Annotated in this window: 103 protein-coding genes, 1 tRNA gene, 1 rRNA gene and 1 riboswitch; of the genes, 45 read left to right on the forward strand and 60 right to left on the reverse strand. The window is 45.1% G+C overall.

Annotated elements, in window-relative coordinates; all coding sequences use genetic code 11:
• From L1D22_RS17275 to L1D22_RS17290, 4 genes are all read right to left on the reverse strand, one after another.
• A 16S ribosomal RNA gene (locus L1D22_RS17275) occupies positions 1–738 on the reverse strand; the annotation flags it as partial.
• A 1,480-nt stretch (positions 739–2,218) separates the two neighbouring features.
• A complete protein-coding gene (locus L1D22_RS17280) occupies positions 2,219–3,472 on the reverse strand; it encodes an HD-GYP domain-containing protein (RefSeq protein ID WP_239830677.1) in 1,254 nt (417 codons plus the stop codon).
• An 83-nt stretch (positions 3,473–3,555) separates the two neighbouring features.
• Positions 3,556–3,963 (reverse strand): VOC family protein, encoded by a 408-nt coding sequence (locus tag L1D22_RS17285; RefSeq protein WP_239830678.1) that lies wholly within the window; start codon positions 3,961–3,963, stop codon positions 3,556–3,558.
• Between the two features lie 476 nt (positions 3,964–4,439).
• Positions 4,440–4,524: transfer RNA gene (locus L1D22_RS17290), tRNA-Leu, on the reverse strand.
• A gap of 196 nt (positions 4,525–4,720) precedes the next feature.
• Between L1D22_RS17290 and L1D22_RS17295 the strand changes: the two genes are divergently transcribed.
• Positions 4,721–5,197: an RDD family protein gene (locus tag L1D22_RS17295; RefSeq protein WP_176680475.1), complete on the forward strand. Its 477-nt coding sequence runs from the start codon at positions 4,721–4,723 to the stop codon at positions 5,195–5,197.
• Between the two features lie 63 nt (positions 5,198–5,260).
• Here L1D22_RS17295 and lptG read toward each other — a convergent pair whose 3' ends face one another.
• Together lptG and lptF are read right to left on the reverse strand one after the other, a co-directional pair.
• A complete protein-coding gene (lptG, locus tag L1D22_RS17300) occupies positions 5,261–6,331 on the reverse strand; it encodes an LPS export ABC transporter permease LptG (protein ID WP_239830679.1) in 1,071 nt (356 codons plus the stop codon).
• A gap of 3 nt (positions 6,332–6,334) precedes the next feature.
• Positions 6,335–7,435 carry an LPS export ABC transporter permease LptF gene (gene lptF, locus L1D22_RS17305; protein ID WP_032498526.1) on the reverse strand — a complete coding sequence of 367 codons (1,101 nt, stop codon included), beginning with the start codon at positions 7,433–7,435 and terminating at the stop codon, positions 6,335–6,337.
• A 192-nt stretch (positions 7,436–7,627) separates the two neighbouring features.
• On the opposite strand from lptF, the gene pepA reads away from it, so the two are divergent.
• The 5 genes from pepA (at position 7,628) to L1D22_RS17330 (ending at position 13,853) form a co-directional block, all read left to right on the forward strand.
• Positions 7,628–9,148 carry a leucyl aminopeptidase gene (gene pepA / locus L1D22_RS17310; protein WP_017633033.1) on the forward strand — a complete coding sequence of 507 codons (1,521 nt, stop codon included), beginning with the start codon at positions 7,628–7,630 and terminating at the stop codon, positions 9,146–9,148.
• 99 nt (positions 9,149–9,247) lie between these two features.
• Positions 9,248–9,697 carry a DNA polymerase III subunit chi gene (locus L1D22_RS17315; RefSeq protein WP_239830680.1) on the forward strand — a complete coding sequence of 150 codons (450 nt, stop codon included), beginning with the start codon at positions 9,248–9,250 and terminating at the stop codon, positions 9,695–9,697.
• 102 nt (positions 9,698–9,799) lie between these two features.
• Entirely contained in the window at positions 9,800–12,688 is a 2,889-nt protein-coding gene (locus L1D22_RS17320) for a valine--tRNA ligase (RefSeq protein ID WP_239830681.1), read from the forward strand.
• 218 nt (positions 12,689–12,906) lie between these two features.
• A complete protein-coding gene (locus L1D22_RS17325; protein ID WP_239830682.1) occupies positions 12,907–13,311 on the forward strand; it encodes a DUF2061 domain-containing protein in 405 nt (134 codons plus the stop codon).
• Positions 13,312–13,358: 47 nt separating this feature from the next.
• Entirely contained in the window at positions 13,359–13,853 is a 495-nt protein-coding gene (locus L1D22_RS17330) for a GNAT family N-acetyltransferase (RefSeq protein ID WP_239830683.1), read from the forward strand.
• 24 nt (positions 13,854–13,877) lie between these two features.
• Here the strand turns inward: L1D22_RS17330 and L1D22_RS17335 are convergent, their stop codons facing one another.
• The gene (locus L1D22_RS17335) at positions 13,878–14,672 is read right to left on the reverse strand and encodes a hypothetical protein (protein ID WP_239830684.1); all 795 of its coding nucleotides are present in this window, start codon (positions 14,670–14,672) and stop codon (positions 13,878–13,880) included.
• A 125-nt stretch (positions 14,673–14,797) separates the two neighbouring features.
• Positions 14,798–15,214, reverse strand: a complete 417-nt coding sequence (rraB, locus tag L1D22_RS17340; protein ID WP_017633027.1) for a ribonuclease E inhibitor RraB — start codon at positions 15,212–15,214, stop codon at positions 14,798–14,800.
• Positions 15,215–15,790: 576 nt separating this feature from the next.
• On the opposite strand from rraB, the gene arcA reads away from it, so the two are divergent.
• From arcA to L1D22_RS17365, 5 genes are all read left to right on the forward strand, one after another.
• Positions 15,791–17,011: an arginine deiminase gene (gene arcA / locus L1D22_RS17345; protein ID WP_017632293.1), complete on the forward strand. Its 1,221-nt coding sequence runs from the start codon at positions 15,791–15,793 to the stop codon at positions 17,009–17,011.
• Positions 17,012–17,166: 155 nt separating this feature from the next.
• Positions 17,167–18,171: an ornithine carbamoyltransferase gene (locus L1D22_RS17350; protein WP_239830685.1), complete on the forward strand. Its 1,005-nt coding sequence runs from the start codon at positions 17,167–17,169 to the stop codon at positions 18,169–18,171.
• A gap of 287 nt (positions 18,172–18,458) precedes the next feature.
• A complete protein-coding gene (gene pyrB / locus L1D22_RS17355; protein WP_132764310.1) occupies positions 18,459–19,388 on the forward strand; it encodes an aspartate carbamoyltransferase in 930 nt (309 codons plus the stop codon).
• Between the two features lie 12 nt (positions 19,389–19,400).
• Positions 19,401–19,862, forward strand: a complete 462-nt coding sequence (gene pyrI, locus L1D22_RS17360) for an aspartate carbamoyltransferase regulatory subunit (protein ID WP_017632290.1) — start codon at positions 19,401–19,403, stop codon at positions 19,860–19,862.
• 135 nt (positions 19,863–19,997) lie between these two features.
• The gene (locus tag L1D22_RS17365; RefSeq protein WP_009847729.1) at positions 19,998–20,387 is read left to right on the forward strand and encodes a RidA family protein; all 390 of its coding nucleotides are present in this window, start codon (positions 19,998–20,000) and stop codon (positions 20,385–20,387) included.
• Between the two features lie 107 nt (positions 20,388–20,494).
• Here the strand turns inward: L1D22_RS17365 and L1D22_RS17370 are convergent, their stop codons facing one another.
• The 8 genes from L1D22_RS17370 to mlaF form a co-directional block, all read right to left on the reverse strand.
• Positions 20,495–21,220: a 1-acylglycerol-3-phosphate O-acyltransferase gene (locus L1D22_RS17370; protein ID WP_050652139.1), complete on the reverse strand. Its 726-nt coding sequence runs from the start codon at positions 21,218–21,220 to the stop codon at positions 20,495–20,497.
• Between the two features lie 152 nt (positions 21,221–21,372).
• Positions 21,373–22,638 carry a UDP-N-acetylglucosamine 1-carboxyvinyltransferase gene (gene murA / locus L1D22_RS17375; RefSeq protein ID WP_239830686.1) on the reverse strand — a complete coding sequence of 422 codons (1,266 nt, stop codon included), beginning with the start codon at positions 22,636–22,638 and terminating at the stop codon, positions 21,373–21,375.
• 8 nt (positions 22,639–22,646) lie between these two features.
• A complete protein-coding gene (gene ibaG, locus L1D22_RS17380; RefSeq protein ID WP_004738686.1) occupies positions 22,647–22,901 on the reverse strand; it encodes a BolA family iron metabolism protein IbaG in 255 nt (84 codons plus the stop codon).
• 13 nt (positions 22,902–22,914) lie between these two features.
• Positions 22,915–23,223, reverse strand: coding sequence for a lipid asymmetry maintenance protein MlaB (locus tag L1D22_RS17385; protein ID WP_239830687.1), 309 nt, complete (start codon positions 23,221–23,223; stop codon positions 22,915–22,917).
• Entirely contained in the window at positions 23,223–23,900 is a 678-nt protein-coding gene (locus L1D22_RS17390; protein WP_239830688.1) for a phospholipid-binding protein MlaC, read from the reverse strand. Before L1D22_RS17390 ends, L1D22_RS17385 begins: the two co-directional genes overlap by 1 nt.
• Positions 23,901–23,904: 4 nt before the next feature.
• Positions 23,905–24,396 carry an outer membrane lipid asymmetry maintenance protein MlaD gene (gene mlaD / locus L1D22_RS17395; protein WP_017632287.1) on the reverse strand — a complete coding sequence of 164 codons (492 nt, stop codon included), beginning with the start codon at positions 24,394–24,396 and terminating at the stop codon, positions 23,905–23,907.
• Between the two features lie 2 nt (positions 24,397–24,398).
• Entirely contained in the window at positions 24,399–25,178 is a 780-nt protein-coding gene (mlaE, locus tag L1D22_RS17400) for a lipid asymmetry maintenance ABC transporter permease subunit MlaE (RefSeq protein ID WP_017632286.1), read from the reverse strand.
• A gap of 1 nt (position 25,179) precedes the next feature.
• Entirely contained in the window at positions 25,180–25,974 is a 795-nt protein-coding gene (gene mlaF, locus L1D22_RS17405; protein ID WP_123306381.1) for a phospholipid ABC transporter ATP-binding protein MlaF, read from the reverse strand.
• A gap of 265 nt (positions 25,975–26,239) precedes the next feature.
• On the opposite strand from mlaF, the gene L1D22_RS17410 reads away from it, so the two are divergent.
• The 12 genes from L1D22_RS17410 (at position 26,240) to mgtE (ending at position 35,514) form a co-directional block, all read left to right on the forward strand.
• Complete coding sequence (locus tag L1D22_RS17410) at positions 26,240–27,205, forward strand: calcium/sodium antiporter (protein WP_017063737.1); 966 nt, start codon at positions 26,240–26,242, stop codon at positions 27,203–27,205.
• A gap of 34 nt (positions 27,206–27,239) precedes the next feature.
• Entirely contained in the window at positions 27,240–28,211 is a 972-nt protein-coding gene (gene kdsD / locus L1D22_RS17415) for an arabinose-5-phosphate isomerase KdsD (protein ID WP_239830689.1), read from the forward strand.
• Entirely contained in the window at positions 28,211–28,768 is a 558-nt protein-coding gene (kdsC, locus tag L1D22_RS17420; RefSeq protein WP_048659268.1) for a 3-deoxy-manno-octulosonate-8-phosphatase KdsC, read from the forward strand. Before kdsD ends, kdsC begins: the two co-directional genes overlap by 1 nt.
• Positions 28,765–29,328 (forward strand): LPS export ABC transporter periplasmic protein LptC, encoded by a 564-nt coding sequence (gene lptC, locus L1D22_RS17425; protein WP_239830690.1) that lies wholly within the window; start codon positions 28,765–28,767, stop codon positions 29,326–29,328. Before kdsC ends, lptC begins: the two co-directional genes overlap by 4 nt.
• The gene (gene lptA / locus L1D22_RS17430; protein ID WP_017058914.1) at positions 29,309–29,803 is read left to right on the forward strand and encodes a lipopolysaccharide transport periplasmic protein LptA; all 495 of its coding nucleotides are present in this window, start codon (positions 29,309–29,311) and stop codon (positions 29,801–29,803) included. The genes lptC and lptA overlap by 20 nt, the downstream gene beginning before the upstream one ends.
• A gap of 2 nt (positions 29,804–29,805) precedes the next feature.
• A complete protein-coding gene (lptB, locus tag L1D22_RS17435) occupies positions 29,806–30,531 on the forward strand; it encodes an LPS export ABC transporter ATP-binding protein (RefSeq protein ID WP_004735304.1) in 726 nt (241 codons plus the stop codon).
• A gap of 54 nt (positions 30,532–30,585) precedes the next feature.
• Entirely contained in the window at positions 30,586–32,046 is a 1,461-nt protein-coding gene (locus L1D22_RS17440; RefSeq protein WP_017632280.1) for an RNA polymerase factor sigma-54, read from the forward strand.
• A gap of 64 nt (positions 32,047–32,110) precedes the next feature.
• The gene (gene hpf, locus L1D22_RS17445; RefSeq protein WP_009847742.1) at positions 32,111–32,398 is read left to right on the forward strand and encodes a ribosome hibernation promoting factor; all 288 of its coding nucleotides are present in this window, start codon (positions 32,111–32,113) and stop codon (positions 32,396–32,398) included.
• Between the two features lies 1 nt (position 32,399).
• Positions 32,400–32,861, forward strand: a complete 462-nt coding sequence (ptsN, locus tag L1D22_RS17450; RefSeq protein ID WP_004738707.1) for a PTS IIA-like nitrogen regulatory protein PtsN — start codon at positions 32,400–32,402, stop codon at positions 32,859–32,861.
• 1 nt (position 32,862) lies between these two features.
• Positions 32,863–33,732: an RNase adapter RapZ gene (gene rapZ / locus L1D22_RS17455; protein WP_123311633.1), complete on the forward strand. Its 870-nt coding sequence runs from the start codon at positions 32,863–32,865 to the stop codon at positions 33,730–33,732.
• Positions 33,733–33,734: 2 nt separating this feature from the next.
• On the forward strand, positions 33,735–34,010 hold the full coding sequence (locus L1D22_RS17460; protein ID WP_008220439.1) for an HPr family phosphocarrier protein: 276 nt from the start codon (positions 33,735–33,737) through the stop codon (positions 34,008–34,010).
• 148 nt (positions 34,011–34,158) lie between these two features.
• On the forward strand, positions 34,159–35,514 hold the full coding sequence (gene mgtE / locus L1D22_RS17465) for a magnesium transporter (protein WP_239830691.1): 1,356 nt from the start codon (positions 34,159–34,161) through the stop codon (positions 35,512–35,514).
• 96 nt (positions 35,515–35,610) lie between these two features.
• On the opposite strand, the gene pmbA is transcribed toward mgtE, so the two are convergent.
• Positions 35,611–36,954, reverse strand: a complete 1,344-nt coding sequence (gene pmbA / locus L1D22_RS17470; protein ID WP_105057617.1) for a metalloprotease PmbA — start codon at positions 36,952–36,954, stop codon at positions 35,611–35,613.
• A 118-nt stretch (positions 36,955–37,072) separates the two neighbouring features.
• Between pmbA and yjgA the strand changes: the two genes are divergently transcribed.
• Positions 37,073–37,597 carry a ribosome biogenesis factor YjgA gene (yjgA, locus tag L1D22_RS17475; RefSeq protein ID WP_239830692.1) on the forward strand — a complete coding sequence of 175 codons (525 nt, stop codon included), beginning with the start codon at positions 37,073–37,075 and terminating at the stop codon, positions 37,595–37,597.
• 107 nt (positions 37,598–37,704) lie between these two features.
• Here the strand turns inward: yjgA and thiQ are convergent, their stop codons facing one another.
• From thiQ to mpl, 5 genes are all read right to left on the reverse strand, one after another.
• The gene (thiQ, locus tag L1D22_RS17480) at positions 37,705–38,409 is read right to left on the reverse strand and encodes a thiamine ABC transporter ATP-binding protein (protein ID WP_239830693.1); all 705 of its coding nucleotides are present in this window, start codon (positions 38,407–38,409) and stop codon (positions 37,705–37,707) included.
• 10 nt (positions 38,410–38,419) lie between these two features.
• Positions 38,420–40,015 carry a thiamine/thiamine pyrophosphate ABC transporter permease ThiP gene (gene thiP / locus L1D22_RS17485; protein ID WP_239830694.1) on the reverse strand — a complete coding sequence of 532 codons (1,596 nt, stop codon included), beginning with the start codon at positions 40,013–40,015 and terminating at the stop codon, positions 38,420–38,422.
• A gap of 83 nt (positions 40,016–40,098) precedes the next feature.
• Positions 40,099–41,091, reverse strand: a complete 993-nt coding sequence (gene thiB, locus L1D22_RS17490) for a thiamine ABC transporter substrate binding subunit (protein ID WP_239830695.1) — start codon at positions 41,089–41,091, stop codon at positions 40,099–40,101.
• A gap of 53 nt (positions 41,092–41,144) precedes the next feature.
• Positions 41,145–41,264, reverse strand: a riboswitch (TPP riboswitch).
• A 43-nt stretch (positions 41,265–41,307) separates the two neighbouring features.
• A complete protein-coding gene (locus tag L1D22_RS17495) occupies positions 41,308–41,931 on the reverse strand; it encodes a flavin prenyltransferase UbiX (RefSeq protein ID WP_239830696.1) in 624 nt (207 codons plus the stop codon).
• A 38-nt stretch (positions 41,932–41,969) separates the two neighbouring features.
• Complete coding sequence (mpl, locus tag L1D22_RS17500) at positions 41,970–43,328, reverse strand: UDP-N-acetylmuramate:L-alanyl-gamma-D-glutamyl-meso-diaminopimelate ligase (protein WP_239830697.1); 1,359 nt, start codon at positions 43,326–43,328, stop codon at positions 41,970–41,972.
• Between the two features lie 270 nt (positions 43,329–43,598).
• Between mpl and fbp the strand changes: the two genes are divergently transcribed.
• Positions 43,599–44,609: a class 1 fructose-bisphosphatase gene (fbp, locus tag L1D22_RS17505; protein WP_017633404.1), complete on the forward strand. Its 1,011-nt coding sequence runs from the start codon at positions 43,599–43,601 to the stop codon at positions 44,607–44,609.
• Between the two features lie 88 nt (positions 44,610–44,697).
• Here the strand turns inward: fbp and L1D22_RS17510 are convergent, their stop codons facing one another.
• The 3 genes from L1D22_RS17510 to L1D22_RS17520 all read right to left on the reverse strand — a co-directional run bounded on the left by L1D22_RS17510 (position 44,698) and on the right by L1D22_RS17520 (position 50,586).
• Positions 44,698–45,051: a gamma-glutamylcyclotransferase gene (locus L1D22_RS17510; RefSeq protein WP_239830698.1), complete on the reverse strand. Its 354-nt coding sequence runs from the start codon at positions 45,049–45,051 to the stop codon at positions 44,698–44,700.
• 67 nt (positions 45,052–45,118) lie between these two features.
• The gene (locus L1D22_RS17515; RefSeq protein WP_239830699.1) at positions 45,119–48,877 is read right to left on the reverse strand and encodes a translocation/assembly module TamB domain-containing protein; all 3,759 of its coding nucleotides are present in this window, start codon (positions 48,875–48,877) and stop codon (positions 45,119–45,121) included.
• Positions 48,874–50,586: an autotransporter assembly complex family protein gene (locus L1D22_RS17520; RefSeq protein WP_239830700.1), complete on the reverse strand. Its 1,713-nt coding sequence runs from the start codon at positions 50,584–50,586 to the stop codon at positions 48,874–48,876. The genes L1D22_RS17515 and L1D22_RS17520 overlap by 4 nt, the downstream gene beginning before the upstream one ends.
• 195 nt (positions 50,587–50,781) lie before the next feature.
• Here L1D22_RS17520 and msrA point away from each other — a divergent pair, with 195 nt between their 5' ends.
• Positions 50,782–51,411 (forward strand): peptide-methionine (S)-S-oxide reductase MsrA, encoded by a 630-nt coding sequence (msrA, locus tag L1D22_RS17525; RefSeq protein ID WP_239830701.1) that lies wholly within the window; start codon positions 50,782–50,784, stop codon positions 51,409–51,411.
• Between the two features lie 129 nt (positions 51,412–51,540).
• On the opposite strand, the gene L1D22_RS17530 is transcribed toward msrA, so the two are convergent.
• A complete protein-coding gene (locus L1D22_RS17530; protein ID WP_060468692.1) occupies positions 51,541–51,741 on the reverse strand; it encodes a DUF1107 family protein in 201 nt (66 codons plus the stop codon).
• Between the two features lie 252 nt (positions 51,742–51,993).
• On the opposite strand from L1D22_RS17530, the gene L1D22_RS17535 reads away from it, so the two are divergent.
• From L1D22_RS17535 to L1D22_RS17565, 7 genes are all read left to right on the forward strand, one after another.
• Entirely contained in the window at positions 51,994–52,545 is a 552-nt protein-coding gene (locus L1D22_RS17535; RefSeq protein WP_017632272.1) for a YtfJ family protein, read from the forward strand.
• 90 nt (positions 52,546–52,635) lie between these two features.
• A complete protein-coding gene (locus L1D22_RS17540; protein WP_017632271.1) occupies positions 52,636–52,926 on the forward strand; it encodes a DUF2607 family protein in 291 nt (96 codons plus the stop codon).
• A gap of 42 nt (positions 52,927–52,968) precedes the next feature.
• Positions 52,969–53,652, forward strand: a complete 684-nt coding sequence (locus L1D22_RS17545; protein WP_239830702.1) for a DUF2796 domain-containing protein — start codon at positions 52,969–52,971, stop codon at positions 53,650–53,652.
• A gap of 140 nt (positions 53,653–53,792) precedes the next feature.
• Positions 53,793–54,509 (forward strand): ABC transporter ATP-binding protein, encoded by a 717-nt coding sequence (locus tag L1D22_RS17550; RefSeq protein ID WP_017632268.1) that lies wholly within the window; start codon positions 53,793–53,795, stop codon positions 54,507–54,509.
• Positions 54,506–55,765 (forward strand): ABC transporter permease, encoded by a 1,260-nt coding sequence (locus tag L1D22_RS17555; protein WP_215407305.1) that lies wholly within the window; start codon positions 54,506–54,508, stop codon positions 55,763–55,765. The genes L1D22_RS17550 and L1D22_RS17555 overlap by 4 nt, the downstream gene beginning before the upstream one ends.
• 14 nt (positions 55,766–55,779) lie before the next feature.
• Complete coding sequence (locus L1D22_RS17560; protein ID WP_239830703.1) at positions 55,780–56,295, forward strand: DUF3299 domain-containing protein; 516 nt, start codon at positions 55,780–55,782, stop codon at positions 56,293–56,295.
• A 431-nt stretch (positions 56,296–56,726) separates the two neighbouring features.
• Positions 56,727–57,635, forward strand: a complete 909-nt coding sequence (locus tag L1D22_RS17565; protein WP_239830704.1) for a TIGR03899 family protein — start codon at positions 56,727–56,729, stop codon at positions 57,633–57,635.
• 182 nt (positions 57,636–57,817) lie between these two features.
• Here the strand turns inward: L1D22_RS17565 and cysC are convergent, their stop codons facing one another.
• The 4 genes from cysC to cysD all read right to left on the reverse strand — a co-directional run bounded on the left by cysC (position 57,818) and on the right by cysD (position 62,645).
• On the reverse strand, positions 57,818–58,438 hold the full coding sequence (gene cysC, locus L1D22_RS17570; RefSeq protein WP_017107743.1) for an adenylyl-sulfate kinase: 621 nt from the start codon (positions 58,436–58,438) through the stop codon (positions 57,818–57,820).
• Between the two features lie 24 nt (positions 58,439–58,462).
• Positions 58,463–60,187 (reverse strand): SLC13 family permease, encoded by a 1,725-nt coding sequence (locus tag L1D22_RS17575; RefSeq protein WP_017632263.1) that lies wholly within the window; start codon positions 60,185–60,187, stop codon positions 58,463–58,465.
• Between the two features lie 64 nt (positions 60,188–60,251).
• On the reverse strand, positions 60,252–61,682 hold the full coding sequence (cysN, locus tag L1D22_RS17580) for a sulfate adenylyltransferase subunit CysN (RefSeq protein WP_239830705.1): 1,431 nt from the start codon (positions 61,680–61,682) through the stop codon (positions 60,252–60,254).
• A gap of 18 nt (positions 61,683–61,700) precedes the next feature.
• The gene (gene cysD / locus L1D22_RS17585) at positions 61,701–62,645 is read right to left on the reverse strand and encodes a sulfate adenylyltransferase subunit CysD (protein WP_258166798.1); all 945 of its coding nucleotides are present in this window, start codon (positions 62,643–62,645) and stop codon (positions 61,701–61,703) included.
• 414 nt (positions 62,646–63,059) lie between these two features.
• Here cysD and L1D22_RS17590 point away from each other — a divergent pair, with 414 nt between their 5' ends.
• From L1D22_RS17590 to L1D22_RS17635, 10 genes are all read left to right on the forward strand, one after another.
• On the forward strand, positions 63,060–65,036 hold the full coding sequence (locus L1D22_RS17590; RefSeq protein ID WP_055319928.1) for a bifunctional 2',3'-cyclic-nucleotide 2'-phosphodiesterase/3'-nucleotidase: 1,977 nt from the start codon (positions 63,060–63,062) through the stop codon (positions 65,034–65,036).
• A 285-nt stretch (positions 65,037–65,321) separates the two neighbouring features.
• Positions 65,322–65,909 (forward strand): DedA family protein, encoded by a 588-nt coding sequence (locus L1D22_RS17595; protein ID WP_239830706.1) that lies wholly within the window; start codon positions 65,322–65,324, stop codon positions 65,907–65,909.
• Positions 65,906–67,039 carry an ATP-grasp domain-containing protein gene (locus L1D22_RS17600; protein ID WP_239830707.1) on the forward strand — a complete coding sequence of 378 codons (1,134 nt, stop codon included), beginning with the start codon at positions 65,906–65,908 and terminating at the stop codon, positions 67,037–67,039. Before L1D22_RS17595 ends, L1D22_RS17600 begins: the two co-directional genes overlap by 4 nt.
• Positions 67,040–67,058: 19 nt before the next feature.
• Positions 67,059–67,601 carry a hypothetical protein gene (locus tag L1D22_RS17605; RefSeq protein ID WP_239830708.1) on the forward strand — a complete coding sequence of 181 codons (543 nt, stop codon included), beginning with the start codon at positions 67,059–67,061 and terminating at the stop codon, positions 67,599–67,601.
• A 2-nt stretch (positions 67,602–67,603) separates the two neighbouring features.
• Positions 67,604–68,353: an NRDE family protein gene (locus tag L1D22_RS17610; protein WP_239830709.1), complete on the forward strand. Its 750-nt coding sequence runs from the start codon at positions 67,604–67,606 to the stop codon at positions 68,351–68,353.
• Between the two features lie 12 nt (positions 68,354–68,365).
• Complete coding sequence (locus L1D22_RS17615; protein WP_102433638.1) at positions 68,366–68,803, forward strand: YHS domain-containing (seleno)protein; 438 nt, start codon at positions 68,366–68,368, stop codon at positions 68,801–68,803.
• Positions 68,804–68,815: 12 nt separating this feature from the next.
• Positions 68,816–70,570, forward strand: coding sequence for a lysophospholipid acyltransferase family protein (locus tag L1D22_RS17620; RefSeq protein ID WP_239830710.1), 1,755 nt, complete (start codon positions 68,816–68,818; stop codon positions 70,568–70,570).
• A 71-nt stretch (positions 70,571–70,641) separates the two neighbouring features.
• Complete coding sequence (locus L1D22_RS17625; RefSeq protein WP_239830711.1) at positions 70,642–71,208, forward strand: Crp/Fnr family transcriptional regulator; 567 nt, start codon at positions 70,642–70,644, stop codon at positions 71,206–71,208.
• A 57-nt stretch (positions 71,209–71,265) separates the two neighbouring features.
• Complete coding sequence (locus L1D22_RS17630) at positions 71,266–71,718, forward strand: GNAT family N-acetyltransferase (protein ID WP_239830712.1); 453 nt, start codon at positions 71,266–71,268, stop codon at positions 71,716–71,718.
• On the forward strand, positions 71,718–72,566 hold the full coding sequence (locus tag L1D22_RS17635; protein WP_239830713.1) for a DMT family transporter: 849 nt from the start codon (positions 71,718–71,720) through the stop codon (positions 72,564–72,566). The genes L1D22_RS17630 and L1D22_RS17635 overlap by 1 nt, the downstream gene beginning before the upstream one ends.
• A 59-nt stretch (positions 72,567–72,625) precedes the next feature.
• Here L1D22_RS17635 and L1D22_RS17640 read toward each other — a convergent pair whose 3' ends face one another.
• Entirely contained in the window at positions 72,626–73,210 is a 585-nt protein-coding gene (locus L1D22_RS17640; protein ID WP_239830714.1) for a LysM-like peptidoglycan-binding domain-containing protein, read from the reverse strand.
• Positions 73,211–73,423: 213 nt separating this feature from the next.
• Here L1D22_RS17640 and L1D22_RS17645 point away from each other — a divergent pair, with 213 nt between their 5' ends.
• Together L1D22_RS17645 and L1D22_RS17650 are read left to right on the forward strand one after the other, a co-directional pair.
• Positions 73,424–74,044, forward strand: coding sequence for an FKBP-type peptidyl-prolyl cis-trans isomerase (locus L1D22_RS17645; protein WP_008220519.1), 621 nt, complete (start codon positions 73,424–73,426; stop codon positions 74,042–74,044).
• Between the two features lie 134 nt (positions 74,045–74,178).
• Positions 74,179–74,673: a DUF2780 domain-containing protein gene (locus L1D22_RS17650; protein ID WP_239830715.1), complete on the forward strand. Its 495-nt coding sequence runs from the start codon at positions 74,179–74,181 to the stop codon at positions 74,671–74,673.
• A gap of 257 nt (positions 74,674–74,930) precedes the next feature.
• Here L1D22_RS17650 and rplQ read toward each other — a convergent pair whose 3' ends face one another.
• The 29 genes from rplQ to L1D22_RS17795 all read right to left on the reverse strand — a co-directional run.
• Positions 74,931–75,311 (reverse strand): 50S ribosomal protein L17, encoded by a 381-nt coding sequence (gene rplQ, locus L1D22_RS17655; protein ID WP_004729812.1) that lies wholly within the window; start codon positions 75,309–75,311, stop codon positions 74,931–74,933.
• A gap of 24 nt (positions 75,312–75,335) precedes the next feature.
• Complete coding sequence (rpoA, locus tag L1D22_RS17660; protein WP_004729813.1) at positions 75,336–76,328, reverse strand: DNA-directed RNA polymerase subunit alpha; 993 nt, start codon at positions 76,326–76,328, stop codon at positions 75,336–75,338.
• A gap of 22 nt (positions 76,329–76,350) precedes the next feature.
• Positions 76,351–76,971, reverse strand: coding sequence for a 30S ribosomal protein S4 (rpsD, locus tag L1D22_RS17665; protein ID WP_004738777.1), 621 nt, complete (start codon positions 76,969–76,971; stop codon positions 76,351–76,353).
• 31 nt (positions 76,972–77,002) lie between these two features.
• Positions 77,003–77,392 carry a 30S ribosomal protein S11 gene (rpsK, locus tag L1D22_RS17670; RefSeq protein WP_004738778.1) on the reverse strand — a complete coding sequence of 130 codons (390 nt, stop codon included), beginning with the start codon at positions 77,390–77,392 and terminating at the stop codon, positions 77,003–77,005.
• A 19-nt stretch (positions 77,393–77,411) separates the two neighbouring features.
• A complete protein-coding gene (gene rpsM / locus L1D22_RS17675) occupies positions 77,412–77,768 on the reverse strand; it encodes a 30S ribosomal protein S13 (protein WP_004738779.1) in 357 nt (118 codons plus the stop codon).
• A 148-nt stretch (positions 77,769–77,916) separates the two neighbouring features.
• Positions 77,917–78,030 (reverse strand): 50S ribosomal protein L36, encoded by a 114-nt coding sequence (gene rpmJ, locus L1D22_RS17680; RefSeq protein WP_000868186.1) that lies wholly within the window; start codon positions 78,028–78,030, stop codon positions 77,917–77,919.
• 41 nt (positions 78,031–78,071) lie between these two features.
• Positions 78,072–79,406 (reverse strand): preprotein translocase subunit SecY, encoded by a 1,335-nt coding sequence (secY, locus tag L1D22_RS17685; RefSeq protein ID WP_004738781.1) that lies wholly within the window; start codon positions 79,404–79,406, stop codon positions 78,072–78,074.
• A gap of 20 nt (positions 79,407–79,426) precedes the next feature.
• Positions 79,427–79,861, reverse strand: a complete 435-nt coding sequence (rplO, locus tag L1D22_RS17690) for a 50S ribosomal protein L15 (RefSeq protein WP_004736758.1) — start codon at positions 79,859–79,861, stop codon at positions 79,427–79,429.
• A gap of 5 nt (positions 79,862–79,866) precedes the next feature.
• On the reverse strand, positions 79,867–80,043 hold the full coding sequence (gene rpmD, locus L1D22_RS17695; protein WP_004736756.1) for a 50S ribosomal protein L30: 177 nt from the start codon (positions 80,041–80,043) through the stop codon (positions 79,867–79,869).
• 7 nt (positions 80,044–80,050) lie between these two features.
• Complete coding sequence (gene rpsE, locus L1D22_RS17700) at positions 80,051–80,551, reverse strand: 30S ribosomal protein S5 (protein ID WP_017061307.1); 501 nt, start codon at positions 80,549–80,551, stop codon at positions 80,051–80,053.
• A gap of 14 nt (positions 80,552–80,565) precedes the next feature.
• Positions 80,566–80,919, reverse strand: coding sequence for a 50S ribosomal protein L18 (rplR, locus tag L1D22_RS17705; protein ID WP_004738784.1), 354 nt, complete (start codon positions 80,917–80,919; stop codon positions 80,566–80,568).
• 9 nt (positions 80,920–80,928) lie between these two features.
• Positions 80,929–81,462: a 50S ribosomal protein L6 gene (gene rplF / locus L1D22_RS17710; protein WP_017629801.1), complete on the reverse strand. Its 534-nt coding sequence runs from the start codon at positions 81,460–81,462 to the stop codon at positions 80,929–80,931.
• A gap of 13 nt (positions 81,463–81,475) precedes the next feature.
• Positions 81,476–81,868, reverse strand: a complete 393-nt coding sequence (rpsH, locus tag L1D22_RS17715) for a 30S ribosomal protein S8 (RefSeq protein WP_017061309.1) — start codon at positions 81,866–81,868, stop codon at positions 81,476–81,478.
• Between the two features lie 29 nt (positions 81,869–81,897).
• Positions 81,898–82,203 carry a 30S ribosomal protein S14 gene (gene rpsN, locus L1D22_RS17720; RefSeq protein ID WP_004738789.1) on the reverse strand — a complete coding sequence of 102 codons (306 nt, stop codon included), beginning with the start codon at positions 82,201–82,203 and terminating at the stop codon, positions 81,898–81,900.
• A gap of 16 nt (positions 82,204–82,219) precedes the next feature.
• Complete coding sequence (gene rplE / locus L1D22_RS17725; RefSeq protein ID WP_004738790.1) at positions 82,220–82,759, reverse strand: 50S ribosomal protein L5; 540 nt, start codon at positions 82,757–82,759, stop codon at positions 82,220–82,222.
• Between the two features lie 24 nt (positions 82,760–82,783).
• The gene (gene rplX / locus L1D22_RS17730) at positions 82,784–83,101 is read right to left on the reverse strand and encodes a 50S ribosomal protein L24 (protein WP_004738792.1); all 318 of its coding nucleotides are present in this window, start codon (positions 83,099–83,101) and stop codon (positions 82,784–82,786) included.
• 11 nt (positions 83,102–83,112) lie between these two features.
• Positions 83,113–83,484: a 50S ribosomal protein L14 gene (rplN, locus tag L1D22_RS17735; RefSeq protein ID WP_004736740.1), complete on the reverse strand. Its 372-nt coding sequence runs from the start codon at positions 83,482–83,484 to the stop codon at positions 83,113–83,115.
• Positions 83,485–83,646: 162 nt separating this feature from the next.
• Complete coding sequence (gene rpsQ, locus L1D22_RS17740) at positions 83,647–83,901, reverse strand: 30S ribosomal protein S17 (protein ID WP_004736739.1); 255 nt, start codon at positions 83,899–83,901, stop codon at positions 83,647–83,649.
• Entirely contained in the window at positions 83,901–84,092 is a 192-nt protein-coding gene (rpmC, locus tag L1D22_RS17745) for a 50S ribosomal protein L29 (protein WP_004736737.1), read from the reverse strand. The genes rpsQ and rpmC overlap by 1 nt, the downstream gene beginning before the upstream one ends.
• Positions 84,092–84,502: a 50S ribosomal protein L16 gene (gene rplP, locus L1D22_RS17750; RefSeq protein ID WP_004736736.1), complete on the reverse strand. Its 411-nt coding sequence runs from the start codon at positions 84,500–84,502 to the stop codon at positions 84,092–84,094. The genes rpmC and rplP overlap by 1 nt, the downstream gene beginning before the upstream one ends.
• 11 nt (positions 84,503–84,513) lie before the next feature.
• Positions 84,514–85,212, reverse strand: a complete 699-nt coding sequence (gene rpsC, locus L1D22_RS17755; protein ID WP_004736734.1) for a 30S ribosomal protein S3 — start codon at positions 85,210–85,212, stop codon at positions 84,514–84,516.
• A gap of 18 nt (positions 85,213–85,230) precedes the next feature.
• Complete coding sequence (gene rplV, locus L1D22_RS17760; protein ID WP_004736732.1) at positions 85,231–85,563, reverse strand: 50S ribosomal protein L22; 333 nt, start codon at positions 85,561–85,563, stop codon at positions 85,231–85,233.
• 10 nt (positions 85,564–85,573) lie between these two features.
• On the reverse strand, positions 85,574–85,852 hold the full coding sequence (rpsS, locus tag L1D22_RS17765; protein WP_004736729.1) for a 30S ribosomal protein S19: 279 nt from the start codon (positions 85,850–85,852) through the stop codon (positions 85,574–85,576).
• A 19-nt stretch (positions 85,853–85,871) separates the two neighbouring features.
• Complete coding sequence (gene rplB / locus L1D22_RS17770) at positions 85,872–86,696, reverse strand: 50S ribosomal protein L2 (RefSeq protein ID WP_017629802.1); 825 nt, start codon at positions 86,694–86,696, stop codon at positions 85,872–85,874.
• A gap of 14 nt (positions 86,697–86,710) precedes the next feature.
• Positions 86,711–87,013 (reverse strand): 50S ribosomal protein L23, encoded by a 303-nt coding sequence (gene rplW, locus L1D22_RS17775; RefSeq protein ID WP_004736765.1) that lies wholly within the window; start codon positions 87,011–87,013, stop codon positions 86,711–86,713.
• On the reverse strand, positions 87,010–87,612 hold the full coding sequence (gene rplD / locus L1D22_RS17780) for a 50S ribosomal protein L4 (RefSeq protein ID WP_004738803.1): 603 nt from the start codon (positions 87,610–87,612) through the stop codon (positions 87,010–87,012). The genes rplW and rplD overlap by 4 nt, the downstream gene beginning before the upstream one ends.
• A gap of 16 nt (positions 87,613–87,628) precedes the next feature.
• Entirely contained in the window at positions 87,629–88,258 is a 630-nt protein-coding gene (gene rplC / locus L1D22_RS17785) for a 50S ribosomal protein L3 (protein WP_004736763.1), read from the reverse strand.
• A gap of 14 nt (positions 88,259–88,272) precedes the next feature.
• A complete protein-coding gene (rpsJ, locus tag L1D22_RS17790; protein ID WP_004736761.1) occupies positions 88,273–88,584 on the reverse strand; it encodes a 30S ribosomal protein S10 in 312 nt (103 codons plus the stop codon).
• Positions 88,585–89,030: 446 nt separating this feature from the next.
• On the reverse strand, positions 89,031–89,884 hold an 854-nt coding region (locus L1D22_RS17795; RefSeq protein ID WP_239830716.1), incomplete at its 5' end, for an elongation factor Tu.

An 89,884-nucleotide genomic window follows, 5' to 3' on the forward strand; every position in this document is an offset into this window, starting at 1 on the left:
CCACCACTGGTATTCCTTCAGATCTCTACGCATTTCACCGCTACACCTGAAATTCTACCCCCCTCTACAGTACTCTAGTTCACCAGTTTCAAATGCAGTTCCGAGGTTGAGCCCCGGGCTTTCACATCTGACTTAATGAACCACCTGCATGCGCTTTACGCCCAGTAATTCCGATTAACGCTCGCACCCTCCGTATTACCGCGGCTGCTGGCACGGAGTTAGCCGGTGCTTCTTCTGTTGCTAACGTCAAGAGATGCCGCTATTAACGACACCCCCTTCCTCACAACTGAAAGTACTTTACAACCCGAAGGCCTTCTTCATACACGCGGCATGGCTGCATCAGGCTTTCGCCCATTGTGCAATATTCCCCACTGCTGCCTCCCGTAGGAGTCTGGACCGTGTCTCAGTTCCAGTGTGGCTGATCATCCTCTCAGACCAGCTAGGGATCGTCGCCTTGGTGAGCCATTACCTCACCAACTAGCTAATCCCACCTAGGCAYATCTTGACGCGAGAGGCCCGAAGGTCCCCCTCTTTGGCCCGTAGGCATTATGCGGTATTAGCCATCGTTTCCAATGGTTATCCCCCACATCAAGGCAATTTCCTAGGCATTACTCACCCGTCCGCCGCTCGACGCCCATTAACGCACCCGAAGGATTGTTAGTGTCGTTTCCGCTCGACTTGCATGTGTTAGGCCTGCCGCCAGCGTTCAATCTGAGCCATGATCAAACTCTTCAATTTAAGATTTTGTGACTCAACGAATACTGACTTCAAAACTAATATTCTAAACATGAACATGTAATTCTAAAGCTATTACCATTCTGTTGGAATGGTAATAGCTTTAGAATTACATGTTCATGTTTACATGAATATTAGTTTTGAAGTCAGTATTCGTTGAGTCACACAATCTTAAATTGAAGAGATTGATCATGGCTCAGATTGNCCTCTTCTTTGGCCCGTAGGCATTATGCGGTATTAGCCATCGTTTCCAATGGTTATCCCCCACATCAAGGCAATTTCCTAGGCATTACTCACCCGTCCGCCGCTCGACGCCCATTAACGCACCCGAAGGATTGTTAGTGTCGTTTCCGCTCGACTTGCATGTGTTAGGCCTGCCGCCAGCGTTCAATCTGAGCCATGATCAAACTCTTCAATTTAAGATTTTGTGACTCAACGAATACTGACTTCAAAACTAATATTTACCGCTCTTTCGAAAAAGAACAGAAACATGTAATTCTAAAGCTATTACCCCTCTCTTCTTAAATAAATAGGAACAGAATGGTAATGAATTGACTGTGCCAAATAACCTCTCTCTCTATAAAGAAAGTAGTTATTTGTATTGGTCACTCAGTTCATTGAAATCATTGTGTTACCGAAGTAACTGTCATTACCTAAGTAATAACGTTTTGATATTCATCAACGAGTGCCCACACAGATTGATAGGTTTAAATTGTTAAAGAGCTTTGCTTTCAGTGCCTTAGCACTTAAGCAGGACGCGTATAATACGCTTTCTACTTTGAAAGTCAACATAAAATACTAAGAAAACTTAGAACTCTATGGTGACTCTACTTAGTAGACAAAGTCGAACTTTTTGTCTTCACTTTTAAAAAGTGAAAATAAATTTGTAGCCTGNAAAGAACAGAAACATGTAATTATTCTAAAGCTATTACCCCTCTCTTCTTAAATAAATAGGAACAGAATGGTAATGAATTGACTGTGCCAAATAACCTCTCTCTCTATAAAGAAAGTAGTTATTTGTATTGGTCACTCAGTTCATTGAAATCATTGTGTTACCGAAGTAACTGTCATTACCTAAGTAATAACGTTTTGATATTCATCAACGAGTGCCCACACAGATTGATAGGTTTAAATTGTTAAAGAGCTTCTCTTCGTTGTGACTTACATCACTTCGGAAGAGGCGGCCATTCTAGCGACTTAATCCTCAGTGTCAAACACTTATTTGGAATTAATTTCTACTTTCTAAAAGTAGGAGCGAATAATCACTCAAAGCTAGTTGCCTTCACTAACATTCTGCGCTGAAGCCTTGTGGCGTCTGCCGTGTCAGTGAGGCGGCATTATAGAGATGCCGCTCTTATTGGCAAGCATTAAATGCGTTTTTTATTGAAAAAAGAGGTTAAGCGAAGACATTTCCACCAAGGGCTTATTTATACCATTTTCACCCCAAGTTTCGAACAAATTACCCACAACACCTTGTGGATAACTACTCTCCGTTATCAAAAAAGTAAGATAAACGAGCTCTTGGGTTTAGATACTCTCTCACTTGTTCCGGTAATTTACTTGGATGAACGGCATTGACGATTTTTATCTCTTTAATAAAGAGGTCAATAATCGGGGCTTGGGTTCTTGGCACGCTAGGATCATAGATAAGCACGTTCGGATAAAGCATATGCTTGGCATTAACAGATATCACAATCCCAATCGAATCATTTGAAAGCTGTACTACCGTTCCTGGCGGGTACACTCCCATAAACTTGACCAGTAAACTCAAGTTGTCCTGACTATATAGATGCTTGCAACTCTTATATAAGTGAGACAATGCCAGATACGGGATCATTTGTTGAGATTGTGTTTTGCCATGGCAAAGGTTATCAAATGCATTAGCCACTGCCACTATCTTGGCAAATTCATCTATCTCATCTTCTTTTAAGCCTTCAGGATAACCAGAACCATCATTCATCTCATGATGTTGAGCAATCACCTTTTTGGCCCTTTCAGGAAAGTCATCAATTGTTGAGACAATATCTGCACCATATTTAGTGTGAAGCTTTAAGTAATTCTCTTCTGGTACCGTAAGGGCACTCTGTTTTCTTAATATAGCGACTGGTATTTTGATTTTGCCTACATCGTGGAACAATGCTGCGAAGGAAAGATCTTTTAATTGCTGCGTATTGAAACCTTTCGCTTTACCTATCATCAGCGCGACAACAGAAACATTCAGTGTATGAAAATAGATGTCTTCAAAATCAGCTTTAGCATTCATAAGGTGCAAGGTGACGTTATCATCGCTTACTAATGTTTCGACAATGTCATCAACCAGAGCTTTAACCTCCCCTACGGCATCTAAAGGTCGATTACGGATCTTGGTCATCACAGAACGCATGCGAGCCAGTGAACGTTCGAACTCTTTCTCGCAAGGACTCACTCTGCGACGATAAGAGCTTAGAGTTTCGATACGTTCATGCTTATCTTTCCACATCCTTTCCGCTTCAAGGTTTACTTGTAAATCAGCATCGGCTTCTTGCTCAATCACATGGTTAGCAGGTAGAGGGGATGTATCGCTTTGATTCAAGTTTATATAGACGTGCTTAATCCCAAGATGTCGAATTACCTTTACTTGGGTGTCATCTTTGATTTTAAAACTGTTGAATAAAAATGGGTGTTCATTCCATTTTACGGGGAGTCGTATATGCAGACCGGGCTGAATGCGATCTACGGTAATCTTTATGCTGCCCATTTTTATATATAATATTGATTAATAATCTCTATTTATAATTCTAATAAAACCAAGCAGCAATTTCACTATCCAATTTCACAGGTTCAATTTAAAGAATCGCAATGCACCATCCAGCGTATCCCAAACTTATCTTCAACTTTACCAAACCGAGCGCCCCAAAAAGTGTCCGCTAACGGCGTCATTACACGTCCATCTTGCTTTAGCTTTTCAAAGATTTGCTCTTGAGTCGCGGTGTCTTCAGTAACAAGAGAGAGCGCAAGGTTGTTCCCTTCGAGTTCTTTTGCCTTTACACCATCAGACATCATGAGCTTCATGCCAAATGCTTCGAACTCAGCATGCATAACCCAATCAGGTTGAGCTCCCTCTATTACCTGTGGTGCATCACTAAAGAGTTGCCTCGATAAAACAACACCGCCAAAACACTTATGATAAAAATCCAACGCTTCACTACAACGACCACCAAAAAACAAGTAAGGGGTTACTGTCAGCATATCTTTCTCCTCTGTTATTTATTTAAACATAGACAATAGAAGAAGGAATGACAGGTAACAGTATGATTTAAGATGATTAATTTATTAGGAAATGAAATTACGAAGGGAAACTGCGAGATTTAGGAATAAAACAATAGGATCTGACTGATTAGACAGGCATTCCTGCCGCTACCACGAAGGCAACGCTTTCCAGACTCCAGATACAACAAAGCCCCGACATGAGTCGAGGCTTTATCATTTAAATATGGTACCAGTAGGCGACTTGACTGGGCTTTCATCCAAGCCGACACGCTGGGTTTCAAATTCACAAACGCCCAAAACGACGAAAGGCCGCTATAAAAGCGACCTTTCTATATATGGTACCGGTTTAGGCGGACTGATTGGACAGGCATTCCTGCCGCTACCGCGAAGGCAACGCTTTCCGAACTCCAGATACAACAAAGCCCCAACTTTCGTTGAGGCTCTATCTTTAAATATGGTACCGGTAGGCGGACTTGAACCGCCACGCCCGAAGGCAACGGATTTTGAATCCGTCGTGTATACCAATTTCACCATACCGGCATTATCTTGGGGGCATTGCCCTGTCGATGTTTGGCATTATACGTATGCGAACTGATGTGGCAAGTATAAAAACTTGAATTCATGTGTGTTTGCCGATAATTTCGCCACTAAGTCATAAGCTGTGCGTCATGTCTCTTTTCAGGCCAAGCCTTAAACTATATTCTGACGCCTCAATTTTTAAAGAAGTAATAACACCATGACATCAACAAACACTCTGCCACCAGCTGGGGTAATGCGCCGATTTGGTGCCTTGTTCTATGACGCCCTTATCGTAATAGCTATTGAGATGATGGCGGCTGGCGTCATTGTTGCTCTGCTACACGCACTCATGGCTCTTGGCGTTTTCAATCATAGTGGGTATGCCGATGTTAGTGACTTCTTAACTAACCACCCTATTTGGAGCCCTGCTTACACTTTTTACCTAGTAGTGGTTTGGGTGTACTTCTTTGTGTTCTTCTGGACAAGAGCAGGCCAAACACTGGGGATGCGAGCTTGGAAACTACGAGTTCAAAACAAAGATGGTTCTGCGATTACAATCACTCAAGCACTTATCCGCTTAGGCACTTCAGGTTTTGGATTAGCAAACCTATGTGTTCCATTCGACCCTCAAAAACGTGGCTTCCACGATATCTGGGCGAAGACGGAAGTGGTCGTGTTACCGAAAGCTCGATAACACCATTATTCGAAATCCAAACAAGATCAAAAAAGGAAGGCGTTATGCCTTCCTTTTTTCTATCTACAGTTTTCGCCTCAAGAGCATGATGGCAATTCCAAGGAACACCACGCTCGGGGCGATTGCGCCAAAGGCGGGCGGTATCTGATAAACCAAACTCACAGGGCCAAAAAACTCACTGGATATATAGAAGGTAAAGCCAGCAATAACACCTGACAGTATTCTCGCCCCCATGGTCACACTACGCAAAGGACCAAAGATAAACGACAGTGCCATCAGCATCATAACCGCGATCGAAATTGGCTGAGTTATCTTCCTCCACAATGCCAGTTCATAACGTGATGCATCTTGCTCCGACGCTTTAAGGTAGGAAACATAATCATACAAACCACTTAAAGAGAGCTCTTCTGGCTTAACCGTTACAATCGCAAGCTTATCTGGAGCTAGTGATGTTTTCCAAGTGTATGTTGGCAAATTCTCTTTCGTTATCTGCAGTTCATTTTCAAAAGAAGTAACAACAACATCTTTCATCGTCCAAACGTTGTCTCCAACGTAATCCACTTCTTTAGAATAGATAGCGGTTTTCAGAGCCTTATTTTCATCAAAGCGCCACATGTTCATGCCATATAGCTTGTCATCGTCGATTTTGACAATAAAGATGAAATCATTGGCATCACGAGCCCAGACACCGCTTTGCGTGGAGATGATATTCCCTCCTGCAATCGATATGGTTCTTAAGTCACGAGCCATCTTTTGCGCTTGAGGTGCACCCCATTGCCCTAATAGCGTCACCACTATCATTAATGGAATCGCTGTCTTAAGTACCGAGAAACCGATATCAAGTTTAGAGAAACCCGCCGCCTGCATGACTACCAACTCAGAGCTCGCCGCAAGCATCCCCAATCCGATCAATGCACCAAGCAAAGCTGCCATTGGGAAAAACATTTCGATATCACGTGGGATACTTAACAAAACAAAGTACAGAGCTTGAAGCAGATCGTAGGTACCACGACCAACTTTTCTCAGCTGCTCTACATACTTGATGATCCCTGAAAGGCCAACAAACGTCACCAGAACAAGTGACGTGGTTGCGATGATGGTTCTGCCTATATATAAATCGAGAATCTTAAACACGGCTTAAGCCAACCTCTTATTCTTGAATTTTTCTTTCAAACGCCTTACTGGCACGCTATCCATAAAGTTTGCACCAATCGCGACAATTAACAACAATGCATTGATTGGCCACATGCCGACTACCGCAGGGATACTGCCCTCTTCTATTGCTGATTTGGTTGCACTGATTGCCAAGAAGTAGGTCAGATAAATCAAAATCGCAGGACCAATCTTAGCGAAACGCCCCTGCCTTGGGTTTACCGCCGAGAGTGGCACAACAAGCATGGTCAACAACGGAATACAGAGTACCAATGAAATACGCCATTGCAATTCAGCTTTTGCGCTATTGTTTGGGTTACCAACAAGGTCAAGTGTCGGAATCGCTTCCCAATCTCGACCTTTCTTCTCCACTTCTCGCTGACCAATCAAGCCTTCATACTCTTCGAAGTGTGTCACCATATAGTCAAGACGAGTTGGAACGCCTTCATGACGAGTACCATCGTACATCACGATGACTTGGCGGCCATCGCTGAGCTCTTTTACATCACCCGACTTCGAGTACATCACACTTGGAAGCACTGAATCACGTGGGCGCATTTGAGCAACGAACACGTTTTCTAGCTTATTCCCATCAATATCATCGATGAACACCACAGACGAACCATCTGGCGTTCCTTCAAATTTACCCTTTGGTAGCAAATCAACACTGTTCTCTGCTGCCACTTCCTCATACATCTGTTCAACCTTGTCTTGCGACCAAGGTGATAACCAGAATGAGTTAAAAGCGGCAACCGATGCAGTAATCAAAGCTAAGTACAATGCCGATTGAATCAGGAATTTGTTACCTATACCGGTCGCGTTCATGACCACTATTTCACTTTCAGCGTAAAGACGACCAAAAGTGAGCAAAATACCAATATAGATACTGAGCGGAAGCATCAATAAGCCCATCGCTGGCATATTTAGACTAACGATCGACAAGATTAGACTCGCAGGGATAGCACCATCAGAGGCGTCCGCTAACACACTGATGAATTTTTGGCTGAGAAACACGAGAAAGAGAACAAAAAAGATCGCAAATTGGCTCTTGATTGTCTCGCGGATCAAATATCTAACAATAATCACGCTCAAATTACCTATACAAAACTTGTTTTTTTGATTGAATCACTATAATTTCCCGTTGAACCTTTTATTTTTTTAAATTTTTAGCTAAGTGTTAGCGTTCTTCTTTAAGGTTAGTTCCATTATAGGATCCAACAAGTAAGAACCCATTATCTAACATTTAGTTCGATTTGTCTTCAGGATGTAGGAGTACGCATGGAGTTCAGTGTAAAAAGTGGCAGCCCAGAGAAACAGCGCAGCGCATGTATCGTTGTCGGTGTATTCGAACCGCGCCGCCTTTCTCCAGTAGCCGAGCAATTAGATAAGATTAGCGATGGCTACATTAGTTCACTGCTTCGTCGCGGTGATCTAGAGGGTAAACCTGGCCAGATGCTACTACTGCATCAAGTACCTGGTGTACTTTCAGAACGTGTTCTACTTGTAGGCTGTGGTAAAGAACGTGAGCTAGGCGAGCGTCAATACAAAGAAATTATTCAAAAAACCATCAGCACACTAAACGAAACAGGTTCTATGGAAGCAGTATGTTTCCTTACAGAACTTCACGTTAAAGGCCGCGACACTTACTGGAAAGTTCGCCAAGCGGTAGAAGCGACTAAAGATGGTCTTTACACATTCGACCAATTCAAGAGCAACAAGCCAGAGACTCGTCGCCCACTACGTAAATTGGTATTCAACGTACCAACACGTCGCGAGCTAAGCCTTGGTGAAAAAGCGATCTCTCACGGTCTTGCTATTGCTTCTGGTGTTAAAGCGTCGAAAGATCTTGGCAACATGCCACCAAACATTGCTAACCCAGCATACCTTGCCTCTCAAGCTCGTCGCCTAGCTGACGATTTCGAAACCGTAACGACTAAGATCATCGGTGAAGAAGAGATGGAAAAACTGGGCATGACTTCTTACCTAGCGGTAGGTCGTGGCTCTAAGAACGAATCTATGATGTCTATCATGGAGTACAAAGGCGCACCTGATTCAGATGCAAAACCGATTGTACTAGTTGGTAAAGGCCTTACGTTCGATTCAGGCGGTATCTCACTTAAGCCTGGTGAAGGCATGGATGAGATGAAGTACGACATGTGTGGTGCGGCGTCTGTATTCGGTACAATGAAAGCATTGGCGAAACTTAACTTGCCAATCAACGTTGTCGGTATTCTAGCGGGTTGTGAAAACATGCCTGGTAGCAATGCTTACCGCCCAGGTGACATCCTAACGACTATGTCAGGCCAAACAGTTGAAGTGTTAAACACTGATGCTGAAGGTCGCTTGGTTCTTTGTGATGCGCTAACTTACGTTGAGCGTTTCGAACCAGATTGCGTAGTTGACGTTGCAACGCTAACAGGCGCGTGTGTTATTGCTCTAGGTCACCACATCAGTGGCGTTCTATCAAACCACAACCCACTGTCTCACGAACTTGTGAATGCTTCAGAGCAAGCAAGTGACCGTGCATGGCGTCTACCAATGGCAGACGAGTACCACGAGCAGCTAAACAGCCCATTCGCAGACATGGCGAACATCGGCGGCCGCCCTGGCGGTACTATCACTGCTGGTTGCTTCCTGTCTAAGTTCACTAAGAAATACCACTGGGCTCACCTGGATATCGCAGGTACAGCTTGGAAATCTGGTGCGGCGAAAGGCTCGACAGGTCGTCCTGTCTCAATGCTAGTCCAATTCTTATTGAACCGCAGCGGCCATGAGACTGAAGAGCAATCTTCAAAATAATGAAAAGGGCCTACGGGCCCTTTTTTAATAAGCGCTATTTGTCTGAGTCAATTGGCCCAGTAAGATAAATAGCCACGATTTTCAGTTCGAGTATTAAGCATGCAGACAGCTACGTTTTACATAGTGTCATCAGATAGCCCGCAAGCCAGTGAAGAAGGTTTTGCTCACTATGTGCTGTTTCTTACTCAGCACTTTGCGAAACAAGGCGCTAAACTTTACCTCAACTGTAATGACAAAGAACATGCCGAGCGTATTGCAGAGATTTTCTGGCAAGTTGAACCCAGTGAATTTATTGCGCACAACTTAGTTGGCGAAGGTCCGAAATATTCAACCAACATTGAGATTGGTTACCAAGGTGTAAAGCATAATTGGAATCGTCAGCTAGTAATTAATCTGGCCGATAATCATACAACCTTTGCGAACGCCTTTGCTCAGGTGATAGACTTCGTTCCTTGCGAAGAAAAAGCTAAGCAACTCGCTCGAGAAAGGTATAAAATTTACCGTCAGGCTGGATATCAGCTACAAACTATCGAGATTCAACATCCATAGTCAAACCTCATAGTTAAAGCTATCTTTGGATTTAGATTCAAGAAGCTTCACTTATGAAGTTTGACCACGATTAACCATTCACAGTATCCGTTTAAGAGCACTATGGAAAAGACATACAACCCAACATCAATCGAACAAGCTCTGTATCAGGCTTGGGAAGAGAAAGGCTACTTTAAGCCACACGGTGACACATCAAAAGAAGCTTACAGCATCATGATCCCGCCACCGAACGTCACTGGCAGCCTGCACATGGGTCACGCGTTCCAAGATACGATCATGGATACGCTTATCCGTGCTCAACGTATGAAAGGCAAAAACACGCTTTGGCAAGTGGGTACTGACCACGCTGGTATCGCAACTCAAATGGTTGTTGAGCGTAAGATTGCTGCTGAAGAAGGCAAAACAAAACACGACTACGGCCGTGAAGCTTTCATCGACAAGATCTGGGAATGGAAAGGCGAATCAGGTGGCACAATCACTCAACAACTTCGTCGTCTTGGTGCATCTGTAGACTGGGATCGTGAGCGATTCACTATGGATGACGGCCTATCGGCTGCGACTCAAGAAGTGTTTGTTCGTCTGTACGAAGAAGACCTAATCTACCGTGGTAAGCGTCTAGTAAACTGGGATCCTAAACTGCACACTGCGATTTCTGATCTTGAAGTTGAAAACAAAGACAAAAAAGGCTTCATGTGGCACTTCCGCTACCCACTAGCGAACGGTGTTAAAACAGCGGATGGCAAAGACTACATTGTTGTTGCTACTACTCGTCCAGAAACCATGCTTGGTGATACTGGCGTAGCCGTAAACCCAGAAGATCCACGTTACAAAGATCTTATCGGTAAAGAGATCCTGCTTCCTGTTGTTAACCGTCTTATCCCTATCGTAGGCGATGAGCACGCAGACATGGAAAAAGGTACAGGTTGTGTGAAGATCACACCTGCTCACGACTTTAACGATTACGAAGTTGGTAAACGCAACAACCTACCAATGATCAACATCCTAACGTTCAACGCTGATATCCGTGATGCTGCTGAAGTATTCACAACCAACGGCGAAGAAAGCGATGTTTACTCAACAGATATCCCTGCTAAGTACCAAGGCATGGAGCGCTTTGCTGCTCGTAAAGCTATCGTTGCTGAATTCGAAGAACTTGGTCTTCTTGAAGAGATCAAAGATCACGACCTAACCGTACCTTACGGCGACCGTGGTGGTGTCGTTATCGAACCAATGCTGACTGACCAATGGTACGTACGTACAGCGCCTCTTGCTGAACCAGCTGTTAAAGCCGTTGAAGATGGTCAAATCCAGTTTGTGCCTAAGCAGTACGAAAACATGTACTTCGCGTGGATGCGTGACGTGCAAGACTGGTGTATCTCTCGCCAACTTTGGTGGGGTCACCGTATCCCAGCATGGTACGACAACGATGGTAAAGTTTACGTAGGTCGCACTGAAGAAGAAGTTCGTGAAAAGAACAACCTAGCGCCTGTTGTTGTACTTAAGCAAGACGACGACGTACTAGACACTTGGTTCTCTTCTGCACTTTGGACTTTCGGCACGCAAGGCTGGCCTGAAGACACTGAAGCACTGAAAACATTCCACCCATCTGAAGTACTAGTATCGGGTTTTGATATTATCTTCTTCTGGGTTGCTCGTATGATCATGATGACCATGCACTTCGTGAAAGACGAAGATGGTAAGGCTCAAGTACCTTTCAAAACGGTTTACATGACGGGCCTTATCCGTGATGAAAACGGCGACAAGATGTCTAAGTCGAAGGGTAACGTACTTGACCCAATCGATATGATCGACGGCATCGGCCTTGAAGAGCTCGTAGAGAAGCGTTGTGGCAACATGATGCAACCTAAACTAGCTGCTAAAATCGAAAAAGCAACACGTAAGACTTTCGAAAACGGTATCGAACCATACGGTACTGACGCACTGCGTTTCACTCTTGCTGCTATGGCTTCAACAGGCCGTGACATCAACTGGGACATGAAGCGTCTTGAAGGTTACCGTAACTTCTGTAACAAGCTATGGAACGCAAGCCGTTACGTACTGATGAATACAGAAGAGCACGATTGTGGCATGTCACTGTCTGCTGAAGACCGTGCAAACATGGAATTCTCTCTAGCGGATAAATGGATTGAATCTCAATTTGAAGTTGCAGCGAAAGAGTTTAATGCTCACCTAGACAACTACCGTCTAGACATGGCAGCAAACACGCTTTACGAATTCATCTGGAACCAATTCTGTGACTGGTACCTAGAGCTAACTAAACCTGTTCTTTGGAAAGGTACTGAAGCTCAGCAACAAGCGACTCGTTACACGCTTATCACGGTTCTAGAGAAGACTCTGCGTCTTGCTCACCCTGTTCTTCCTTACATCACTGAATCTATCTGGCAGAGCGTTATCCCGCTGATCGACGGCGTTGAAGGCCCTGACGCAGAAGAAAGAACAATCATGACTCAAGCGCTTCCTCAGTTTAACGAAGATAACTTCAATGCAGAGATCGTTGAAGACATCGAGTGGGTTAAGACTTTCATCACAGCTATCCGTAACCTACGTGCGGAATACGACATTGCACCAAGCCAAGGCTTAGAAGTAATGATCAAAGTCGCTGATGAGAAAGATGCTGCTCGTATCGAAGCAAACAAGATCGTTCTTAACTCTCTAGCTAAACTAGACGACATCAAAGTTCTAGCAGACGGCGAAGAGACTCCAGCTTGTGCAACTAAACTGGTTGGCAAATCTGAGCTGATGATCCCAATGGCGGGTCTTATCGACAAAGATGCAGAGCTTGCTCGTCTAGATAAAGAAGTAGCTAAGACTCACGGTGAGATTAAGCGTATCGAAGGTAAGCTAGGTAACGAAGGTTTCGTTGCTAAAGCACCAGAAGCAGTTATCGCGAAAGAGCGTGAGAAGCTTGAAGGCTACCAAGAGACGCTTGTTAAGCTTGAAGAGCAAAAAGCAACCATCGCTGCTCTTTAAAACTGAATGAACGAGGAGGCTTCGACCCTCTCGCTCTAGATAAAAAGGTTGGCCTTCATGGTCAGCCTTTTTTGTGCCCTAAGTTCCGGTCCAGTCACATCACTCCAGTTTATTGATAGCTTTTGCCTATCAAAACAATCTTAACTACCCATTAGCTTTAATGATAATAATTCTCAATAATAGCTCTATCGAAACAACACAACGACTGAGTAATTATCATGAAAAAGACACTAACCTTTGCTGCATTACATTTTACTATCGCATTTAGTGTCGCTTACGTACTAACAGGCGACATCTTAATTGGTAGCTTAATCGCTATGATTGAGCCTTCTGTGAATACCGTCGCCTTCTATTTTCATGAAAAGGCGTGGGCTCAAGTTCCAGCACTTAAAGCTCGTCAATGGATGACAAAGTTAAAAACAGCAAGCTTTGCGACCATTCACTTTAGTGTTGCCTTTACCGTAGTCTACTTGTTGACTGGCGATGCATTCATCGGCGGCGTGATGGCTTTGCTTGAGCCAACTTTAAATACAGTTGCTTACTACTTCCACGAGAAAGTCTGGTTACGAAAAGCTGACAACCAAATGGCACAACAACAATTCTGTTTGCACCAACATGCTTAGTCACCATATATTGGGTCACATATTAGTGACCCTTTCATAGGTAGAGCATGGAACAAATTGCTGAGTTCACCCTTAGAGCCATTACACCGCAAGACAACCCAAACATCGCACAAGTCATTCGCCAAGTTTCGGCTGAACATGGACTGACCGAAGATAAAGGCTATGGCGTGGCCGATCCAACACTCGATGATATGTATTCTGTCTATAGCCAAGCGAATGCAATGTACTGGGTGATCGAATATCAAGGTGAAGTAGTAGGTGGGGGTGGTTTTGCGCCATTAGCAGGCCGACCAGACGTGTGTGAGCTACAGAAAATGTACTTCTTACCACAAACCCGAGGGCAAGGTTTGGCAAAACGTATCGTAGCTCAAAGCCTAACACTGGCTAAGCAGCTTGGTTACCAGCACATGTATTTGGAAACAACGGAATGCTTGGGAGCTGCAATAAAACTCTATGAGAAACTGAAGTTTGAACACCTTAATTCAGCTTGGGGAGAAACGGGCCATGATGCTTGTGAAGTTGTCATGGCCAAAGCGTTATAAGTATCAGACGCCAATTGCTAGCTTTTAACGTAAAAAGTTACTCACGCAAGACGCTGGATTTAAGGCTACGAAAGAGCTCTCTTTCTGGCCATCAAGTTCAACTTCTAACTGGTATAAGTGCTTAGGGTTAGGCTTCTCGAGGTTAAATACCATGGGAGCCTCCACCTGAAACACAACACCGGTATGCTCAGCTCGCACATCTATCGGCATCACGAGTGTCATGCCGTTGAACTTAATTGATGCGGATACCAAACCTGCTTTTAGCGTCTGATAAATCACATCCACTTTAAACTCACAGCCACCACCGTGGTGCCAGATCTGCTCAGTGACAACTTGTTCTAGTTTGACGTTTCGAACGAACTGCAGGTACGGTGCTTGCCAAATCCCGATGCGTGAATCAGATTTAGCGATAGCCTGTGAAGATATAGACTCATCCATATCTTCCTCCAGTAACAGGCTCTCCTCTTCTTCAAGGAACAGGATCTCAAAACGGTTTCGGCCAGACTGCATATAAGGGCGGATATCTTTGCGATATTCAGCTTGGCTACCATCGCAATCAAACACGGCAACGCCATTCAGTCGCACTTCAGCAAAGTAATCGACACCCGCTACGACCAACTCAACGAACGGGCACGCCAACATAGCATCATCAACTTCAATGTCATGCATCAGGTGCCACTCTTGCTCTGCGATTTCATCTTCACTTAAGCTATCAGGGAGCTTTGAGCTTAATGGAGCAGGAAAGGTAATGTCATCTTGTGGGATAGAGAGATCCGTCAGTGGCGAAATTTGCCAAAGACCATCGAGAAGTAACCGCATATCATTCCTTGAGCCAGATCAATTTTGACCGCATTATAATGAATGAATGCATTTAAAGACATTTATTTTTCTGAGGATAAAAAAATGCCAGCTCTAGGCTGGCATTCTTTCAAACTGGGAAGAAATTACTCTTCGCCTTCATCATCTTCGTCAGGGTAGATAGCATCTTCACCTTCGTAGTAAGTGCCCCAACCGTCGTAGATAATGTCGAACTTCTCTGCAAGGTTCACAAGCTTCTCAACTTGCGCATCGATCGCTTCAGCATCTAGAGCTGACTGCATGGTTGCATCACAGCAAAGTAGCTTGTTGCCATCTTCGTCTTCTGTCTCTTCAGCTTCAAGCACTTCAAAGCCCATTTTGAATGCTTCAACAACTGCTTTCTCAAGCACTTCGAAATCTTCAGCAAATAGGTGATGCTCGATATCGTATAGAGCTTCAGGATCGCTACCATCTTCAATTAGTGCTGCAATGATGTCGCGAGTCTCTTCCTTTTGAAATTCAATTAATTCCGCTACTGATAGATATTCATCTTCGTGAGACATGTGTCTGCTCCAGAGTGTTGACTATGAAAAGATCAAATTTGATTGCCACGAAATATGGCACGGATCGTCCAGAAAAGCCACCCAGATCAGGCCTAGAAAGGTAAGTTTATCGCTAGATAGCGGGGACAAGATCAATTCAAAAGTGAAATCAAAATCACAGAAACAAATTTTCAACATTTTATTAACTGGCGTCTGTTTTAGCATTTCATCTTTATTGTCGCTTCAAGCGTATTTGAATAGAAATTGCGTGCTTAGTCACCACAGATGCATACGATGAACTGGTTTTGAGATGCATAAAACCTCAAGTTGCTTTCAAAAAGTGCATAATAGTGAATAAAAAATCATTAATAATAAGCAAAATAGATTTCAGGCAGGCTGCAGATAGAGCATAGATCCGCAAAAATGTTGTTCCATGCCAAACGTATTCAATTAGAATTTAACACCTATTTTCTATTTAAAAATGGTTTTTAGCTCGGATAATTTCAAAAATACTTCACTTTTACACGAGCTCTAAAACTTGCATATTACAATCAAGCTTGTCATAAATAGACGCTGGATTAAAAGTAAGGATGCAAAATGAGTAAGCTGTACGTTGGCTCCGAAGTCGGTCAATTAAGACGAGTTCTCCTAAATCGACCTGAAAGAGCACTCACCCACCTCACCCCTTCTAACTGTCATGACCTTCTCTTTGATGATGTGTTGGCTGTGGAAGCTGCTGGTGAAGAACACGATGCCTTTGCAGAGACACTGCGTAGTCAAGACGTAGAAGTACTACTGCTACACGACTTGCTTGTCGAAACGCTTGCCGTACCTCAGGCTCGTGAATGGCTGCTGAATACTCAAATCTCAGATTTTCGTTATGGTCCGACTTTTGCCCGTGACTTAAGAAGCTATCTTGCTCAAATGGATAATGAGCATCTAGCAACTATCTTACTCGGCGGCTTGGCTTATTCTGAGCTTCCAATCAAATCATCGTCGATGCTACCTAAGATGCATCGCCCACTTGATTTCGTTATCGAACCACTGCCGAACCACCTATTCACGCGTGATACCTCGTGCTGGGTTTATGGCGGTGTGTCGCTGAACCCAATGATGAAACCGGCTCGTCAACGTGAAACGAACCACCTGCGTGCTATCTACCGCTGGCATCCTGTGTTCGCCGGTCAAGATTTCATTAAGTACTTTGGTGATGAAGACCTTCACTACGACAACGCCAATATTGAAGGCGGTGACGTACTGGTTATCGGTAAAGGCGCGGTACTGGTTGGTATCTCTGAGCGTACCAAGCCACAAGGTGTCGAAAACCTAGCGGCTAGCTTGTTCCGTTCGGGTCAAGCAACCGAAGTGATTGCTATCGATTTACCAAAACACCGCTCTTGTATGCACCTTGATACGGTGATGACACACATGGATATCGACACTTTCTCTGTCTACCCTGAGATTGTTCGCAAAGATCTCGACACTTGGCGCCTAACACCTAAAGAAAATGGCGAGATGCGCGTAGAGAAAGCGGAAAACTACCTGTCAGCAATTGAAGGAGCTCTAGGCCTTGATCAGCTGAAGATCATCACGACTGGCGGTGACAACTACGAGGCTGAACGCGAGCAGTGGAATGACGCTAACAACGTACTGACTGTCAAACCGGGTACCGTTATCGGTTATGAACGCAATGTGTACACCAACGAGAAGTACGACAAAGCGGGGATCGAAGTTCTGACGATTCCAGGCAACGAATTAGGTCGTGGTCGTGGTGGCGCTCGTTGTATGAGTTGTCCTATCGAAAGAGACGGCATCTAAGCTGATAATTCAATAGAACAAGCACAGTTACTTATCTAGGCCAGTACCATCGTACTGGCCTTTTTTATCAAATAAATAAAATAAATATTCACAAATATAACATTTTTATGTTTAACTAAGTTCTTCATTGATTCTATATACGCAAGGAGCGAAAGATGGCCTTTAATCTTCGCAATCGTAACTTTCTAAAACTACTCGACTTTACTCCTAAAGAGATTCAGTTTTTACTCGACCTGTCAGCTGACCTAAAAAAAGCTAAGTATGCAGGTACTGAGCAGAAGAAGCTTACTGGTAAAAACATCGCTTTGATCTTTGAAAAGGCATCAACACGAACTCGATGTGCGTTTGAAGTCGCCGCTTTTGATCAAGGCGCTCAAGTATCTTACTTAGGCCCTTCGGGCTCTCAGGTCGGTCAAAAAGAATCAATGAAAGATACTGCACGCGTATTAGGCCGTATGTACGATGGCATCGAGTACCGTGGCTTTGGTCAGAGCATCGTCGAAGACCTTGGCGCTTATGCTGGTGTCCCAGTGTGGAATGGCCTTACTGATGAATTTCACCCAACTCAGATCTTGGCTGACTTCCTGACCATGCACGAACATGGTCGCGGTAAACACCTACACCAGATCAGCTTTGCTTACCTAGGCGATGCGCGTAACAACATGGGTAACTCACTGTTAGTCGGTGCTGCGAAAATGGGCATGGATATTCGCCTTGTCGCGCCAAAAGCCTTTTGGCCAGAAGAACAACTTGTCGAAGAGTGCCAAGCCATTGCACAAAACACTGGTGCCAAAATCACGCTAACCGAAGACGTTGCTGAAGGCGTGAAAGGTTGTGATTTCCTATACACCGACGTTTGGGTTTCAATGGGTGAAGCCCCTGAAGCTTGGGACGAACGTGTAGCAGTAATGAAACCATACCAAGTGAATATGGATGTCATTAAGCTGACTGGCAACCCTCAAGTGAAATTCATGCACTGCCTACCCGCTTTCCATAACAATGAAACAGTGATTGGTCAGCAAGTCGCAGACAAGTATGGAATGAACGGCTTGGAAGTGACTGACGAAGTGTTTGAATCTGACTACTCGATTGTATTTGATGAAGCTGAAAATCGCATGCACACCATCAAGGCAGTTATGGTCGCGACTCTTGGTCAATAGACAATAATGAAAGTAAACAAAAGCTTGATGTAATCGCTTGCGCTCACAAATTGAAAGCGTATAATTCTCGGCAATTTGTCTGAGAGTAGTGAAAATGACGCCAAGCAATGTTGTGATAAAACATAATGATATTGTGATAACACATAATAAAATTGTGAAAACACCTAATATTGCTCGCAAGCTAGCATGCTTGCCAGGCCGTCTATTCTGCTTTTCAGCACTTTTTTAAAGCCTCCCATTATGGGGGGCTTTTTTATGGCCAATACATTATTGTGGGGAAGAAGATCATGGCGAATTCGCTCTATCAAAAGCACATCATCTCAATTCCAGAGCTTTCTCGTGAAGAGCTAGAATTAATTGTTCAAACGGCAGGTCAACTTAAAGCTGAACCAAACCCAGAACTCATCAAGAACAAAGTTGTTGCCAGCTGCTTCTTCGAACCTTCAACACGAACTCGTCTCTCTTTTGAAACTGCGATTCAACGCATCGGTGGTGATGTGATTGGTTTCGACAGTGGCGGTAATACTTCACTGGCGAAGAAAGGTGAAACGCTAGCAGACTCAGTGCAGGTTATCTCTTCATACGTTGATGCTTACGTAATGCGCCACCCTCAAGAAGGTGCAGCACGCCTAGCTTCTGAATTCTCTAACGGCGTACCGGTTATTAATGCCGGTGACGGTGCAAACCAACACCCAACGCAAACGCTATTAGACCTGTTCTCTATCGCTGAAACACAAGGCCGCCTAGATAACCTTAACGTGGCATTCGTTGGTGACCTTAAGTACGGCCGTACAGTTCACTCTCTGACTCAAGCACTCGCGAAATTCGACAACATCTGTTTCTACTTTGTGGCGCCAGAAGCGTTGGCGATGCCTGACTACATTTGTGAAGAGCTTGATGAAGCGGGTATCAAGTATCAACTACTGACCGACATGGAAGATGTGATTCCTGAGTTGGATGTTTTGTACATGACTCGAGTTCAAAAAGAGCGCTTTGATGAGTCGGAATACGCGCACATCAAATCAGCGTACATCCTAACGGCTGCACTTCTAGAAAACGCACGTGATAACCTGAAGGTTCTACACCCCCTTCCTCGCGTTGACGAAATTACTATCGATGTAGATAAAACACCTTACGCTTACTACTTCCAGCAAGCCGAGAACGGTGTTTACGCGCGTGAAGCATTACTAGCCCTTGTTCTTAACGAAACGCTGTAGAGGAGAGATATCATGTCTAAAGAGACTCAATTAAAAGTTGAAGCAATCAGAAACGGTACTGTTATCGACCACATCCCAGCGAACATCGGGATCAAGGTGCTAAAACTGTTCGACATGCACAACTCTCACCAGCGTGTGACGATTGGCCTAAATCTGCCTTCATCGGCACTAGGTGGCAAAGACCTGCTTAAGATTGAGAATGTGTTTATCACAGAAGAACAAGCGAGCAAGCTGGCGCTTTACGCACCTCACGCGACAGTGAACCAAATCGAAGATTACGAAGTGGTTAAGAAGTTAGCCTTAGAACTTCCAGAGCAAATCAACGATGTGTTCGAGTGTCCAAACACTAACTGCATTACACATAACGAGCCTGTTGAAAGTAGCTTTAAGATCTTTGAAAAGAAAGAAGATATTCGATTGAAGTGTAAGTACTGCGAAAAAGTTTTCTCTCGCGAAATCGTGACAGAAAGATAACGTCATACGGCAACCCGTTTGAACGCAAAAACTATCAAATACCTCGCCTGTGCGGGGTATTTTGCGCTTTACCTAGCCTAAGTTTGAGGGCACACTGAAAAACGATTTTTATCTAATAACTGATGGAATAAACTAATGACTAAAGTACTTCACACAGAATCTGCTCCAGCTGCAATCGGCCCATACGTACAAGGTGTTGACCTTGGCAACATGGTACTGACTTCTGGTCAAATCCCAGTAAACCCAGCAACTGGTGAAGTATCTGCGGATATCGCAGTGCAAGCTCGCCAATCTCTAGACAACGTTCAAGCGGTTGTTGAAGCTTCAGGCCTGACTGTAAAAGACATCGTAAAACTAACGGTATTCGTTAAAGACCTAAACGACTTCGGCACAGTAAACGAAGTTTACGGCAAATTCTTCGATGAGCACGGCGTTGCAAACTACCCTGCACGTTCATGTGTTGAAGTAGCTCGTCTGCCAAAAGATGTAGGTATCGAGATCGAAGCTATTGCGGTTCGCAAATAGTCTTTCTGAATCTAAAATAAACGTCTGAGCATAAAGCTGAGCGTTTAGCTGATACAAAAAAGGTTGCCCTATTGGCAACCTTTTTTATTGTTCGTCGTTTTGCTCAATTACTTCTTGTTAAGCTCAACCACCTCTTTGTCTAGCTCTTCAAGTTTCGCAGCCATTTGCTCACGAGCTAAGTTAGCCAGTTCACGAACGTTAGACTTATCAAAACCTTCAGTGCTGATAGGTGGCAGCATCTCAACAATCACATGACCATTGTTCCAACGGTTTAGCTTCACGCCACCAGTTGAGCTACACACGATAGGAATAATCGGCAAGCCAGCGCCAATTGCAGCGTGGAAAGCACCCGTTTTGAATGGCAACAAACCACGGCCACGAGAACGCGTCCCTTCAGGGAACATCCATACTGAAACGTCGCTCTCTTTTAGGCTAGTCACTACCTGATCAATGGTACCCACCGCTTTACTGCGGTTAGCACGGTCAATAAGGATATTACCCGTCAGCCAGTAAAGCTGACCAAATAGTGGCATCCACACGAGGCTCTTCTTACCAACCGTCACAACTTTAGGCGTTACCGCTGATGAAATCGTGAATAGATCCCAGCTGTTCTGGTGGTTCGCCACATAAACATGTTGGCCACGAGAATAAGCATCTTCTGGGATACGAAGTTCTAACTTCATGCCGAAAATTTTCGACATACGGCCGAAGTAACGGCCGAAGGTAAATACGTGTTTCGGATTACGTGGGCTCAGTAAACAGTAACCACACCCAAATACAAACATAAGAATCGCAAATATCGCCACTGCGAAAATACGTAATATTGCTATCATTTTGTTCCTCACCAACCACTAAGCGGATTAATCTATTCGCACAAACACTGGCAATAGATTCACTTGCGGTAAATACAACTATAAAAAAGCCGAAACCAAGGTTCCGACTTTTGTGTTTTCATCTTACTGATTCATGAACTCACTAACCTAAGTTAGCTAGACTCACGAAATCGTGTAATGTTTGCGCCTAGGGCTGACAGTTTATCTTCAATCTTATCGTAGCCACGATCGATGTGATAAATACGGTCAACGATGGTTTCACCTTGAGCGATACAGCCTGCAATAACAAGGCTCGCAGATGCACGAAGATCCGTTGCCATTACTTGAGCGCCGCTCAGTTTTTCCGTTTCACCACAGATAGCCGTGTTGCCTTCGATTTCCGCTTTTGCACCCATTCGCTGTAATTCAGGAATGTGCATGAAGCGGTTTTCAAAGATAGTCTCAGTGATAACACCACTGCCCTTCGCCATCATGTTAAGCAGAGTAAACTGAGCTTGCATATCGGTTGGGAAACCAGGGTGAGGTGCTGTTACGATTTTCACCGCTTTCAGCTCACGACCGGTCATATCAAGGCTGATCCAGTCTTCGCCCGTTTCAACCTTCGCACCCGCTTCTTCAAGCTTCGCTAATGCAGCTTCAAGAAGATGAGCGTTAGTGTTACGACAAACAACTTTACCGCCAGATACTGCTGCTGCAACAAGGAACGTACCCGTTTCAATACGGTCTGCAACCACAGAGTGTTGACCACCACCAAGGCGTTCAACACCTTCGATAGTAATCGTGTCTGTACCTGCGCCAGAGATCTTAGCACCCAGCTTGTTTAGGAAGTCCGCGGTATCAACAATCTCAGGCTCACGCGCAGAGTTGTCTAATACTGTTTTACCTTCTGCGAGTGTTGCAGCACACATGATAGTGATCGTAGCGCCTACGCTTACTTTATCCATCACGATGTGCGCGCCTTTCAAACGGCCATCAACACTTGCTTTCACATAACCATCTTCCAATGTAATGGTTGCACCTAGTTGCTCTAGGCCATGGATATGAAGATCAACTGGACGAGCACCAATCGCACAACCACCAGGAAGTGACACTTGGCCTTCACCAAAACGAGCAACGAGAGGACCCAAAGCCCAGATAGAAGCACGCATTGTTTTTACTAAATCGTAAGGCGCACAAAATTCATTAATTTCGCTGCCATCAACGTGGACGCTACCGTTACGTGATACTTTCGCGCCTAAACGCTTTAGCAGTTCCATCGTAGTATCGATGTCACGTAGATGAGGAACGTTACTTACTTCCACTGGCTCTTCAGCAAGAATTGAAGCAAATAGGATTGGTAGCGCAGCGTTCTTTGCGCCAGAGATCGTCACTTCACCGCTTAACGGCTTGTCTGATCCAATAACTCGAAACTTTTCCATCATAAACCTTAAAGTGACATCAGTTTCTTATCACGTTCCCACTCTTCCGGCGTAAATGCCTTGATAGAAAGAGCATGGATGTCATTGCGTTGAATGTATTCCATTAGTGGGCCGTAGATTAGTTGCTGCTTCTTAACTCGATTCATGCCGTCAAAACATGGATCAACCGCAACAACTTCGTAATGACTGCCTTCACCCTTCACGATAATTTCTTGAAGGTTCAGTGCCTCTGCTAATAATTCTTGTACTTTTGTGCTGTCCACAAATAGCTCCTGCCTAATTTTTTATGTGTTCTGCCATCATTGGCTGGATATTGCTCAATTGGAACAACGTTCGTAATTGTTCTGGCACGAAACTGAGCATTATATGACAGTTTTGATTTTTTGCATGCTCTAATAAGTGAATTAGCATCACCATTCCTGCTGAATCGACTCGATTTATATGGCTAAGGTCAATTTTAACGCTCGATTCCGTTGTTTGCCACTTTTCCAATATACGCCAGATTGCAGGAACACTGTCTCGGTCGATATCTCCGAGAAGCTGATACTCTTTAGAGCTTAGCGCTTGCCATTGAGATTGGCTCATTATTTATTACTCTCAAAGCGAATCGGCTGTGCAGCCAGTTTCTCTAGCTCGTCAGCAACCGCTAAGATACCGTCTTGACGAATCTTAGTATTCCACTCTGATTGCTTACTCGACAGCAGGCTGATCCCCTCCGCAACCATATCAAATGCTTTCCACTCGCCCGACTTTTTGTCTTTGCGAAGCTTAAATTCAAGTTTGATGTTAGGTCGCGGTGAATCGATGATATCGACCTTGATGCTGGTAATACGACTGTCCGCTTTGATTTTTGGTTCAGGACCAAATTCAATTGTCTGATCAGTATATTGAGTCAGAACTTGAGCATAGGAAGAAACCAAGTATTTACGGAATGAGTCGATAAATACACGCACGTCTTTTCTATCTGCGCCTTTCAAGTTTGGTCCAAGTAACTTAAGTGCTGCATATTGCGCATTCACATAAGGCATCAACTCTTCTTCCACGATGACCTTCAATAATTCTGGGTCTTGGTGGATGTTGTCTTGTTCACTCTTTAAACGATCAAATGCAACTTCTGCTACTTGAGTCATCATCTGGTATGGCTGAGTACGATCAATCGACTCTGCAGCAAAAGCTTGAGCCGACATCAGAAAAGCGACGGCTGTCAGAAAGCATATCTTCAACAAGTTACTAGTCTTCAATAAGTTATTCGTCTTTAACATCTGCCTACTCCTTAGCTTCGCTATCATCAGAACCACCAACGCTATACAGCACTTGGCCAATCAAATCTTCTAGTACCAATGCTGACTTGGTGTCTTCAATCGAGTCACCATCAACCAACATCTCTTCATCATCAAAAATGAAACCCGGTACTAAGCTGATGTACTGCTCACCGATTAAGCCAGACGTTAAGATTTGAGCACTAGAGGTATCTGGAAATTGTGAGTACTTCGAATCAATAGACAATTGAACCACTGGCAGGTAGCTCTCAGTATCAAGTTCAATGCTTTGAACTCGACCAACAACCACGCCACCCACTTTCACAGGAGAACGAACCTTTAGGCTACCAATGTTGTCGAACGTCGCTTTTAAGTTGTAAGTATGGTTCGAACCTATACCTTTTACGTCAGCGACTTGAAAGATCATGATTAAGATTGCGCAAATTCCGGCAATAACAAAGGTGCCGACCCATAATTCTAATTTTCGAGTTTGTTGCATGATTAATTCCCAAACATCAATGCGGTAAGAACAAAATCTAGCCCTAATACCGCTAGAGAAGAGTGCACTACTGTGCGTGTGGTTGCCTGACTGATACCTTCAGAGGTTGGTACCGCATCATAACCATTGAAAAGTGCGATCCAAGTGACGGTGATAGCGAAGACCATACACTTGATCATGCTGTTACCAATATCTCGGCCCAGCTCAACAGAAGACTGCATCGCAGACCAGAAGCTACCGTGGTCAATGCCTTTCCAATCAACACCCACTAACTGACCGCCCCAAATACCTACCGCCATAAAGATCATAGCAAGCAATGGCATTGAGATAAGCCCGGCCCAAAGTCGTGGTGCAATAATGCGTTTTAGAGGATCAACGGCCATCATCTCAAGGCTTGAGATCTGCTCCGTTGCCTTCATTAAGCCAATCTCAGCCGTTAACGCCGAACCAGCGCGACCTGCAAACAGCAGCGCTGTCACTACAGGGCCGAGCTCTCGTAATAGAGAAAGAGCGACCATTTGACCAAGGTTGCCCTCAGCACCGTAATCAATGAGTACGACATAGCCTTGCAGGCTAAGTACCATGCCAATGAACAGACCCGAAACTAAAATAATAGCTAATGACTGAACGCCAACGCTATAAAGTTGTTTTACTAATAAAGGGAAGTTTTTTAGTCTCGGGATGCCAAACAAAGCCCCGAATAACATCAGGCTTGCTCGACCAAATGACTCACAAATCGCAAGTGTGCGTCTGCCGACACCCGCAATAGTTTTAGCAATCATATTAAAACAAATCCTTTTCTAGACTTTGTGCGGGGAATCTAAACGGCACCGGGCCATCAGCTTCACCTTGCAAGAATTGCTGCACTCTCGGGTCGTCATTGTTGTACAACTCTTCAGGCGTTCCCGCAGCAATGATTTTGCTATCGGCCATGAGATAAACCCAATCCGCAATACTCATTACTTCTGGAACATCGTGAGAAACGACAATCGAGGTTAAGCCCAACGCTTGATTGAGGTTACGGATAAGCTCAACCAAGACACCCATGGTGATTGGGTCTTGGCCAACAAACGGTTCATCGTACATGATGAGCTCTGGATCTAAGGCAATCGCACGTGCCAACGCCGCTCGTCTCGCCATACCGCCAGACAATTCACTTGGCATTAACTGTGCTGCCCCTCGTAACCCTACCGCCTCAAGCTTAAGTAATACGATGGTACGAATGAATTTTTCATTCAGTTCAGTGTGCTCTCGCAGAGGAAACGCCACATTATCAAACACATTGAGATCCGTAAAAAGTGCACCCGACTGGAAAAGCATGCTCATTTTTTTACGTGCTTGATACAGCTTTCGACGTGATAATGCAGGGATATTGTCACCATCAAACCAGACTTCGCCTTCATCTGGCGGCAATTGACCACCAATCAAACGCAGCAAGGTCGTTTTACCAATCCCTGACGGCCCCATGATTGCGGTTATCTTGCCTTGAGGTACCTCTAAACTTATATCATCAAAGATAACGCGATCACCGCGTGAAAAGCTGAGGTTCTTAACTTTCACAAGCTCAGTGTTCAACATATTTTTGTTGTTTCCTTGCTTTAAAAAACGCCATTTATAGCTGCAATAATAATGAGTCTACTTTAGAATTAAAAGCACTGTTCGATTAATTCATATTAAACAGAAAAGTATGGCAGGGATTTGAAAGCATTGAGAAATTATCCATTCGATTCTATTTCTTTACTACTAACTGGTAATTAATTTGTCGAGTGACTTCCCTTTTAACTAGCAACAAGTCAAAATTAGCGGTTAATTCTCCGTTTTTTATTAATTTTTAGGAATCATCATGCTTGAAGCGATTGCGTTTCTTATTATCGGTCTAGGTTTTTTGGTGTGGAGTGCAGATAAGCTGGTTTACGGTGCCGCAGCTCTCGCTCGAAACTTCGGTATTTCACCACTAGTTATCGGTATGACGATCTTAGCAATGGGGTCTTCGGCTCCTGAAATGATGGTTTCTGCAACTGCAGCCCTTGATGGCAAAACAGATACTGCCGTTGGTAACGTTTTAGGTTCAAACATCGCCAACATCGCTCTGATTTTAGGTATTACAGCGCTGATTAAGCCATTATCTATTAGCTCAGGCGTGATTCGTCGTGAACTCCCATTAATGATCGGTGTCACTCTACTAGCGGGCGCCCTATTGTGGGACAACCACCTAGGCTTCTATGAAGGCGTGTTGTTGTTTGTTCTTTTTGCCGCGTTTTTGTTTGCTATGCTGCAAATCAGCCGCAGCGAGAAAAAGAACGGCGATGCTTTCCTTGATGAGCAAGAATCAGAGATCCCAGAAGGCGTAAGTAACCCTAAGGCTGCAATGTGGGTCGTGATTGGTCTGATCGTCCTACCTTTAGCTGCTGATATGCTGGTAGATAATGCGGTAATCATCGCGAAATTCTTCGGCATGAGTGACCTTGTGATTGGTTTAACCATCATTGCTGTTGGTACTAGCCTTCCGGAACTTGCAGCATCACTGGCTGGTGTAATGAAAGGTGAAGACGATATGGCCGTGGGTAATATCATCGGTTCAAACGTATTCAACATCCTTGCTGTTATGGGTATCCCGGGCATCTTGAATCCTTCAATCTTGAGCGAGTTTGCGATGGGCCGTGACTTCTGGGTAATGCTAGGTGTCTCACTACTGCTTGTTGTGATGGCACTAGGAAAATCTCGTAGCGTGAATCGTATTGAAGGCGGCGTGTTAATCGTAACGTTCGTGGCCTACCAAAGTTACCTACTAATGAACATGTCGGCTTAATTGTTGATTTAACTTCCCGTACTTGGAGTATTTGATGTCTCAGCCATTTGATTATCGCAGTGTTGCCAAACAAGTTTTGGAAACCGAAGTTGCAGGTCTTACTCAATTAGACCAATATTTTAATGATGATTTCTGCAAGGCTTGTGACCTTATCTTGAACAACAAAGGCAAAGTTGTTGTGATGGGCATGGGCAAATCAGGCCACATTGGCAACAAAATCGCGGCAACGCTGGCAAGTACCGGAACATCGGCTTTCTTTGTACACCCGGGTGAAGCGGCACATGGCGATTTAGGCATGATCGAGCCGGGTGATATTGTGATTGCGATATCCAACTCAGGTGAATCGGGAGAGATCCTCAGCCTATTCCCAGTATTAAAACGCCTGAACATCAAGATCATCAGCATGACAGGTAAGCCAGCATCGAACATGGCGACCTTATCTGATATCCATTTACAAATTTCAGTACCAGAAGAAGCGTGTCCACTGGGCTTAGCCCCCACCACCAGTACCACGGCGACGTTGGTTATGGGTGATGCATTAGCCGTTGCACTTTTGCAGGCTCGAGGCTTTACCGCTCAAGACTTTGCATTGTCTCATCCAGGTGGCGCTTTAGGTCGTCAACTGCTGTTAAAACTAGACGACATCATGCACACAGGAGATGCACTCCCTGTTGTTGCACCAAATGCGCTAGTACGAGATGCTCTGTTAGAGATATCTCAAAAAGGCTTGGGCATGACAGCCATCGTTGGTGAAGATGGCCAAATGGCCGGTATTTTTACCGATGGTGATTTACGCCGAATCCTAGACAAGCGCGTTGATATTCATAACACGCAGATCGGCGACGTAATGACACTTAACCCAACTGTAGCAGAACCCAACATGCTTGCGGTTGAGGGCCTTAACTTGATGCAAGCTAAGAGCATCAACGGCTTGATGTTGTGCCAAGAAGGCAAACTGGTTGGAGCGCTAAACATGCATGACTTACTGAAAGCAGGAGTAATGTAATGACACAGACAGTCGAAACTCTATACGGCACGGTCGATGCTGATGTATTTGCAGTAGCAAAAGAGATCAAACTCCTAATTTGCGATGTCGATGGTGTGTTCTCTGATGGTCGCATCTACATGGGCAACAACGGTGAAGAGCTAAAAACCTTCCACACTCGTGACGGTTACGGCATCAAATCACTGATGAACGCGGGTATTGAAATCGCGATCATCACTGGCCGTAAATCTCAGATTGTTGAAAATCGAATGACGGCTTTGGGTATTAAACTGATTTACCAAGGTCAGGACGATAAAGTTAAGGCATACCAAGATATTTGCGATAAGCTTTCTGTAAATCCTGAAAACACAGGTTACATCGGCGACGATCTGATCGACTGGCCTGTGATGGAAAAAGTTGGCTTGAAGGTCTGTGTAGCAGATGGTCACCCGCTACTTGCAAAGCGAGCAAACTACGTGACAACCATTAACGGTGGTCATGGTGCGGTACGTGAAGTTTGCGACCTTATTTTACAAGCAAGAAATGAACTCGACGTGCATAAAGGTTTAAGCATATGAGTTTTACTCGTATTATCTATTTAATACTAATATTTATTGCCTCTTGGTCGACCTATTATCTGTACGACAAAGAGCAAATATCGACGATACAAGTAGCTCCAAATTTGGAGCTGCCCGCGTTTAGTGGCAAAAGTCTAAACAACATTAGCTATGACCAATCTGGTATCCGTAGTTATCAGGTTGAATCGACCTATTTAGAACACTACTCAGTGGTTGGCGACACGCACTTTCAAAACCCAGTCCTTTCTGTATTCCGTGAAGGACACACGATTGAATGGCAAGTCACCGCTGATCGCGCGATTATGGACGAGAATCAAGTTGTCACTTTTTATGACAACGTAGTAGCAAAGAACCTGCTGCCAGAAGCGAGCTTCGATACGATGACCACAGATAAAATGGTTGTTGAGCTGACTAGCCGAGATTTTTATTCAGAGACTCCGGTCCATATGATCGGTACATTTTTTGAAACTGAGGGGCAAGCAATGAAGGGTAACTTCGGTACCAACAATGCAACCCTCTTTAATTCTGTTCAAGGTAGATATGAAACTCTTACACCTTAGTTTATTCGCTTTGACCCTTGCGGCGCCTAATGTCTATGCTCTTTCTTCGGATAGCGAGCAGCCTGTCTACATTGACTCAGACAGCCAGCAATTGGATATGAAAAGTAACCAAGTGACTTTCCTTGGTGATGTGAACCTTAAGCAAGGTAGCATCAACATCAATGCCGATAAGGTTATTGTTACTCGTAACGCCGTAAATGGTGAGATTGAAGAAATTCAAGGCTTCGGTAAGCCAGCAACCTTCTCTCAGCTGACTGACGACGGGAAGACACTCTACGGTGAGGCTGACGACCTGCATTACCAGCTTGTTGCTGACCGATTGATCATGACAAAGAATGCGATGCTATCTCAAGATGGCAGCATCATTCGTGGCTCTAAGATCACTTACCAGATCGGCTCTCAGAAATTAGTCGCTGACAGTGGTGAGAACAAACGTGTGTCAACGGTTTTACAACCAACGGAAGTGAATAAGTAACGATGGCTGTCTTAAAAGCAAAAAACCTAGCGAAAACATACAGCAAGCGTAAGGTAGTAACCGACGTTAGCTTGCAGGTGGAGTCAGGTCAGATTGTTGGCCTGCTTGGACCAAACGGTGCAGGTAAAACCACGTCGTTTTATATGATTGTTGGTCTGGTTGCGCGTGATGAAGGCACCATTAGCATTGATGACCGAGACATCAGTATCTTGCCAATGCACAGTCGTTCACGTCTTGGTATCGGTTACCTGCCTCAAGAAGCGTCTATCTTCCGTAAGTTGTCTGTAGAGAACAACATCATGGCAGTTTTACAAACCCGTGATGAGATGACCAACGAACAGCGTCAAGATAAGCTAGAAGACCTACTAGAAGAGTTCCACATCCAACATATCCGCACCAGCAATGGTATGGCTCTGTCGGGTGGTGAGCGTCGTCGTGTTGAGATTGCTCGTGCACTAGCAGCAAACCCGCAGTTCATTCTATTGGATGAACCATTCGCTGGTGTTGACCCGATCTCAGTAATCGATATCAAAAAAATCATTGTTCATCTGCGCGATCGCGGCTTGGGCGTTTTGATTACCGACCACAACGTGCGTGAAACTTTAGACGTGTGTGAAAAAGCTTACATCGTAAGCCAAGGACACCTGATCGCTGAGGGTACTCCTGAAGATGTTCTCAATAACGAACAAGTTAAACAAGTTTATCTAGGCGAACAATTCCGTCTATGATTATATAGAGAGTATCGAGAGTTCTAAGAATAATAACTAGGTAAGTAACACTGAATGAAACCCTCATTACAACTTAAGCTAGGCCAACAGTTAGCAATGACTCCTCAATTGCAGCAAGCGATCCGTTTGTTGCAGTTGTCTACTTTAGATTTGCAACAAGAGATCCAAGAAGCACTTGAATCTAACCCACTACTCGATGTCGAAGAAGGCAATGAAGACACGCCAACATCGGAAGAAAAACCTAGCAGTGACGAGAAAGAAACAGTTGAAGCCACAGAGCAAGACTTACCTGACAGCTCAGACTTAATCGAAAAATCAGAGATTGGCAACGAACTCGAAATCGACACAACTTGGGAAGATGTCTACAGCGCAAACACCGGTAACACTGGCATTGCGATTGATGACGATATGCCTGTTTATCAAGGCGAGACCACACAAAGCCTGCACGATTACCTACTTTGGCAACTCGATCTAACCCCCTTCACTGATACTGACCGAAGCATTGCTTTCGCGCTCATTGACGCCATCGACGACTATGGCTACCTCACCGTGTCTTGTGAAGACATCCTTGAAAACTTCGATAACGAAGAGATCGAGCTTGATGAGATTGAAGCCGTTCGTAAACGAATTCAGCAATTTGACCCATTAGGCGTTGGTTCAGTGAACCTGCAAGATTGCTTGTTACTGCAACTAGCAACCTTCCCACAGGATACACCTTGGCTTGAAGAAGCTAAGTTAGTGCTTACTAGCCATATCGACCAACTCGGTAATCGTGATTACAAACTCGTCATCAAAGAGACCAAGTTGAAAGAAGCAGAACTACGTGAGGTTCTGCAGCTGATTCAACAACTGGACCCACGACCTGGCAGCAAGATTACGCCAGATGAAACCGAATATGTGGTTCCAGATGTGTCTGTATTTAAAGACCTTGGCAAATGGTTAGTAACCATTAACCCTGATAGCGTGCCTAAGTTGAAAGTGAATCAGCAATACGCCGATCTGGGTAGCAAAGGCAACAGCGCTGACAACCAATACATCCGTTCAAACTTGCAAGAAGCAAAGTGGCTAATCAAAAGCTTAGAAAGCCGAAATGAGACGCTACTCAAAGTTGCGCGATGCATTGTTGAACATCAGCGTGATTTCTTCGAACATGGCGAAGAAGCGATGAAGCCAATGGTACTTAACGACGTTGCATTAGCCGTTGATATGCATGAATCCACAATCTCTCGTGTGACGACTCAAAAGTTCATGCATACGCCTCGTGGCATATTCGAACTCAAATACTTTTTCTCAAGCCATGTCAGTACTGACAATGGCGGTGAATGTTCATCTACAGCAATTCGCGCGCTCATTAAGAAGCTCGTCGCGGCAGAAAACACCGCGAAACCTCTAAGTGATAGCAAGATTGCTGCTTTACTGGCTGACCAAGGAATTCAGGTAGCTAGACGTACGATAGCGAAATACCGTGAGTCTCTGGGCATTGCCCCATCGAGTCAGCGTAAACGCCTGTTATAAATAATTTAGCCCGTAGTTTCGTTAAGCCATTTATAACTAGGCAACCAACTGAAAAGGAAAGTCTATGCAAATCAATATTCAAGGCCATCACGTTGATCTTACCGATTCAATGCAAGACTATGTTCACACCAAATTCGACAAACTTGAGCGCTTCTTTGATCATATCAATAGCGTTCAGGTTGTTTTAAAAGTTGAGAAAATCAATCAAATCGCAGAAGCTACCCTGCATATAAATCAAGGGGAAATCCATGCGACAGCAACAGATGAAAGCATGTATGCCGCGATTGATTCATTGGTTGATAAACTCGTTCGCCAACTCAACAAGCACAAAGAAAAGCTAAGTAGTCACTAACATGCAATTAAGCGAAGTACTTTCATTGGACTGCACCAAAAGTGCAGTCCAATGCACAAGCAAAAAAAGAGCCCTTGAGCTCATCAGTCAGATCGCAGCAGAAAGCTGTGGTCAAGATTCAACAGAGCTGTTTGAGTGCATGTTGAGCCGTGAGAAAATGGGCAGTACAGGTATTGGTAATGGCATAGCTATTCCCCATGCTCGTATGAATGTCAGTGATAAAGCGATTGCTGTATTACTGCAATGCCAAGATCCAATCGAATTTGATGCTATTGATAATCGTCCTGTCGACCTACTATTTGCTCTGCTTGTTCCAAGTGAACAGTGCAAGGAGCATCTAAAAACCCTTTCATGTATGGCAGAACGACTTAACGACAAGCAGACTCTTAAACAGTTGCGTAATGCTCAAAGCGATCAAGAGCTTTACGACATCATGATTCAAGTGCCAACTTGCGAGCAATAACATGCGATTAATCGTGGTTAGTGGCCAATCCGGGGCCGGTAAAAGTGTTGCGCTACGAGTCCTTGAAGACTTGGGGTATTACTGTGTTGATAACCTACCCGTAAATCTGCTCAACGACTTCGTCGAATCGGTACGCGAGATCAATCAAAACGTCGCCGTGAGCATTGATATTCGTAACCTACCGAAAGAGCCTCAGTTAGTCACAGACACGCTAGAGCAACTTGAAGCTGCCACTGATATTGACGTGAACGTCTTGTTCCTCGATGCCAGCAAGCAGACGTTACTCAAGCGCTACAGCGAAACACGCAGAATCCACCCTCTATCAATCGGCCAAGAAAAGCTCTCTCTTGAACAAGCGATTGATTTAGAAAAGACACTCCTGACACCTCTTGCTGAACAAGCCAGCATTGTGATCGACAGTAGTGACTGCAACCTCTACGAATTGAGTGAAAAGGTTCGCTTTAAAGTTGAAGGCAAAGAGAAGCAAGAGCTCATTATTGTCTTTCAATCATTCGGTTTTAAGTATGGCCTGCCAAGTGACGCTGACTATGTGTTTGATGTTCGCTTCTTGCCTAACCCTCATTGGGAACCAGATTTACGACCATTAACGGGCCTCGATGCTCCGATTCACTCTTTCCTAGAAAAACACCCAGAAGTAATTGAACTCAAGCAACAGATTCAAGGCTTTGTTGAGCAGTGGCTACCAATGTTAGAGAAAAACAATCGCAGTTACCTAACGGTAGCCATTGGTTGTACTGGTGGTAAGCACCGCTCGGTGTATCTAACGCAGAAAATTGGCGAATACTTCGAACAACTTGGTCATCAAGTTCAAATCAGACATGCCTCTCTAGAGAAGCACCAACAGGGCTAACCATGGAATTAACTCGAACTGTACTGATCCAAAACCGTTTGGGTCTTCACGCTAGAGCGGCCGTAAAGTTGGTTGAGCTTGCACAAAGCTTTGATGCCACTATCACAATTCATAGTGAAGAAGATAAAAGTGCCACCGCAGACAGCGTAATGGGACTATTGATGCTGGAGTCAGCCCAAGGCCAACACATCACGATTCAAGCTTCGGGCACTGATTCACAACAAGCACTTGATGCCGTTTGCCACCTTATCGAAGATAAATTTGATGAGGGTGAGTAGCCAAGACGCTTAACTCGTAACGCCGCAAACTCAAACGGTGAACCAACCTATATTAAATCTTAGTTCTACCTAAGTTTATGATTTAAATAAGCCCTAGAATTAAGTTACTATTCCAAGCATTGTAAGAATAATGAGATAGGAGGAAAATATGGCAGAGCAATTAGAATTCGACCAAGCTCACCAAACCCTCCAAGAAGTCAGCGAAGCCCTAGAAAACGGCCGATTTGTTCACGTACGCCGACAACTTCAGGACATGGAACCTGAGGATATTGCACACCTTTTAGAAGCCTCCCCTCGCAAAAGTCGTGACGTACTCTGGCAACTCACCGATCCAGAAGACTACGGTGAAATTCTTGATGAACTAAACGAAGACGTCAAAGATGCTCTTGTGTCAAAAATGGCACCAGAGACCTTGGCCGAAGCAACCGAAGGCATGGAGACCGATGACGTCGCGTACGTACTTCGAAGCCTGCCCGACGATGTATCTCGCGAAGTCCTTTCTCAAATGGACTCCGCCGATCGTGCACTAGTTGAAACCGCCCTGTCGTACCCAGAAGATTCTGCTGGTGCGATCATGAATACCGACGTAATCACGATTCGTGGTGATGTCGATGTCGATGTTGTATTGCGTTATTTACGTATGCGTGGCGAACTGCCTGATGCAACCGATGCTCTGTATGTCATTGATGAAGAAGAGCGCCTTATTGGTAACTTGTCACTGACCACACTGATTACGACTCAGCCTGATATCGCCGTTTCAGAAGTAATGGACGATGCCGATGAAGCCATCTCAGTAGAGACCAGCGCGTCGGATATCGCGAGCTTATTTGAGCGTCGCAACTGGGTTTCAGCACCGGTTGTCGATAGTAACCAGCACCTTGTGGGTCGTATCACCATCGATGACGTGGTTGATGTTATCCGTGAAGATGCCGAACACTCAATGATGAGTATGGCGGGTATGGACGATGACGAAGATACCTTCGCACCGGTCGTAAAATCTGCTCGTCGTCGTAGTGTCTGGCTTGGTGCTAACGTACTCGCGGCACTGGCGGCAGCATCTGTATCAAACATGTTTGAAGCAACGCTCGACCAAATGGCAGCGATTGCGGTTCTGATGACTATTGTACCTTCGATGGGCGGGGTTGCTGGTAACCAAACCGTTGCACTTGTGATTCGTGGTTTAGCACTCGGGCATATCGGTGACAGTAACAAACGCGAACTGCTGCTCAAAGAAGCAGCTATCGGCTTCCTCAACGGCGTTCTATGGGCCGTTATCATTGGTGGTATTGTGGTAGCTTGGAAAGGTAACTGGATACTGGGAGGCATCATCTCAGCAGCGATGATGACCAACTTGATTGTCGCTGGTATTGCCGGTGTAACCATCCCTGTGATGCTGAAGAAGATGAATATCGACCCGGCATTGGCAGGTGGTATGGCACTCACAACGGTTACTGATGTTATTGGCCTATCCGTGTTCTTGGGCTTAGCGACCATACTGATCTAGTTAGCATAAGCAGCTAGCCACTTGTGGCGAAATACAAAAAACAAAAAGGGAACCATCGGCTCCCTTTTTTAATTCATCAGATTCGCTTTAATTGAATTACTCGCCCGCAACTTTCATCGACTCAAGCAAGATAGAACCCGTTTGAATCTGTGAACGCGTTTCAACATCGTTGCCGACTGCAACGATCTGATTAAACATATCTTTTAGGTTACCCGCAATCGTCACTTCTGATACTGGGTATTGGATCTCTCCGTTCTCAACCCAGAAACCTGCAGCGCCACGAGAGTAATCACCCGTTACTGTGTTTACGCCTTGCCCCATCACTTCAGTGACTAGGAAGCCAGTACCCAACTCTTTAAGCATCTGCTCAAAGTTTTGACCTGTCGACTTAACGAACCAGTTATGAATACCACCAGCGTGACCGGTTGGTGTCATATCCATTTTACGTGCTGCGTAACTCGTTAGTAGGTAAGTCGCTAAAACACCGTCAGTGATGATTTCACGATCTTGAGTGAACACACCTTCGCTATCAAATGGGCTTGAAGCCAAACCACGCAGGATATGAGGGCGCTCAGAGATGTTGAACCAATCTGGCAAGATTTTCTGACCTAGATGATCCAATAGGAAGGATGCTTTGCGATACAGGTTACCACCGCTGATCGCCATCACTAGGTGACCAATAAGGCCAGTAGCTACATCATTGGCGAACATGATCGGGTATTGACCTGTTGCTAGCTTTTTAGCATCTAAGCGGCTAATCGTCTTTTCTGCAGCTTCCTGACCGACACGCTCAGGCGTCCACAGCTCGTCACGGTGACGTGCAACGGTGTAGCTGTAGTCACGTTCCATTTCACCATTAGCACCCTGACCAATCACGCAACAGCTCGTGCTATGACGGCTAGATGCATAACTTGCTAGCAGACCGTGGCTGTTACCATAGACCTTAACACCGTAGTGGCTGTCGTAACTTGCGCCATCACTTTGTTTGATCTTGTCGCTATAAGCTAATGCTTGCTTCTCAGCAGCAATCGCAATCTCAGCGGCATAGTCTGGGTTTGGTTCATCAGGGTGAAAAAGGTCCAAGTCTGGAATCTCTTTCACCATGTATTCTTTTGCTGCAGGGCCTGCGAACGGGTCTTCTGAGGTGTACTGAGCGATATCGAGTGCAGCTGCGACTGTTTGAGCAATCGCTTTTTCACTCAGATCAGATGTAGATGCACTGCCTTTTTTCTGGCCGCGATAAACAGTAATGCCTAGCGCACCATCACTATTAAATTCAACGTTTTCCACTTCACACATGCGTGTTGAAACACTCAAACCCGTTGACTTAGTAATAGCGACCTCAGCGGCGTCGGCACTCACAGAGGCCATGTCCAACGCTTTTGCAACTGCGGCTTCTAGATCAACTCTTTGCTGGGCGACTTGCTGTTTTACATCCATATCTATTCTAATTTTGTAGGTCAATATTACGTAGGATAACAAGAATTTCGCTTTCTCCCCAAGATTCTTGCTAAAATAGGCAATATATTCGTTTGAGATAGTGACATAGGCAGAAAAGATGGCTCGCAAAAACCAAAAAGCTCCATGGGAACCAGAAGAAGAAATCATCTGGGTAAGTAAAACCGAAATGAAAACGGACATGGAAGCCCTACAGAAACTAGGGGAAGAACTTGTTACCCTAAAGCCATCAGTATTAGAGAAGTTCCCTCTGTCTGAAGATTTGGCACTCGCGATTAAAGACGCACAACGCTTTAAGAACGAAGCAAAACGTCGCCAGCTTCAATACATTGGTAAGATCATGCGTAACATCGACCCAGAGCCAATTCAAGCGGCATTGGACAAGGTACGTAACAAGCACTCACAAGCAACAGCTGAGCTACACAAGCTTGAGCAACTGCGTGATCGTGTTGTTGCTGAAGGCGATGCTGCCATTTCAGAAGTCATGGACATGTACCCTGAAGCAGACCGTCAGCGTCTTCGTCAGCTAGCTCGCCAAGCTAACAAAGAGAAATCAGCGAACAAGCCAGCAAAGGCTTCTCGTGAGATCTTCCAAATCTTAAAAGAGCTAAAGCTAGAAGACTAATCTTTGTCGCTTTACTCAGCAAGATAATAAAAGACCTAGCGCATGCTAGGTCTTTTTGTTTTAGGCGTACTCAGTATCAAAACACATTCAATATCAAAACTAAGCGATCACTCACCCGCTTTCACAAACGAGCTCAGTTCAGGTTGTGGGTGGTCAGCGGTAAGCTCGGCTATCGAGTCTTCAACCAGCACCTTCCCCAATGCGACAAACACAAACTTGTTCGCAATACTGCGCGCATCACCTAAGTGGTGTGTCACCATCAAGACGGTGATGTTACGCTCTGCGGCTAATCGTTTTACCAAGATCAACATCTCTTCACGTAGCAAAGGATCAAGCGCAGAAAAAGGTTCATCAAGCAGCCAAATGTCATGTGGTTGAACAAAACAACGCGCCAGTGCGACACGCTGACGTTGACCGCCTGATAAGTGCTCAGGCAGCCTATCTAAGTACTCCGCAACACCCACTTGTGCAGCGGCTTGCTCAACATCGAGCTTTTGGGTTGCCGTAAGCTTTAACCCCGGATGCAAGCCTAAGCCAATATTTTCACGTACCGTGAGGTGAGCAAATAGATTGTGTTCTTGGAACAACATCGCCAGCGGGCGTTGGTACGCTTCTTTGCCAATCAACGATTGTCCTGCCACCGAGATCTCACCCGATGTTGGCTCAATAAACCCCGCAACCAATGCAAGTAGCGTTGATTTGCCCGCACCACTTGGCCCCATCAGAGCAACAATATCGCCCTGCTCTGCTTGGAAATCAAAACTAAACAACTCTTGGTGATAGTGGTAATCCACATCTTTCATCACTAACATCATCGGTTCCTTAACTCTTTAGCTTTGAGCTTCGAGTAAACAAAAATTCAATCAGACTAAAACTGCCCACACTCAGTAACAGCAAACTTACTGACACCACTGCTGCCGCTTCCATTTGATAGCTGCCTAACAATTGGAATAGATACAAAGGCAGAGTTCTAAAGTCTTGGCTACCAAACAAGGCAATCGCACTTAAGTCACCCATCGCCAGCATAAAGCTGATTGAGAATGCTTGCGCCATTGGTTTACGTAGCGCACGCCACTCTACCAGTCTAAAACGAGTGAAGCCTGTCATTCCTAAGCTTGCACACACATACTGATACTGCTGAGAAAGATGCAGCATAGGTTGAGCTAAGGTTTTAATCACGTAAGGCAGCGCCATCAAACTGTTTACGGCAATCACGATAAAGAAAGCCAAGCTGAACACATCGGTAACCGAGCGCAATAATAAGAACAGGCCCGTACTGATCACCAAGCCCGGCGTCACCAAAATGATAGTGCCAATCAGCTCAATCTTATCCGCTCTAAAGTTCTTGTTCTGCAAACGCCATGCGCGACTGGTCAGAAGGATCGCGATACCAATACCAACGGCGATAATACTTGCGAGGGAAGCAACACGAACCGAGGTCATTAACGCTGCCCAAAATGGCTCGCTGCTCAGTACAATGAGCGCCTGAGAGTTAATACCACTTAGAATAACCATGGCTAATGGCGGCAATACCAGCATTGAGACTATGATGATCCAAAAGCTATCCCAAGCTTTTGACCACCAGCTGTCCTTAACCAAATACTTCTCTTCCGACAGCTGACTAGCCGTCACAGATATAGGCTTGGACAAACGCTGAATACTCACCGCTAATACGCCACACAGCAGCATTTGCCATATCGCGAGTAACGCGCCAGCTTGCAGGTCAAAGTCGAATTTGATTGCTTGATAGATGGCGAGCTCAATGGTGGTCGATTTCGGACCACCACCCAACGCCATCACGGTAGCAAAGCTGGTGAAGCACAACATGAAGACCAAGCCACACACATGCGGCAATTGCTGTCTTAGCCTCGGCCATTCAACCCATTTGAATTTATTCCAATGACTCATACCTAAGTGAGCACACAGTTTATGCTGCTCGGCAGGCACAGTATCTAACGCTTGCAAAAGTAAGCGACTGGCATAAGGCAGGTTAAAGAAAACGTGCGCCAACAAAATACCATTCAAGCCATAAATCGAGAATGGTAGCTCAATGTCGAAGTTAGCTAAGAACTTAGCTAACCAACCACTATTGCCGTAAATCGCTAGCAAACCAAACACGCCGACTAACACAGGCAGAACCAAGGTCGACGCGAACAATCTTAATAACAAGGCTCGTCCAAAAAACTGTCTGCGGCATAAAGCGTGTGCAATAGGTATAGCAAAGCCAACACTCAGCACTGTTGAGAGTGTCGCCTGATAAAAGCTGAATTTCGTTACATGCCAATAGTAAGGATCGGACCATACTTGGCTGATATCAAGAGAAGGGGCATTGCTAAGCAATGCCCCAACTGCTGAAACCACGAAGGCGGTAATGAGTATCGCAACCCAGATCCCTACCTTAGGTGTTTTCTTTATCATAAATTGATTTTTTACCGTAAATGGTTCACTCCAAACATCACGAATGAACCTTTAAATACAGAAAGCGAGTTTTTAAAAGTACGTTAGAAAGTAAGTGCACTCTGCCATTCACGAATCCAAGGCTTACGCTTCTCGGCGATCTCTTCAGAGCTAAAGCTCAACGCTGTCTGCGGTACTGTTAACTGCTCAAAGCCTTTTGGTAACTCAACATCTGTTACTGGGTACATCCAGTTACCTGTAGGCATCGCCGATTGGAACTCATCACTTAGGATAAACGCCATAAACTCATCAGCAAGCTTTTCGTTCTTACTGCCTTTAACCTTAGCGGCTACTTCCACTTGAGTGTAATGCCCTTCTTCGAAGCTCGCTGCTGCGTACTTAGAATCGCTCTCTGCAATGATATGGTAAGCCGGAGAAGTTGTGTAAGACAGAACCAAGTCAGACTCACCTTCTAGGAACATAGAGTAAGCTTCAGACCAACCTTTAGTTACCGTAACGGTTTTCTGAGCTAGCTTCTTCCAAGCTGTCGTTGCTTCATCACCGTAAACCGATTTCATCCATAACATCATGCCTTGGCCAGGTGTTGAAGTACGTGGATCTTGGTAGATAACCTTCAGATCATCACGCTGCTCAACCAGCTCTTTCAGGCTCTTAGGCGGGTTGGCGAGTTTCTCTGTGTTATATACAAACGCAAAGTAACCAAAGTCATAAGGTACAAAGGTCTTATCATCCCAACCATTAGGTAGTGTTACTGATGAAGTATCAACCTTATGCTCAGCCAATAAACCCGTCGCTTTCGCTTCAGCCATTAGGTTGTTGTCTAGACCTAATACGATGTCAGCCTTGCTGTTGCCGCCTTCAAGGCGTAAGCGGTTTAGAATAGACACGCCATCTTCTAGCGCGACAAAGTTCACATCACAGCCGCACTTCTCTTCAAATGCTTTTTCAACAGCAGGACGAGGGCCCCAATCCGCAGCAAAAGAGTCATAGGTGTATACAGTCAAAGTGTTGTCTGCAGCGAAGGCAGAAAAAGAGATCGCTGTAGTAACAGCAAGGGTAGTTAATGTGAATTTCACTGGACGCTCTCCATGGTCTGAGCGGCACAGGTTTGAGGGAGGAGAACGGTAGAGGTTGTTCCTAACTCAATTCCTACGCCAGCATTATCTGGTTCAGGTTTACGGGTCCCAAGCACTTGCTTGATCTCAGCTCGCATTCATTATTTGAATGGTTCGCTCCCCGATGAGTGTTCAGAATTGTAATTCGAATTTTAACAATAAGCTATCAAGTTTGGATCAATTACGTTGATCGTAACCCCAACGTGGCACTAAACCTTGCTCGATACCAAGATGGTCCAAAATGCGCGCCACCATAAAATCAACTAAGTCTTCAATCGATTTAGGTTGGTGATAAAAGCCCGGAGCCGCAGGCATGATTGTCACACCCATGCTTGAAAGTTTGTGCATGTTCTCTAGGTGAAGCGTCGAAAATGGTGTTTCACGAACCACCAATAACAGCTGACCTCGCTCTTTCATCACCACATCTGCTGCGCGCTCAATCAGGTTATCCGATAACCCATGGGCAATGGATGCCAAGCTGCCCGCAGAACACGGACACACCACCATCTGCCTCGGCGCAGCTGAGCCAGAGGCAACCGGTGAGAACCAATCATCCTTGCCACACACCACCAGCTTTTCTGGATCACAGCCGAGATGCTTAACCAAAGCTTGTTTCGCCGCTTCCGGGCCAGCAGGTAACTTAAGTTCATGCTCTGTCGCTAGTACCACTCGCGCAGCCGACGATATCAGTAAATACACCTGATAATCGGCTGCTAATAAGCATTCGAGTAAACGCAGTCCATAAGGCGCACCAGATGCGCCAGTGAAAGCAAGAGTTATCGCTTTATCGTGTTTTGTCATGTTCTCAGTTACTTCAAATTATAAGGTCTTGGATTGGGTTAACCTTTAAGGGCTAACGCATCCAACAATTTCTGATGAATACCGCCAAAGCCACCATTACTCATTACCAAGATTTGGTCGCCAGCTTGTGCCTCTGAGACAATTTTAGCAACGAATGCATCCATGTCATCACTGACGTGTGCAGGCTGATGACAAGCATCTGCGACATCTTGTACAGACCAACCAATGTTATCTGGTTGGAATAAGTAAGTGGAATCCGCTTGCTTGAGCGAATCAGCCAAGGTTTCTTTGTGCACACCGCGCTTCATGGTGGCAGAACGAGGCTCTAAAACGGCAATGATTTTCTTTGTGTCGACCTTATTACGTAAACCACCGAGCGTAAGTTCAATCGCTGTCGGGTGATGTGCAAAATCATCATAAACAGACACACCAGCCACCTCGCCTTTAAACTCCAAACGACGCTTGGTGTTGATGAAAGTCGCTAGCGATTCACACGCTAAATCCGGTGTTACACCCACATGTCTTGCTGCCGCAATCGCCATTAAGGCGTTGTTAACGTTGTGGTCTCCCACTAAATCCCAATCTACCGTTCCAACACATTCGTCTTGGAAGTAAACCTCAAATTTAGAGCCGTCTTTAACCAGCTTATTGGCATCCCAATCACCAAGTTCACCACTCGATTCTGTTTCACTCCAGCAGCCACGAGATAGGACATCTTGGATAGCCGCATCTTGCTTAGGTGAGAAAATACGGCCATTGCTTGGTACGGTACGCACTAAATGATGGAACTGACGCTTGATCGCTTCAAGATCATCGAAGATGTCAGCATGATCAAACTCAAGGTTATTCATGACCAAGGTTCTCGGATGGTAGTGAACAAACTTAGAGCGTTTATCGAAAAAAGCACTGTCGTATTCATCAGCTTCCACCACGAAGAACATGCTTTCCCCCAGACGAGCTGAGATACCAAAGTTACCTAATACACCACCCACCAAGAAGCCCGGCGCATAGCCACAGTCTTCTAATATCCAAGCTAGCATGCTAGATGTTGTCGTCTTGCCATGCGTGCCTGATACGGCCAACACCCAACGGTCGTGCAACAAGAACTCTTGCAACCACTGCGGGCCAGATGTGTATCTAAGGTTGTTATCCAATACATACTCAACACACGGATTACCACGGCTCATCGCATTACCGATAACCACAAGGTCTGGCCTTGGCTCTAATTGGCTAGGGTCGAACCCTTCAATAATTTCAATCCCTTGAGACTCCAACAAGGTGCTCATTGGAGGATAAACATTCGCGTCACTACCGGTAACCTTGTGACCTAATTGACGAGCCAATACCGCAGCACCACCCATGAAGGTGCCACAAATTCCTAAGATATGAATATGCATAAATTGCTTCCAAACGCCTGGCTAAATGAACCATGTCTAAATCAAACTACTTGCACTCATTATCATTAAATGACGATTAAAAGCGAGCGGCAATGCAAAACAAATAGAGTCGACATAGTAAGTGAGATCTGTGTCGCTTAGTTCATTACCATTAAAAAGATCTAACCTTTAGAATTTAGGTAAGCGTCTAGATGAATAAAGCCCACTCAAGAGGCCGAATCTACAGTGCTCAAATCCCCCATAATATTGAGAGAAGTTTAAGGAAATAACATGTCTGAGATGCGCACCCTTGGTGAGTTCATTGTTGAGAAACAGAGTGACTTCCCCCATGCAAGCGGTGATCTATCATCCCTTTTGTCGTCTATTCGACTTGCTGCAAAAATTGTTAACCGTGAGATCAACAAGGCTGGCCTAGTCGACATCACTGGCGCTGTTGGTACAGACAACGTGCAAGGTGAAGAGCAACAAAAGTTAGACCTTTACGCGAACGACAAATTTAAAGCGGCTCTAGAAGCTCGTGACCAAGTTTGTGGTGTTGCCAGTGAAGAAGAAGACGAAGCTGTCGCCTTCAATAAAGAGCTCAACAAAAACGCAAAATACGTTGTTCTGATGGATCCACTTGATGGTTCTTCAAACATCGATGTGAATGTATCTGTTGGTACAATTTTCTCTATCTACCGTCGTGTGTCTCCTATCGGAACGCCACCGACACAAGAAGATTTCTTACAGCCAGGACACAAGCAAGTAGCCGCGGGTTACGTGATTTACGGTTCTTCAACCATGCTTGTATACACAACAGGTGCTGGCGTAAACGGCTTCACCTACGACCCATCACTGGGTACCTTCTGCCTATCTCATGAAAACATGATGATTCCAGATGAAGGCAAAATTTACTCAATCAACGAAGGCAACTACATCCGCTTCCCTACGGGTGTGAAAAAGTACATCAAGTACTGCCAAGAGAATGAGCCAAGCGACAACCGTCCTTACACATCACGTTACATCGGTTCTCTAGTATCAGATTTCCACCGTAACCTGCTGAAAGGCGGCATCTACTTGTACCCAAGCACACAAAGCCACCCGCAAGGTAAACTGCGTCTGCTTTACGAATGCAACCCAATTGCTTTCCTTATGGAGCAAGCGGGCGGTATCGCATCAGACGGTGCTCAACGTATCATGGACATAAAACCAACTGAGCTGCACCAGCGTGTACCTTTCTTTGTTGGTTCAACAAACATGGTTCGTAAAGTAGAAGAGTTCCTTGAGTTGAACCCAGAGTAACCCTCTCGCTTCATTCTCAAATTAACACCATTAAAAAAGCCAGCATTTACGTGCTGGCTTTTATTTGATAACTCAGAATATACAGCGATTAGCAGTTGTTCCGCTTACACCAGTTACCCGAAAGTATTTCTTTATTAGCTGTTAGATCAAGCTGATACAAATATACCCATGCTAATCCAAATATAGTCTCTATTTGCTCGCGACGATACTCAACAGGTACATCTTCTAGCCGATCGAGCGACTCCAAAATTTCGTCGTTAATGATATAGACCTCGCCAGCGACACTTTTCTTTCCAGAAATCATCGCCGGATAAGCACCTAAATCAAAAAGGGCAAACAACTCAGGCGTATCGAAGCGTCCCAACAGCTCACAATTCTGCAAATAGTGGTGATTGGATTGACCTGGTCTCAAGGTGCCATAGACGAACACAAGATGCTGCATAAACCCTCCATAAGCCTTTCATCTCTGTAATTCGATGAATGGCAAAACACTCTCGACCTAAACCGCTCTACTCGAACTCAAACTGATAGAGGAGGTCTACCGCACTGTCTAAGCCCGATACGGCTTCAACGTAGAGATCCTGCATCAATCGATAACGAACGGTAAACTCACCCAACGAGTTAAAGATACCCACACCATACTTCACCTGTAAGCCTGGCAGAATGTAACCACTTACCGTGACTTGTGAGTCATCGCCAGAGCCTGCGGTATCCAGCTGTAAATCCTGAACACCAAATGCTTCGCCGATTTCGCCAACAACCTTACCACTCTTCGCTAAACTCAAACCAATTAAGGTCGTCGTCATCGAACCGTTCGACTCACCATCTATATCTTGGCCACGCAAAATATAAGAGAGCGCGTTGGCTTGCGGCATTGCAGGGTCAGAATAAATCTCAATTGTCGGCTCTGTCGCCGGGCCAGTCACTCGAATACCTGCGGTCACGTCATCCTGAGTGTTGTCAGGGTTACGTATCGCATTGATCGCTACGTATGGCTGATCCGGTGGACCATTCATTAGAATCTTACCTTCTTCGATCAACAGGTCTTGTCCGAATGATTGGTAAGTACCATCGACGATGTTTACCTCACCGGTGATAAATGGACCTTGGTCTTTTTGAGCGACATTAAGCTTACCCACCAACTCACCTTCAAGGCCGAAAGCAGACAGTTTAAAGTCATCACCAATGGAGATATTAATATTGGTCATCACATTAAATGGAATCGTGTCTTCGTTCTCTGGCTCAAGATCTTTATTCAAGATAACTTGATCAGAAGAGACGCCGACCGCTGACGGTGGTAAGTCTTCGACAACGATACGTCCCCACGGTAATGCAATATCACCAGTAATTTTTGCAAGCTCAGGCGTAACATCAATGGTCATATCAGGAACAACCTTAACCTTGACCATCGGTGGAATATCAACCATCAACTCATCAGCAAACACTCTCACATTCGAGTGCCATGCTTGAAGATCCTGCCAATCTCCCGAGCCCTCAATATCCAAGTGACCATCAGGCGTTTCGACATTGGCATCCAGCTTCGCGCTATAACCGTCAAAATCGAGATCAATACGGCCGTCTTTAACATCAACAGGCGTGACATCACCTTTAACTTGAATGCCATCAACAGAGAATTGACCAAAGACTTGAGGATGCATCAAAGAGCCTTTTACCTGTAGGTCACTCTCAAGGTCGGCCTTCAACAGACTGTATTCACCAAGGATCGGTTGTAAGAAGTCCAGATGGAAGGTTGTCAACTTAATGGCCGCATCGACCATTTTGTCTTCTGCGAGAATGTCTGGTAACGATACCGTGCCAGACAGGTCACCATTGTCAGAAACATCGAGCTTAAAGTCGGCGTTCAGTTGGTTGTCTTTCAACTGTGCATTCAATGCAACACTTTCCCAACCAAGTGTAATTGGCTCGCCAACTTGTTGAACAACCTGACCTTTCGGCATATCGACGCTTACCGTCACCTCAGGTTCACCTTGTTCCGACCATTTGGCATGAGCGGTCGCATTCACTAAGCCCTGCAGCTGTGTCTCTTTAGGTACAAAGGCTTTAATTTGTTCGAAGTCGAATTGGTTAATCGCGAGCTTAGCCTCACCCGATTTCCCAGCTCGGATATCTTCATCCAAACACACGCTCGAACCCGATTGCTTCCAACAGTGTGCTTGAACGTCGGCATACTGCTTATCGACATCCGCCTTAATCGCAACAGGTTGGTCTAATATCCAAGGTCCCTGCTGGGTGGTAATTTTGACTCTGTCTAACGAGCCATCCCAAACCAGAGAAGGTTTCTGAATTAACTGACCAGAAATTGCCAAACTTGTCGACACGATGTCGGATATCACATCAAGTGTTACGGTATGCTTCTTCTCACCGCCATTCACCGTTAAATCAATGCTTTCAACACTTTGATCTTGATAGGTTAAGTTCTTCGCTTTTAATACAAGGTCAGCTTGAGCTTCGGGTAATGGCAGTGGAACGACAGAGCCATTAAGCGATAATGACTCAAGTGTTGCCTCGCTATTCCAATCAATCTTATCGACATTTAAAGCAAGGTCGACTTCGGGTTCATTCGTTGGGCCGCTAAGTTGGATGTTACCAATCACCTTACCTTTCAACTCAGGAACACTCTTATCTAACTGTGGGAAATTAATCGCAACGCCCATGCCCCATTGCTTATCCAGTTGCCCTTGAGCCTTAATCGAATTAACACCGTGAGCCAAGCTCAAACCACTGGTTTTCAGTTTAGGTTCACCGCTCGCGCTGCGATCTGACGCTGACAACTGCCCTTCGATATCCAGAGGGTATTCACGTAGAATCCCCTCGATATCGAGCTTAGGCAGTTCAATCGCCCAACCACCCGCTTGTGTCAGTTCACCCGAAGTGACGATGCTTCCGCTAATGTTACCCTCTGCTTCTGGCCATTGCAGACCTGGCTGAATATCCTTCAGCGTCACATCGGCTTGCCAGTTAACGAGCTTCTTCCAGTTAGCTTTAACCACACCATTGAGTTCACCACCCAGCGTGTTCAGTTTTAAGCGCTCAAGTTCAATCTGTTCTGTGGTGCCCTTGCCCTCTAGGTCGATGGTTAAGGCCGGTATCTCCTTACCATCCGCCTCACCTTTAAGCTGCACATTAAAGTCATCTAATGAGCCGTTGGCTTTGAATTTTTCAATTGCAGCTTGGTAATCACTTTTACCTGAAAGAGGCCATTGCGCTTGGCCATCTTCTAAAAGAAGGTCAAATGGCAGAGTCGGCTCTAAGGGTTGAATGTCCCCAGACAATTTTGCCTCAATCAATTCAGAAAACTGAGACTCTAGGTTTAGGTTAGCCACGCTGCCTTGTGCTTTCAGTGATAACTTCTGACCCGCAAGGTCGGTTTCTTTCACCAAAGCATCTAAAGAAAGATCTAATGGGTAGCCGTCTTTAAGCTCAACTTTAGCCGCAAGGTTCGCGCTTGCTTGTGGCATATCGAGTTCAAGAGTGGAAACTTCGACCGTATTTTTACCCGCTCGAGCTTCAAGCCCAAGGTGGTTCACCACAATCGGAGTTTCTTGTTCTAAGGTAAAACGATTAAGATCAAAACGCTCCAGCACAACCTGCAAAGGAATCCAGACTTCAGGCAATTCAATCGCCGTTTGAGCAGCAGCTTCTGGTTCAACCGTTTCAGCTGGTGCTTCTTCTGTCGATTCTGCGAGCTTAACTTTCAGATCATTAAATAAGGTTGGCGATACCGTCAGCTTCTCACCCTGCATACTCAAAGCTGTTGAAAACAGACCCCACTCGATTTCATGCCCTAGAATATTCAGTTTGATATCAGACAAAGCGATGCGATTGATCACGATTGGTAGCGGCGTTTTCACCGATGTCACTGGCGGAGTCGGTTCAGGTTCTTCTTCAGAGGCTGGAGGTAATTCCGTAAATGCAAAGTCCAAACCTTGAATCGCTAAGCGGTCGACACACAACTTAGGATCGAGTAAACAGCGAGGATTAATAGCCAAGTTCAGCTTTTGAACCTTGGTATCGATATGCAGGCTGTCATCTTTAAACTGAACATTATTAAGCGTAAAGCTTGGGAAAAGAGCCCCTTTGGTGCTCTCAACTTTAAGTTGTGGCAATGCTTTTTCAGCGCCCCATAGCACTGTGTTCAACCCTGGGTTAGTGAACAATACAAAACCGAGCAGGGCTATCAACAACAGCAAAATAGACGTCAATGAAATCGACGTCCACTTAATGCATTTTCCCATCACTTTGATCATAATTCTGGCCCTAAACTAAAGTGCAGTTGGAACTCATCGCCTTTCTCCGCATCTAGACCCCAAGCAAAATCTAGACTCACAGGACCGACAGGCGATGCCCAGCGAACCCCGACGCCAGTACCGCGTTTCCAATCTGGCTTATCATTAAATGCATCACCAATATCATAGAAAGCTGCGCCCCACCAATTTCCAACTAACCGGTATTGGTATTCAAATGAACTGGTAGCAAGGAATTTTGCACCTGTTAATGCGTCACTTTCATCACGAGGAGAGATGGATTCATAACCATAACCACGAATGCTGTTATCACCACCGGCAAAGAACCTTAGCGAGGGTGACAGCTTCTCAAATTCATCGGCAAAGTTCCCGCCGAACTGAAGTCGAGTTAATCCACGATGATTGTTACCAATGCTTCGAATCCATGCTGTTTGTCCTTGAAAACGCACCACCTTGGTTTCAGACAACAAGGTGTCATCACCGGCTTCAAGCATGATGGTTTGCTTATCGCCCCACATAGGCATTGAGCCACCACGAGTTCGAGTTCGTGAGAAAGAGATACCCGGCAATACGAATTGCGCCAAGTCATCTTGCAAACCTTGCTCATAGTTCTCGACCAAGTATCGAATGAACACAGTACGTTGCCAGCCATTATCCAAACGCCAATATCTTTCTAAGGCTAAGTTCGACTCCAAACTTTTGGTATCACGGTTGTCTAGATTCTTCATTCCGTACTTAATTTGATAATAGTCATTAAGCACGTCGTCCAACGGGATTTTATAGGCTGCTGTAATCGTCTGTTCTGGTTTGGAGATCGATAGGCTGCTATTGAAGCTATGGCCTTGAGCGTTAACCCAAGGTTTCTTCCATTTGAGGGTGCCTTTTACACCAAGGTCGGTTGATACACCGATACCCGTTTCGATTTGGTTACGCGCTTGCGGAGCCAGGCTCACCTTCATCGGAATTTCACGACCTTCACCGAGCTGGCTTAAGTCAGGTTCAACAAACACCGAAGAGAACCAATCTGTATTAGACAGGTTTTGGTTGTACTCACCGACTTTGGTAATGGAGTAAGGTTCGCCATCTTCAAAGGGTTTAAGCGATTGCACTCTATCGTCTTCGATTTGGCTGCCCGTAACCTGTGTGGTGCCAAAGTGATAACGGATACCACTGTTATAATGAAGGCGCACATAAGCACGGTTTAATTCAGGGGCAACTTCGAGTTTGCTGACCTCATACGAACCATCAAAATAGCCTTTCGATAATCCAAGGTTACGTATCGACGATTTTAAGGAGTCATAGTTACCGTGATTCAGGATAGAACCTTTAGACAGATTACTGTTAGCGATTAACGCCAGAAAGTCGGGATCGTCTTCAGCTTCACCACTCAGCACAATATCTGATGTGTAAATAAGAACAGGCTCACCCTGCTCAACCGTAACGGTTAATTCGGTGTCGTCTTCAGAGTGAGAGAAAGTGATCGTCGGTTGGTAGTAGCCTAACGCATTCAACGCTTCTTTTATCATAGATTCCACGCGAGATTGGAACCTTAGCGAAACGGCATACTCTTCTTCAGGGACTGCACTTAGATAAGCATCAACATTATCCTCAAGCGCTCCATCTAGCCCTTTAACCTCAAGGGAAACGTCAGCGAAAGCGAGCGTCGATGACAGTAGAGTGCCAATCAGAACTGGTAAAGTTTTTCTTATCATGTTTAATTGGTGAAGAAGTTATCAATACGTTAATAAGTGAAAAGAAATAATACCGCTAAAAAGGCATTGAGTCTGTAATAAATCTGGTAATAACGCGGTCTAATTTAAAGACTTAATCAATATAAACCAACAGTTAATATGAACCTACCGTTCATAAAAGCCAACGCGGTAAACGTATGCGAATAGGAATATAACATGCAAAACAAACAACAACTGGTTTCTGCAGCAACCGCATTACCGGGAAATGCTGATCCAATCCGAATTACTGAGCGCCACTTCGTCAATCAAACTGACTTACTCGCTGCTCCTACAGGTTCCCAACAAGAAGTCCTGCTTGGTATGGGGTGCTTCTGGGGAGCTGAGCGTTTGTTTTGGCAATTAGATGGCGTGATTTCAACATCCGTTGGCTACGCTGGTGGTTACACTAGCAACCCAACCTATGAACAAGTGTGTACAGGCCAAACAGGCCACACTGAAGTCGTTCGTGTCATATTCGATAGCGAACAGATCTCTTTAGCGCGAATACTAGAGACTTTCTGGGAGCGTCATGACCCAACTCAAGGCATGCGCCAAGGCAACGACTTAGGAACTCAGTACCGCTCCGCTATCTACACTTTCAGCGAAGAACAACAGTCTATCGCCGAGCACTCTAAACAAGAATATCAAAGAGCAATGACTGAATCTTTAGGCAACGAGATCACGACGGAAGTTCTACCTGCGGGAAAATATTTTTTTGCTGAAACCTACCACCAGCAATACCTAGCTAAAAACCCTAACGGTTACTGCGGACTAGGTGGAACAGGGGTTTGCTTCCCGCCACAATAGAGGGCAGTTAGGCACCCTACCTCAAACGATATCCATTAAAAAAGGGCTTCCATTAGGAAGCCCTTTTCGTTGTTAATCTATTTGAAGCAAGACCAATCAATAAAGCTCAGTTATTTACTACGATTGGTATTACATAGGCAGAGCAGCAATCGTGCCGTTCACTTCTTTAAAAATAGTAAGCTTTTGTTTGTCAGAGACTTCAGGAAGAAGCACCTTGCCTTGGTCGAAGCGAAACTCTCCAACACCTTCGATGGCAAACTGGCCCTTGAACAGGACTTTAACGAAACGCGCCACTTGATGTGGGCGGTAAGTAGAAAATTTTCTTAACATATTACAACCTCAATTCCATTTGAGTACTACTGTCATGCACCTGAACACGACCGTATTCTAAGCACATTTAATCGCTAATTCCTTTAGCAAACAGCAAGATAATCTGTTGTTCATCTTGATATCGTTGCATTATACCCTTTGGTAACAAGCCTGCAACTTATTTCCACATCGTACGATAAAAAAGTTAAAGAGGCATTTTTCAAATTTCATATTATACTTCCAGTGCAAACCAATAAGCGGAACAAAAATATAATGAAAAACAAAACTCTACTGGCTTTTCTAGCCGCAGCCTCTCCACTCTTCGCCAATGCTCACAATCTATCTGTAGGTTCAACTCTACCTGCTGTCGATGTTAGCAACTATGGTGAAATCGTTCTAAACGACGGTAATACCGGATATCAAGCTTGGGCAACCAGCAATCTCCTAGGTAAAGTTCGCGTCGTTCAAGCTATCGCTGGCCGTAGCAGCTCTAAAGAGCTAAACGCACCACTGATGGCAGCCATTACCGCATCGAAGTTCTCAGAAGACAGCTACCAAACCACGACCATCATCAACCAAGATGATGCTATCTGGGGTACGGGTTCTTTTGTTAAATCGTCAGCAGAAAGCAGCAAAGAAGAATTTCCATGGTCTTCTATGGTGTTAGATGAAGATGGCACCGTTGCTTCATCTTGGGCTCTGAAAGAAGAGAGCTCAGCGATTATCGTTCAGGACAAACAAGGAAAAATCTTGTTTGTTAAAGAAGGTGCGCTTAACGAATCAGAGGTCACGCAAGTCATTGAATTGATTAAAGCGAGTCTTTAATCAGATATTCACCTCTTTTTCGAGACCTTATCAAAGGATATTGTTATATTATAACAGTATCCTTTTTTAATTCTGTGGTTAATCATCCTCATGTGGCAAGACACACCCAACAATGTGAAACGCAAAACAGGCTTCTTGCTTGGGCTGATGCTCATGCTAAGCGTGTTAGCCGCAACACACATGGTGGACATTGACCCAGAGCACCACACCTCACATCACTGTGAGCTGTTTTCGATAAATCAGTTCATTACTGCGCACTCGCTGCCACAAGTTCCAGAGTTTCATTCAGAGTTTACTGTCGTTATCACAGAGTCAGTAACCTCACTACAGCGCCTCTATTTCGCCTATCTAGCGCGCTCTCCTCCTGTCAAAAACACTTAATTACCACTACTTTTTAATTAACCTTTATTCAGGAAACAAAACATGAAACCTTCTATTTTAGCCGTTGTTATCGGCATGACTGTCTCTACTAATGTTCTAGCAAACGAAGAATTCCGCTCTCATGGTGCGCACGTACATGGTCAAGTTGAAGTAAACATCGCTCAAGATGGACAAGAACTGCTTGTTGAAGTAACAGCACCAGGTGCCGATGTGGTTGGCTTTGAACATGCTCCAGAAACTGCTGAGCAAAAGAAAGTGTTTGAGCAAGCTATCGCACAACTGAACAAGCCAGACGAACTGTTTAGCTTTAACAATGCGAGTTGTACTCTGAAATTTAAATCAGTGACTAACACGCTAGAAGGCGATCATGATGATCATGAAGGCCATGACCACGCTGAACACGGTCATGATGACCACGAAGGCCATGACCACGCTGAGCACGATCATGACGATCACAAAGACCATGACCATGCTGAACACGATCATGACGACCACGAAGGTCACGATCACCACGACCATGAAGGCCATGACCACTCAGAAGGTGGCCACGGTGAGTTCACTGTTGAGTACCACTATGAATGTTCAGATGTTGCTAAGCTAGACACAGTCAGCACTCAGTGGTTCTCTAAATTCAGCAACACTGAAAAAATAACGGTGAACCTACTAACAGACACTGCTCAAGTGCAAGAAGTACTTAACGCAGAGCGTATTAGTTTCAGATTCTAATCACTCCTAGATCGGATTAAACGTAAATAAGCAGCCAAGTAAGTACCTACTTACTTGGCTGTTCAAATCGGTGTGTTCTAGGGAATTTATGCTGCTAATTGCTGTGCCTTAGATACACCGCTTTAATTATTGGAGCTCGCATGTCTTCTGACAGTTCATCACTTGTGGTCAAACTCGAAAATATTAGCTTTCGTTGGAAGCCAGAATTACCGCCAACACTAGAGATCCCTTCTCTGCACATCCAAGCTCAAGAGCACCTTTTCATAAAAGGGCCAAGTGGTTGTGGCAAATCCACATTGCTGGGCCTGCTGACTGGAATCAACCAAGCCGAACAAGGTGAAGTTTCTATCTTAGGCCAAGACCTGACTCAGCTTACACCTCGTCAAAGAGACAAATTCAGAGCCGACCATATCGGTTATATCTTTCAACAATTTAACCTGCTCCCTTACCTATCAGTCATCGACAACGTGACGCTTCCTTGCCAGTTCTCAACTATTCGCAAGCAACAAGTCACAGAAAGTAAGAACAGCCTGCAAGCCACTGCTCAAGACCTATTGTTACGACTAAAGCTGCCTCAAGCTCTAATGGATAAACCTGTTACTGAGCTGAGTATTGGCCAACAACAACGTGTCGCTGCAGCCCGCGCCCTAATCGGACAGCCTAAAATCATCATTGCAGATGAACCAACATCCGCATTGGATCATGACAACCGAGAAGCCTTTATCGAACTGTTGCTAGAACAAGCCAATCAAGCAGGTTCTACTCTTATCTTTGTGAGTCACGATCCAACACTCGAAAAATTGTTCACTCGAACCATAGATTTAAAAACCGTTAACCAAGCTAAGGTTGTCGTATGAAAGTAATTACTCACTTAGCCTTAAAAAGCGTACTCAATCGTAAAGCCACGGCTATTCTGACCATTCTCACTGTAGCAGTGTCCGTCATTCTCTTGCTCGGTGTGGAACGCGTTAGAACCGAAGCAAAAAGCAGCTTTGCCAATACGATTTCAGGTACTGATCTGATCGTCGGTGGCCGCTCTGGTCAGGTAAACTTGCTGCTTTATTCTGTATTTCGAATTGGCAATGCGACCAACAATATCGACTGGAAAAGCTATCAAGAATTTAGCCAACATAACGCAGTAAAGTGGGCGATCCCTATCTCACTAGGCGACTCTCACAAAGGCTTCCGCGTAATGGGCACCAACCATAGCTACTTTGAAAACTATCGCTATGGAAGTAAGCAACCACTTACTTTTCAGGAAGGAAAAGAATTCAATCAACTATTTGATGTAGTTATTGGTGCCGATGTCGCGAAGAAGTTAGATTACAAGATTGGTGATCACATCATTCTGGCGCACGGTATCAGTGATGTTGCCTTCAGTCGCCACGACAATCTGCCCTTCACAATTGTGGGCATACTCGCGCCAACCGGAACGCCGGTAGATAAAACCGTGCATGTTTCGTTAGAGGCCATTGAAGCGATTCACGTTGGCTGGGAATCGGGTGCCAACTTAGGACACACACCGGATGCTGAAGCGCTGAAACAACGTGACTTTCAACCAAAGCAGATTACTGCGATGATGGTTGGCCTTAAATCGAAGATCCAAACCTTTGCACTGCAACGAGAAATCAACAACTACCGCCAAGAGCCATTGAGCGCCATTATGCCGGGCATTGCTCTGCATGAATTGTGGGGAATGATGGCCGTCGCAGAACAAGCGCTATTAATTGTGTCAGGGTTTGTTGTAATCGCGGGACTGTTAGGGATGCTAAGTAGCCTACTCACTAGCTTGCAAGAAAGACGTCGAGAGATGGCCATTTTGCGTGCGATGGGCGCACGACCTCGCCATGTATTTGGTTTGCTAATTAGTGAAGCCAGTGCACTGACCTTCCTCGGTATCACATTAGGTGTTGCAGTCTTGTTTGCTCTGATCGCAGTAGTTGCTCCTATTGTGCAACAAAGTTATGGTATCAACATATCGATATCCGCAATCACACCTCATGAGTGGAAACTGCTTATGTTGGTGCAAGTTGCCGGAATCATTATCGGCTTTATTCCCGCTTTCCGGGCTTACCGTCAGTCATTGTCTGATGGCATGACGATTCGAATCTAAATTAGGAACCTAAGATGCAACGTAAATTCCTACTGATACTTGGACTTCTTTTGTTCTCATTTATCAGCACAGCTCACGCTGAAACCGCACCGACTGACGAATCGGTATTAACTTTGGATTGGATTGACTTAATTCCAGAATCAGAGCGCGCTCAATTAGATTCGTTTGGTATGCCGATGGTAGACCACAACAGCATGGAAAAACCTCAGCAATCAACACTTGGCGCTGTTCGCCCAGAATTAAACGGCAGCAAGGTTAAGATCCCGGGCTTTGTGATTCCATTGGAAGGCGATGCGAACATGATCACTGAGTTTCTGTTGGTGCCGTACTTTGGCGCATGTATCCACGTGCCGCCACCGCCACCGAACCAGATTATCTACGTGAAGTTCCCGCAAGGTGCACCCATTCAGCAACTATGGGATGTGATCTATTTGGTCGGTACGCTGAAAACAGAATCGATCAGTCACGACTTAGCTCAGACTGGTTATCTTATTGAAGGTACTGCGATAGAAGAATATGACGACATGTAGTCACTAGAAGGGTGGCTCAAGGATGAGCTGCCGTCACTGAATAAAAGATATCATTCAATAACAGTTTAATAACGATGTTGTTTGACTAGATTACACGATGTAATTAGACAAATAAGCTAGAACAGCTACGTAAGTAGCGAGTAATAACCCTATGCCAAGCTGTTTCTTCAGCTTGTTATCATTAACTTGATTCATAACTCCCCCTTGAGAATTACAACAAATTTAACATTTTATTATCATTAGCAAAAGTAAAATTTTGTTGAAGTCTTCAACTCTGCACGCAAAATCTAGCCACCAATCAGATAAAGAGTTACATTTTAGACAGTTATACCAATCACAGTAAGTAATCAGAAATAGCGTTCTATCTAGCAAGCTAGGGCGAGCAATGAATAACTACGATTGGTATTGAGTCATATCCTAACGGTACTCTTATGTCAGAAACCAAACAGCCAGTGATCATTGAGCATGCTAGCGACACACAGCATAAGCATGAGAAAAAGCCTCATATTGCCGACAGTGCCAGTCGAATGCTGCACATTGCCCAAAGCTTCGGTTTAGATTCCTTAATCAGTCATAACGAGAAAGCAAACGATAAAGCCGCTAGCACACTGATTGAGAGAGCGGTATTGCGGGAGAAGAAACGCAAGGAATTACGCCAAAAGAACTTAGAGCAGATCCTGAAACTGGCGCACTCCTCATGTAAAGATGAAGCGGCTGGAGACCCAGATCAGGACTGGCTGTACCGTTTTTTCGATATGGCGCAAGAGATCCACAATACCTCGATGCAAAGACTGTGGGCCCAGGTTTTGAAACGAGAAGTCACCAATCCAGGCTCGACTTCGATGAAGGCACTGCAAATCTTAAAAGACATGACGCCAAAGGAAGCACTGACTTTACAAAGAGCAGCTTCATTAGGCTGTAGTTTTGGTAGTGATAACAGCAGAAAGCTATTACTTGGCTTTAAGTCCCATGCTGGACTGTTCAGCTTTGGTAAAAGAGACACCACCAACACGATCAACCTTGGTGGGCACAACCTGCCCTACTCTAGCCTGCTCCACTTAATTGAACTCGGCATTATTCTAGGTACAGAGTTAGAGTCTGGTGAGATTGATTTCGACCCAGCACTGCACCTAACCTATCAAGGTAAAAGCATGTCACTGGCGCCAATATCCAAAGGGGTGAAGCTGGTTTATTACCGATTCAGTCCAACAGGCAACGAACTGTGTACCTTGCTTGGCAACAAACCCAACATGCAGTATTACGATCAAATGATTGCGCTATTGAGCCAAAAGTTCACGGTGCAGACAGAAGTGAAAAGCAGTGTGAACTACACCGTCTAGATAATAAAGCCTAGTAAATAGACGGTGTAAAAAGTGAAGAGTATTGAGAGAAATAAAGAGAGTCTAGAGAGTCTAGAGAGTCTAGAGAGTAGCTTTCTTGTCTCGGTAAACCAAGGCTGCGCTATTTATCCGTTGGCAATCAACAGATAAATAACTGAGCAGCCTTAGTCATACCAATGATCTCAATTGGCTAAAATATTACGCTTCTCTAAAGCATCAATACACAATTCGACCAGTTCATCGAGTGTCTTCTCTCCCGCAGGTAGATCTATCTCAGGGTTCTGAGGCGCTTCGTACACTGAGCTAATGCCAGTAAAATTCGGGATTTCCCCAGCGCGCGCTTTCTTATACAAACCTTTAGGATCGCGCTGTTCGCAAACCTCAAGTGGCGTATTCACAAACACCTCAAGAAACTCACCTTCCGGCAGTAAATCGCGTACTAACTGTCTTTCCGCTTGGTGGGGAGAAATAAACGCTGACAACACGATCAAGCCGGCATCCGCCATCAATTTAGCGAGCTCACCGATACGACGAATGTTCTCTCTACGGTCTTGCTCAGAAAAGCCAAGGTCGCTACATAAGCCATGACGCACATTGTCACCATCCAATAAGTAAGTATGGTAACCAAGCTGTGCCAAGCGATTTTCTAATGCTCCAGCGACTGTCGACTTCCCAGAACCAGACAACCCCGTGAACCAGAGCACGGCTGGTTTTTGTGATTTCAGATTAGAGCGAAATGCTTTATCAATCGAGTGTTGATGCCACACAACATTCTCATCTTTGGGTTTGAGTACTGCAGTCATAATTAGTCCTTTAAATAAACAGCATTAAAATGGGAAAAAGTAAGGAATTAGGGTCAGTACCAAGCCCGAGTAAACAATCGAGATTGGGATACCGATACGTAGATAATCCGTAAGATGGTAATTACCTACGCTATAAACAAGTAAATTGGTCTGGTAGCCATATGGCGAAATGAAGCTAGCACTCGCGCCAAACAGAACAGCCATGATGAACGGCATTGGGTCAACGCCATAACCTACCGCCATGCTGTAGCCGATTGGAAATGACAGCGCTGCAGCCGCATTATTGGTAACCAGTTCAGTCAATACCAAAGTCATGAAATAAGTCGCGACTAATGCCCCGAACACACCCCAACCATTAAAGGCTTCCATGAACATCAGCCCCATACGCTCAGACAAGCCTGATGAAATCATCAGTTGAGCAATAGACAGAGCTGAACCAACAATCACCACAATATCAACCGGAAAACGGCGGCGAAGTTCACCAAGCTGCACCACACCAAATGCCACCAGCAATAGTAAGAAGCCTGCGAGCCCTTTGATGATAGGCACGACATCAACCAGCGCTAAACCAATCACGCTAGCAAAACCCAATAACACTAATGTCGATTTGTCAGCATCAAGCTTGGCACTTGAGTCCAAGTCATTCATCAACACAAACTCTTTGTTGTGTTGCTGGCGCTGCTCTTCAAAACGTTTACCGGGTACCAAAATCAAGGTGTCACCAGCAGTCAGTGTGATATTTCCAAGACCACCTTCAAGGCGTTCATGACCACGACGAATTGCCACTACAACTGCATCAAAACGGTCTCTAAACTGACTGGTTTTCAATGTTTTATTACAGAAGCTTGCCGACGAACTCACCACGACCTCAACAAAGCTCTGGCCGTTAAGATGATGCTGACCAAACAGGGTTAATCCTTGGATTTCTTGCAGTGTCGCCACACTTTCGACATCACCACAAAACAGCAGTCGGTCACGAGCTTGCAGTATAAAGTCAGGGTCTATAGACGCCGTTGTTTTACCGTCTCGAATCACTTCCGCTAAGAACAGTTTTCTCAGAGCTCTAAGATTGTTTTCACTTACGCTGCGGCCAACTAACGGCGAACCGGGCTCCACCCTGGCTTCTAAGAAGTAAGGTAAATCGTCTTGAGATCCATCATCGTAGCTTGGTAGAAAGTAGCTGAGAGGAATCAGGATCAACACACCGCCGACCAAAACCGCTAAACCAATCAACGTGGGTGTAAAAAAGTTTAAGCTCGGCAGTCCGGCATCTTCAACAAAGCTATTGATGATCAAGTTGGTTGAGGTGCCGATCAATGTCAGGGTTCCACCAAGAATAGCGGCGTATGACAAAGGGATAAGTAACTTAGATGGCGCGTGTTGTTGATTACGTTTGATCGCTCCGATCAAAGAAACAACCACTGCCGTATTGTTAGTAAAAGAAGAAAGTAGCGCTGTGGAAATACCCAACTTCGCAACCACTGTGCCTAGCCGACCTTCAGAGATATTGCGGCTAACCCAGCTGATTAAACGAGTTTTCTCCAACGCACTTGATGCGAGGATCAGAAGAATTAAAGTCAGTAACGAGGAGTTAGTGAAGTTATTGGCTAGGCTCGACAGATCGATCATGCCGCCCATAAAAGCAATGAACGCCGCACCAGCAAAGATAAAGCTTGGCTTAATACGGGTAACGAGCAGGCAAGTAATAATGCCGAGCAAAATCGCTAATACAAATCCTTGTTGCCACATATACCCGTCCTTTATGGCGGAAACGGTTGGTTTCCGCCTGATTCAATAAGCTGTTACTTGGTCGTTATGACTTCAGTAGCTGGCTTAAATCTTTGGCATCCCAATGAGGGAAGTGTTTGCGAACCAATGCGTTGAACTCAAGTTCAAATGCAGAGAAGTTACCGACTTGCTGTTCAACAGAGTCCAAACGGTCTCGAATCAGACCCGCGCCAACGGTCACGTTAGTTAAACGGTCGATCACGATGAAGCCACCGGTATCAGCACTTTCACGGTATTTATCCAGCGCGACCGTCTCGTTCAATGACCATTCACACAAACCAATACCATTCAGTGGCAACTCATCAACAGCGTGAGTCGACAGGTTGTTGATGTCGTACTGGTGACGAACGGTTTCAACCTGACCGACGGTTTTCTTGCCTGCGATCTTGATGTCGTAAGCTTTGCCCGGTTGCAGTGGTTGCTCAGTCATCCACACGATGTCAGCCAATACGTGGTTAGTCGATTCAATCTGAGCGTTTTCCAACACAATCAAATCACCACGGCTGATATCGATCTCATCTTCAAGGGTCAGCGTTACCGCCAAGCCCGCTTGTGCAGATTCCAAATCACCATCAAAAGTCACGATGCGTGCAACCTTAGAAGTTTTGCCTGACGGCAGTGCTTTGATTTCATCACCAACACTGACACGGCCAGAAGCGACTGTGCCTGCAAAGCCACGGAAATCTAAGTTCGGACGATTCACATACTGCACTGGGAAACGGAATTCACCCGAAGAACGCTTTTGATCAATGTCGACGTTCTCTAACACTTCCAGTAGAGACGGACCTTCGAACCATGCTAGCTCTTTACTTGGTGCAGCAACATTGATGCCTTCAAGCGCCGAAACTGGCAAGATCTGAATGTTAGTTTCGCCTTCCAGGTTTTCAGCAAATTCTAGGTATTCATCACGAATCTCTTCAAAACGATCTTGTGAATATTCCACGAGATCCATCTTGTTGACTGCAACGATGAAATGCTTCAAACCAAGCAGGTTAGAAATAAACGAGTGACGACGCGTTTGATCCAGAACGCCCTTACGAGCATCAATCAAGATCACAGCCAGATCACACGTTGAAGCGCCTGTTGCCATGTTGCGCGTGTACTGCTCATGCCCTGGGGTATCAGCAATAATAAATTTACGTTTTTGCGTCGAGAAGTAGCGGTAAGCTACGTCGATCGTGATGCCTTGCTCACGTTCAGCCTGCAAGCCATCAACAAGCAGTGCCAAGTCAGGCTTCTCACCTGTCGTACCCACTCGTTGGCTATCCGAGTGAACGGCTGCTAGCTGATCTTCATAAATCTGTTTTGTATCATGGAGTAAGCGACCGATTAACGTACTTTTACCGTCATCTACTGAGCCACAAGTTAAAAATCTAAGCATAGATTTATGCTGATGCTGACTTAGATAACCTTCAATCCCTAATTCAGCCAATTCGGCTTCTACTGCACTATTCATTTTTCTTTCCTTAGATTCTTAGAAATAACCTTGGCGCTTTTTCAGCTCCATTGAGCCCGACTGATCATGGTCAATCGCTCGACCTTGACGTTCACTAGACGTCGCCACCAGCATCTCTTCAATAATGCCTGTTAGCGTATTCGCCTCAGATTCAACCGCTCCGGTTAGTGGATAACAGCCTAAAGTACGAAAACGAACGCTTTTCTCTTCAATCACTTCACCTTCTTGCAGCTCCATGCGGTCATCATCAACCATGATCAGCATGCCATCACGCTCAACAACTGGGCGCTTGTCTGAAAGGTAAAGTGGAACAATATCGATGCTCTCTAGATAGATGTATTGCCAGATATCTAGCTCAGTCCAGTTTGATAGAGGGAATACACGGATGCTTTCGCCCTTGTTAACCTGACCGTTATAAGTGTGCCAAAGCTCTGGACGCTGGTTCTTTGGATCCCATGTGTGGTTCTTATCTCGGAAAGAGTAAACACGCTCTTTCGCTCGCGACTTCTCTTCATCACGACGAGCACCACCAAAGGCAGCATCGAACCCATACTTGTTTAACGCCTGCTTAAGACCCTGAGTTTTCATGATGTCGGTGTGCTTAGAAGAACCGTGCACAAATGGGCTACAACCCATCGCTAGACCTTCAGGGTTCTTATGCACCAAAAGGTCAAAACCATACTTCTTGGCTGTGCGGTCACGGAACTCAATCATCTCGCGGAATTTCCAATCCGTATCAACGTGTAGCAGTGGGAATGGAATCTTGCCTGGGTAAAACGCTTTGCGAGCTAAATGAAGCATCACAGAAGAATCTTTACCGATGGAGTACATCATTACTGGGTTATCAAACTCAGCCGCTACTTCACGGATAATATGAATACTTTCCGCTTCTAGCTGTTTTAGGTGGGTTAAACGTTCTTGGTCCATTTCAGTGCTTCCTTTAAGGCTCGCGTTACGAGCAATTCATTACTTGGTCTTGCCAAGCAAGGGATTTAACTCATCCACTTGTGTGAATGGGAGTATTGGCACTAGAAGAAAACAGAAGCTTCGTTTTGAGCTATCCTTGCTATTCATCTGCCTGATACGTCCTTGATATAGGCATTATGACGAGCCTCTCATATTACTGGAAATTCTAAAATTTCATTTTTTATTCGAAAAGCTGATAAGGGACTAAATTTATAGATAAGCAGGTGAAATGAATGGACTAATCTTATCGATTTCAATTGTGCATTGATTGAGCAGGTTTGGGAGGCGTCTTGCAGAACACCATAAAGTAATCGATCTAAGTCACGAATTAACATTCGTTGTAATCATTGTTTCATTCCATTTTGTTACATTACGCAACGAATTTTCTACTATCCACTTTGGAGCTACAAAATGAAAGTTGCAATGAAACCTTTATCATTGGCTGTACTTGCAGGTCTTGGTCTGACTCTAGCAGGCTGCACAACAACACCAGATACCGATGAAGTGATTAAACTGCGTGTCGTAGAGACAACGGACATCCATACCAACCTAATGGATTACGACTACTACAAAGACAAGCCATCGAAGAAAATCGGCTTAGCACGTACTGCAACTTTAGTAAAAGAAGCTCAAAACGAAGTAACAAACAGCGTATTAGTTGATAACGGTGACTTGCTGCAAGGTAGCCCAATGGGTGACTACATGGCAGACAAAGGCATCGTTGCAGGTGAAGTTCATCCTGCATACAAAGCCATGAACCAACTAAGCTACGATGCAGCAAACATCGGTAACCACGAATTCAACTACGGTCTTGAGTTCCTAGAAGAGTCTATCAACGACGCTGATTTCCCATACATCAGTGCTAACGTTTACGACGCAGAAACGAAAGAACACTACTTCACGCCTTACATCATCAAGACGCACACGTTTGAAGATACAGCAGGCGTAGAGCATGAGATCAAAGTGGGTTACATCGGTTTCGTTCCACCACAAATCATGACGTGGGATAAGAAGAACCTTGAAGGTAAAGTTACTGCTCGCGACATCATTGAAACTGCGAACGAGTTAGTGCCTCAAATGAAGGCTGAAGGTGCAGACGTTATCGTCGCAATCCCTCACTCTGGCGTATCTCAAGACCCATACAAAGCGGGCGAAGAAAACTCTACGCTTTACCTTTCTGAAGTAGAAGGCATTGATGCTATCGCATTCGGTCACTCTCACGCAGTATTCCCAGGTAAAGGCTTCGACAATATCCAAGGCGTTGACAACGAAAACGGCACCATGAACGGTGTTGCGGCAGTCATGCCAGGTCGTTGGGGTAGTCACGTGGGTGTTATGGACCTAACACTTGCACAAAAAGACGGTAAGTGGGAAGTGGTTAAAGGCCAATCTGAAGCACGCCCTATCTACGACAAGATCGAGAAGAAATCGCTTGCTGCAGCTGATGAAGGCATCGTGACAGCACTAGAAAAAGACCATGCTGGTACTCGTGAGTTTGTTAACCAACCGATTGGTAAAGCAGACGATGTGATGTACAGCTTCCTGTCTCTAGTACAAGATGATCCAACAGTGCAGATTGTTAACCTTGCACAGAAAGATTACGTTGAGCAATTCATCCAAGGTGACCCAGACCTAGACGGTACTCCAGTACTTTCAGCAGCTGCACCATTCAAAGCAGGCGGCCGTAAAAATGACCCAGCGAACTTCACTGAAGTTGAGTCTGGTCAACTGACATTCCGTAACGCAGCTGACTTGTACCTTTACCCGAACACGCTAGTTGCGATGAAGGTAACAGGTCATGAAGTAAAAGAGTGGCTTGAGTGTTCTGCTGGTCAATTCAACCAGATCGACGTGAACTCAACAGCACCACAGCAGCTGATCGAGTGGGATAACTTCCGTACTTACAACTTCGATGTTATCGACGGTGTTGATTACCAAATCGACGTAACTCAACCTGCGAAATACGATGCAAACTGTAAAGTGGTTAACCCTGACTCACAGCGTATTGTTGGCCTAACTTACCAAGGTAAGCCAATCGACATGAAGCAAGACTTCCTGATCGCGACCAACAACTACCGTGCATACAGTGCTAAGTTCCCAGGTACAGGTGAAGACTTCATCGCATTTGATGCACCAGATGAGAACCGTACTGTGCTTGCAAACTACATCTCTCGCGTAAGCAAAGAGCAAGGCCAAGTGAGCCCAACAGCTGACAACAACTGGTCATTCGCACCAATCAAAACGGATAAAAAGCTAGATATCCGCTTTGAAACGTCGCCAAGTGAGAAAGCGGCACAGTTCATCAAAGAAAAGGGTCAATACCCAATGAAACGTGTTGCGACTGACGATGTTGGTTTCGGCGTTTACCAAATTGACCTAACTAAATAGATTACTCTAGTAATCAATAATTAACCTTCTAAAAGGCTGAGTTTAACGACTCAGCCTTTTTCTTTTCTTATCTCAATTCACAGTCTAAAGCCTTAACTTTCGCCCCTTAAACACCTGCTCATTCTTCATCTAAATCGCACATCTCAAATCATCTATTGAATCCAATCAACGTAAAAAAGCAGCAATTCGCTGTAAGTTTTTCTGAGCTCCTCCTGTCTATTTAATTTACTACACTCAATGAATGGCCGATAAGCCATTCATCTATAGGATAGATAAGGACATTTGATGGGCACCGTCGAGAACATTCAAGCATGGTTAAATTCAGGGGAGGAGTCGCTGCTATGGCTGATGCTTGGCATTATCGCGCTTTCTTACCTGCTTGAAGATCTGGCCATTGTTACGGCCGCAGGTTTAGCGACCCAAGGGCTCATACTTCCCCAATATGCATTACTTGCGATTTTCATCGGTATTGCCACCGGTGACTTAGGCCTTTATTACCTTGGGAAATCAGGACGTTATTGCCGAGGCATTCGTTACAAAGCCCTCACCAACCGATACTTTCGAGCGCTTCGCACCAAATTACGTCAAAACGCATTCAGCAGTCTTTTTGTCATCCGCTTTATACCGGGGCTTCGTACCGTTGGTTTTACCTTAAGTGGGTTTTTCGCCATAGCACTGCCTACTTTCTTGTTTGCCGTCATTAGCGCGACAGCGATCTGGACTGGCGTTGTCTTCTCTACCATCTACTATTTAGGGACATCAGCGTGGCTGCAAGCCTCTGAATATCAATGGATCGTCATCCCGTGTGCCATCGCTTTGCTGTTTATCGGCAATCGATTAATGAATAAAACCTACTCTAGAGGATTATCATGAGTTCACCGCAAGATATTCACATCATTCCAGCACATCGAATTAATGCGGGCATGCCCCTGCTTGAAAAAGATACCGTGCGCAGTGTCTCTCCTTACGAGTTTCTTCCGGCGTGGTTCTTCTACACTCCAGTCGTGATTCAAAGCCTGATGCAAGGGTTACGGCACTTTGATTGGGCGCTGCCGCTGATCGCCAACCCGAGCATTAAACTCAGTGGCATGGTCGGCGAATCGAAACACGAGATACTGAGCCTTGCCGGATCGTCGAGCAAGCGTTGGATCTCTCCATTTATCACCTTAACCAAAACCGATCTTAGCAGTAAGAAACAAGCTGAAGATGCGCGCAGTGCACTCATCCAGTCGGATCTTGATTTTCCTATTGTGGCGAAACCGGATCTTGGCTGCCGAGGTGTTGGGGTAAAGCTGATCAACAACCAAGATCAACTTGAACAATATATTGAATCCTTCCCAAATCATGCTCGCTTTCTTCTGCAAGAAAAGGCGCCTTATCAAGCCGAAGCTGGCGTTTTCTATGTTCGTTACCCGAATAGTAAACAAGGCGAGATCATCTCGATCACCCTCAAATATTCGCCAATGGTGACGGGGGATGGTACCTCGACCCTAAAACAGTTAATCGAGAACAGCCCGCGTGCTGGGCAGCTCAGCCATCTCTATATCCCTAGGCATGAAGATAAGCTGGATCAAGTGCTCGCTGAGGGCGAAGAGTTCCAACTTGCGTTCGCTGGTAGCCATAGCCGTGGCTGTATCTTCCGAGATGGCAATCAATACATCACTCAAGCTTTAACCGAACGCTTAGATGAGATATTTGACGACTTCGATGGCTTTCACTTTGGTCGACTCGACGTCAAATTCAAAGACATGCACAGCCTAATGAGAGGTGAGGATTTCACTATCCTTGAGGTCAATGGTGCAAGCAGTGAAGCTGGGCATATCTGGGATCGCAACACACCGCTGCGAGAGATATTTTCCACGCTACTTCTTCAATACCGCATTCTTTTTGATATTGGCGCTCAACAGAAACAGAGAGGCCACCAACCTCCTTCGTTTAAGAGCCTATTTAACGCGTGGCAAGAAGAGCGACGTCTTGTTCAACAATATCCGACCACCGATTAACTTTGTACGAGGATCATGAATGAATCCGATAGCCCAACCGAGCGCCCTCACGTCTTTCTCTCCTAGTATCAAGGGAGCGGTAGAGATATTGAATCAGGGTTTAGAGTTTCTATTAGCGATTTCTGACAGCGACTACCTGACACGAGCGAAGCCGCACGTCACAAGCTCTATTGGTGAACATACTCGCCACACGCTCGATCTTTTTCATGCGCTGATTTTAAAAGAGAACGCGACCGTTGATTACAACACTCGCCGTCGTGGTCACCCTGTCGAATACGACCGCTCTATTGCAGTGAAAGAGATCCACTATGTGATCAACTGGCTTGAGCGGCTAGAGCGCAACGATCTCGAAGCGCCTATCATGATCCAAACCGAGGTTTCGATGGATGCTCAGGTGTTTGCAAGCCTACCTTCTACGCTAGAAAGAGAAGTGACTTTTGCGGCGCTGCATGCCAATCATCATTACGCGATGATCAAGGTGATCACCACCTTCCTAGACATTGAAACCTGTAACACCTTTGGTTATGCCCCAACCACCAGTAGCTATCTGAGGGAGCAATAATCATGTGTTCAGTATCTTGGCTACTTGAAGAAAACGGCTATCAGGTCTTTTTTAATCGTGATGAACAAAAGACCCGAGCATTGGCGATGCCACCGAAGCAATATCGAGTCAACGGTGTCGATATCATCATGCCACTTGACCCAACAGGCGGTGGTAGCTGGATAAGCATCAACGAATTCGGGCTTTCGCTATGCTTACTCAATAACTATCAAGGCATCGTTCCCGTCAGTCCTTTGGTTAGCCGTGGTTTGTTACTTAAGAACCTATCCTCGAGTCGTAATATCAGTCAGCTCTCTGAGGCATTTCATAAGCTCGACCTGTACTCTTTTGCCCCATTTACCTTGTTGGCTTTTGCACCGAACCTAACTCAACACAATGGTTTAGTTATTGCCTACCTGTGGGACGGCATTCAACAGCAAATAGTGGAGACCGACTCACCACTGTTCTCATCCGGTGTTGATCTAGAGCGAGTGCAAGCCTACCGACAAGCCAAATACGATCAACTAATGGCAACAGGCAAGAGTCAACAGAACTTACTGAAGTTTCATTCTCACCATCACAGTGAACAGCCCCATTTAGCAACCTGTATGCATCGTGAAGACGCGCACACAGTCAGCTTTACCCATTTACGTAATCTGCACGGTCAAGCCTCTATGTTTTATGCAGCCGGCTCACCTTGCGAACCAATAAACCCATGCCAGATAAATCAGCAGCGCTTTACCTTCGATTTGTCACCCGCAATCAATCTATAGATGGAGTCCATCATGAGAAAACTAATCACCATGGTCATGCTACTTGTTAGCCCGTACGTATTTGCTGCCGATGAAATCTATACCGGCTTCTTTAGCAGTAAGGCACTCGATGGTTACGATACCGTGGCTTACTTCACTTCTGGAAAGCCAGTTGAAGGGAGCAAGAAATTCAGCACTGAGTACAAAGGCGCGGACTGGTATTTCTCTTCTGAAAAGAATCTGACTTTATTTGTTAATAATCCTGAAAAATATGCCCCTCAATATGGTGGTTATTGCGCATGGGCCGTTTCTGCCAAAAACGACTTCGCACCAGGTGATCCGCAGTATTGGACCATAGTTGATGACAAACTTTATCTTAACTACGACCAAGAGATTCAAGCCACTTGGGAGCAAGACCGTGCACAGCATATTCAACAAGCCGATAAAGCTTGGCCGCAGCTGATTAAATAAGGTAGCTTCATTATGATTGATAGTCCTTTTCGTTTACCACGTTACACGCCTTTTGGTTTAGGTGAGTCTGTTGTCGAGTGGGCAACTGGGCTATCTAAGCTAGACCGACTCTATCAAGATCGACAAAGCGAGTTGTCCAGCTTTGAATTTATGAACTACACCCTATCGGCGCTCAATATCGACTACTCGGTGGCATCGGGAAGCACGGAAAACATCCCGGAAGAAGGGCCTGTCGTGATTGTGGCGAACCACCCACTCGGCGCCATTGAAGGTGTGATCCTTGCTGATCTCGTAGGATCGGGAAGAAAGGATGTGAAGGTATTGGCAAATGAATTACTCAAGCGACTGCCTGAACTGGATGATCTTTTTATCGGAGTCGATGTCTTTAATAGTAAAGAGTCGAAACGCACCAATGCCAAAGCCATTCGTGATGCCAATCGTCACCTAGCCGATGGCGGGCTGTTGATCGTGTTCCCTGCAGGGGAAGTATCAAGTTACCGCAAGGGAGCTAAAACACTGACGGATATCGAATGGAGCAAATCGGTCGCGAAGTTCGTTAAACGTCATCAAGCCACTACGGTTCCTATCTTTATCAATGGCAAAAACAGTGAGCTTTTCTATCAAGCGGGTCGTGTGCATCCACTGCTTAGAACCGCTCTACTCGGGCGTGAACTTCTTAATAAACAAGCGACAACTATCTCTATCTCGATTGGCTCATCGATTCCGTATTCAGAGATAAAATCGTTTGAAAAAGAGATGGATATCGTCAACTACCTACGACTTAATACCTACCTAATGAGTCAACAAGATAGTCCGAATACACCAATCCACGCGCCCTCTTTCGATACTCAAGTGATAGCGCCAATATCACCCGAAGTATTGGCAATAGAGATAAGCTCACTCCCTGAAGAGATGAAACTGCTCGAACAAGGGGACTTTGAGGTCTACTGCACGCCAAGCCAATCTATTCCCAACTTAATGCGCGAGATTGGTCGAGTCAGAGAAGAAAGTTTCCGCGAAGTTGGAGAAGGCAGTGGGCTTGCCTGTGATTTGGACGAGTATGACCTTTACTACAATCAACTGTTTGTATGGAACAAAACTAAGGCAGAATTGGTTGGCGCTTATCGATTGGGTATGGTCGACAAGTTAATCGCAGAGCACGGGTTGGACCAACTCTATTCCCGCAGTCTCTTTAACTATAACCAAGAGTTTATCGATACGTTAGACAGCAGCATTGAACTTGGCCGTTCCGTCGTGAGTAAACCTTATCAAAAGAGCCTTAACTCACTGTTACTGCTTTGGAAAGGTATTGCGACCTTTGTCTCTCGTCACCCTAAATACACCCACCTATTTGGCCCGGTCAGCATCAGTAATGATTACAGTCACAATGCGCGCCTGTTGATCGCAACCACCTTATCAATTCACCACTACGATGAGGAAAAGGCCAATCTGGTTTCCCCTTCTTCACCGCTTAATACCAGTAGTCATGTGTTCTGGCAGAATCATCTATTGTCGTCACTGGCGAGTGTGCCCCTACTTTCTAAAGTGTTAGCTCGTATGGAACAAGGAAAAGGCCTACCGGTATTATTGCGCCAGTATCTTGGGATGAACGGTAAGTTAGTATGCTTTAACGTCGACCCATCATTTAATGATGCGTTAGATGGTTTGATTGTCGTGAACCTTAAGAAGGTGCCACTGAAAACCTTAGGCAAATACATGGGTAGAGAACTCGCTCAAGACTACCTAGAGCAACACGCTCGACGCTGATTTCGCCCGAACTGTACCTACACTCAAATAAGTGCGATGATTTCGGCACTTATTTGGGTTAGGTTATTTTCATGCACACTTCTTTTATCGAACAACTGCAAAGCTTCGACTTCTCTGAAAGTCAGATTGAATCGCTAGTCGCTGTCGCCAAGCCACTTGAACTACCAACCAGACACATCCTTATTAACCAAGGTGAGATGGCAGGCTCAATCTACTTCGTACTTGAAGGCTTGTGCCATGCTTGCTACCTCACTGATGAGGGTAAGCAATACAGCAAAGAGTTCTATTGGGAACAAGATTGGATCATCGGCTTTGAGAGTCTGATAAAAAACCAAGCTTCCCCATATCTGCTTGAAACACTAACACCCATCACAATGTTAGAACTGCCAATGAATGCAGTCATCGAGTGGCGTGCATCGAATAACCCTTTGTATTTAAAGCTGCTAGAAACACAATTGATGCACAAGGAAAACAAAGAGCGTTTCATGCTGCTCTATACCCCTGAGCAACGTTACCAGCTTTTCTGCGAACACTATCCAGACCTTGAACAACGCCTTAACGACAATCAAATTGCCGCCTACTTAGGAATAACAGCAATAAGCTTGAGCAGAATTAAAGGTCGAATTAACAATAGTTAATGCCAACAATCATCGCGCATAGTACATTCAGAGCATCGATAACCTCTGGATGTAAACATGATCACTTGGCGCTCAATTCCTTTCTCTGAACTTTCAACATATCAGCTTTATCAACTACTTAAGTTACGAGTAGATGTATTTGTGGTTGAGCAAACTTGCCCTTATCCAGAGCTTGACGGTAAAGACACACTCGCAGGTGTTGAACACCTGCTTGGCTATGTGGGTGACGAGTTAATAGCGTGCGCACGCTTATTGCCACCAGGTACATCTTACGACAACACAAGCATTGGCCGAGTAGCAACCAAGCAATCAGCGAGAGGTGGCGGTTTAGGGCATCAATTGATAAAAGAGGCATTAACTCGTTGTGAAGAGCTTTGGCCAAACGCGACCATAGACATCGGTGCACAGCAGCACCTAGAAAGCTTCTATGGTAGCCACGGCTTCAAGACAATCTCAGACATGTACCTCGAAGATGACATTCCTCATATAGACATGAGATTAGAAAAATAATGACGAATATCACTGCCGGTATTCTATTGTTGGTTGCAGGTAACTTGTTTGCCTCGCTCTCTGACGTAGCAGTGAAGTTATTGAATGGAGAAGTACCGCCGCTTCAGTACATTTTTTTCCGACAGTTGATATCTCTGTTGCTCATTACACCTTTGTGGCTGCAGCAAAGCAAAGAGCAACGCCGCTTACAACAAGCTAAAGTCACTTTCATCCGCGGTCAGCTGATCTTAATAGGTAGTGGATGCATGGTCGTCGCCATCACGCATTTGTCTTTGGCAACCGCCAACGCAGTATTTTATGTCGCGCCTTTACTGATGTTGCCACTCTCTATGTTTCTACTCAAAGAGCAACCGGCACTCGGCAAGGTTATCGCCACGACCATAGGTTTTGTTGGTGCATTAATTGTCTTGAGGCCATCTCAATTTCATTGGGCAGCACTGTTCGCTTTGGGTACAGCACTTACCCTCGCGTTGTTTAATGTGCTAGTAAGAAAACTTCCTAGTGAGCAGACCGTCGTCACGACGCTGTGGTGGACAACCTTATTCTCTATTCCTGCATCACTGTTATTGTGCTTCTTATACTGGCAACCCATTTCTATAGAACACCTAGGATACATAGCCCTAAGTGCTACACTCATATTGAGCTACAACGGTCTTGCTGTTGCTGCCTACCAAAAAGCACATTCTAGCCAAATTGCCTTGGCTGAGTATTCAGGATTAGTGTTTGTCGCACTAATAGGCGCAATATGGTTTGATGAGATTCCAGATACATTAACCTTTATCGGAATTATGCTTATCATCTTGCCACTGGCCCCTTTTAAGCGATCAAAAAAAAGAGCTAATGTTTAGCTCTTTCTTGTCTTCTACCTGTGCCTAGTAAAGTACTTTAACTCAGATTCTTTATTCTTTTACTTACTGCGACCAAAACCGCCATCTGATAAGCGGAAGAACATCACCGAAGTGTCACCTTTCTCTAGCTGAAGAATGTCTAACTGCCCAGTTTCAGCAAGTTTAAAACGAACTAGTTGGCCTTTTCGGATCTGGCTTAGTGGCTTGTCAGCACCTTCAATACGTACTAACGCATTCAAGTCAGACAAGGGTAGATCGTTGTTTCGGAAAACCTGCGCTAGCGTATCGCCTTGCTTAACGAGGTACTCTTGCCAATTATTGTTGCTCGGTTCAGATGAACTGGTCTTGGTGTTTTGCTGCTCGCTTAAGCCAACAGTGTTTATTTCAAGCTCAACGCGCGATGTTGTTGGAGTCACATCTACTTTTGGTTCTGGTAGCGGCACAAAAAGTAATATTAGTACGATCGGCGAAATCACCATCAACAGTCTTTGGTGTAATTTCGGTAATGAACCCCAAGTTTGTACTGTCGAGGCTTTCATTTTCTTTACATCGATCGAACTCAATTTCTCTTTGACCTGATTCAGTCGATCCTTGAATTCTGCTAAGTGGTCAACTTTCTGTTTTTTCTTTTGACGACGATTCATACCACTGCGTCCTATACATTGAATAACTACAGTATAAAAACCAAAGTACCAACAGTATAGATCTTTCCGTCACAACAAGGCTCAAAGGGAGAAAATTGACATCCCTGTGATTTGGACGCGGTAAAGCACAAGTGATCAGGGACTAGCCGTTTCTTCACGCTGCTAATACTGGTATTCTTACCCTTTTCGTACTGACAAAAAGAGTGACTTTTCATGTCTGAAGTAAAATTTGAAACTGTAGAGCAAAAAGCTAGCTACGGTATCGGTCTACAAATGGGCCAACAACTTGCTGGTTCTGGTCTTGAAGGCCTAAACGTTGACGCAATCGCTGCTGGTATCGCAACAGCTCTAGTTGGTGACATGCCAGCTATCGAAGTTGACGAAATCAACAACGCACTACAAGAGCTACACACTCGCGGTGAAGCTGCACGTCAAGAACTAGCTAAAGCTGCTGCTGCTGACGGCGAAGCTTTCCTAGCTGACAACGCTCTTCGTTCAGAAGTAACAGTTCTTGAGTCTGGTCTTCAGTACGAAGTGCTAACTGAAGGTACTGGCGAGATCCCAACTGCAGACAAGCAAGTACGTGTTCACTACCACGGTGAACTAACTGACGGTACTGTTTTCGACAGCTCTGTATCTCGCGGCCAACCAGCTGAATTCCCAGTAACTGGCGTAATTCAAGGTTGGGTACAAGCTCTACAAATGATGCCTGTTGGCTCTAAGTGGAAGCTATACATCCCTCAAGATCTAGCATACGGTGAGCGTGGCGCAGGTGCTGCAATCCCACCATTTGCTGCTCTAGTATTTGAAGTTGAACTTCTAGCTATTCTTTAATTTTTATAAAAACCTTTAGTAAAACAAAATACTATAGGCAAATAAAATTAAAATAATGCAACGGCGATGTGACTACATCGCCGTTTTTCGTTTATAGTGAAAGAGTAAATTACTTTATTACTTAAGGACGAATAATGAAGAAAGTACTCATCACAGTATTAAGCAGCCTTGCTGTTGTCTCTTGCGCTAGTACTAGCGACTCTGAACAAACCAGTTCATCATCAGATACCAACTATTCCCAACTATCACAAACTGCACTAATGGCAGCGGTGAATATGTGGTCTCAACAAAATGAAACAACACCTCTTGCTGATACTGTTGCCGACCAAGCGTCTGTCACTACCGATCAAGCTATTGGCGGTATTGGTTCAATGTTAGCGCTTGCACAAAACTCACTTGGCTCTACCGACAACAAAGAACTCGCTACGCTGATTCCTGGCATGTCGAGCCTTGAGTCTACTGGTCTATCATCGCTACTGAGTTCACAAGGTGCTGTTGAAAGTGCATTTTCTGGACTAGGTATGGACCCATCAATGGTTACGACATTTGCACCAATCATTCTTCAGGCATTGCAGTCACAAGGTGCAACGAGTGGCCTGATGGACTCACTTGCGGCTATATGGCAATAACCGTTAGTTCTTAATAGCGAGCTTTAATATTTGATAAGGGCACTTCGGTGCTCTTTTTTGTGCCCACAAGAAAAGTGTACAAGGGTTGAGATAAGAGATAAGAGATAAGAGATAAGAGATATTTTTGAAAAACGGAGCAGAGAAGAGTAGCAAAAAATGCCAAACATCGTGGTGCAATTTTATCCTGTTGTCAGATTCGACAGATACAAAAAAGCCGAGCTAATGCTCGGCTTTTTGTATTAAGAATCTAGTATAGATTACTCAGCAGCTTCTTCAGCAGCTGGGCGGTCTACAAGCTCAATGTAAGCCATTGGAGCTTTATCACCAGTACGGAAACCACATTTAAGAATGCGAGTGTAACCACCTTGGCGAGCCGCAAAACGCGGGCCTAGTTCATTAAATAGTTTTGCTACAACTTCGTTATCACGAGTGCGAGCAAATGCAAGACGACGGTTAGCAACACTGTCTGTCTTAGCTAGGGTAATCAATGGCTCAATTACGCGACGTAGTTCTTTTGCTTTTGGCACGGTAGTTTTGATAACTTCGTGACGAACAAGAGAGCTAGCCATGTTGCTGAACATCGCTTTGCGATGACTGCTGTTGCGGTTGAGTTGACGACCACTTTTACGATGGCGCATGACCTAATCCTTCTAACTTTTCGATTAATCTTCAGCGATTGACGCTGGTGGCCAGTTTTCTAGACGCATGCCTAGAGAAAGACCACGTGAAGCAAGCACATCTTTAATCTCTGTAAGAGATTTCTTACCAAGGTTTGGCGTTTTAAGTAGCTCAACCTCAGTGCGCTGTACAAGATCACCGATGTAGTGAATCGCTTCTGCTTTCAAACAGTTAGCAGAGCGAACTGTTAGTTCAAGATCGTCTACAGGACGTAGTAGGATAGGATCGAATTCTGGCTTCTCTTCCTTCTCCTCAGGTACACGTACATCACGAAGATCTACGAACGCATCCAGTTGTTCAGCTAGAATAGTAGCTGCACGACGGATTGCTTCCTCAGGTTCTAGAGTACCGTTCGTTTCCATATCGATAACAAGCTTGTCTAAATCAGTACGTTGTTCTACACGTGCCGCTTCTACAGCGTAAGCGATTTTATCAACCGGGCTGTAAGTAGCGTCAACTAGTAGACGACCGATTGGACGCTCATCTTCTTCAGTATGGATACGAGCTGAAGCTGGAACGTAACCACGACCACGTTCTACTTTGATACGCATAGCGATCTCAGCGTTGTCATCCGTTAGGTGACAAATTACGTGCTCAGGGTTAGCGATCTCTACATCACCATCGTGGGTGATGTCACCTGCAACAACAGGGCCTGAGCCTGATTTGTTCAGTGTAATAAACACTTCATCTTTGCCTTCAGCAACGCGTACAGCCAAACCTTTAAGGTTTAGAAGGATTTCCAGGATATCTTCCTGAACGCCTTCTTTAGTGCTGTATTCGTGTAGCACACCTTCAATTTCAACTTCTGTTACGGCACAACCCGGCATAGAAGATAGAAGAATGCGGCGAAGAGCATTACCTAGAGTGTGGCCGAAACCGCGCTCTAATGGCTCAAGAGTTACTTTCGCGTGTGTCGTATTGATCTGTTCAATGTCAACAAGACGCGGCTTAAGAAATTCTGTTACAGAACCCTGCATTGTGTCCTCTCTTTTTTTAACCTTACTTAGAGTAAAGTTCGACGATCAAGTGTTCATTGATGTCAGCTGATAGGTCAGAACGCTCAGGCATACGCTTGAATGTACCTTCCATTTTGCCAGCATCTACTTCAATCCAAGTTGGCTTTTCACGTTGTTCAGCAACTTCTAGAGCCGCTTTAATACGAGATTGCTGTTTAGCTTTCTCGCGGATAGAAACAACGTCGTTTGCCGCTACTTTGAAAGAAGGAACGTTTACAACTTTACCGTTAACTAGGATAGACTTGTGGCTAACTAGTTGACGAGATTCAGCACGAGTAGCGCCAAAGCCCATACGGTAAACTACGTTATCAAGACGACCTTCAAGAAGCTGAAGCAGGTTTGCACCCGTGTTGCCTTTAAGACGTGCAGCTTCTTTGTAGTAGTTGCGGAATTGTTTTTCTAGAACGCCGTAGATACGACGAACTTTTTGCTTCTCACGAAGCTGAACGCCATACTCAGATAGACGACCGCGACGAGCGCCGTGTACACCTGGTGCGTTATCAATTTTACACTTGGTATCGATCGCACGGACACCAGACTTAAGGAATAAGTCAGTACCTTCGCGACGGCTAAGCTTCAGCTTAGGACCCAAATATCTTGCCATGATCTTTCTCCAATATTCCTAGAAACGAAACTTAAACGCGACGTTTCTTAGGTGGACGACAACCGTTATGAGGGATTGGTGTCGCATCAACAATGTTAGTGATACGGAAACCAGCAGCGTTCAGTGCGCGAACAGTAGATTCACGACCTGGACCTGGACCCTTAACCATAACTTCCAAGTTCTTTAGGCCATATTCTTTAGCCATTTCACCACAACGCTCAGCTGCAACTTGTGCTGCGAACGGAGTAGATTTACGAGAACCACGGAAACCTGAACCACCTGCTGTAGCCCATGCAAGAGCGTTGCCTTGACGGTCAGTGATAGTTACGATTGTGTTGTTGAAAGAAGCATGAATGTGCGCTACGCCATCAGCTACTTGCTTGCGTACGCGCTTACGCGCGCGAGTTGGTTGTTTTGCCATTGTACTCTACCTTATCCGACTATTTCTTGATCGGCTTGCGCGGACCCTTACGGGTGCGAGCGTTGGTTTTAGTACGCTGTCCACGTAGTGGTAGACTGCGACGATGACGAAGACCGCGGTAACAGCCAAGGTCCATAAGACGCTTGATGTTCATCGATACTTCACGACGTAGATCACCTTCTACAGTGTACTTAGCTACACCATCACGCAGTTGATCGATCTGCTCTTCAGTTAGTTCACTGATCTTAGCATCTTCAGCAATACCCACTTCAGCTAGAATAGCTTGAGAGCGAGTTTTACCGATACCGTAGATTGCAGTAAGTGCAATTACAGAATGCTTATGATCAGGAATGTTAATGCCGGCTATACGGGCCATTATTCACTCCTAAGGGGTTCATAAAAGAATTATCCACAGCAAAGCCCGTTATGGATACGCTGCGGCATACTACTTCTTTTGCACGCAAAAGGTAGGCCGAGGAATATACTCGACTCTACCTTGTATTTCAAGTAAAAATTTCTGCTAATTAGCCTTGGCGTTGCTTATGCTTTGGCTCACTGCAAATCACGCGAACGACACCGTTACGCTTGATAACTTTACAGTTACGGCAGATTTTTTTAACGGAAGCACGAACTTTCATTGCTAAACTCCGTAAATGGAATCGAAATTGCTACCACCGAATTAACGGCCGTAACCTTTCAGATTCGCTTTCTTTAACACAGAATCATACTGTTGTGACATCAGATGAGTCTGTACCTGTGCCATGAAATCCATGATAACTACCACTACGATTAGTAGTGATGTGCCGCCGAAGTAGAAACGAACGTTCCACGCGACCATCATGAACTCAGGAATCAGACATATAAAAGTAATGTATAGAGCGCCCGCAAGGGTTAGTCTAGTCATCACTTTATCGATATATTTCGCTGTCTGCTCACCTGGGCGGATACCGGGTACGAATGCACCAGACTTCTTCAAGTTATCAGCTGTTTCACGTGGGTTAAACACCAACGCTGTATAGAAGAAACAGAAGAAGATTATAGCTGCTGCATAAAGCATTACATACAGAGGCTGACCTGGGCTAAGAGCTAATGACACGTCAGTTAACCAACCGAACGCGCTGCTTTCACCATTTTGACCAAACCACTGTGCTAATGTTCCTGGGAACAAAATAATACTTGATGCGAAAATCGCTGGAATAACACCTGCCATATTAATCTTAAGAGGCAAGTGAGAGCTTTGTGCTGCAAAAACCTTACGACCTTGTTGACGTTTCGCATAGTTAACGACGATACGACGTTGACCACGTTCCATGAAAACTACGAAGTAGATAACAGCAAAAGACAATACAGCAATCAACAGCAGAAGAAGCACATGCAATTCACCTTGACGCGCTTGCTCGATTGTTTGACCGATTGCAGAAGGCAATCCAGCAACAATACCTGCAAAAATCAGAATGGAAATACCATTACCGATTCCTCGCTCAGTGATTTGTTCACCTAACCACATTAAGAACATGGTACCAGTTACTAAACTCACGGTAGCAATAAGCGTAAACATGGTTTGGTTGATAACAACCAGATTGTCGACCATGTTTGGTAAGCCTGTTGCGATACCAATAGCTTGGAATGTTGCAAGTACAAGCGTGCCGTAGCGTGTATATTGGCTTATCTTACGACGGCCTGCTTCACCCTCTTTCTTGAGTTCCGCTAACGCTGGATGAACTACAGTTAACAATTGGACTACGATCGATGCCGAAATGTACGGCATGATACCCAATGCTAATATAGATGCACGCTCAAGAGCACCACCGGAGAACATGTTAAACATTTCAACGATGGTACCTTTTTGCTGATCGAACAAATCGGCAAGTACAGCTGCGTCAATACCAGGGATCGGCACAAAAGAGCCGGCTCGGAATACTAAAAGTGCACCAATTACGAATAATAAGCGCGACTTTAGTTCACTTAAGCCGCTCTGAGCACTACGAAAATCTTGTCCTGGTTTCTTAGCCATCTGTACCTCGTTCCTCGAGATTATTCCTCGATTTTACCGCCTGCAGCTTCGATTGCAGCTTTAGCGCCTTTAGTCACGCGTAGACCTTTAACAGTCACAGCTTTGCTTAGGTCACCAGAAAGAACGATCTTAACGAATTCGATGTTCTTAGTGATAACGTTAGCAGCTTTAAGGCTGTTAAGATCAACTACGTCACCTGTTACTTTCGCTAGCTCAGCTAGACGAACTTCAGCAGACACTAGGCTCTTACGAGAAGTGAAACCGAATTTAGGTAGACGTTGTTTTAGAGGCATTTGACCGCCTTCAAAACCTGGACGAACAGAGCCGCCAGAACGTGACTTTTGACCTTTGTGACCGCGGCCACCTGTTTTACCAAGGCCAGAACCGATACCACGACCTACACGCTTCTTAGAAGGTTTAGAGCCAGCAGCCGGTGATAGAGTATTCAAACGCATTCTGATTACTCCTCAATCTTAACCATGTAGTAAACCTTGTTGATCATACCGCGTACGCACGGAGTATCTTCAAGTTCTACTGTATGGTTGATGCGACGAAGACCTAGACCTTTAAGACACGCTTTGTGCTTAGGTAGGCGACCAATTGAGCTTTTAGTTTGAGTTACTTTAATAGTTGCCATCGTGTGCTTACTCCGAAATAGATTCAACAGTTAGACCACGTTTAGCAGCAACCATTTCTGGTGACTTAACGTCTACTAGAGCACCAATCGTTGCACGAACGATGTTGATCGGGTTCGTTGAACCGTATGCTTTAGAAAGTACGTTATGTACGCCCGCAACTTCAAGTACAGCACGCATTGCACCACCGGCAATAACACCTGTACCTTCTGCAGCTGGCTGCATGTAAACTTTAGAGCCCGAATGACGACCTTTCACCGGGTGGTGAAGAGTGCCTTCGTTTAGCGATACTGTAACCATGTTACGGCGCGCTTTTTCCATTGCTTTTTGAATCGCAGCAGGTACTTCACGAGCTTTGCCGTAACCGAAACCTACGCGACCGTTACCGTCACCAACTACTGTTAGTGCAGTAAAGCTCATGATTCGACCACCTTTAACCGTCTTAGATACACGGTTAACAGCGATCAGCTTTTCTTGCAAATCATTAGCTTGTTGTTGTTCTTTAGCCATCTTCCAACCCTACCTTAGAATTTCAGACCAGCTTCGCGAGCAGATTCTGCTAGCGCCGCTACTCGACCGTGGTATTGGAAACCAGAACGATCAAATGCAACTGAAGCTACGCCTTTTTCAAGAGCGCGCTCAGCAACAGCTTTACCAACTGCTTTAGCTGCATCAACGTTACCAGTGTTCTTAACTTGCTCACGGATCGCTTTTTCTACAGTAGAAGCAGCTGCGATAACCTCAGAGCCGTTTGCCGCGATAACTTGTGCGTAAACATGGCGAGGAGTACGGTGTACTACCAGGCGAGTTGCACCAAGTTCTGCAATCTTACGACGTGCACGTGTAGCACGACGGATGCGAGATGCTTTCTTATCCATAGTGATACCTTACTTCTTCTTAGCTTCTTTAGTACGCACATTTTCATCTGCGTAACGAACACCTTTACCTTTGTAAGGCTCAGGAGCACGGTAAGAACGAATGTCAGCCGCAACTTGACCTACTACTTGCTTATCGCAACCAGTAATGATGATCTCAGTTTGGCTAGGGCACTCAGCTTTAATACCTTCAGGTAGAGCGTGCTCTACTGGGTGAGAAAAGCCAAGAGTTAGAGCTACAGAGTTGCCTTTCATAGCAGCACGGTAACCAACACCCTTAAGAGTTAGCTTCTTAGTGAAGCCCTCAGTAACACCCACAACCATGTTATTAACTAGAGCGCGAGCTGTACCAGCTTGTGCCCATGCGTTAGTAACGCCTTCTTTCGGACCGAAAGTTAGCTTGGTTTCTTCCTGTGCAATAACTACGGCGCTGTTAAGAACGCGAGTAAGCTCACCTTTGCTACCTTTTACAGTAACTTCTTGGCCGTTTAGTTTCACCTCTACGCCAGCTGGAATAGCGACAGGTGCTTTAGCAACACGAGACATAATCTACTCCTTATTAAGCTACGTAACAGATGATTTCACCGCCAAGACCTGCTTTACGAGCAGCACGGTCAGACATCAGACCCTTGGAAGTAGAAACAACTGCAATACCAAGACCACCCATCACTGTAGGTAAAGAGTCTTTATTTTTATAAACTCTTAGACCAGGACGTGATACGCGCTTGATTTGCTCGATTACAGGTTTAGCTTGGAAGTACTTAAGAGTAACTTCTAGCTCAGGTTTTGCTTCGCTGTTTACAGCGAAGTCTACGATGTAACCTTCAGCTTTAAGTAATGCAGCAATTGCAACTTTAAGCTTTGAAGAAGGCATTTTTACAGCAACTTTGTTTGCTGCCTGACCGTTACGAACGCGGGTCAGCATATCCGAAATCGGATCTTGCATGCTCATAAGATTTACTCCAAATGATTAAGTGGCAATTACCAGCTAGCCTTACGAAGACCCGGAATCTCGCCTTTCATGCAAGCTTCACGAACCTTAATGCGGCTTAGACCGAATTTACGTAGGTAACCGTGTGGACGACCAGTTTGGTTGCAACGGTTGCGCTGACGTGATGCACTTGAATCACGTGGAAGAGATTGCAGTTTAAGAACCGCATTCCAACGATCTTCTTCAGATGCGTTTACATCGCTAATGATAACTTTTAGCGCAGAACGCTTTTCAGCGAACTTAGCTACTAGTTTTGCACGTTTAGCTTCACGTGCTTTCATTGATTGTTTAGCCATAACAGTAACCCTACCCTTACTTACGGAATGGGAAGTTAAAGGCAGCCAGCAGAGCTCGGCCTTCCTCATCGGAACCCGCAGAAGTCGTGATAGTGATATCAAGACCGCGGACACGATCGACTTTATCGTAGTCGATTTCCGGAAAGATGATTTGCTCGCGAACGCCCATGCTGTAGTTACCGCGACCGTCAAAAGACTTAGCGCTAACACCACGGAAATCACGTACACGTGGAAGTGCGATAGAGATTAAACGCTCTAAAAATTCCCACATGCGCTCACCACGCAAGGTTACTTTACAACCAATTGGGTAGCCTTCACGAATTTTGAAACCAGCTACAGATTTACGCGCTTTAGTAATAAGTGGCTTTTGACCAGAGATCGTTGCCATATCAGCTGCTGCGTTTTCTAGCAGTTTCTTATCGTTGATTGCTTCACCAACGCCCATGTTTAGGGTGATTTTCTCAATCCTAGGGACTTGCATGACGCTTGTGTAGCTGAACTCTTTGGTAAGCTCAGCGACTACAGACGACTTGTAGTAATCATGCAGTTTCGCCATAGTAGAACTCCAAATTACTTCTAATTAGTTAGAAACAGTTTCGCCGTTAGATTTGAAGAAACGAACTTTCTTGCCATCTTCGATACGGAAACCGATACGGTCTGCTTTACCAGTAGCCGCGTTAAAAACTGCAACGTTAGAAGCGTCAATTGCTGCTTCTTGTTCAACGATGCCACCTTGTTGACCTAGAGCCGGAACCGGCTTTTGGTGTTTCTTAACAAGGTTGATGCCTTCAACGATAACTTTACCAGTTGTCAGAACCTTAGTTACTTTACCTTTCTTGCCTTTATCTTTACCAGCAAGAATGATTACTTCGTCATTACGACGGATTTTAGCTGCCATGTTGCCGCTCCTTACAGAACTTCAGGTGCTAGTGATACAATCTTCATGAATTTCGCGTTACGAAGTTCACGAGTCACAGGACCAAAGATACGTGTGCCGACTGGTTGCTCAGTAGTGTCGTTTAACAATACACAAGCATTACTGTCGAAGCGAATGACAGAACCGTCTGGGCGACGAACGCCTTTACGGGTGCGCACTACTACCGCCTTCAGAACATCACCTTTCTTTACTTTACCGCGAGGAATCGCTTCCTTCACTGTAACCTTGATGACGTCACCGATATGTGCATAACGGCGGTGAGAGCCACCCAGAACCTTAATACACATTACCTTGCGCGCGCCAGAGTTATCTGCTGCGTCAAGTGTACTTTGCATCTGGATCATTGTTAGTGCTCCGCTAAATATTAAAACTAGACCCTCTCGGGTCGGGCTGCCTCTTTAAAAGGGACGCGAATTGTACCACCCTTTTTTTAAATTGGGTAGACAAAAAACAAGCGGCTCCAAAAAATAATTTGGAGCCGCTTATAAGTTATAGAATTACAAAGATTAAATCTTCGCTTTTTCTAGAACTTTAACCAATGTCCAAGACTTAGTCTTAGACAGAGGACGACACTCAGCGATTTCAACTTTGTCGCCTAGGCCACAAGTGTTGTCTTCGTCGTGTGCGTGTACTTTAGTCGTGCGTTTGATGAACTTACCGTAAATTGGGTGTTTTACAGTGCGTTCAATAGCAACAACGATAGACTTGTCCATCTTGTCGCTTACTACACGGCCTTGCTGGATGCGGTTAGTTTCGCTCATTATGCGCCTGCCTTTTCAGTCAAAACAGTTTTCACACGTGCGATGTCACGGCGTACAGCTTTTAGAGTATGAGTTTGCTGAAGTTGACCAGTTGCAGCTTGCATGCGCAAGTTGAACTGTTCACGTAGCAAATTCAATAGCTCAGCGTTAAGCTCTTCAACGTTCTTTTCGCGTAGATCTTGTGCTTTCATCACATCACCTGCTTAGTTACAAAAGTAGTTTTAACAGGCAGTTTACGTGCCGCTAGGCGGAACGCTTCACGTGCCAACTCTTCAGGTACGCCATTCATCTCGTACATAACTTTGCCTGGTTGGATTTGAGCAACCCAGTACGCAACTGAACCTTTACCTTTACCTTGACGAACTTCAAGAGGCTTTTCAGTAATTGGCTTGTCTGGGAATACACGAATCCAGATTTGACCTTGACGCTTAATGTGACGTGTCATAGCACGACGTGCCGCTTCGATTTGACGTGCAGTCAGACGACCACGGCCAACAGCTTTAAGACCGAATTCGCCGAAGCTTACTTCAGTACCTTTAGCTAGACCACGGTTACGACCAGTCATAACCTTGCGGAACTTAGTACGTTTTGGTTGTAGCATCGTTCGACTCCTTACTTACGGCCTTTACGCTGCTTCTTAGGCTTATCGCCTTTAGGCTCTACTGCGTTAGCAGCTGGCATACCGCCTAGAATCTCACCTTTGAAGATCCAAACTTTAATGCCGATCACACCGTATTGAGTGTGAGCCGAAGAAGTTGCGTAATCAATGTCTGCACGTAGAGTGTGTAGAGGCACACGGCCTTCACGGTACCACTCAGAACGTGCGATTTCAGCACCGCCAAGACGGCCGCCTACTTGTACTTTGATGCCTTTAGCGCCTAGACGCATAGCATTTTGTACCGCACGCTTCATTGCACGACGGAACATAACACGACGCTCTAGTTGAGACGCGATGCTATCAGCTACAAGCTGACCATCTAGCTCAGGCTTACGTACTTCAGCGATGTTAATTTGCGCTGGTACACCTGCGATTTTAGCTACAGCTGCGCGTAGCTTCTCTACGTCTTCACCTTTCTTACCGATAACAACGCCAGGACGAGCAGTGTGAATAGTCACACGGATGCTCTTAGCTGGACGCTCGATAACGATACGAGATAATGATGCTTTTTGTAGTTCCTTGGTAAGGAACTGACGTACCTTGAAGTCGCCGTCTAGGTTGTCAGCGAATTCGTTGGTATTAGCAAACCATGTAGCATTCCAAGGCTTAACGATGCCAAGACGAATACCATTAGGATGTACTTTCTGACCCATTGCTTACTCTCCTAGTCTTTAGCGATCTGCTACAACAATAGTGATGTGGCTTGAACGCTTCAAGATACGATCCGCACGACCTTTAGCACGAGGCATAATACGCTTCATGATAGGGCCCTCATCTACGAAGATTTTAGCGACATTTAGATCGTCGATATCTGCACCTTCGTTATGTTCCGCGTTAGCGATAGCTGACTCAAGAACCTTCTTAACCAATACAGCAGCTTTTTTGTTGCTGAAAGTTAGAATTTCTAGAGCTTGGTCTACCGACTTACCGCGAATTTGGTCTGCAACTAAGCGAGCTTTCTGTGGAGAAATACGAGCAAAGTTATGTTTAGCTAAAGCTTCCATCATCTACTCCTTATTTCTTCTTAGCTTTCTTATCTGCAGCATGACCGCGATAAGTACGAGTTGGTGCAAATTCGCCCAGTTTGTGACCGATCATTTCTTCGGTAACGAAAACTGGAACGTGCTGACGACCATTATGGACAGCGATGGTCAAACCAATCATTGTTGGGATGATCATTGAGCGACGGGACCAAGTCTTAATAGGCTTTTTGTCTCCGCTTTCCACCGCTTTCTCTACCTTCTTCAGCAAGTGTAGGTCAATAAAAGGACCTTTCTTGAGAGAACGTGGCATGGCGATTCCTCTTTATAAATTATTTAGTGCGACGACGTACGATGTACTTGTCAGTGCGCTTGTTCTTACGAGTCTTGAAGCCCTTAGTAGGAACGCCCCAAGGAGAAACTGGGTGACGACCACCAGATGTGCGGCCTTCACCACCACCATGTGGGTGATCCACCGGGTTCATTACTACACCACGTACGGTTGGACGTACGCCGCGCCAGCGTGAAGCACCAGCTTTACCAAGTTCACGTAGCATATGCTCAGAGTTACCAACTTCACCGATCGTTGCACGACCTTCAGAAAGTACTTTGCGCATCTCACCAGAACGTAGACGGATAGTTACGTATGCACCATCGCGAGCGATGATTTGAGCATAAGCACCAGCCGAACGAGCTAGTTGAGCACCTTTACCAGGCTTAAGTTCAACACAGTGTACAGTAGAACCTACTGGGATGTTGCGCATCGGCAGAGTGTTACCTGCTTTGATTGGCGCATCTACACCAGATTGAATCTGGTCACCTGCGTTAACACCTTTAGGTGCAATGATGTAACGACGCTCACCGTCTGCGTACAGAACTAGAGCGATGTTAGCACTACGGTTTGGATCGTATTCTAGACGCTCAACTTTCGCTGGGATGCCATCTTTAGTACGTTTGAAGTCAATCAGACGGTAATGGTGCTTGTGACCACCACCGATGTGACGTACTGTAATACGACCGTTGTTGTTACGACCACCGTTCTTAGAGTTTTTCTCTAGAAGTGGTGCGTATGGCTTACCCTTGTGCAGGTCAGCGTTAACAACTTTAACGACGTGACGACGACCAGGGGAAGTCGGCTTACATTTAACAATAGCCATTTTTACTACTCCTGTTATTCCGCGCCGCCAACGAAGTCAAGATCTTGACCTTCTTTCAAAGTAACGTAGGCTTTCTTAACGTCTGAACGACGGCCTTCACGCATACCTTGACGTTTGGTCTTACCCTTTAATACAAGAGTATTTACAGACTTAACTTCAACTTCAAATAGCTTTTCTACAGCTGCTTTGATCTCTTTCTTAGTTGCATCTTTAGCTACTTTGAAAACGATAGTGTTCGCTTTCTCAGCTGCCATAGTTGCTTTTTCAGAGATGTGCGGAGCACGTAGAACTTTTAAGATACGCTCTTCAGTGATCATGCTAGCATCTCCTCAACTTGCTTAACTGCGTCAGCAGTCATTAGAACCTTGTCGAAAGCGATTAGTGATACTGGATCAACACCAGCAACATCACGTGCGTCTACTTTGTATAGGTTACGAGCAGCTAAGAATAGATTTTCATCTACTTCGCCAGTCACAATCAGAACGTCGCTTAGCTCAAGCTCTTTAAGCTTAGCTACAAGTTCTTTTGTTTTTGGTGCTTCTACAGAGAAGTTATCAACAACGATTAAACGCTCTTGACGAACTAGCTCAGAAAGAATGCTCTTCATAGCACCGCGGTACATTTTTTTGTTTACTTTTTGGCTGTGATCTTGTGGTTTCGCAGCAAAAGTAACACCACCTGTACGCCAGATTGGGCTACGAATTGTACCAGCACGTGCGCGGCCAGTACCTTTTTGACGCCATGGCTTAGCGCCACCGCCAGATACTTCAGAACGAGTCTTTTGAGCACGAGTACCTTGACGAGCACCTGCTGCATATGCAACAACTACTTGGTGTACAAGAGCTTCGTTGAAGTCACGTCCGAAAGTAGTCTCGGAAACAGTTAGTGCATCAGCACCTTTAACCATCAATTCCATTACTTACTCCTAGACGTTATGCTTTAACAGCAGGTTTTACGATCACGTTTCCGCCTGTTGAGCCCGGTACTGCACCTTTAATAAGGAGTAGATTGCGCTCAGCGTCAACACGTACGATCTCTAGGTTTTGAGTCGTTACACGCTCAGCACCCATGTGACCTGCCATTTTCTTGCCTTTAAACACGCGGCCTGGAGTTTGACATTGGCCAATTGAACCCGGTGCGCGGTGAGACAAAGAGTTACCGTGAGTCATATCTTGAGTAGAGAAGTTCCAACGCTTGATAGCGCCTTGGAAGCCTTTACCTTTAGATGTACCAGTAACGTCTACTTTTTTAATTTCGTTGAAAAGTTCTACGTTTAGCTCAGCGCCAACTTCAAACTCTTCGCCGTTTTCTAAACGGAATTCCCAAAGACCGCGACCTGCTTCTACACCCGCTTTCGCGAAGTGACCAGCTTCAGGTTTAGTTACACGGTTAGCTTTCTTAGCACCAGTAGTTACTTGGATTGCTGCGTAGCCGTCTGTCTCAAGAGTTTTAACTTGAGAAATACGGTTCGCTTCAACCTCAACAACAGTTACTGGGATAGAAACGCCTTCTTCAGTAAATACGCGGGTCATACCCACTTTACGTCCGACTAGACCAATCATTATTCTTATCTCCCTTAACCTAGGCTGATTTGAACATCAACGCCAGCTGCAAGATCAAGACGCATTAGAGCATCAACAGTTTTATCTGTTGGCTCAACGATGTCGATCAAACGCTTGTGAGTACGAATTTCGTACTGGTCACGTGCATCTTTGTTGACGTGTGGAGAGGTAAGAACAGTGAAACGCTCTTTACGAGTAGGTAGTGGAATAGGACCACGAACCTGTGCGCCAGTACGTTTTGCTGTTTCAACGATTTCCGCAGTTGAAGCATCGATTAGCTTGTAATCAAACGCTTTAAGGCGGATACGAATACGTTGGTTCTGCATGAGACAGAGCTCCAATTATTAAAAATTACACAAACAATATCGCCACTCAAGCTCGATAAAACGAGAGAATGCCGATTGATTTATGTGAAACCGTAGCATCCAAAATTAGGACGCATTGTCAGTTAACTTTTGAAGCAAACAAGAAGTTCACTATTTTTATTAACCGCGAACATAAGCTGAGTATACATTACTAGGTAAGACCTACTCCTCAGTGCTCATTGGTTCACAACCAGCGTTAGCCAGTGCGATGCATTATACAGATCACACTTTAGTATGCAAGTAGTGTTGGAAAAATAATCGGCATTTATTGGAGATTGGTTTTGTATCGAGAGGGAAGAAGATAGATGGAAGGTAATATTTCTTTCGAGAAAACAAAAGGGAAGCCGAAGCTCCCCTTTTCAGATGCGTGCTCTTCTAATGAAGAGAGTGCAAAAATCTAAATGCTATTAAGCGAAGATTTTAGCTACAACACCAGCACCAACTGTACGGCCACCTTCGCGGATTGCGAAACGTAGACCTTCGTCCATTGCGATTGGAGCGATTAGCTCAACAGTCATTTGAACGTTGTCACCTGGCATTACCATTTCTACGCCTTCTGGTAGAGTGATGTCGCCTGTTACGTCAGTTGTACGGAAGTAGAACTGTGGACGGTAACCTTTGAAGAAAGGAGTGTGACGGCCGCCTTCGTCTTTAGAAAGTACGTATACTTCAGACTCAAACTTAGTGTGTGGGTTGATAGAACCTTTCGCAGAAAGTACTTGACCACGTTCAACGTCATCACGCTTAGTACCACGTAGAAGTGCACCAACGTTCTCACCTGCACGACCTTCGTCAAGCAGTTTACGGAACATTTCAACACCAGTACAAGTAGTAAGAGTAGTCTCTTTGATACCAACGATTTCTACTTCGTCACCTACACGTAGGATACCGCGCTCGATACGACCAGTTACAACAGTACCACGACCTTGAATTGAGAATACGTCTTCAATTGGTAGTAGGAACGGTTGGTCTACTGCACGCTCTGGCTCAGGGATGTAAGAATCTAGTGCTTCTGCAAGCTCAACGATCTTGTCTTCCCACTGCTTCTCGCCGTTTAGTGCGCCAAGTGCAGAACCTTGGATAACTGGTAGGTCATCACCTGGGAAGTCGTACTCAGAAAGAAGTTCACGAACTTCCATTTCTACTAGCTCAAGTAGCTCTTCGTCATCAACCATGTCACATTTGTTCATGAATACGATGATGTAAGGGATACCAACTTGACGACCAAGTAGGATGTGCTCACGAGTTTGAGGCATAGGGC

Origin of the sequence: Vibrio sp. Isolate34 (genome assembly GCF_022397915.1) — a bacterium.
Classification (GTDB): domain Bacteria; phylum Pseudomonadota; class Gammaproteobacteria; order Enterobacterales; family Vibrionaceae; genus Vibrio.

Excerpts from the sequence above, each read along its gene's own strand:
- L1D22_RS17280 (WP_239830677.1), bottom strand. The coding sequence starts at position 3,472 with ATGGGCAGCATAAAGATTACCGTAGATCGCATTCAGCCCGGTCTGCAT.
- L1D22_RS17285 (WP_239830678.1), bottom strand. The coding sequence starts at position 3,963 with ATGCTGACAGTAACCCCTTACTTGTTTTTTGGTGGTCGTTGTAGTGAA.
- L1D22_RS17295 (WP_176680475.1), top strand. The coding sequence starts at position 4,721 with ATGACATCAACAAACACTCTGCCACCAGCTGGGGTAATGCGCCGATTT.
- pepA (WP_017633033.1), top strand. The coding sequence starts at position 7,628 with ATGGAGTTCAGTGTAAAAAGTGGCAGCCCAGAGAAACAGCGCAGCGCA.
- L1D22_RS17315 (WP_239830680.1), top strand. The coding sequence starts at position 9,248 with ATGCAGACAGCTACGTTTTACATAGTGTCATCAGATAGCCCGCAAGCC.
- L1D22_RS17320 (WP_239830681.1), top strand. The coding sequence starts at position 9,800 with ATGGAAAAGACATACAACCCAACATCAATCGAACAAGCTCTGTATCAG.
- L1D22_RS17325 (WP_239830682.1), top strand. The coding sequence starts at position 12,907 with ATGAAAAAGACACTAACCTTTGCTGCATTACATTTTACTATCGCATTT.
- L1D22_RS17330 (WP_239830683.1), top strand. The coding sequence starts at position 13,359 with ATGGAACAAATTGCTGAGTTCACCCTTAGAGCCATTACACCGCAAGAC.
- L1D22_RS17335 (WP_239830684.1), bottom strand. The coding sequence starts at position 14,672 with ATGCGGTTACTTCTCGATGGTCTTTGGCAAATTTCGCCACTGACGGAT.
- rraB (WP_017633027.1), bottom strand. The coding sequence starts at position 15,214 with ATGTCTCACGAAGATGAATATCTATCAGTAGCGGAATTAATTGAATTT.
- arcA (WP_017632293.1), top strand. The coding sequence starts at position 15,791 with ATGAGTAAGCTGTACGTTGGCTCCGAAGTCGGTCAATTAAGACGAGTT.
- L1D22_RS17350 (WP_239830685.1), top strand. The coding sequence starts at position 17,167 with ATGGCCTTTAATCTTCGCAATCGTAACTTTCTAAAACTACTCGACTTT.
- pyrB (WP_132764310.1), top strand. The coding sequence starts at position 18,459 with ATGGCGAATTCGCTCTATCAAAAGCACATCATCTCAATTCCAGAGCTT.
- pyrI (WP_017632290.1), top strand. The coding sequence starts at position 19,401 with ATGTCTAAAGAGACTCAATTAAAAGTTGAAGCAATCAGAAACGGTACT.
- L1D22_RS17365 (WP_009847729.1), top strand. The coding sequence starts at position 19,998 with ATGACTAAAGTACTTCACACAGAATCTGCTCCAGCTGCAATCGGCCCA.
- L1D22_RS17370 (WP_050652139.1), bottom strand. The coding sequence starts at position 21,220 with ATGATAGCAATATTACGTATTTTCGCAGTGGCGATATTTGCGATTCTT.
- murA (WP_239830686.1), bottom strand. The coding sequence starts at position 22,638 with ATGGAAAAGTTTCGAGTTATTGGATCAGACAAGCCGTTAAGCGGTGAA.
- L1D22_RS17385 (WP_239830687.1), bottom strand. The coding sequence starts at position 23,223 with ATGAGCCAATCTCAATGGCAAGCGCTAAGCTCTAAAGAGTATCAGCTT.
- L1D22_RS17390 (WP_239830688.1), bottom strand. The coding sequence starts at position 23,900 with ATGTTAAAGACGAATAACTTATTGAAGACTAGTAACTTGTTGAAGATA.
- mlaD (WP_017632287.1), bottom strand. The coding sequence starts at position 24,396 with ATGCAACAAACTCGAAAATTAGAATTATGGGTCGGCACCTTTGTTATT.
- mlaE (WP_017632286.1), bottom strand. The coding sequence starts at position 25,178 with ATGATTGCTAAAACTATTGCGGGTGTCGGCAGACGCACACTTGCGATT.
- mlaF (WP_123306381.1), bottom strand. The coding sequence starts at position 25,974 with ATGTTGAACACTGAGCTTGTGAAAGTTAAGAACCTCAGCTTTTCACGC.
- L1D22_RS17410 (WP_017063737.1), top strand. The coding sequence starts at position 26,240 with ATGCTTGAAGCGATTGCGTTTCTTATTATCGGTCTAGGTTTTTTGGTG.
- kdsD (WP_239830689.1), top strand. The coding sequence starts at position 27,240 with ATGTCTCAGCCATTTGATTATCGCAGTGTTGCCAAACAAGTTTTGGAA.
- kdsC (WP_048659268.1), top strand. The coding sequence starts at position 28,211 with ATGACACAGACAGTCGAAACTCTATACGGCACGGTCGATGCTGATGTA.
- lptC (WP_239830690.1), top strand. The coding sequence starts at position 28,765 with ATGAGTTTTACTCGTATTATCTATTTAATACTAATATTTATTGCCTCT.
- lptA (WP_017058914.1), top strand. The coding sequence starts at position 29,309 with ATGAAACTCTTACACCTTAGTTTATTCGCTTTGACCCTTGCGGCGCCT.
- lptB (WP_004735304.1), top strand. The coding sequence starts at position 29,806 with ATGGCTGTCTTAAAAGCAAAAAACCTAGCGAAAACATACAGCAAGCGT.
- L1D22_RS17440 (WP_017632280.1), top strand. The coding sequence starts at position 30,586 with ATGAAACCCTCATTACAACTTAAGCTAGGCCAACAGTTAGCAATGACT.
- hpf (WP_009847742.1), top strand. The coding sequence starts at position 32,111 with ATGCAAATCAATATTCAAGGCCATCACGTTGATCTTACCGATTCAATG.
- ptsN (WP_004738707.1), top strand. The coding sequence starts at position 32,400 with ATGCAATTAAGCGAAGTACTTTCATTGGACTGCACCAAAAGTGCAGTC.
- rapZ (WP_123311633.1), top strand. The coding sequence starts at position 32,863 with ATGCGATTAATCGTGGTTAGTGGCCAATCCGGGGCCGGTAAAAGTGTT.
- L1D22_RS17460 (WP_008220439.1), top strand. The coding sequence starts at position 33,735 with ATGGAATTAACTCGAACTGTACTGATCCAAAACCGTTTGGGTCTTCAC.
- mgtE (WP_239830691.1), top strand. The coding sequence starts at position 34,159 with ATGGCAGAGCAATTAGAATTCGACCAAGCTCACCAAACCCTCCAAGAA.
- pmbA (WP_105057617.1), bottom strand. The coding sequence starts at position 36,954 with ATGGATGTAAAACAGCAAGTCGCCCAGCAAAGAGTTGATCTAGAAGCC.
- yjgA (WP_239830692.1), top strand. The coding sequence starts at position 37,073 with ATGGCTCGCAAAAACCAAAAAGCTCCATGGGAACCAGAAGAAGAAATC.
- thiQ (WP_239830693.1), bottom strand. The coding sequence starts at position 38,409 with ATGTTAGTGATGAAAGATGTGGATTACCACTATCACCAAGAGTTGTTT.
- thiP (WP_239830694.1), bottom strand. The coding sequence starts at position 40,015 with ATGATAAAGAAAACACCTAAGGTAGGGATCTGGGTTGCGATACTCATT.
- L1D22_RS17495 (WP_239830696.1), bottom strand. The coding sequence starts at position 41,931 with ATGACAAAACACGATAAAGCGATAACTCTTGCTTTCACTGGCGCATCT.
- mpl (WP_239830697.1), bottom strand. The coding sequence starts at position 43,328 with ATGCATATTCATATCTTAGGAATTTGTGGCACCTTCATGGGTGGTGCT.
- fbp (WP_017633404.1), top strand. The coding sequence starts at position 43,599 with ATGTCTGAGATGCGCACCCTTGGTGAGTTCATTGTTGAGAAACAGAGT.
- L1D22_RS17510 (WP_239830698.1), bottom strand. The coding sequence starts at position 45,051 with ATGCAGCATCTTGTGTTCGTCTATGGCACCTTGAGACCAGGTCAATCC.
- L1D22_RS17515 (WP_239830699.1), bottom strand. The coding sequence starts at position 48,877 with ATGATCAAAGTGATGGGAAAATGCATTAAGTGGACGTCGATTTCATTG.
- L1D22_RS17520 (WP_239830700.1), bottom strand. The coding sequence starts at position 50,586 with ATGATAAGAAAAACTTTACCAGTTCTGATTGGCACTCTACTGTCATCG.
- msrA (WP_239830701.1), top strand. The coding sequence starts at position 50,782 with ATGCAAAACAAACAACAACTGGTTTCTGCAGCAACCGCATTACCGGGA.
- L1D22_RS17530 (WP_060468692.1), bottom strand. The coding sequence starts at position 51,741 with ATGTTAAGAAAATTTTCTACTTACCGCCCACATCAAGTGGCGCGTTTC.
- L1D22_RS17535 (WP_017632272.1), top strand. The coding sequence starts at position 51,994 with ATGAAAAACAAAACTCTACTGGCTTTTCTAGCCGCAGCCTCTCCACTC.
- L1D22_RS17540 (WP_017632271.1), top strand. The coding sequence starts at position 52,636 with ATGTGGCAAGACACACCCAACAATGTGAAACGCAAAACAGGCTTCTTG.
- L1D22_RS17545 (WP_239830702.1), top strand. The coding sequence starts at position 52,969 with ATGAAACCTTCTATTTTAGCCGTTGTTATCGGCATGACTGTCTCTACT.
- L1D22_RS17550 (WP_017632268.1), top strand. The coding sequence starts at position 53,793 with ATGTCTTCTGACAGTTCATCACTTGTGGTCAAACTCGAAAATATTAGC.
- L1D22_RS17555 (WP_215407305.1), top strand. The coding sequence starts at position 54,506 with ATGAAAGTAATTACTCACTTAGCCTTAAAAAGCGTACTCAATCGTAAA.
- L1D22_RS17560 (WP_239830703.1), top strand. The coding sequence starts at position 55,780 with ATGCAACGTAAATTCCTACTGATACTTGGACTTCTTTTGTTCTCATTT.
- L1D22_RS17565 (WP_239830704.1), top strand. The coding sequence starts at position 56,727 with ATGTCAGAAACCAAACAGCCAGTGATCATTGAGCATGCTAGCGACACA.
- cysC (WP_017107743.1), bottom strand. The coding sequence starts at position 58,438 with ATGACTGCAGTACTCAAACCCAAAGATGAGAATGTTGTGTGGCATCAA.
- L1D22_RS17575 (WP_017632263.1), bottom strand. The coding sequence starts at position 60,187 with ATGTGGCAACAAGGATTTGTATTAGCGATTTTGCTCGGCATTATTACT.
- cysN (WP_239830705.1), bottom strand. The coding sequence starts at position 61,682 with ATGAATAGTGCAGTAGAAGCCGAATTGGCTGAATTAGGGATTGAAGGT.
- L1D22_RS17590 (WP_055319928.1), top strand. The coding sequence starts at position 63,060 with ATGAAAGTTGCAATGAAACCTTTATCATTGGCTGTACTTGCAGGTCTT.
- L1D22_RS17595 (WP_239830706.1), top strand. The coding sequence starts at position 65,322 with ATGGGCACCGTCGAGAACATTCAAGCATGGTTAAATTCAGGGGAGGAG.
- L1D22_RS17600 (WP_239830707.1), top strand. The coding sequence starts at position 65,906 with ATGAGTTCACCGCAAGATATTCACATCATTCCAGCACATCGAATTAAT.
- L1D22_RS17605 (WP_239830708.1), top strand. The coding sequence starts at position 67,059 with ATGAATCCGATAGCCCAACCGAGCGCCCTCACGTCTTTCTCTCCTAGT.
- L1D22_RS17610 (WP_239830709.1), top strand. The coding sequence starts at position 67,604 with ATGTGTTCAGTATCTTGGCTACTTGAAGAAAACGGCTATCAGGTCTTT.
- L1D22_RS17615 (WP_102433638.1), top strand. The coding sequence starts at position 68,366 with ATGAGAAAACTAATCACCATGGTCATGCTACTTGTTAGCCCGTACGTA.
- L1D22_RS17620 (WP_239830710.1), top strand. The coding sequence starts at position 68,816 with ATGATTGATAGTCCTTTTCGTTTACCACGTTACACGCCTTTTGGTTTA.
- L1D22_RS17625 (WP_239830711.1), top strand. The coding sequence starts at position 70,642 with ATGCACACTTCTTTTATCGAACAACTGCAAAGCTTCGACTTCTCTGAA.
- L1D22_RS17630 (WP_239830712.1), top strand. The coding sequence starts at position 71,266 with ATGATCACTTGGCGCTCAATTCCTTTCTCTGAACTTTCAACATATCAG.
- L1D22_RS17635 (WP_239830713.1), top strand. The coding sequence starts at position 71,718 with ATGACGAATATCACTGCCGGTATTCTATTGTTGGTTGCAGGTAACTTG.
- L1D22_RS17640 (WP_239830714.1), bottom strand. The coding sequence starts at position 73,210 with ATGAATCGTCGTCAAAAGAAAAAACAGAAAGTTGACCACTTAGCAGAA.
- L1D22_RS17645 (WP_008220519.1), top strand. The coding sequence starts at position 73,424 with ATGTCTGAAGTAAAATTTGAAACTGTAGAGCAAAAAGCTAGCTACGGT.
- L1D22_RS17650 (WP_239830715.1), top strand. The coding sequence starts at position 74,179 with ATGAAGAAAGTACTCATCACAGTATTAAGCAGCCTTGCTGTTGTCTCT.
- rplQ (WP_004729812.1), bottom strand. The coding sequence starts at position 75,311 with ATGCGCCATCGTAAAAGTGGTCGTCAACTCAACCGCAACAGCAGTCAT.
- rpoA (WP_004729813.1), bottom strand. The coding sequence starts at position 76,328 with ATGCAGGGTTCTGTAACAGAATTTCTTAAGCCGCGTCTTGTTGACATT.
- rpsD (WP_004738777.1), bottom strand. The coding sequence starts at position 76,971 with ATGGCAAGATATTTGGGTCCTAAGCTGAAGCTTAGCCGTCGCGAAGGT.
- rpsK (WP_004738778.1), bottom strand. The coding sequence starts at position 77,392 with ATGGCAAAACAACCAACTCGCGCGCGTAAGCGCGTACGCAAGCAAGTA.
- rpsM (WP_004738779.1), bottom strand. The coding sequence starts at position 77,768 with ATGGCCCGTATAGCCGGCATTAACATTCCTGATCATAAGCATTCTGTA.
- rpmJ (WP_000868186.1), bottom strand. The coding sequence starts at position 78,030 with ATGAAAGTTCGTGCTTCCGTTAAAAAAATCTGCCGTAACTGTAAAGTT.
- secY (WP_004738781.1), bottom strand. The coding sequence starts at position 79,406 with ATGGCTAAGAAACCAGGACAAGATTTTCGTAGTGCTCAGAGCGGCTTA.
- rplO (WP_004736758.1), bottom strand. The coding sequence starts at position 79,861 with ATGCGTTTGAATACTCTATCACCGGCTGCTGGCTCTAAACCTTCTAAG.
- rpmD (WP_004736756.1), bottom strand. The coding sequence starts at position 80,043 with ATGGCAACTATTAAAGTAACTCAAACTAAAAGCTCAATTGGTCGCCTA.
- rpsE (WP_017061307.1), bottom strand. The coding sequence starts at position 80,551 with ATGGCTAAAGAACAACAACAAGCTAATGATTTGCAAGAAAAGCTGATC.
- rplR (WP_004738784.1), bottom strand. The coding sequence starts at position 80,919 with ATGGATAAGAAAGCATCTCGCATCCGTCGTGCTACACGTGCACGTCGT.
- rplF (WP_017629801.1), bottom strand. The coding sequence starts at position 81,462 with ATGTCTCGTGTTGCTAAAGCACCTGTCGCTATTCCAGCTGGCGTAGAG.
- rpsH (WP_017061309.1), bottom strand. The coding sequence starts at position 81,868 with ATGAGCATGCAAGATCCGATTTCGGATATGCTGACCCGCGTTCGTAAC.
- rpsN (WP_004738789.1), bottom strand. The coding sequence starts at position 82,203 with ATGGCTAAACAATCAATGAAAGCACGTGAAGCTAAACGTGCAAAACTA.
- rplE (WP_004738790.1), bottom strand. The coding sequence starts at position 82,759 with ATGGCGAAACTGCATGATTACTACAAGTCGTCTGTAGTCGCTGAGCTT.
- rplX (WP_004738792.1), bottom strand. The coding sequence starts at position 83,101 with ATGGCAGCTAAAATCCGTCGTAATGACGAAGTAATCATTCTTGCTGGT.
- rplN (WP_004736740.1), bottom strand. The coding sequence starts at position 83,484 with ATGATCCAGATGCAAAGTACACTTGACGCAGCAGATAACTCTGGCGCG.
- rpsQ (WP_004736739.1), bottom strand. The coding sequence starts at position 83,901 with ATGAGCGAAACTAACCGCATCCAGCAAGGCCGTGTAGTAAGCGACAAG.
- rpmC (WP_004736737.1), bottom strand. The coding sequence starts at position 84,092 with ATGAAAGCACAAGATCTACGCGAAAAGAACGTTGAAGAGCTTAACGCT.
- rplP (WP_004736736.1), bottom strand. The coding sequence starts at position 84,502 with ATGCTACAACCAAAACGTACTAAGTTCCGCAAGGTTATGACTGGTCGT.
- rpsC (WP_004736734.1), bottom strand. The coding sequence starts at position 85,212 with ATGGGTCAGAAAGTACATCCTAATGGTATTCGTCTTGGCATCGTTAAG.
- rplV (WP_004736732.1), bottom strand. The coding sequence starts at position 85,563 with ATGGAAGCTTTAGCTAAACATAACTTTGCTCGTATTTCTCCACAGAAA.
- rpsS (WP_004736729.1), bottom strand. The coding sequence starts at position 85,852 with ATGCCACGTTCTCTCAAGAAAGGTCCTTTTATTGACCTACACTTGCTG.
- rplB (WP_017629802.1), bottom strand. The coding sequence starts at position 86,696 with ATGGCTATTGTTAAATGTAAGCCGACTTCCCCTGGTCGTCGTCACGTC.
- rplW (WP_004736765.1), bottom strand. The coding sequence starts at position 87,013 with ATGATCACTGAAGAGCGTATCTTAAAAGTTCTACGTGCTCCGCACATC.
- rplD (WP_004738803.1), bottom strand. The coding sequence starts at position 87,612 with ATGGAATTGATGGTTAAAGGTGCTGATGCACTAACTGTTTCCGAGACT.
- rplC (WP_004736763.1), bottom strand. The coding sequence starts at position 88,258 with ATGATTGGTCTAGTCGGACGTAAAGTGGGTATGACCCGCGTATTTACT.
- rpsJ (WP_004736761.1), bottom strand. The coding sequence starts at position 88,584 with ATGCAGAACCAACGTATTCGTATCCGCCTTAAAGCGTTTGATTACAAG.